104 protein-coding genes and 4 tRNA genes (2 of these 108 running past the window's edge) are annotated in these 111,818 nt (G+C 70.9%); 71 read left to right on the forward strand and 37 right to left on the reverse strand.

Going from position 1 to position 111,818, the window contains the following annotated elements; genetic code table 11:
• On the reverse strand, positions 1-405 hold the 5' portion of the coding sequence (locus MTES_RS11625; RefSeq protein ID WP_013585455.1) for a dihydrofolate reductase family protein. Its footprint begins 237 nt before the window's first position; the window shows 405 of its 642 coding nt (coding positions 1-405); its start codon is at positions 403-405; its stop codon lies beyond the left edge, outside the window.
• 232 nt (positions 406-637) lie between these two features.
• Between MTES_RS11625 and MTES_RS19360 the strand changes: the two genes are divergently transcribed.
• Positions 638-2,314 carry a right-handed parallel beta-helix repeat-containing protein gene (locus tag MTES_RS19360; protein ID WP_158309756.1) on the forward strand — a complete coding sequence of 559 codons (1,677 nt, stop codon included), beginning with the start codon at positions 638-640 and terminating at the stop codon, positions 2,312-2,314.
• 228 nt (positions 2,315-2,542) lie between these two features.
• On the forward strand, positions 2,543-2,734 hold the full coding sequence (locus MTES_RS18935; protein WP_013585457.1) for a hypothetical protein: 192 nt from the start codon (positions 2,543-2,545) through the stop codon (positions 2,732-2,734).
• A 30-nt stretch (positions 2,735-2,764) separates the two neighbouring features.
• On the opposite strand, the gene MTES_RS11635 is transcribed toward MTES_RS18935, so the two are convergent.
• Positions 2,765-3,238: a DUF732 domain-containing protein gene (locus MTES_RS11635; RefSeq protein ID WP_148272867.1), complete on the reverse strand. Its 474-nt coding sequence runs from the start codon at positions 3,236-3,238 to the stop codon at positions 2,765-2,767.
• 153 nt (positions 3,239-3,391) lie between these two features.
• Entirely contained in the window at positions 3,392-3,883 is a 492-nt protein-coding gene (locus MTES_RS11640) for a YajQ family cyclic di-GMP-binding protein (RefSeq protein WP_013585459.1), read from the reverse strand.
• 107 nt (positions 3,884-3,990) lie between these two features.
• On the opposite strand from MTES_RS11640, the gene MTES_RS11645 reads away from it, so the two are divergent.
• Positions 3,991-4,767 (forward strand): hypothetical protein, encoded by a 777-nt coding sequence (locus MTES_RS11645; RefSeq protein ID WP_148272868.1) that lies wholly within the window; start codon positions 3,991-3,993, stop codon positions 4,765-4,767.
• Here the strand turns inward: MTES_RS11645 and MTES_RS11655 are convergent.
• Complete coding sequence (locus MTES_RS11655; RefSeq protein WP_013585461.1) at positions 4,764-5,324, reverse strand: GNAT family N-acetyltransferase; 561 nt, start codon at positions 5,322-5,324, stop codon at positions 4,764-4,766. The genes MTES_RS11645 and MTES_RS11655 overlap by 4 nt on opposite strands.
• Positions 5,325-5,362: 38 nt before the next feature.
• Between MTES_RS11655 and MTES_RS11660 the strand changes: the two genes are divergently transcribed.
• Together MTES_RS11660 and MTES_RS11665 are read left to right on the forward strand one after the other, a co-directional pair.
• The gene (locus MTES_RS11660) at positions 5,363-5,863 is read left to right on the forward strand and encodes an FBP domain-containing protein (protein ID WP_013585462.1); all 501 of its coding nucleotides are present in this window, start codon (positions 5,363-5,365) and stop codon (positions 5,861-5,863) included.
• 91 nt (positions 5,864-5,954) lie between these two features.
• Positions 5,955-6,036, forward strand: a tRNA-Tyr gene (locus MTES_RS11665).
• Positions 6,037-6,136: 100 nt separating this feature from the next.
• Here the strand turns inward: MTES_RS11665 and MTES_RS18545 are convergent.
• Both MTES_RS18545 and MTES_RS11675 read right to left on the reverse strand, forming a co-directional pair.
• Positions 6,137-6,487 carry a hypothetical protein gene (locus MTES_RS18545; protein ID WP_013585463.1) on the reverse strand — a complete coding sequence of 117 codons (351 nt, stop codon included), beginning with the start codon at positions 6,485-6,487 and terminating at the stop codon, positions 6,137-6,139.
• A gap of 87 nt (positions 6,488-6,574) precedes the next feature.
• On the reverse strand, positions 6,575-6,958 hold the full coding sequence (locus MTES_RS11675; protein ID WP_013585464.1) for a hypothetical protein: 384 nt from the start codon (positions 6,956-6,958) through the stop codon (positions 6,575-6,577).
• A 144-nt stretch (positions 6,959-7,102) separates the two neighbouring features.
• Between MTES_RS11675 and MTES_RS11680 the strand changes: the two genes are divergently transcribed.
• Entirely contained in the window at positions 7,103-7,534 is a 432-nt protein-coding gene (locus tag MTES_RS11680) for a MarR family winged helix-turn-helix transcriptional regulator (RefSeq protein WP_043361370.1), read from the forward strand.
• On the opposite strand, the gene aztA is transcribed toward MTES_RS11680, so the two are convergent.
• On the reverse strand, positions 7,506-8,156 hold the full coding sequence (gene aztA, locus MTES_RS11685; RefSeq protein WP_013585467.1) for a zinc ABC transporter ATP-binding protein AztA: 651 nt from the start codon (positions 8,154-8,156) through the stop codon (positions 7,506-7,508). The genes MTES_RS11680 and aztA overlap by 29 nt on opposite strands.
• A 55-nt stretch (positions 8,157-8,211) precedes the next feature.
• Between aztA and aztB the strand changes: the two genes are divergently transcribed.
• From aztB to aztD, 4 genes are read left to right on the forward strand one after another with little or no spacing between them, the layout of a single operon-like run.
• The gene (gene aztB, locus MTES_RS11690) at positions 8,212-9,066 is read left to right on the forward strand and encodes a zinc ABC transporter permease AztB (protein ID WP_013585468.1); all 855 of its coding nucleotides are present in this window, start codon (positions 8,212-8,214) and stop codon (positions 9,064-9,066) included.
• A gap of 14 nt (positions 9,067-9,080) precedes the next feature.
• Positions 9,081-10,298: a hypothetical protein gene (locus tag MTES_RS11695; protein WP_013585469.1), complete on the forward strand. Its 1,218-nt coding sequence runs from the start codon at positions 9,081-9,083 to the stop codon at positions 10,296-10,298.
• 1 nt (position 10,299) lies between these two features.
• Complete coding sequence (gene aztC / locus MTES_RS11700; RefSeq protein ID WP_013585470.1) at positions 10,300-11,199, forward strand: zinc ABC transporter substrate-binding protein AztC; 900 nt, start codon at positions 10,300-10,302, stop codon at positions 11,197-11,199.
• A 33-nt stretch (positions 11,200-11,232) separates the two neighbouring features.
• Positions 11,233-12,441 carry a zinc metallochaperone AztD gene (gene aztD, locus MTES_RS11705; RefSeq protein WP_013585471.1) on the forward strand — a complete coding sequence of 403 codons (1,209 nt, stop codon included), beginning with the start codon at positions 11,233-11,235 and terminating at the stop codon, positions 12,439-12,441.
• Between the two features lie 3 nt (positions 12,442-12,444).
• Here the strand turns inward: aztD and MTES_RS11710 are convergent, their stop codons facing one another.
• Entirely contained in the window at positions 12,445-13,332 is an 888-nt protein-coding gene (locus MTES_RS11710) for a LysR family transcriptional regulator (RefSeq protein WP_013585472.1), read from the reverse strand.
• A gap of 99 nt (positions 13,333-13,431) precedes the next feature.
• Here MTES_RS11710 and MTES_RS11715 point away from each other — a divergent pair, with 99 nt between their 5' ends.
• Positions 13,432-16,890 (forward strand): bifunctional proline dehydrogenase/L-glutamate gamma-semialdehyde dehydrogenase, encoded by a 3,459-nt coding sequence (locus tag MTES_RS11715; protein ID WP_013585473.1) that lies wholly within the window; start codon positions 13,432-13,434, stop codon positions 16,888-16,890.
• Between the two features lie 65 nt (positions 16,891-16,955).
• Here the strand turns inward: MTES_RS11715 and MTES_RS11720 are convergent, their stop codons facing one another.
• The gene (locus MTES_RS11720; RefSeq protein ID WP_013585474.1) at positions 16,956-17,660 is read right to left on the reverse strand and encodes a pyridoxamine 5'-phosphate oxidase family protein; all 705 of its coding nucleotides are present in this window, start codon (positions 17,658-17,660) and stop codon (positions 16,956-16,958) included.
• Between the two features lie 81 nt (positions 17,661-17,741).
• On the opposite strand from MTES_RS11720, the gene MTES_RS11725 reads away from it, so the two are divergent.
• Entirely contained in the window at positions 17,742-19,217 is a 1,476-nt protein-coding gene (locus tag MTES_RS11725; RefSeq protein WP_013585475.1) for a PLP-dependent aminotransferase family protein, read from the forward strand.
• Positions 19,218-19,259: 42 nt separating this feature from the next.
• On the opposite strand, the gene MTES_RS11730 is transcribed toward MTES_RS11725, so the two are convergent.
• The 3 genes from MTES_RS11730 to MTES_RS11740 form a co-directional block, all read right to left on the reverse strand.
• Complete coding sequence (locus MTES_RS11730) at positions 19,260-19,784, reverse strand: adenylyl-sulfate kinase (protein WP_013585476.1); 525 nt, start codon at positions 19,782-19,784, stop codon at positions 19,260-19,262.
• Between the two features lie 41 nt (positions 19,785-19,825).
• Complete coding sequence (locus MTES_RS11735; RefSeq protein ID WP_013585477.1) at positions 19,826-21,262, reverse strand: HNH endonuclease; 1,437 nt, start codon at positions 21,260-21,262, stop codon at positions 19,826-19,828.
• 96 nt (positions 21,263-21,358) lie between these two features.
• Positions 21,359-22,939: a phytoene desaturase family protein gene (locus MTES_RS11740; protein WP_013585478.1), complete on the reverse strand. Its 1,581-nt coding sequence runs from the start codon at positions 22,937-22,939 to the stop codon at positions 21,359-21,361.
• 61 nt (positions 22,940-23,000) lie between these two features.
• Between MTES_RS11740 and MTES_RS11745 the strand changes: the two genes are divergently transcribed.
• The 4 genes from MTES_RS11745 to MTES_RS11760 all read left to right on the forward strand — a co-directional run bounded on the left by MTES_RS11745 (position 23,001) and on the right by MTES_RS11760 (position 25,760).
• The gene (locus MTES_RS11745) at positions 23,001-23,801 is read left to right on the forward strand and encodes an inositol monophosphatase family protein (RefSeq protein WP_043361373.1); all 801 of its coding nucleotides are present in this window, start codon (positions 23,001-23,003) and stop codon (positions 23,799-23,801) included.
• Positions 23,802-24,014: 213 nt separating this feature from the next.
• Positions 24,015-25,517 carry a M23 family metallopeptidase gene (locus MTES_RS11750; protein WP_013585480.1) on the forward strand — a complete coding sequence of 501 codons (1,503 nt, stop codon included), beginning with the start codon at positions 24,015-24,017 and terminating at the stop codon, positions 25,515-25,517.
• 64 nt (positions 25,518-25,581) lie between these two features.
• Positions 25,582-25,653, forward strand: a tRNA-Thr gene (locus MTES_RS11755).
• Positions 25,654-25,686: 33 nt separating this feature from the next.
• Positions 25,687-25,760, forward strand: a tRNA-Met gene (locus MTES_RS11760).
• A gap of 60 nt (positions 25,761-25,820) precedes the next feature.
• Here MTES_RS11760 and MTES_RS11765 read toward each other — a convergent pair.
• The 7 genes from MTES_RS11765 to MTES_RS11795 are packed head-to-tail and all read right to left on the reverse strand — an operon-like array spanning position 25,821 to position 33,100.
• Positions 25,821-26,000: a zf-TFIIB domain-containing protein gene (locus MTES_RS11765; RefSeq protein WP_013585481.1), complete on the reverse strand. Its 180-nt coding sequence runs from the start codon at positions 25,998-26,000 to the stop codon at positions 25,821-25,823.
• A gap of 54 nt (positions 26,001-26,054) precedes the next feature.
• On the reverse strand, positions 26,055-26,903 hold the full coding sequence (locus MTES_RS11770) for an ABC transporter ATP-binding protein (RefSeq protein ID WP_013585482.1): 849 nt from the start codon (positions 26,901-26,903) through the stop codon (positions 26,055-26,057).
• Entirely contained in the window at positions 26,896-28,575 is a 1,680-nt protein-coding gene (locus tag MTES_RS11775) for a dipeptide/oligopeptide/nickel ABC transporter permease/ATP-binding protein (RefSeq protein WP_013585483.1), read from the reverse strand. Before MTES_RS11775 ends, MTES_RS11770 begins: the two co-directional genes overlap by 8 nt.
• Complete coding sequence (locus MTES_RS11780; protein WP_013585484.1) at positions 28,568-29,587, reverse strand: ABC transporter permease; 1,020 nt, start codon at positions 29,585-29,587, stop codon at positions 28,568-28,570. Before MTES_RS11780 ends, MTES_RS11775 begins: the two co-directional genes overlap by 8 nt.
• Positions 29,587-31,029 carry an amidase gene (locus MTES_RS11785; protein ID WP_013585485.1) on the reverse strand — a complete coding sequence of 481 codons (1,443 nt, stop codon included), beginning with the start codon at positions 31,027-31,029 and terminating at the stop codon, positions 29,587-29,589. The genes MTES_RS11780 and MTES_RS11785 overlap by 1 nt, the downstream gene beginning before the upstream one ends.
• Positions 31,030-31,080: 51 nt before the next feature.
• Positions 31,081-32,637 (reverse strand): ABC transporter substrate-binding protein, encoded by a 1,557-nt coding sequence (locus MTES_RS11790; RefSeq protein ID WP_013585486.1) that lies wholly within the window; start codon positions 32,635-32,637, stop codon positions 31,081-31,083.
• A 40-nt stretch (positions 32,638-32,677) separates the two neighbouring features.
• Positions 32,678-33,100 (reverse strand): DUF3237 family protein, encoded by a 423-nt coding sequence (locus tag MTES_RS11795; RefSeq protein ID WP_013585487.1) that lies wholly within the window; start codon positions 33,098-33,100, stop codon positions 32,678-32,680.
• A 277-nt stretch (positions 33,101-33,377) separates the two neighbouring features.
• Here MTES_RS11795 and MTES_RS11800 point away from each other — a divergent pair, with 277 nt between their 5' ends.
• The 3 genes from MTES_RS11800 to MTES_RS11810 are packed head-to-tail and all read left to right on the forward strand — an operon-like array spanning position 33,378 to position 35,840.
• A complete protein-coding gene (locus MTES_RS11800; RefSeq protein WP_013585488.1) occupies positions 33,378-34,088 on the forward strand; it encodes a TetR/AcrR family transcriptional regulator in 711 nt (236 codons plus the stop codon).
• A 28-nt stretch (positions 34,089-34,116) separates the two neighbouring features.
• Positions 34,117-34,875, forward strand: coding sequence for an SDR family oxidoreductase (locus tag MTES_RS11805; protein ID WP_013585489.1), 759 nt, complete (start codon positions 34,117-34,119; stop codon positions 34,873-34,875).
• 23 nt (positions 34,876-34,898) lie between these two features.
• A complete protein-coding gene (locus MTES_RS11810; protein ID WP_013585490.1) occupies positions 34,899-35,840 on the forward strand; it encodes an aldo/keto reductase in 942 nt (313 codons plus the stop codon).
• Between the two features lie 16 nt (positions 35,841-35,856).
• On the opposite strand, the gene MTES_RS11815 is transcribed toward MTES_RS11810, so the two are convergent.
• The 3 genes from MTES_RS11815 to MTES_RS11825 all read right to left on the reverse strand — a co-directional run bounded on the left by MTES_RS11815 (position 35,857) and on the right by MTES_RS11825 (position 38,010).
• Positions 35,857-36,864 carry a hypothetical protein gene (locus MTES_RS11815; RefSeq protein WP_013585491.1) on the reverse strand — a complete coding sequence of 336 codons (1,008 nt, stop codon included), beginning with the start codon at positions 36,862-36,864 and terminating at the stop codon, positions 35,857-35,859.
• Complete coding sequence (locus MTES_RS11820; protein WP_013585492.1) at positions 36,854-37,375, reverse strand: RNA polymerase sigma factor; 522 nt, start codon at positions 37,373-37,375, stop codon at positions 36,854-36,856. The genes MTES_RS11815 and MTES_RS11820 overlap by 11 nt, the downstream gene beginning before the upstream one ends.
• A gap of 242 nt (positions 37,376-37,617) precedes the next feature.
• Entirely contained in the window at positions 37,618-38,010 is a 393-nt protein-coding gene (locus tag MTES_RS11825) for a PaaI family thioesterase (protein ID WP_013585493.1), read from the reverse strand.
• Between the two features lie 120 nt (positions 38,011-38,130).
• Between MTES_RS11825 and MTES_RS11830 the strand changes: the two genes are divergently transcribed.
• Positions 38,131-39,450 carry an MFS transporter gene (locus MTES_RS11830; protein ID WP_013585494.1) on the forward strand — a complete coding sequence of 440 codons (1,320 nt, stop codon included), beginning with the start codon at positions 38,131-38,133 and terminating at the stop codon, positions 39,448-39,450.
• A gap of 177 nt (positions 39,451-39,627) precedes the next feature.
• On the opposite strand, the gene MTES_RS11835 is transcribed toward MTES_RS11830, so the two are convergent.
• Positions 39,628-40,248 (reverse strand): TetR/AcrR family transcriptional regulator, encoded by a 621-nt coding sequence (locus MTES_RS11835; RefSeq protein ID WP_013585495.1) that lies wholly within the window; start codon positions 40,246-40,248, stop codon positions 39,628-39,630.
• A 36-nt stretch (positions 40,249-40,284) separates the two neighbouring features.
• On the reverse strand, positions 40,285-41,127 hold the full coding sequence (locus MTES_RS11840) for an NAD-dependent epimerase/dehydratase family protein (protein WP_013585496.1): 843 nt from the start codon (positions 41,125-41,127) through the stop codon (positions 40,285-40,287).
• 205 nt (positions 41,128-41,332) lie between these two features.
• Between MTES_RS11840 and MTES_RS11845 the strand changes: the two genes are divergently transcribed.
• From MTES_RS11845 to MTES_RS11870, 6 genes are all read left to right on the forward strand, one after another.
• Positions 41,333-41,875 carry an RNA polymerase sigma factor gene (locus MTES_RS11845; protein ID WP_043361376.1) on the forward strand — a complete coding sequence of 181 codons (543 nt, stop codon included), beginning with the start codon at positions 41,333-41,335 and terminating at the stop codon, positions 41,873-41,875.
• Positions 41,876-41,879: 4 nt separating this feature from the next.
• Entirely contained in the window at positions 41,880-42,443 is a 564-nt protein-coding gene (locus MTES_RS11850) for an aspartate/tyrosine/aromatic aminotransferase (RefSeq protein ID WP_013585498.1), read from the forward strand.
• Positions 42,440-42,760, forward strand: a complete 321-nt coding sequence (locus tag MTES_RS11855) for a hypothetical protein (protein WP_013585499.1) — start codon at positions 42,440-42,442, stop codon at positions 42,758-42,760. The genes MTES_RS11850 and MTES_RS11855 overlap by 4 nt, the downstream gene beginning before the upstream one ends.
• A gap of 71 nt (positions 42,761-42,831) precedes the next feature.
• A complete protein-coding gene (locus tag MTES_RS11860) occupies positions 42,832-43,680 on the forward strand; it encodes an SDR family oxidoreductase (protein WP_013585500.1) in 849 nt (282 codons plus the stop codon).
• Positions 43,681-43,847: 167 nt separating this feature from the next.
• Positions 43,848-44,852: a pyridoxal-phosphate dependent enzyme gene (locus MTES_RS11865; protein WP_013585501.1), complete on the forward strand. Its 1,005-nt coding sequence runs from the start codon at positions 43,848-43,850 to the stop codon at positions 44,850-44,852.
• On the forward strand, positions 44,849-46,009 hold the full coding sequence (locus MTES_RS11870) for a cystathionine gamma-synthase (RefSeq protein ID WP_013585502.1): 1,161 nt from the start codon (positions 44,849-44,851) through the stop codon (positions 46,007-46,009). Before MTES_RS11865 ends, MTES_RS11870 begins: the two co-directional genes overlap by 4 nt.
• Before the next feature lie 219 nt (positions 46,010-46,228).
• Here the strand turns inward: MTES_RS11870 and MTES_RS11875 are convergent, their stop codons facing one another.
• Complete coding sequence (locus MTES_RS11875; protein WP_013585503.1) at positions 46,229-46,864, reverse strand: NADPH-dependent F420 reductase; 636 nt, start codon at positions 46,862-46,864, stop codon at positions 46,229-46,231.
• Between the two features lie 307 nt (positions 46,865-47,171).
• Here MTES_RS11875 and MTES_RS11880 point away from each other — a divergent pair, with 307 nt between their 5' ends.
• From MTES_RS11880 to MTES_RS11895, 4 genes are all read left to right on the forward strand, one after another.
• Entirely contained in the window at positions 47,172-47,969 is a 798-nt protein-coding gene (locus tag MTES_RS11880) for a sulfite exporter TauE/SafE family protein (protein ID WP_043362810.1), read from the forward strand.
• A 139-nt stretch (positions 47,970-48,108) separates the two neighbouring features.
• Positions 48,109-48,558, forward strand: coding sequence for an FAS1-like dehydratase domain-containing protein (locus MTES_RS11885; protein WP_013585505.1), 450 nt, complete (start codon positions 48,109-48,111; stop codon positions 48,556-48,558).
• Entirely contained in the window at positions 48,555-48,959 is a 405-nt protein-coding gene (locus MTES_RS11890; protein ID WP_013585506.1) for a MaoC/PaaZ C-terminal domain-containing protein, read from the forward strand. The genes MTES_RS11885 and MTES_RS11890 overlap by 4 nt, the downstream gene beginning before the upstream one ends.
• Positions 48,959-50,095, forward strand: coding sequence for a UDP-N-acetylmuramate dehydrogenase (locus MTES_RS11895; protein ID WP_013585507.1), 1,137 nt, complete (start codon positions 48,959-48,961; stop codon positions 50,093-50,095). Before MTES_RS11890 ends, MTES_RS11895 begins: the two co-directional genes overlap by 1 nt.
• Before the next feature lie 213 nt (positions 50,096-50,308).
• Here MTES_RS11895 and MTES_RS11900 read toward each other — a convergent pair whose 3' ends face one another.
• Positions 50,309-51,508 carry a pyridoxal phosphate-dependent aminotransferase gene (locus MTES_RS11900; RefSeq protein ID WP_013585508.1) on the reverse strand — a complete coding sequence of 400 codons (1,200 nt, stop codon included), beginning with the start codon at positions 51,506-51,508 and terminating at the stop codon, positions 50,309-50,311.
• 40 nt (positions 51,509-51,548) lie between these two features.
• Complete coding sequence (locus MTES_RS11905; RefSeq protein ID WP_013585509.1) at positions 51,549-51,872, reverse strand: hypothetical protein; 324 nt, start codon at positions 51,870-51,872, stop codon at positions 51,549-51,551.
• A 91-nt stretch (positions 51,873-51,963) separates the two neighbouring features.
• Between MTES_RS11905 and MTES_RS11910 the strand changes: the two genes are divergently transcribed.
• Positions 51,964-53,259, forward strand: coding sequence for a chloride channel protein (locus MTES_RS11910; RefSeq protein WP_043361378.1), 1,296 nt, complete (start codon positions 51,964-51,966; stop codon positions 53,257-53,259).
• A 91-nt stretch (positions 53,260-53,350) separates the two neighbouring features.
• Here the strand turns inward: MTES_RS11910 and MTES_RS11915 are convergent, their stop codons facing one another.
• The 3 genes from MTES_RS11915 to MTES_RS11925 are packed head-to-tail and all read right to left on the reverse strand — an operon-like array spanning position 53,351 to position 55,981.
• Positions 53,351-53,929: an AAA family ATPase gene (locus tag MTES_RS11915; RefSeq protein WP_013585511.1), complete on the reverse strand. Its 579-nt coding sequence runs from the start codon at positions 53,927-53,929 to the stop codon at positions 53,351-53,353.
• A 54-nt stretch (positions 53,930-53,983) separates the two neighbouring features.
• Positions 53,984-55,276 (reverse strand): MFS transporter, encoded by a 1,293-nt coding sequence (locus MTES_RS11920; RefSeq protein WP_013585512.1) that lies wholly within the window; start codon positions 55,274-55,276, stop codon positions 53,984-53,986.
• A gap of 54 nt (positions 55,277-55,330) precedes the next feature.
• Positions 55,331-55,981 (reverse strand): bifunctional 4-hydroxy-2-oxoglutarate aldolase/2-dehydro-3-deoxy-phosphogluconate aldolase, encoded by a 651-nt coding sequence (locus tag MTES_RS11925; protein WP_013585513.1) that lies wholly within the window; start codon positions 55,979-55,981, stop codon positions 55,331-55,333.
• Positions 55,982-56,056: 75 nt separating this feature from the next.
• On the opposite strand from MTES_RS11925, the gene MTES_RS11930 reads away from it, so the two are divergent.
• Genes MTES_RS11930 through MTES_RS11965 form a run of 8 tightly spaced genes read left to right on the forward strand, consistent with a single transcriptional unit; the run spans position 56,057 to position 64,648 of the window.
• Positions 56,057-56,848, forward strand: a complete 792-nt coding sequence (locus MTES_RS11930; RefSeq protein ID WP_013585514.1) for a DeoR/GlpR family DNA-binding transcription regulator — start codon at positions 56,057-56,059, stop codon at positions 56,846-56,848.
• Positions 56,849-56,904: 56 nt separating this feature from the next.
• Positions 56,905-57,513 (forward strand): nicotinamide riboside transporter PnuC, encoded by a 609-nt coding sequence (pnuC, locus tag MTES_RS11935; RefSeq protein WP_013585515.1) that lies wholly within the window; start codon positions 56,905-56,907, stop codon positions 57,511-57,513.
• Positions 57,500-58,576 carry an AAA family ATPase gene (locus MTES_RS11940; RefSeq protein ID WP_419865646.1) on the forward strand — a complete coding sequence of 359 codons (1,077 nt, stop codon included), beginning with the start codon at positions 57,500-57,502 and terminating at the stop codon, positions 58,574-58,576. The genes pnuC and MTES_RS11940 overlap by 14 nt, the downstream gene beginning before the upstream one ends.
• 9 nt (positions 58,577-58,585) lie before the next feature.
• Positions 58,586-60,157 (forward strand): AAA family ATPase, encoded by a 1,572-nt coding sequence (locus MTES_RS11945; protein WP_013585517.1) that lies wholly within the window; start codon positions 58,586-58,588, stop codon positions 60,155-60,157.
• Positions 60,154-60,801 carry a hypothetical protein gene (locus tag MTES_RS11950; RefSeq protein ID WP_013585518.1) on the forward strand — a complete coding sequence of 216 codons (648 nt, stop codon included), beginning with the start codon at positions 60,154-60,156 and terminating at the stop codon, positions 60,799-60,801. Before MTES_RS11945 ends, MTES_RS11950 begins: the two co-directional genes overlap by 4 nt.
• Positions 60,798-62,615 (forward strand): NAD/NADP transhydrogenase subunit alpha, encoded by a 1,818-nt coding sequence (locus MTES_RS11955; RefSeq protein WP_013585519.1) that lies wholly within the window; start codon positions 60,798-60,800, stop codon positions 62,613-62,615. The genes MTES_RS11950 and MTES_RS11955 overlap by 4 nt, the downstream gene beginning before the upstream one ends.
• Positions 62,608-63,216, forward strand: a complete 609-nt coding sequence (locus tag MTES_RS11960; protein WP_013585520.1) for a hypothetical protein — start codon at positions 62,608-62,610, stop codon at positions 63,214-63,216. Before MTES_RS11955 ends, MTES_RS11960 begins: the two co-directional genes overlap by 8 nt.
• On the forward strand, positions 63,209-64,648 hold the full coding sequence (locus tag MTES_RS11965; protein WP_013585521.1) for an AMP-binding protein: 1,440 nt from the start codon (positions 63,209-63,211) through the stop codon (positions 64,646-64,648). Before MTES_RS11960 ends, MTES_RS11965 begins: the two co-directional genes overlap by 8 nt.
• 50 nt (positions 64,649-64,698) lie before the next feature.
• Here the strand turns inward: MTES_RS11965 and aceB are convergent, their stop codons facing one another.
• Together aceB and aceA are read right to left on the reverse strand one after the other, a co-directional pair.
• Positions 64,699-66,312, reverse strand: a complete 1,614-nt coding sequence (gene aceB, locus MTES_RS11970) for a malate synthase A (RefSeq protein ID WP_013585522.1) — start codon at positions 66,310-66,312, stop codon at positions 64,699-64,701.
• A gap of 296 nt (positions 66,313-66,608) precedes the next feature.
• The gene (gene aceA / locus MTES_RS11975) at positions 66,609-67,925 is read right to left on the reverse strand and encodes an isocitrate lyase (protein WP_013585523.1); all 1,317 of its coding nucleotides are present in this window, start codon (positions 67,923-67,925) and stop codon (positions 66,609-66,611) included.
• Positions 67,926-68,055: 130 nt separating this feature from the next.
• Between aceA and MTES_RS11980 the strand changes: the two genes are divergently transcribed.
• The 14 genes from MTES_RS11980 to MTES_RS12045 all read left to right on the forward strand — a co-directional run bounded on the left by MTES_RS11980 (position 68,056) and on the right by MTES_RS12045 (position 86,220).
• Entirely contained in the window at positions 68,056-69,534 is a 1,479-nt protein-coding gene (locus MTES_RS11980) for a helix-turn-helix transcriptional regulator (RefSeq protein ID WP_043361381.1), read from the forward strand.
• A gap of 125 nt (positions 69,535-69,659) precedes the next feature.
• Positions 69,660-71,000 (forward strand): purine-cytosine permease family protein, encoded by a 1,341-nt coding sequence (locus MTES_RS11985; RefSeq protein ID WP_013585525.1) that lies wholly within the window; start codon positions 69,660-69,662, stop codon positions 70,998-71,000.
• 33 nt (positions 71,001-71,033) lie between these two features.
• On the forward strand, positions 71,034-72,587 hold the full coding sequence (locus MTES_RS11990) for a hydantoinase/oxoprolinase N-terminal domain-containing protein (RefSeq protein WP_013585526.1): 1,554 nt from the start codon (positions 71,034-71,036) through the stop codon (positions 72,585-72,587).
• The gene (locus MTES_RS11995) at positions 72,584-73,663 is read left to right on the forward strand and encodes a DUF917 domain-containing protein (protein WP_013585527.1); all 1,080 of its coding nucleotides are present in this window, start codon (positions 72,584-72,586) and stop codon (positions 73,661-73,663) included. The genes MTES_RS11990 and MTES_RS11995 overlap by 4 nt, the downstream gene beginning before the upstream one ends.
• Positions 73,660-74,787, forward strand: coding sequence for a DUF917 domain-containing protein (locus MTES_RS12000; protein WP_013585528.1), 1,128 nt, complete (start codon positions 73,660-73,662; stop codon positions 74,785-74,787). The genes MTES_RS11995 and MTES_RS12000 overlap by 4 nt, the downstream gene beginning before the upstream one ends.
• Positions 74,788-74,789: 2 nt before the next feature.
• Complete coding sequence (locus tag MTES_RS12005; protein WP_013585529.1) at positions 74,790-75,797, forward strand: DUF917 family protein; 1,008 nt, start codon at positions 74,790-74,792, stop codon at positions 75,795-75,797.
• Positions 75,794-77,296 carry a PucR family transcriptional regulator gene (locus tag MTES_RS12010; RefSeq protein ID WP_013585530.1) on the forward strand — a complete coding sequence of 501 codons (1,503 nt, stop codon included), beginning with the start codon at positions 75,794-75,796 and terminating at the stop codon, positions 77,294-77,296. The genes MTES_RS12005 and MTES_RS12010 overlap by 4 nt, the downstream gene beginning before the upstream one ends.
• A 230-nt stretch (positions 77,297-77,526) precedes the next feature.
• Positions 77,527-79,137, forward strand: a complete 1,611-nt coding sequence (locus tag MTES_RS12015) for a glucoamylase family protein (protein ID WP_013585531.1) — start codon at positions 77,527-77,529, stop codon at positions 79,135-79,137.
• Positions 79,138-79,213: 76 nt separating this feature from the next.
• Entirely contained in the window at positions 79,214-79,819 is a 606-nt protein-coding gene (locus MTES_RS12020) for a TetR/AcrR family transcriptional regulator (RefSeq protein ID WP_013585532.1), read from the forward strand.
• Positions 79,820-80,038: 219 nt separating this feature from the next.
• The gene (locus tag MTES_RS12025) at positions 80,039-81,301 is read left to right on the forward strand and encodes an extracellular solute-binding protein (RefSeq protein WP_013585533.1); all 1,263 of its coding nucleotides are present in this window, start codon (positions 80,039-80,041) and stop codon (positions 81,299-81,301) included.
• 4 nt (positions 81,302-81,305) lie between these two features.
• On the forward strand, positions 81,306-82,253 hold the full coding sequence (locus tag MTES_RS12030; RefSeq protein WP_013585534.1) for a carbohydrate ABC transporter permease: 948 nt from the start codon (positions 81,306-81,308) through the stop codon (positions 82,251-82,253).
• A gap of 11 nt (positions 82,254-82,264) precedes the next feature.
• Positions 82,265-83,161, forward strand: coding sequence for a carbohydrate ABC transporter permease (locus MTES_RS12035; RefSeq protein ID WP_043362817.1), 897 nt, complete (start codon positions 82,265-82,267; stop codon positions 83,159-83,161).
• Positions 83,162-83,223: 62 nt separating this feature from the next.
• Entirely contained in the window at positions 83,224-85,083 is a 1,860-nt protein-coding gene (locus MTES_RS12040) for a glycoside hydrolase family 3 protein (protein WP_013585536.1), read from the forward strand.
• A gap of 9 nt (positions 85,084-85,092) precedes the next feature.
• Positions 85,093-86,220, forward strand: a complete 1,128-nt coding sequence (locus tag MTES_RS12045; protein ID WP_013585537.1) for a LacI family DNA-binding transcriptional regulator — start codon at positions 85,093-85,095, stop codon at positions 86,218-86,220.
• Positions 86,221-86,338: 118 nt separating this feature from the next.
• On the opposite strand, the gene MTES_RS12050 is transcribed toward MTES_RS12045, so the two are convergent.
• Positions 86,339-86,953 carry a hypothetical protein gene (locus MTES_RS12050; RefSeq protein ID WP_013585538.1) on the reverse strand — a complete coding sequence of 205 codons (615 nt, stop codon included), beginning with the start codon at positions 86,951-86,953 and terminating at the stop codon, positions 86,339-86,341.
• 112 nt (positions 86,954-87,065) lie between these two features.
• Here MTES_RS12050 and MTES_RS12055 point away from each other — a divergent pair, with 112 nt between their 5' ends.
• Genes MTES_RS12055 through MTES_RS12080 form a run of 6 tightly spaced genes read left to right on the forward strand, consistent with a single transcriptional unit; the run spans position 87,066 to position 91,994 of the window.
• A complete protein-coding gene (locus MTES_RS12055) occupies positions 87,066-87,728 on the forward strand; it encodes an HAD family hydrolase (protein ID WP_043361385.1) in 663 nt (220 codons plus the stop codon).
• 26 nt (positions 87,729-87,754) lie between these two features.
• Positions 87,755-88,729 carry a phosphate/phosphite/phosphonate ABC transporter substrate-binding protein gene (locus MTES_RS12060; protein WP_013585540.1) on the forward strand — a complete coding sequence of 325 codons (975 nt, stop codon included), beginning with the start codon at positions 87,755-87,757 and terminating at the stop codon, positions 88,727-88,729.
• Complete coding sequence (gene phnC / locus MTES_RS12065; protein WP_013585541.1) at positions 88,726-89,544, forward strand: phosphonate ABC transporter ATP-binding protein; 819 nt, start codon at positions 88,726-88,728, stop codon at positions 89,542-89,544. The genes MTES_RS12060 and phnC overlap by 4 nt, the downstream gene beginning before the upstream one ends.
• The gene (phnE, locus tag MTES_RS12070) at positions 89,541-90,335 is read left to right on the forward strand and encodes a phosphonate ABC transporter, permease protein PhnE (RefSeq protein ID WP_043361387.1); all 795 of its coding nucleotides are present in this window, start codon (positions 89,541-89,543) and stop codon (positions 90,333-90,335) included. Before phnC ends, phnE (MTES_RS12070) begins: the two co-directional genes overlap by 4 nt.
• Positions 90,332-91,156, forward strand: a complete 825-nt coding sequence (phnE, locus tag MTES_RS12075; RefSeq protein WP_013585543.1) for a phosphonate ABC transporter, permease protein PhnE — start codon at positions 90,332-90,334, stop codon at positions 91,154-91,156. The genes phnE (MTES_RS12070) and phnE (MTES_RS12075) overlap by 4 nt, the downstream gene beginning before the upstream one ends.
• Positions 91,146-91,994, forward strand: coding sequence for a MurR/RpiR family transcriptional regulator (locus MTES_RS12080; RefSeq protein WP_013585544.1), 849 nt, complete (start codon positions 91,146-91,148; stop codon positions 91,992-91,994). The genes phnE (MTES_RS12075) and MTES_RS12080 overlap by 11 nt, the downstream gene beginning before the upstream one ends.
• 171 nt (positions 91,995-92,165) lie before the next feature.
• On the opposite strand, the gene MTES_RS12085 is transcribed toward MTES_RS12080, so the two are convergent.
• Complete coding sequence (locus MTES_RS12085) at positions 92,166-93,701, reverse strand: PucR family transcriptional regulator (RefSeq protein WP_013585545.1); 1,536 nt, start codon at positions 93,699-93,701, stop codon at positions 92,166-92,168.
• A gap of 92 nt (positions 93,702-93,793) precedes the next feature.
• Between MTES_RS12085 and gabT the strand changes: the two genes are divergently transcribed.
• The 5 genes from gabT to MTES_RS12110 all read left to right on the forward strand — a co-directional run bounded on the left by gabT (position 93,794) and on the right by MTES_RS12110 (position 100,535).
• Positions 93,794-95,143: a 4-aminobutyrate--2-oxoglutarate transaminase gene (gene gabT, locus MTES_RS12090; protein ID WP_043362819.1), complete on the forward strand. Its 1,350-nt coding sequence runs from the start codon at positions 93,794-93,796 to the stop codon at positions 95,141-95,143.
• A gap of 87 nt (positions 95,144-95,230) precedes the next feature.
• Positions 95,231-96,691 carry a flavin monoamine oxidase family protein gene (locus MTES_RS12095; RefSeq protein ID WP_013585547.1) on the forward strand — a complete coding sequence of 487 codons (1,461 nt, stop codon included), beginning with the start codon at positions 95,231-95,233 and terminating at the stop codon, positions 96,689-96,691.
• Positions 96,688-97,587: a universal stress protein gene (locus MTES_RS12100; protein WP_013585548.1), complete on the forward strand. Its 900-nt coding sequence runs from the start codon at positions 96,688-96,690 to the stop codon at positions 97,585-97,587. The genes MTES_RS12095 and MTES_RS12100 overlap by 4 nt, the downstream gene beginning before the upstream one ends.
• Positions 97,584-99,131 carry an APC family permease gene (locus MTES_RS12105; RefSeq protein ID WP_013585549.1) on the forward strand — a complete coding sequence of 516 codons (1,548 nt, stop codon included), beginning with the start codon at positions 97,584-97,586 and terminating at the stop codon, positions 99,129-99,131. The genes MTES_RS12100 and MTES_RS12105 overlap by 4 nt, the downstream gene beginning before the upstream one ends.
• Positions 99,132-99,173: 42 nt before the next feature.
• Positions 99,174-100,535 (forward strand): NAD-dependent succinate-semialdehyde dehydrogenase, encoded by a 1,362-nt coding sequence (locus tag MTES_RS12110; RefSeq protein ID WP_013585550.1) that lies wholly within the window; start codon positions 99,174-99,176, stop codon positions 100,533-100,535.
• Between the two features lie 61 nt (positions 100,536-100,596).
• On the opposite strand, the gene MTES_RS12115 is transcribed toward MTES_RS12110, so the two are convergent.
• Positions 100,597-103,377 (reverse strand): hypothetical protein, encoded by a 2,781-nt coding sequence (locus tag MTES_RS12115; RefSeq protein ID WP_013585551.1) that lies wholly within the window; start codon positions 103,375-103,377, stop codon positions 100,597-100,599.
• The gene (locus MTES_RS12120; RefSeq protein ID WP_013585552.1) at positions 103,374-105,203 is read right to left on the reverse strand and encodes an HSP90 family protein; all 1,830 of its coding nucleotides are present in this window, start codon (positions 105,201-105,203) and stop codon (positions 103,374-103,376) included. Before MTES_RS12120 ends, MTES_RS12115 begins: the two co-directional genes overlap by 4 nt.
• 257 nt (positions 105,204-105,460) lie before the next feature.
• Between MTES_RS12120 and MTES_RS12125 the strand changes: the two genes are divergently transcribed.
• From MTES_RS12125 to nusG, 3 genes are all read left to right on the forward strand, one after another.
• A tRNA-Trp gene (locus MTES_RS12125) sits at positions 105,461-105,533 on the forward strand.
• A gap of 43 nt (positions 105,534-105,576) precedes the next feature.
• Complete coding sequence (gene secE, locus MTES_RS12130; RefSeq protein ID WP_013585553.1) at positions 105,577-105,852, forward strand: preprotein translocase subunit SecE; 276 nt, start codon at positions 105,577-105,579, stop codon at positions 105,850-105,852.
• Positions 105,853-105,913: 61 nt separating this feature from the next.
• Positions 105,914-107,044 carry a transcription termination/antitermination protein NusG gene (gene nusG, locus MTES_RS12135; protein WP_013585554.1) on the forward strand — a complete coding sequence of 377 codons (1,131 nt, stop codon included), beginning with the start codon at positions 105,914-105,916 and terminating at the stop codon, positions 107,042-107,044.
• Positions 107,045-107,591: 547 nt separating this feature from the next.
• Here the strand turns inward: nusG and MTES_RS12140 are convergent.
• The gene (locus MTES_RS12140; protein ID WP_013585555.1) at positions 107,592-108,551 is read right to left on the reverse strand and encodes a hypothetical protein; all 960 of its coding nucleotides are present in this window, start codon (positions 108,549-108,551) and stop codon (positions 107,592-107,594) included.
• 385 nt (positions 108,552-108,936) lie between these two features.
• Between MTES_RS12140 and rplK the strand changes: the two genes are divergently transcribed.
• The 4 genes from rplK to MTES_RS12160 form a co-directional block, all read left to right on the forward strand.
• Positions 108,937-109,368 carry a 50S ribosomal protein L11 gene (gene rplK / locus MTES_RS12145; protein ID WP_013585556.1) on the forward strand — a complete coding sequence of 144 codons (432 nt, stop codon included), beginning with the start codon at positions 108,937-108,939 and terminating at the stop codon, positions 109,366-109,368.
• Positions 109,369-109,379: 11 nt separating this feature from the next.
• Positions 109,380-110,072 (forward strand): 50S ribosomal protein L1, encoded by a 693-nt coding sequence (gene rplA / locus MTES_RS12150; RefSeq protein ID WP_013585557.1) that lies wholly within the window; start codon positions 109,380-109,382, stop codon positions 110,070-110,072.
• Positions 110,073-110,251: 179 nt separating this feature from the next.
• Positions 110,252-111,058: an amino acid ABC transporter substrate-binding protein gene (locus tag MTES_RS12155; protein ID WP_013585558.1), complete on the forward strand. Its 807-nt coding sequence runs from the start codon at positions 110,252-110,254 to the stop codon at positions 111,056-111,058.
• A gap of 113 nt (positions 111,059-111,171) precedes the next feature.
• A protein-coding gene (locus MTES_RS12160; RefSeq protein ID WP_013585559.1) for an amino acid ABC transporter permease crosses the window boundary here: on the forward strand, positions 111,172-111,818 show its 5' portion. 19 nt of this gene lie beyond the right edge of the window; 647 of the gene's 666 nt are visible here — the first part of the coding sequence; the start codon lies at positions 111,172-111,174; the stop codon falls past the right edge of the window.

The raw sequence follows: 111,818 nt of genomic DNA on the forward strand, positions 1-111,818 counted from the left end.
GGCATCCGTGATCCCGGATGACATGAACTCGAAGCTCGTGCCGTTGTCGAACGTGATCGGCGCGCGCTCGAGATGCGTGAGCACGAGGACCGGAACGCGGAAGGGCGGCTCGTCGCCCCACCAGCCGCGCCAATCGGGGTCGTCGGGGAAGGAGTGCAGGCCGAACATCGCCGCGCCCATGACCTCGGCGCCGATGCCCTCGAAGTACGCGGCGGCGTAGCGGTCGTCCACGCCCGTCGTGCCGGAACCGGAGGTGTCACCGAAGACGCGCGCCCGGAAGGTCTGCGTCGCCATGTAGTCCGCGACGAGACGCCCCCAGTCCTCGCCCATGGGGTTCTCGGCGGTCTGGTCGGCGGGTGCCGCCACCCCATCGAGCGAGATGTTCAGATCGACGCGGACGGCCATGGCATCCCCTTTGCGGAATCAGTTGTACCTCATCATGGCCCCCCTTTGGAGATGACGAGGCCATCGCCCGCTCGAGGCCGGAATGTCCTTCCCCTAGGCTGCGAGAAACAGGGCTGAGGACGATGGGGGAATCGTGGGCCGTCGATCGAAGTGGACCGCTGCCGTTGTAGCGGGTGTGGTGGTAATAGTTTGCTTCCCGACGGGTTCCGCGCTGGCAGCGCCAACGGCGGAGGTGGTGCAGGAGGATAGCGGGCGCATCACCTACGGCCCGGATGCGTGGCAGGAATTGACGAACCCGAACGATCTCGGCGGCACCAGCCGCTTCCGAACAACGCCAGGATGGGCCGAGATCCAATTCACCGGATCGGCGATCGAGTGGATCGGGCGCAAGAGTCCCCGCTCCGGGATTGCACGCGTTTTGATCGACGGAGCTGAAACGGAGCGAGTGGACCGCTACGCCGCTGCGGATCAGTACCAACAGCAACTGCTCGGACCAGCCTCGGATCCCGCTGGATTCGGCACTCACACTCTCAGGATCGAGTGGACCTCCGACGCGAACGCTTCTACCTCAGCGGTGCGGAGTATCCATGTCGACGCCTTCAAGGTCCTCGATTTCTCTGCCCTCGAGGGTCAGCCCATCAGTCTGGTGACCCCCGCACAGTCGGACACGTACGCGAAACGCTCGGGCGTCACAGTGTCGTGGCCGAAGGCCGACTCAGCCGTGAAGTACAACGTGTATCGGTCCTCGTCCGGCCAACCGCGGGCGCTGGCCCGGGTCGTCGGCGGATCCAACAACACAGCGTGGCTCGACTCTGGGCTCGAGTTCGGGCGGAGCTATCAGTACGACGTGACAGCAGTATCCAAAGACGGGACTGAATCCCAACCGTCATCGCGTGTCAGCTACCAACAGCCCTATCTGCAGCCGCGCGCGACCGATGTGTCTGAATGTCCGGCCCCGACCGTGACGGTTACGGATACGGCATCTGCGACCGCTGCGATCGCGTCCGCCCAACCGGGCACAACGATTCGCCTCGCAGATGGTGTCTACGGCCCGCTTGTCGTAAATGACAAACATGGCACCGCAGAGCAGAGGATCTCGATTTGCGGTACCCGAGATGCCATCATCCGTCCCTTCCCCGACACGTTCAACATGGTCGACGGAATCGGTGTGAGGGTGCAAGGAAGCTCCTTCATCACCTTGAACGGTTTCACTATCCAGAACGCACAGAAGGGTGTTGCACTGGCATCCACCAGTGATTCCCGCGTCTATGGCCTTCGCGTGACGAACACGTCGCAGGGTGGTATCTATGCCCAGACCGGATCGAGCGACAACCTGATCGCCGCTAATCAGATCTCTCACACTGGCCTCGATGAAAGCATTCCCAAGGGAGGAATTTGGCATCAAGATGGCCGGTACGGCGAGGGCATCTATGTCGGCAATTCCCAAGGGAATGACACCTGTGAGCCAAATTGCGCTCCGGATGCGAGCGACCGAAATGTGATCATCTGGAACACGATCACCGACGTCACTGCGGAGGGAATCGAAGCTAAGGAGCAGTCGACCGGCGGCCTGATCTACAACAATACGGTGGCGTTCTCATCGACGCACCAAGCTGCGATCTACTCGGCCCTCCAGATCAAGGGAGACGGCTATCTCGTCTACAGGAACAACATCACTAGCGGGCTGAAGTACGGCATCCGATCGGTCACAACGCAGGTTGGTGACCGCGATTGGGGGTACGACAATGTCTTCGCCTCGAACACGATCACGCTCACCAGTGAAATCGATCCCGCTGAGTACGGATTCCTGCAGAACTACGGCACAGCGAATGTCTTCGGCTGCGACAACACACTCGACTCGAGTCCGTCTGTGCCGCTCGTCGCTTCGCCCACCGTTTGTGAGCCGTAGGGAGGGGCGGGTCCTTCGCCTGGCCAGGGGTCAACAACCTCGTCCGAGAGATGCTCCGGGGTGACAATTCGTGTTTCCCCAGGGCAACCGTGCTGCGTGCATCGTACGCCCCGGGCGTCATCCACCCGAAAAGGGGACAGACAACGGCGCTTCGCCCCCGTACGGTGGGTCTCTTACCGCTTCGACGACGCAGCGCTCCCCGCACGAACGGACCGTTCAGGAGCACCCATGTCTCGACCACGCACCGTCACCCACGCGTATCGAATGCCGGGCGGGTGGGAGAAAGTCGACCGGCACGCGCTGACCGCCGACCACGCGGAGGCCCTTCGCGGCGAGGGCTACACGCTCGTCCGCGCTCGCCGCGGCTGGGCGGATACGCGGGAGATCTCGCTCAGCCTCTTCCTCGCGAAGCATGGCTAGGACGAACCGCTCAGAGTTGCCGAGCTGGCCTCACCGGATCGGGCAGTACTCGTCAGCGGCGAGCTGGACGAGTGTCTCGTTGGCACCCGCGGGGATGTCTCCCTGCAGGGCAACGATGCTGCCCCGGTCGACGCCGGCGGCGAGTTGATCGCACGTATAGTCGGCCGCCGACGCGACCTGCTCCGCGCCCACGTCGCCGCCGAGTTCGACGACCGTGAGCCGAATCGCCGTCAGCATGTCTGATGGCCCGGACGTGTCCTCGTCGGGTACCGCGATCGGCGCCCCGGGTATCCCCGGATCGTCGACCGGTGCGTCGGTCGGCGCACCGCCGGCTTCGTCGACCGGTGCGTCGGTCGGCTCCGCGGAGACCGCGCTGTCCGTTCCGTCCTGGGTGGAGAACGCCGTCGGAGCTGGTTCCGACTGCTCCGCGGCATCCTGCGCGTAGACGCACCCGGACAGCGCCAGCAGGAGAGCCAGCACGCCGGGGATCAACACGCGCCTCATTCGCTCACCCTACCCACGCTGTACGCCGATGCCTATGCCCGGTGCGAGCGGAAACAAGGCGAGAGCGGCGAGCGCCGACCTCATGGCCGCGATCGCCGCTCTCGTGGACTCTTCGCGGATCGGAGCGCCAAGCGCCCAGGCCAGCGAGCAAGATCACCGGTAGTTCGTGAACTGCAGATCCACGTCGAGGTCGGCGGCCTTCAGCAGACGCTGGACTTCCTGCAGGTCGTCGCGCGACTTCGACTGGACGCGCAGTTCGTCGCCCTGGATCTGCGACTTGACGCCCTTGGGGCCCTCGTCGCGGATGATCTTGCCGATCTTCTTCGCGATCTCCTGCGAGATGCCCTCCTTCAGCGTGGAGGTGATCCGGTACTCCTTGCCGCTCTGCACCGGCTCGCCGCTCTCGAGGCTCTTCAGCGAGATGCCGCGCTTGATGAGCTTCGTCTGGAACACGTCGAGGACGGCGTTGGCGCGCTCTTCGGAGTTCGCCTTGATGACGATCGACTCGCCGCTCCAGGCGATCGACGCATCGGTGCCTTTGAAGTCGTACCGCTGCTCAACTTCTTTGTGAGCCTGGTTCAGGGCGTTGTCGGCTTCCTGTCGATCAATTTTCGAGACGATGTCAAATGAGCTGTCGCTTGCCATGCGAAGAGTTTACAACCGCGGAAAATCAAGGCTCCGGGACTTGAATTCGGCGACGAAGATCGTCACGCATACCCGGTGACGTATGGGGTGAGCCCTACTGTCGGGCCATGCGACGACGCTCTTCGCCCCTCCGCGCCACGATGCTCGTCGTGATCGCTGCCATGGGGCTGCTGCCGTTGTCCGCGTGCGCGGTGGGGGCGGGGCAAGCTCCTCCTTCCGGAGCGCAGGATCCCGACGTGGTCGCCGCTCGCACCGCGGCTGCCGCGGCCGAGCAGGATCTCATCGCCGCGGCCGCCCTGGGGGAGCCGATCTCCACGAGCGTGCAGGACACCTGCAAGCGCGGTTCGTACAGCGCACCCTGGGGTCCCTACGACCCCTACTACTGGTCGTGCGGACACGTGACCTCGTGGGTCGTCTCGACGGCGACCGCCGACCCCGCTCAGCTCATCGCGGACTATCGCGCGCACCTCGCCGGTCTCGGGTGCACGCCCGACGAGGCGGCCTTCGACATGACGGCCGACTACTGGCAGATGTACGGGGTGCCCGGGCAGAACGCCAACGGGGAGCCCTACACGGTCGATGACCTCCCGGGTGGGACGGCCGTCTGCGCCGACGGGCGCACGGTCGGGGTGGCCTTCCGCTCCGCGGCCGGTTTCGACACCACGACGTTCTTCACCTATGCCGAGGGCGACGGCGAGACGATCACGAACGAGCCGCCCAACCTCGCGGCGATCCACGCCCGCGCGCCCGAGCTCGTCGTCGTGCTGAGCACCAGCACCGGGTATCACACCGTTCTCCGCAGGGAGCCGGAACCGCCGTCGACCCCCGAGCCGGGATACTGCGCCTGCTACAGCGGCAGTACGTGCGACTGCCCGGGCGGTTAGGGCTCGACCGGCCACCCGTCCTTGAGCGAGCGGTCGTCGTCGCGCCGCAGCGCTCCGGTCCAGGATGCCGACTGCTCGCCGTCGCGCCCGCGCACCTGCCCGGGCCGCACCCCGGTGTAGCGGAACCCGCACTTCTGGGCGACCCGCATCGACGCGACGTTGCCGACGACGCATTCCCAGAGCACCGCGTCGATCTCGGTACGCGCGAAGGTGGCGTCGATGACCGCGTCGAGGGCTTCGGGCATGAGACCGCGACCGCGGTGCTCGGCCCCGAGCCAGTAGCCGACCATGCCCCACGGCACGCGGACACCGATCACGCCGAGCAAGGGTCCGGCATCCGTCTCTCGGACGGCCCAGGTCCACTCCCGGTTCTCGGCCCAGCCGTCGGCGACGTATCCCTCGACGAAACCGACCGCGTCGTCGCGGGTGTACGGCCACGGCGTCGTGAGGTAGTGCTCGAACACCGGGTCGGAGCAGTAGCGGGTGATGTCGTCGACGTCGGCGAGCGTCGGCTGGTTCAGGACGAGACGAGCGTCGCGCAGCGAAAACGGCGTCATCGCCGCAGCCTACCGATGCGCTCGTAGACTCGGATGCCATGCGAGCACTCACCGAGACCGAGGTCCGGGACGCGTTCATCAACGCCACCCCCGACGAATTGCGTGTCATCGCGATGCCCCACGACTTCGTCCTGACGGACTGGGATCACCTCGACTTCTTCGCGTGGCGCGACCCGCGGACCCGCGGCCGCGGCTACGTCATCGCCGAGCGCGACGGTGAGCCCACGGGGGTGGTGCTCCGCGCCGCGGAAGGCCAGTCGCGCGCTCGATCGGCCATGTGCAACCTCTGCCACACGATGCAGCCCGGAGACCAGGTGTCGCTGTTCACGGCCCGCAAGGCCGGGTCCGCGGGGGAGCAGGGCGACACCGTCGGCACGTACATGTGCGCCGATCTGTCGTGCCACGAGACGGTGCGTCTGGCGGCGCCCCTCGCCCCGAGCGAGATCCGCGCGAGCGTGGATCGCAAGATCGACGGCACGAAGCGGCGGACCGAGGAGTTCGTTGACCGCGTCCGGGAGGTCGCCGACATCGCGCGGTGACGCCCACGGTGGTTGGAGGCATCCCTCCGGGGATAGTAGAGTGGTCTATCGCGCCTCCGGTCGACTGCCAAAGCCGGGCGGGTGCGCACCTGGCGAGTTACCCAAGCGGCCAAAGGGATCTGACTGTAAATCAGACTGCATTGCATTCGGGGGTTCGAATCCCTCACTCGCCACCCGCGTGATGTCCCGCGACATGAGTTCCATGTCGCGGGACATTTCTCATTTCTCGGCGTCGTGCGACAGCAGTGCGGTCGCGTCTTCGAGACGGTCGTCTCAGCGCGCCTGCTCGAGGAGGACGCGGGACTTCGACTCGAGGAAGCAGAGGAGCGAGCCGAGCACGGTCACCTCGTGGCCGAGGTTGACGAGGTCGGCCGCACCGAGCTCGATCACCGACTCACGAGGCTCCATCGTGACCTTCCAGGTGCCCTGGCCGCCCGTGACCGGCTGCAGGTAGCTGATGGTGTTGGCGCGGCTGAGGTCGACGACGATCAGACCCGCGTCGGGATCCTGATCGTCGTCGTGCTCGAGGACGCGGATCTCGCTGCCGGTCAAGTATCCGCGCGCGAGGAATTCGTCGAGCCACTGGTCGAGCGTCTCTTTGTCGAGCAGTTTGCGAACCGGCACGGCACCTCGTCTCTGCGGAGAGAACGAGAAAGACCCGCTCCCACCGCCATTATGGCGGGTGGAACGGGTCGGCGAAGAGGTGTGTTATCAGGCCGCGCGAACGGACCGCGTCGACGGACGCGACGGAGCCGACGCGGTGGCCCGCGCCGGAGTGCGGACGGCCTCCTCGGCGGCTTCCCACGAGCGCACATCGACGTTCAGGCCGGTCGCGGAGTTCGACTGGTCGGCCAGTGCCCGAAGGTACTCGCCGCTCAGCTGCTCCGGCTCGGCGGAGTCGAAGACGAAGCGCAGGGGAATGGACGGCTGGAGCCAGATGGTGGAGCGGCCGTTCTCGCCCTCTGCGCCGGACCAGGTCAGGGTGAATGATTCTCCGCGGCGCAGTTTGGTCGCGGTGATCACCTTGATGTATCCGAGCAGACGGTCGGGGAGGGTGACGGGTGCGGTGTCGGAACCGTAATACAGCTTGGCCATGGCGATCTCCTTCGAATGGGTCGTTGGGCGGGGCTAACTGCTAACTTAGCAGGTATTTCACGAAATTAAATAAGTACATGAATAATTCATCTCCCTGGATATGCTCGGAGAGTGGCCAGCCGGGGCCGCAGGGGGGAGGGGGCCGTGTCCGACGCGTCATCTGTCCTCCTCGACGCTCTCGACTCTTATGTCGACGCGGGCCGAGATGCCCTGGTCGCGGCGCGGAAAGTGCTCAGTGTCAGTGACCTCGAGGCGCGCGCGATCCAGAGTGTCGGCGCTCATCCCGGCATCCGCCCCTCGGTGCTCCGCGAGCACCTGGATGTGACGTCTGCGGGGGTGACGACGCTCGTGGATCGGCTCGTCGGCAGGGGGATCCTGCGGCGCGAGCTCGACGCGGACGATCGTCGGGTGAATCACATCCATCTCGAGATCGACCTGAACGTCGAGCCGTGGTCGGCCCTCCGGCGCTTCGAGATCGAGGTCCGGCAGGCGGTTCGAGCGGAATCGCCGGAGGCATCCCTCGTCTTCGCCGAGATGCTGCGCCGCGTCACGGCGCGAGCGCGCGCGACGATCTGACGCGACCGCCCTCGAGCCGAACGAGACGTGTCGCGCACGCGACGAGTGCGTCGTCGTGGCTCACGCAGACGACGGAGGTCCCGCGTCGCGTCTCGTCCGCGATCGCGGCGCGGATGAGCGCGCCGCTGTGCGCGTCGAGTCCCGTGGTGGGCTCGTCGAGGAGCAGGAGGTCGGCCGCGCGCGCGAGGCCCTGTGCCAGGAGCGCCCGCTGCCGCTGACCGCCTGAGAGGGAGGTGAAGGGATGCCGCGCGAGGGGCGTGATGTCAAGACGGGCCATCGCGTCGTCGACGGCGGCGCGCCGCGTCGGTGAACTCCGTCGGAGGCGGCCGCGGCGACCCCAGGTCCCCACCGCGACCATCTCACGCACCGTCAGGGGGAGGCGATCGGAGACGGCTGCGCGCTGGGGGACGAAAGCGCGGGAGTGCCCGTGGACGTCGACGCGTCCCGCGGTCGGCCGCCGGGTGCCGGCCAGGACCTCGAGAAGCGTCGACTTGCCCGCGCCGTTGGGGCCGACGATCGCGGTGAGGACTCCCGGGGCGATGTCGAGATCGACGTCATCGACGGCTCGCGTGCCGGGGAAGTCGACGCGGATGCCGCGGAGGGAGGCGGAGGCGGGGGGCATGGCATCCATTGTATGAGTTTGAGAATCGTTCTCAACAACGCTACGGTCGTGCCTCGTGTCCCTTTTCGCCGATCCGTTCTCGTTCGAGTTCGTGCAGCGCGCGTTCTGGGGCGGGTCGCTCGTCGCCGTGCTGTGCGGGATCGCCGGCACGTGGGTGATCGTGCGCGGCATGGCGTTCCTCGGCGAAGCGCTCGCGCACGGCATGCTCCCCGGCGTCGCTCTCGCGACTGTGCTCGGACTGCCCGTGCTCCTCGGCGCCGCCGCGAGCGCGGTGGTCATGAGCCTCGGCATCGGAGCGCTCCAGCGTCGTGGGCGCCTGTCGTACGACACGAGCATCGGGCTGCTGTTCGTGGGCATGCTCGCGCTCGGGGTCATCGTGATCTCGCACGCCGGGAGCTTCGCGACGGATGCCACGGCTATCCTCTTCGGCGACATCCTCGCCATCGGGGTCGATGACCTCGTCGTGCTCGCCGTCGCGGTCGCGCTCGGCCTCGTCACGGCGGTGCTCGCGCACCGGAGCCTCGTCGCCGTCGCGATCGACGAGCGCGTCGCGCACGTGCTCGGGCTGCGGCCCCGCCTCGCGCAGACCGCTCTCGTCGGGCTCGTCACCCTCGCGGTGGTGGCCTCCTATCAAGCCGTCGGTTCGCTCCTGGTCGTGGGGCTGCTCGTGGCCCCGGCCGTCGCGGCGCGCCCGTGGACCCACCGCATCCCCACGACGATGGCGCTCGCCGCGCTCATCGGGGTGGCCGCGGTCTTCGGGGGCCTCGTGATCTCGTGGCACGCCGCCACGGCCGCGGGCGCGACGATAGCCGCCACCGCCATCGCCGCCGCGGGGGCGTCGGGTGTGCTGCGTGTCACCGTCACCGCACTCCGGCGCCGTGTCGCCCCCGCCGTTCCTGTTCCCCTCTGACGCAGAAAGTCTCCATGCTCCACCGCTCTTCCCCCCGCCCTCTCCTTCCGGTCACCGCTCTCCTGCTCGTCGCGCTCGTCGGGTGCTCGTCGTCGGCGCCCTCTTCCCCTTCCCCCGAGCCGTCCGTCGACACCCACGGCGAGATCGCCGGCGCCGCCGAGCTCGCCGAACCGGCGGTCGGTCTCACCTCGATCGACGGCGAAGGCCGGGTCTCGCACCTCGACCTCCTCGAGGAGACGACCGCCGACCTCGGTGCGGTCCGCACGCCCGCGGCGCTGCATTCCGACGGGCGCTATCTCTTCGCGGCTGACGCGTCCGGTGTCTCGATCGTCGACAGCGGCGTCTGGACCTGGGATCACGTCGATCATTTCCACTACTACCGGGCGGAGCCGAAGCTCCTCGGCGACGTCCGGGGCGGGGGTGTCGCGACGGTCGCCACCTCGACCTCGTCGACCACCGGCGGCACCGGGGTGTTCTTCCCCGACTCCGGCGAGGCCGTCCTGCTCGACACCGAGGCGCTGTCGAAGGGCGCAGTCGTCGAGAGCTTCCGGCTGCGGGTCACCCCCGGCCCGGGGCTCGTGGCGCCCGCCGGCTCGTTCGCGGCGATCGCCGCAGCCGACGAGGTCACGCTGCATGCCGCCGACGGTGCGGCGATGGGGGATCCCGTCGCGTGCACGGAGCCCGCGGGAACCATCACGACCCGCGTCGGAGCGGTGATCGGATGCCGTGACGGCGCCCTCCTCATCAGTGTCGAGGACGACAAGCCCGTCGTCGAACGCATCCCCTACCCCGAGGGAACGTCCGCGCCCCGCGCCACCGCCTTCGCCCATCGCGAGGGGCGTCCGACCGTCGCCGCCGTCGCCGGGGGAGCGGGGGCGTGGCTGCTCGACACCCGCGCGCGTTCGTGGACCCTGCTTCCCACGCCCGAGCCGGTCGTGCAGGTCACCGCGGTCGACGACAAGGACGCGAACGTGCTCGCCCTCACCGCCGACGGACGCGTGCTCGTTCTCGACGGGGAGACGGGCGCGGAGCGCGCGGCATCCGTCCCGCTCGTGGGGGCGAGTCTCGCCGCGGGTCAGCCGGTCAGCCTGATCGCCGACCAGCAGCGCGCGTACCTCAACGGTCCGACGGAGGGGCGCATGTGGGAGATCGACTTCGCCGACGGCGCACGCGTCGCCCGCGAGTTCGCGCCCGAGCGTACGCCGCTGTTCGTCGCCGAGACGGGACGCTGAGATGAGGAAGCTCCTCGCCCTCGCCGTGACCGGCGTCCTGCTCGCGCTCACCGGGTGCGCCGGCACGGCGGCATCGGATCGCCCGCTCGTCGTCGTGACGACCAACATTCTCGGCGACGTCGTGTCGCACCTCGTCGGCGACGACGTCGAGGTACTGACGCTCATGCGCCCCGGGGCCGATCCGCACTCGTTCGAGATCTCCGCCGCGGAGGCCGCGCGCCTGCGCTCGGCCGACCTGCTCGTCGCGAACGGTCTCGGACTCGAGGAGGGGCTGCAGCAGCACCTCGACGCGGCGGCATCCGAGGGGGTGGAGACGTTCGTCGCCGGCGATGCCGTGACCGTGCTGCCCTACACCTCGACGGACGCCGGCGGCGCCGACGATCCGCACTTCTGGACCGACCCGGCGCAGATGATCGCGGTCGTCGATGCGCTCACCCCGGTCCTCGAGCGACTCGGTGGTGCCGCGGTCGCCGAGCACGCCGCCGCCTATCGCGCCGACCTCGAGGACCTGGATGCCGCGATGACCGCCGCCTTCGCCGCGATCCCGGCGGAGCGTCGTGCTCTCGTCACGAACCACCACGTGTTCGGGTACCTCGCCGACCGCTTCGACTTTCGCCTGATCGGGGCGGTGATCCCCGGCGGGACCACGCTCGCCGCGCCCAGCGCGAGCGATCTCGCCGACCTCGTCGCGGCCATCGATGAGGCGGGGGTCCCGACGATCTTCGCCGAGTCCTCATCGCCCGACCGCCTCGTCCGGGCGCTCGCGGACGAGGCCGACCGCCGCGTCGAGGTGATCGAGCTGTTCACCGAGTCGCTCACCGACGCCTCGGGCGACGCCCCCGACTACCTGACCATGATGCGCGTCAACACGGAGCGCATCGCCCGCGGCCTGTCGCCCTGAGCGGCCGGCCCCCACCGAAGAAAGAGAAATCACATGCGCACACCCTTCCTCCGCGCGAGTCTGCTCGCGCTCGCGGTCGGCGCGACCGTCGGTCTCACCGCCTGCGCGGGCGGCACCGGCTCCGCCACCCCCGGCTCCGCTGCCCCCGCGTCCAACGCCCCGGCCGAGACCGGCACCCGCGTCGCCCTCTCCTACCCCGGCGGCATCGTCGTGCTCGACGGCGCGAGCCTCGAGGCCCTCGGCGACGTCAGCTCCGAGCAGTTCACGCGCCTGAACTCCGCGGGCGATGGACGCCACGTCATGGTGACGACGAGCGAGGGCTTCCAGGTTCTGGATGCCGGTACCCCCGACGCCGAACCCGAGCTCACCGACCTGGTGTTCCCGGCCGCCAAGCCGGGTCACGTGGTCACGCACGGCGGCAAGACCGTGCTGTACGCCGACGGCACGAGCGACTCGACCGTCTTCGACAGCGATGCGCTGCTGGCATCCACTGATTCCCTTCCCGCCGTCGAGACGATCCCCGGTGTCGAGGCGCACCACGGGGTGTCGATCGTGCTCGAGGACGGCACCTTCCTCACCACGGTGGGCAACGCCGACGGGCGCAACGGCGTCATCGCGAAGGACGCGTCCGGGGCGACCATCGCGCAGAGCAGCGACTGCCCCGGCGTTCACGGCGAGGGCACCGCGAAGGACGAGGTGGTCGTCTTCGGGTGCGAGAACGGCGCGCTCGTCTACGACGCGGGAACCTTCACCAAGCTCACCGCGCCGGATCAGCCCTACGGGCGCATGGGCAACGCCTACGTCAGCGAGGACAGCGCGCTGATCGTCGGCGACTACAAGGACGACCCGGATGCCGAGGGCTACCTCCTGCACCGCGTCGCCCTGATCGACACCGCCGCGAAGACCCAGCGCGTGATCGACCTGCCCGAGGGCGTGGAGTACACGTTCCGCGACATCGCGCGCGGTCCCGGCGGACTCGCCTACATCCTCGCGACCGACGGCTCGATCCACGTGCTCGACCCGGCGACCGGGGATCTGACCGCGTCGTACCCCGTGATCGGGGCGTGGGAGGGGCCGGCCGAGTGGCAGGACGCCCACCCCGCGATCAAGGTCTCGGGCGACATCGCCTACGTGACGGAGCCCGCGAAGAACGCGGTGCACGCGGTCGATCTCCCCACCGGGAACGTCGTGAAGAGCGTGACGCTCGACCAGGCGCCGAACGAGATCGCGCTCACGCGCTGAGCTTCACCGACCGCCCCGGTCGTACGCCACCTGCAGTGCTGCTCGCACCGCGCGTACGCCGGGGCGGTCGGCCGTTCCGCGACGGACGGCCGTGAACACCTCGCGGCGCGGTTCGCCGGGCAGATCGACCAGGCGCACGGCGGGGGTGTCGCCCGCGAAGACGAGGTCGGGGATCATCCCCACGGCATGACCCGATGCCACCAGCCGGGCGTGCGCGGTGAGGTCGGCCATCTCGAATCTCACGTCGGGCTCGAACCCGGCGGCGCGGCATTGCTGCGTCGCCCACTGGCGGGCGGCGGTGCCCACCGGTTCCATGACCCAGGCGCGGTCGCGGAGGTCGTCGAGGCCCCGCGCGGGGTCGTCGCGGGAGACGGCGAGGCGGATCGCGTCCCTCCCCAAGAGGCTCCGCTCGATGCCGTCGCGGTGCTCGCGCGTGTGACCGGGGTACTGCTCTGCCACGGCGAGGTCGAAGCCCCGCGCCGCGACCTCGAACAGCCCTTCCTCGGGGGCGAGTTCGGCGACCTCGATGCGCAGCTGCGGCTCGCTCTCGGCCAGGGCGTCGAGGGTCCGGGGGAGCAGGCCGTGCGCGGCGGACTGCATGACCGCGAGGCGCACGGGTGCCAGCGAGGGACGCATGCGCTCGAGTTCGGCGCGCGCGGCCTCATCGGCGGCGAGCATGCGGGCGGCGTGAGCGGCGAGGGCGGCGCCCTGCGCGGTGAGGCGGACCCGGCGACCGTCGGGTTCGAGCAGGGGGACTCCCGCCTCCTTCTCGAGCAGGGCGAGCTGCTGCGAGATCGTCGAGGGGCTGTACGAGAGCGCCTCGGCGACCGCCGCGAGGGTGCCCCGCACCGACAACTCGTGCAGGAGGCGCAGACGGCGCAGATCGAACATGACATCCCTTCGGCTCTATCGATCAGTATGCGTCAGTAATGATCGCTTTTCTCGAATGGAAGCCGGCCGCACACTGAGAGCATCCGAGGAAGGATCGCCATGTCGCTCACCGATCAGCATGTCTCCGCCGCCGCCCCGCAGGGCGACGGGGTCTCGCCCCACGAGCTCGCCGACGAGGCGATCGCCCTCGTGCGCCGCTGGCTCGCCGAGAGCCGCGGGGAGCCGGTCGACGTCTCGGCCGAGCGTCTGGCCGGGGTGCTGCGCGACCCGCACGGCCTCGACTTCACCGTCGGCTTCGTCGACGGCGTCGTGCGCCCAGAAGACCTCCGCGTGGCCGCGCGCAACCTCGCGGCGCTCACCCCCCTCATCCCGGGTTTCCTGCCCCTGCACCTGAAGGCCGCGATCCGCCTGGGTGCCTTCGCCGCGCCGATCCTCCCGCGGGTCGTGGTGCCCGCCGCCCGCGCGGCGCTGCGCTCGATGGTGCGCCACCTCATCGTCGACGCCACCGACCGCAAGCTCGGCGAGGCCATCACCTCCGTCCGCGGCCGGGGCGATGGCATCCGCCTCAACGTGAACCTGCTCGGCGAGGCGATCCTCGGGAAGAAGGAGGCGGCTCGCCGGCTCGTGGGGACCCGCAAGCTCCTCGCCCGCGACGACGTCGACTACGTCTCGATCAAGGTGTCGTCGACCGTCGCCCCGCACACTCCGTGGGCCTTCGACGCCGCCGTCGCCGACGCCGTGGCGGCGCTGCGCCCGCTGTATCGCGTGGCGAAGGAGACCGGGACCTTCCTCAACCTCGACATGGAGGAGTTCAAGGACCTCGATCTCACCCTCGCGGTCTTCGAGACGCTCCTGGGTGAGCCCGAGTTCCACGGTGTCGAGGCCGGCATCGTGCTGCAGGCCTACCTGCCCGATGCGCTCGCCGCGATGATCCGCCTGCAGGAGTGGACGGCCGCGCGGGTGGCATCCGGAGGTGCTCCGATCAAGGTGCGGGTCGTGAAGGGCGCGAACCTGCCGATGGAGCGCGTGGATGCCGACGTGCACGACTGGCCGCTCGCGACCTGGCCGTCGAAGCAGGCGACAGACGCGTCCTACAAGGCGGTGCTCGACTACGCGCTGCGACCGGAGCACACGAAGAACGTGCGGATCGGCGTCGCGGGACACAACCTGTTCGACGTCGCCCTCGCGTGGCTGATCGCCGAGAGGCGGGGCGTGACAGGCGGCATCGAGATCGAGATGCTGCTCGGCATGGCCACGGCGCAGCAGGCTGTGGTGCGCCGGACGGTCGGGTCGATCCTGCTGTACACCCCGGTGGTGCACCCGCAGGAGTTCGACGTCGCGATCGCGTACCTCATCCGCCGCCTCGAGGAGGGCGCGTCGAGCGAGAACTTCATGTCGGCGGTGTTCGACCTCGACACCCACGAAGCGTTGTTCGCTCGCGAGCGGGACCGCTTCCTTGCATCCCTCGCCGACATGCCCTCGGGTGTTCCGGCGTCGAACCGCGTGCAGGATCGCACCGCGCCGGCTGCCCCGGCGCCGAGAGAGGGGTTCCGCAACACCCCGGACTCCGACCCCGCGATCGCCGCGAACCGCGAGTGGTCCCGCGCGATCGTCGCGCGGATGGAAGGGTCCGACCTCGGCCGGGCGACCATCGCCGCGCACACCGTGACCGACGAAGCGGCCCTGAACACGCTGATCCAGGATGCCGCGGACGCCGCCGCCGCGTGGCGCTCGCTCGGAGCCGCCGGTCGCGCCGAGATCCTGCACCGCGCCGGCGATGCGCTGGAGGCTCACCGCGCCGACCTCCTCGAGGTCATGGGTGCGGAGTGTGGCAAGGTCATCGAGCAGAGCGACCCCGAGGTGTCGGAGGCGATCGACTTCGCGCACTACTACGCCGAGCAGGCGCGCGCCCTCGAGACCGTCGATGGTGCGCGGTTCACCCCGGTCGGTGTGACCGTGGTCACCCCGCCGTGGAACTTCCCCGTCGCGATTCCCGCGGGCTCCACCCTCGCCGCTCTCGCCGCGGGATCCGCCGTGGTCATCAAGCCGGCCTCTCTCGCCGAGCGCTCGGGCGCCGTCATGGTCGAGGCGCTATGGGAGGCCGGCGTGCCTCGCGAGGTGCTGAAGCTCGTGCAGGTGTCGGAGAACGACCTCGGTCGCCAGCTGCTCACCCACCCCGCCGTCGAGCGAGTCGTGCTCACCGGTGCGTACGAGACGGCCGAGCTGTTCCGCTCGTTCCGGCCCGACCTGCCGCTGCTCGCCGAGACGAGCGGCAAGAACGCCGTGATCGTCACGCCCAGCGCCGATCTCGACCTCGCGGCCAAGGACGTCGCGATGTCGGCCTTCGGTCACGCCGGACAGAAGTGCTCCGCGGCCTCCCTCGTCGTTCTCGTCGGCTCGGTCGCTCGATCCCGCCGCTTCCGCGACCAGCTCGTCGACGCCGTCACCTCTCTCGAGGTCGGGATGCCGTGGGACGAGGCATCGCGCGTCGGCCCGCTCATCGAGCCGGCCCAGGGAAAGCTCTTGCAGGCTCTCACGACTCTCGAGTCGGGCCAGCGGTGGGTCGTCGAGCCGCGCAAGCTCGACGAGGACGGGAAGCTCTGGCGTCCCGGCATCCGCGAAGGCGTTCAGCCGGGCAGCGCCTTCCACCGCACCGAGTACTTCGGACCCGTGCTCGGCATCATGACGGCCGAGACGCTGGACGAGGCGATCGAGATCGTCAACGCGATCGAGTACGGCCTCACCTCGGGTCTGCACGCGCTGGACTCGTCGGAGATCGACGCCTGGCTCTCGCGCATCGAGGCCGGCAACGTGTACGTCAACCGCGGCACGACGGGCGCGATCGTGCAGCGTCAGCCGTTCGGCGGGTGGAAGAAGTCGGCCGTGGGAGCCGGAACGAAGGCCGGCGGACCGCACTACCTCTTCGGCTTCGGATCCTGGACGGATGCGGCGTCTTCCGTCCCGCGGTCGGCGGACGCTCTCGCTGCGCCGGCGCTCGCGGCCGTTCCGTCGCAGGAGCGCGAGTGGCTGGCATCCGCCCTCTCCAGTGACGCCGCCGCGTGGGCCGAGGAGTTCTCGCTCGCCCGCGACGTGACGGGCCTGGAGTCGGAGCAGAACGTGCTGCGCTACGCCGCGGTGCCGGTGACCGTGCGCCTCGAGGACGCTTCCGCGGCCGCTCTCGTGCGGGTCGTCGCGGCGGGGGTCCGGGTGGGCTCGACGATCACCGTCAGCGCCGCGACGGAGCTCTCGCCCGCCGTTCGCGCGTGGCTCGAGGGCGTGGGCGTCGGCGCGGTGGTCGAAGACGCTGCCGACTGGGCGCGCCGTCTCGCGCGTCTCGCCCGTTCGGGTGGGCGCGTGCGGCTGCTGGGCGGGTCGGTCACAGCGGTCGCCGAAGCCACCGGCGGCTCGCCCTCGGTCGCCGTGTACGCCGGGGAAGTCACCCGCGCCGGACATGTCGAGCTGCTGCCGTTCCTGCGCGAGCAGGCCGTGTCGATCACCGCGCACCGCTTCGGCACGCCGCGGAGGTACGTGGTGCCGCCTCTGGTCGCCGGCCGCTGAGGTCCCCTCCGCCGGGGGTCGTCAGGCCTGGCCCGTGGCGCCCACGCGCTCGACCTGGCGCTAGGTCAGGCCACGCCCGTGGCCGCCACCCGCTCGGCCGCACGCCGGACCGAGGCGGGAACCGGCGTCCCCGTCGCCGTCTGCGGAGAGGTGACGGGCTCGCCCGCGCTCATCCGCAGCGGAAGGGTGCCCGCCCACACCGCGCGGTCCTCGCCGTCGCCGTCCTCCTCGACGAGTGATCCGGCGTTGTCCTTCACGCTGGCCTCGGCGAGCGGGACGCGCAGCACCATCGTCGCGGCCAGCTCCCGCGCCGTCATGGGGCGCACGTCGAGGCTGCGCCCCGGCATGAGGTGCTCCGACAGCGTCAGGAGCGCGGCTTCCTTCTCTTCGGGAGGGACCACGGATGCCACCCCGAACACCACCGCGCACCGGTACCGCATCGAGCTGTCGAAGAGCGAGCGCGCGTACTTCAGTCCCATCAGGTGCGTGACGGTCACGCAGACGGGGGTTCCCGCGGCGATCCGCCGGAAGAAGTCGCTGCCCGTCGAGCCGTGGATGAGAAGGTCGTCGCCGTCGCGGCCGATGCCGATCGGAAGGGCGACGGGGCGGCCGTCGCGCACGATCGCGATGGTCGCGGACAGGGCGCCGTCGATCACGTCGTACAGTGCGGCGCGGTCCGTGACCTGATAGTGGGCCTCGCGACGGACGCGGGTCTGAGCGGTGAGCGGGAGCGCGGGGAGGGGACGCTCGGGCAGGGGAAGGTCGGTCATCCCCCGATTCCAGCGGCTGGGGTGGTCCAGTGCGTAGTCCAGTTCGCGCTGTGTTCCCTGGACCAATGGCAGACTGCGAGGGTGATCTCTCTCGGCATCCTGGACCGGAGCTCCTCGATCCCTCTGCACGAGCAAATCGCTCACGGGCTGCGAGCGGCGGTGCTCTCGGGGCGCGTCGGCGGGGGAGACGCCGTGCCGTCGACGCGGGCGCTCGCCGCGGACCTCGGGGTCGCCCGCGGGACGGTCGTCGCCGCGTACGAGATCCTCGCGGGCGAGGGCTACCTCCTCGCCAAGCCGGGCGGGGGGACGGTCGTCGCCGACGTCATCGCCGGCGTCGTCCCCGACCTGGTCGCCGACGTGGTCGCCGATGTTGCCGCTGGCATGGTTCCGCCGGCTCCCGGGCGAACCATCGCGGCCGCGACCGCCACGGAGACGGTCCCGGAAGCGGGGGTGGATCTGAGCCCCGGTCGGCCGCGCACCGAGGGGGTCGCGGACGCGGCCTGGCGTTCCGCGTGGCGGCGGGCAGCTGCCGTGGACCCCGAGTCGGACGTCGACGATCCGCGCGGACACCCCGCGTTACGCGCTGAGGTCGCGCGGCATCTGGGTCGCACGCGCGGTCTCGGTGTCTCGCCGGACGATGTCATGGTCACCGCCGGAACCAGCGACGCGATGCTGTTGACGCTCGTGTCCCTGATGTCCGGGAGTGCCCGCGGGTCTTTGCGGGTCGGCATCGAGGATCCGGGGTATCCCCGCGTTCGGATGATTCTTCAGCGGCTCGGGATCGAGGCCGTTCCCGTTCCCGTGCGGGTGACATCCGGGCTCGACCTCGATGCGCTCGAGGTCCAGCGCGATCTCGATGCGCTGATCGTCACGCCGAATCATCACTACCCGTTGGGAAGTCGATTGGATGCCGAGCAGCGCGCGCGACTGCTGGCGTGGGCTGCGCGGGAGGACGTGGTCGTCATCGAGGACGACTACGACAGCGAGTTTCCGCACGGGCGGGCGCCGCTCCCTCCGTTGTCGCTGCTGGACCCGTCGCGGGTGGTGCTGATCGGCAGCCTGTCGAAGGTCCTCAGCCCGGCGGTGCGCTGCGGGTGGCTCGTCGCCTCGGGCCTTGCGGGGGAGCGGGTCCGCGCGACCCGCGAAGATCTCGACCTGCCCGTCTCGCTCGTGCAGCAGCGCGCTCTAGCGCTCTACCTCGCGGAAGGCGATCTCGCTCGGCACACGGCGCGGCGGCGCCGCGACTATCGGCACCGCCGCGGGCTCCTGCTCGAGGCGTTCGCCGACGTGCCGGGAGTCGAGTTGACCGCGACCGACGGGGGACTGCACGCCGTGGTGTTGCTGACCGGGTGCGAGGTCGCCACCGAGCGGGCGATCGTTGCGGAGGTGGCTGCGCGCGGCGTCCGGGTCGAGCCGCTGTCGCGGTATGCGGTGAGCGACGCCTCGCCGCAGCTTCCCGCGGGGATCGTGTTCGGGTACGCCGAGCCCTCGACCGTGGTTCTCCTCGAGGCAGTGGACGTGATGATCGCTGTGCTGCGGGCACGCTTCGCGGGTTAGTGCTGGAGGCCGGGTAGCGCTGGAGGCGGGCTAGGTCAGTGCTCAAGCGAGCCAGCTCGCGGCGTTCAGCATCTCGCGGGCGATGTCGTCGGGAGTGCGCCCGTCCGTGGCGATCCGGATGTCCGCGGCGTGCGCGTCGAGCTGCGCGGCGGCGCGTCCGCTCCGAACGATGTGCTCGTCGAGCGAGGGGCCCCACTCGCGCCGGCCAAGCCGGTCGGTGGCAGTGGCGTCCGTGGATGTCAGCAGAACAGTGTGCGCCCGAACCTCTCCGCCAAGGGCAGCCGAGAGTCCCTCGACCTGCGTGATGCTCACGGTGTTGGTGAACAGCAGCCGGTGGTACCCGAGATCTCGATAGGCGCTCCACATGGCGGCGAGATTGCGCTCGGCCAGGGCAATGCCCTCACGCCACGGTTCTGGATACGCCTGGTCCAGATTGTCGCCTTCGATGACGGCATGGCGGATACCCGCCGCGGCCAAGATCCGCGACGCCTCAGCCGCCACGGTCGACTTGCCCACGCCGGATCGGCCGCCGATGAAGATGACCTCGGTGGGGGGAATGCTGGTCATCTCGGAATTATCCCTGTACCCCGGAATCTCTGTCTCCCGATTCAGAATGGCGCTGCCTCGGGAGGATCGGACCTCCCCGTCAGGCCACCTCCACTTGGCTCGCCCGGATCCGGGAGGAACAGGATCCGCGGCGGCGGAGTCTCGGTCGTTCGCTGCCCGAGCGGGCTCTCGAAGCGAAGCGTCCCGTCGGGCTCCTGCGACACGGTCCACGCCGTCTCTGTCTTCAGGGTGTGATGCCGCACGCAGAGGTGGCAGAGGTTCGTCAGCTTCGTGGCGCCGCCGTGCTGGGCTTCGTGATTGTGGTCGAGTTGACACCGTGTGAGGGGTGCACGGCACCCCGGCGCGCGACAGTGCTGGTCGCGCGCCGCGAGATAGCGGCGTTGAGCGGCCGTGGGGCTGTACCGGTCGACCTCGAGCACCGTCCCCGTGACCGGATCGCACAGCACGCGATCCCATCCCGGCGCGTGAGCCGCAAGGTGTCGGGCGGTCTCCGGATCGATCGGGCTCCGCCCCGCCACCGCTGCGCCGGCGTCGGCAAGTCCGAGAAGAGTGAGGGCGGGAACGGTGATCTGCACCTGCGCGCGGATCGCGCCGAGACCGCCCGGACAGGTCTCGTCGGTCGTGGGGTCGATCGTCGGGGCGGCGGTCAGGAGAAGGTCCGCGCAGAGGTCGGCGCCGATCTGGGCGAGTGTGCGCTCGTCGCGGCCGGAGGGCGTGGATGCAGCTGCGGAGGACGTGGCGGAGGATGCGGAGGCGGCGGGCGTGGTCGGGGATGTGGGCGAGACCGGAACATCCGCGCTCTTCTTGATCTCCTCGCGGATCACCGCAGCCTGCCGGCGCAGACGATCCCGGATGCCGTAGGCCACGGTCGCGGGCAGGATCACGCTCAGCTCGGCCATGCCATCGGCCAGATCTCGGATGCTCACGCCGCGAGTCTGGGCCGCGCGCGCGTGTCTCGCCGTCATCCCCTCGGGCTGCACGCTCTCGGCGAGTTCTCGCGCGAAGGCGCGCACGCGCCCCGGAGAATCGCGTTCGGCGCGGGAGAGGACGACTTCCTCCCACCCTCCCCGGGTGTCGTCGTCGTCGATCACGATGCCGGTGTCGAGGACCGCCTGAACATGACGCAGGGTGATGCGTCCGTCTTCGAGCGCATCGACGGTGGCGCCGAACTTCTCGGTCAGGGTGTACGCGTCGCTCAGCTCTTTCTGAACCGTGAGATCGTGCGTCTTCGTCGCCACCGCGATCTCCAGAGCCGCCGACCGGATGGGCAGCTCGCGCTCCCGCGATACGCGGGAACCCGAGCGAGCGACCTCGGCGAGCGCGATCTGCATGACCTCGGCCCGCCGGCGGATCAGCACGGCCTGCAGCCGGGAGACCTCTCGCGTGGTCGCCCGGATGTCCGCGACGAGAGCGCGGAGGCGATCGCCGCCTCCGGGGTCGGACCCGGCGAAGGAGGGCGGAGGGAGAAGATCGGTCATGCGTCTAGTTTAGAAACTATGTTCGAAAGAGTCGACGAATATCACCCCACGTCGGGGAGAGATCACCCGGCCGCCGCAACACCCCGCGAGATCCGCCTACCCCTCCAGAATCTCCAGCGCCGCCATCGCCGCGTTCTGCCCGCCGATCCCGCTCACGGCCCCACCGCGCTGCGCGCTCGACCCGCACACCAGAACCCGCGCATGCCCCGTCGCCACGCCCCATCGAGCCGCCGGGGTGTCTGCCGGAGCCGAGAGCCACGGCCACGACAACCCGCCATGGAAGATGTCGCCACCCACCATGTTCAGCGACTCCTCCAGGTCGGCCGTCGTGCGCGCCTCGATGCACAGGCGCCCGTCCGGCGCGCGCAGGATGCAATCGCGCAGCGGCTCGTCGAGCACCGCATCGAGCGAGTGCTGTGCGGCGGCCAGCAGACGCGCGCCGGCCGCGACCGGATCGGTGTCGTCGAGGAGGCGATGCGGCACCTGCAGTCCGAAGAGCGTCAACGTCTGCGCCCCGCTCGCGCGCAACTCTTCGCCGAGGATCGACGGGTCCGTGAGCGAGTGACAGTAGATCTCCAGGGGCAGCGGGTCGGGCAGCATCCCTCCCGTCGCGGCGACGAAGCCGGAGTCGAGTTGCGTCATGGTCTCGTTGACGTGGAACGTCCCCGCGAACGCCGCCTCGGGTGAGACGGAACGATCGCGAAGCCGCGGAAGGCGCGACAGCAGCATGTTGACCTTGACCTGCGCCCCCTCGGGTTCGTCCACCGAGGTGGGGGCACCCCCGGCCGTCAACAAGCGACCGAGCACCGCCTTCCCCACGCCGCTGAGCACGAGCGAGCCGTAGAACACCTCGGGTCGGTCGGTCACGCCATGCACTTCGCCGCCGGGCGAGACGGAGATCACGTCGACGCCCGTCACGATGTCGGCCCCCGCTTCGCGCGCGACCCTCTCGAGCTCGGCCGTGACGGCGCCCATCCCTCCGACGGGCACATCCCAGTGCCCGGTCTCGCCGCCGATCACGTGGTACAGGAAGCACCGGTTCTGCGCGAGCGAGGGATCGTCCGACGACGCGAACGTGCCGATGAGCCCGTCGGTCAGGGTGATCCCGCGGACGAGATCGCTCTCGAACGACGAGCGCAGCAGATCGCCGAGCGGGCGCGAGGTCAACGCCGACCACAGCTCGTCGTCTCCCACGCGCTCGCGAACCTCGTCCTCGGTCGGCAGGGGTTCCGTCATGGTGGGGAACACGGCGCGACCGAGCGGCGCCAGGCGCTCCCCGAACGCCGCGTACCGCGCTGCTTCGTCGGGATCGCCGAGGGTCCGGGTGAACGAGGCGGCGGTGGCCTCGGCATCCTGTGTGTCGATCAGGATGCCGCGGGACGGATCCGCCGGATCGGGCGTGTAGGAGGAGTACCGCCGTCGGCGCAGTTCGATCCGCAGGCCGAGATCGTCGACGATTCTCGGGGGCAGCAGGCTCACGAGATACGAGTACCGCGACACGCGGGCGTCGACCCCCGCCCACGGTCTCTCCGACACGGCGGCGCCGCCCACGGCATCCGATCGCTCCAGAACCACCACCGATCGCCCGGCCCGGGCGAGGTAGGCCGCGGCGACGAGGGCGTTGTGCCCTCCTCCCACGATGACGACGTCGTACCGGCGAGTCTCCGAAGCGGTCATGCCCCCACGCTAACGACGACGGCGGATTCTCCCGAGGGGGTGGCGCAGTAGCGTGGATGCCATGACTCTCGCCGCGGAACTGCTCGACATCGCCACCCGCATCGCCCGAGAGGCCGGCGGCCTCGCGCTGCGCCGTCGCCTCGAAGGAGTGACGGTCGCGGCGACCAAATCCGCCGCCGCCGACATCGTCACCGCCGCGGATCGCGAGGTCGAGGCGTTCGTCCGCGCGGAGCTGGAGCGCGTGCGCCCCGGAGACGGCTTCTTCGGAGAGGAGTCCGCCGCGACCGAGAGCTCGACCGGCATCACCTGGGTCGTCGACCCGATCGACGGCACCGTCAACTACGCGTACGGCATTCCGGCGTGGGCCGTCAGCATCGCCGCGGTCGAGGGGCCGGCCGACCCCGCGGAGTGGGCCGCGCTCGCCGGAGTCGTCTACAACCCCGTCACCGACGAGCTGTTCCGCGCCTCGCGCGGCGGGGGAGCGTGGCTCGGTGAGCAGCGCCTCGCCGTGACCGGTGATGTGGGTGAGGCGGGCGGACTCGTCGCGACCGGCTTCGGGTACGACCCCGCCACGCACGCTCCGACCCTCGCGCAGCTCACCCGGGTCATGCCCGTCGCCCGCGACGTGCGCCGTATCGGCTCTGCCGCACTCGATCTCGCCTCCGTCGCCGCCGGACGAATGGATGCCTATTACGAGAAGGGCACCAATCCCTGGGACCACGCGGCGGGCGTGCTGCTCGTCGCGGAGGCCGGCGGGGTGCTCGGCGGTGCTCCGGGTGGGCGTCCGGGCAAGGGGATGGTCATCGCGGCAGGCCCCGAGTTCTTCCCGCGCCTGGACGAATTGCTCGACTACGACAGGTGAGACTGGGCCTTCGCTCATGACATTCCCAGTCCCGTCGGGTTAGTCTGTTTACCCGATCGTTATTTTCGCGACCCGAACCAGCGGAAATGGCAAAAGCCCCGAAAGCCCGAAGCCGTCGCGCCTGCGACACGACACGAGAGCCATCGCGCGTTGCCGTCAGAAGCCCCAGAGACTGAGCCCGCCCGCACCCGGCGATCCAGTCGACCCACCGCCGTGCCCGCCTCCACCCCGCAGCTCACGCGGGCCGAGATGCGCCGTCGTACCGCCCCGGCCGTCCTCGATGAGTCGACTCCGGATGCCGCCACCCCCGCCGAGCCCGCCCCGGTCGATGCCGAGGTGGCCGCCCAGTCCGCCATGGTCGAGCAGGTCGCTGCGGCCGTCGTCGAGACGGTGATCGCCGCGACGATCGAGCCGACGCTTCCTCCCCGTCGCCGGTCCTCCCGCACCCCGGGGCAGGCCCCCGCTGCCGAGCAGGAGCGGCCCGTCGATGCGGGCGTCGAGGTCCTGGCATCCGACTCCTCGTCCCCCGAGACCGACGCCGACGCCCTCGCGGTGACGGTCGTCGACGAGCGGACGTCCGACGGGGGCGACGTCGCCGTCATCCTGCAGAGCGCCGAGCCGACGACCGCGACCACCCCCGTCGCGCTGCCGACCTCGCCCATCACTCTTCCCGCGACGCGGCGCGTGCGCCGTCGGCCCGAGGCCGCCGTGGCACCCGAGGCCGCGGAGACGCCCGCTCCCGAGGCCCCCGCGAAGCCCGAGGCGGCCACGAAGGCCGAGTCCGCCTCTTCCGCCTTCGGTCCCGCCGCCGATGGGAACGCCGTCGCCGACGAGTTCGAAGCCGCCGCGCGCCTCTTCGCCTTCACCGGCGAGACGCCCGTGCAGTCGGCCCCGAAGGTCGCCGCCCCCGCCGAGCCCGTCACGGTCGGGCTCCCCGCGGCCGCCGCCCCCCGCACGCGCCGCAACGGTCGTCGTATCGCGGCCGCGTCGTTCTCCGTCGGCGTCATGGGCCTGGTCGGCTTGATGACGGTCGGCATGACGATGCCCGTGAGCGCCCTGGCCTCGGCCAGCGGCACCTCGAGCGTCACCGCGGCCGACACCCAGCCCGCGACCGTCTCGCTCGCCGCCGGCACGCCCGCTGCAGGAGACGTCGACAGCACGCAGGGCATCCAGGCCTACGTGGCCCCCGCCGAGTCGCAGGCGGCCGTCGTCGACCGCTCGGACGGCTACGCGGCGTCGACCTACACGCAGATGGCGATCGACTCGGGTATCAAGTACCCCTCGAACTTCTACGTCAACAACCCGAACTCGCCCATCCAGTGGCCCTTCGCGGTCGGCGTGTCGATCTCCTACGGCTTCGGCATGCGCGACGGTGGCTTCCACGAGGGCGCCGACTTCGTGCCCGGCGAGGGCGCACCCGTGCAGGCGATCGCCGACGGCACCGTCCGCATCGCGACCGAGCAGGGCGGGGCCTTCGGCGTCACCGTGCTGATCGACCACGAGATCGACGGGGAGCTCGTCTCCAGCCGGTACGGACACATGCAGTACGGCTCGCTCCAGGTCACCCAGGGAGAGCACGTGCACGTCGGTCAGGTCCTCGGACACACCGGTAACACCGGCCGCTCGTTCGGTGCCCACACGCACGTCGAGATCCTGCAGAACGGCACCACGCCGATCGACCCGATCCCGTGGCTGCGGCAGCACGCGGGAGGCTGACCGATTGGGGGATCGGGCCTCGGCTCTGATATCCTCTTCTAGTTGCCCGGAGCGATCCGGGTACGCCCCGATAGCTCAGTGGCAGAGCACTTCCATGGTAAGGAAGGGGTCGTCAGTTCAATCCTGACTCGGGGCTCAAGGCATCACTTTCGAACACCGGATGCCGTGCGGCGGGGTAGCTCAGTTGGTGAGAGCGCACGACTCATAATCGTGAGGTCGCGGGTTCAAGCCCCGCTCCCGCTACCGAACACTCACGAGAAGCGCCTGACGAGACTCAGGCGCTTTTTCGTTTCCCCGCCCGGCTCACCACCACCCCTCGCCGTCCTCCTCACCCTCCGCGCCCCGGGCGTCCGCCCACGCCAGCCGGAACCCGCAGTCGCGACACTCGTCCGCCTCGATGCCCTCGTCGATCAGCGGGTGCATCGTGATCCCGCAAGACGGGCAGATGGGCTGGGCGTCGTCGCGGAGGTCTCCGTAGGTCATGATCGTGGGCTCCCGTCGTGCTCGGAGCTTCCATTCAAGCCCGACTTCGACGGGTCAGCGCCGCCGAGGCCGCTTCCGCCCCACAGCCACCGTCCGCACCGCCGCCGTCACCACGGGCGCCGAGATGTCGAACGCCGCCCCTCCCGGCACCGACTCCAGCAGTCGCCGCGTGTAGTCGTCCCGCGGGTCGGCGAACACCTCCTCGATGGGCCCCTGCTCGACGATGCGCCCGTGCAGCAGCACGACCACCTCGTCGCAGAGCTCCTCGACGACGGCGAGGTTGTGCGAGATGAAGAGCATCGTGAGTCCGTGGTCGTCGCGCAGACGACCCAGGAGCTGGAGGATCTCCGCCTGCGTCGACACATCGAGCGCCGAGGTGATCTCGTCGGCGACGATGACGTCGGGGTCCACCACGAGCGCCCGGGCGATCGCGATGCGCTGGCGTTGACCGCCCGAGAATTCGTGCGGGTAGCGGTCGACGGCATCCGGACCCAGGGCGACGGATGCCAAGGCCTCGACGATCCGTGCCCGGTGGCGCCGCAGGCTCGCGCCGCGTGGATCGATCGCTTCGGCGAGCGTCTGCCCGATCGTGCGCCGCGGGTCGAGAGACGAGAACGGATCCTGCGGGATGTACTGCACCCGCCGCCGCACGGACCCGAGGACCGCGCGCGGAGCGGACGCGAGCTCGATCCCGTCGAACACGACCGACCCGGTCGCGACCCGGTGCAGCCCCACGATCGTCTTCGCGAGCGTCGATTTGCCCGAACCCGACTCGCCGACGATGCCGATCGTGCGCCCGCGGTCCACGACCAGGTCGACGCCGTGCAGCACGCGGGTGCTCCGGATGCCGTGGCCCAGATCGACCGCGAGGTCGCTGATGCTCAGCAGAGGGGTGTCAGACACGGGGGGCCTCCTCGACGGCGCGGGGGACGATTCTCAGGGTGGGGGTCGCCGCGAGCAGGGCACGCGTGTAGGGGTGGTCCACCTCGCGGTGGCGCAGCTGTTCGGCGGTCAGTCGCTCGACGATCTCGCCGCCCCGCATGACCAGCACGCGGTCGCACAGGGCCTCGACCACGCCGATGTCGTGCGAGATGAACAGCACGGCGGTGCCGTGATCGCGGTTCAGGCGCTTGAGCTGGCGCAGCACGTCGGCCTGCACGGTGACGTCGAGAGCCGTGGTCGGCTCGTCGGCGATCAGCAGCGCGGGATCGGTCACCAGGGAGCTGGCGATCGTCGCGCGCTGCAGCATGCCGCCGGAGAGCTGGAACGGGTGCTGGCCCATCACCGTCTGCGGCTCGCGGATGCGCATCTCGCCGAGCCCGTCGCGCAGCGTGTCGCGCGCCGCGCGGCGGGAGAGGCCGAGGTGCACGCGGGCGACCTCGGTGAGTTGGGCGCCCATCCGCAGCGCCGGGTTGAAGGTCGATCCGGGGTCCTGATAGACGAGACCGATCTCGCGCGCGAGGCGCGAACGGTGCCCGGGGGACAGGAGATCGAGGTCGCCGAGGCGGAGGAGTTCGGCATCCACACGCACTCCGTCCGCCTGCAGGCGCGCGAGCGACATGGCCGTCATGGACTTGCCCGAGCCGGATTCTCCGACGAGGCCCAGGATCTCTCCCCGGCCGATCTCGAATGAGATCCCGTCGACGAGCGTCTTGCCGCTGGGGGCGGTCACGGTCAGGGCGCGCACCTCGACCAGGGCGTCGGTGTGCACCGAGGCTCCGCGGGTGGAGCGCCGTCCGGTCGCGGCGCGCGAGCCGCGCGCGCTGCGGGGGTCGAGCCAGACGGCGAGCCCGTCGCCGGTGAGCATCGCCGCGACTCCGGTGAAGATGAGCATGACCGAGGGGCCGACGACCTGCATCGGCTGCGAGTAGACGGCGGGGAGGCCCTCGTTCAGCAGACGCCCCCAGTCGAACTCGGGGCTCTGCACACCGAGGCCGACGAACGACAGGCTCGAGATGTCGAGGAGTGTCAGCGCGAAGCTCGAGGCGATGAGGACGAGCAGGGGGCCCGAGATGTTCGGTAGCAGGTGACGGCTGAACAGGAGCAGGCGCGGGACGCCGAGCAGCCGCGCCGTACCGACGAAGTCGCGCGTGGCGACGGAACCGGTCATGTTCGACGTGATGCGCGCGAAGCTCGGGACGCCGGCGATCGCGATCGCGACGATCGCGGGGACGGTGCCGGCTCCGAGGATCGCCGCGATCACGAGGGCGAGGATGAGCGAGGGGAACGCGACGGTCGAGTCGATGATCCGCAGTACGACGTCGCGCACCCGGCGACTCCCGACCCAGATGAGCCCGCCGATCAGCACGCCGAGGATGACGGAGCCGGCGGTGGCCGCGGCGGCCATGAGCAGGGTCAGGCGCGTGGCGACCAGGGTGCGGGCCAGGACGTCGCGGCCGAGGTCGTCGGTGCCGAGCAGGTGCGCAGCTGATGGGGCCAGGCGGGTGTCCGCGGTGACCGTCGTGGCGCTCGCGCCCCACACGATCGGCGCGACGACGGCGATGACGACGAGGACGGCCAGCATGATCACGCCGGCGACGAGGGATGCCGGGACGCGGCGGCGGCGGTCAGACATGCGTCGGTCCTCCCAGGGTGCGCGGATCGATGAGGCCGAGGATCACGTCGATCAGCAGGTTGATGAGGATGGCGAGCGTGCCGACCGTCAACACGATCCCCTGAATGACGGGGAAGTCGCGGAAGATGATCGCCTGCACGACCTCGAGGCCGAGGCCGGGGAGGCTGAACACCGTCTCGATGACGATCGCCCCGCCCAGCATGCTGGCGAGGATGAGGCCGGTCAGGGTGAGGGTGCTCGCCATGAGGTTCGGCAGGGCGTGCCGGATGTAGAGCCGGGCCGCGCTCAGGCGGCGGCCGCGGGCCGTGCGCATGTAGTCCTGGTGCAGGACCGCGTACGTCTCCTGCACCACGACGCGTGCGACCGCGAAGGTCGGACCGAGCGCGAGCGCGGCGATCGGCAGGATGTACGCGTTCGAGGTCGCCGCCCCGCCGGCGGGGAGCACTTTCAGCCAGATCGCGAACACGACCACGAGCAGCGTGCCGGCGACGTAGGCGGGGAACGAGGCGAAGAAACCTGCGATCGTCCCGAAACCGACGGCCAGCCACGGACGACGTCCGCCGCGGGTCAGCACGCCGATGGCCATGCCGACCGGAATGGCCACGAGGATCACGACGACGATCGCGCCGATCGCGGTCGTGGCCGTGTACGGCAGCTTCGTGGCGATGGTCGCGGTGACGGGGGTGTTGTAGCGGAAGCTCTGGCCGAGATCGAGAGTGACGAGACCGTGCAGGTAGTCGAGGAACTGGACCGGGAGCGGGTCGTTCAGGTGAAGGCGTTCGCGGAGGGCCGCCACCGCGTCCGCGGAGGCGTTGGGCCCGAGGATCGCGACGGCCGGGTCGCCGGGGATGAGCGGGACGATCAGGAAGGTGAGGAGAACCAGCAGTCCGAGCGACAGCACGAGACCGCCGAGACGGCGGAGGGCGAACGCTCCCCACCCGTTGCCCCCGCCCCGCCGGCGGACCGGCGGAGCGGGGGCCTCGGCGATCACCGAGAGATCGACGCCGGACATCAGTCCGCCGTGGTCCCGGTCAGCGCGGCTCCGCGCGCCAACGGGGCCTGACGGTGCTGCCAGTCGAACACCGGCTCGAGCTCGGCGCCGAGGCGGAGCAGGGTGGCCTCGTCGTAGGGCGCCCCCACGAGCTGCGCTCCCAGTGGCATCCCGTTCGATCCGGTGTGCACGGGGAGTGACAGGGCGGGAAGGCCCGAGATGTTGCAGAACGCGGTGAACGAGATCGTCGAGAACTCGGTCAGGCGCTCGCCCGCGGGATCGTTGTTCGCCTCGTCGTAGACGGAGCCGACGAGCGGGGTGGGTACCGCGGTGGTCGGGGTGAGGAGGACGTCGAAGTCGCGGCCCCACTGCGCGTTGACCTGGCGGGTCTCGATCTGCAGCAGGGTGGCGATCTCGGCGTACTCGCCGGCGTGGAACGACGCCGCCCGGTCGTAGCGGTACCGGATGTAGGTCTCGAGCTTGTCGGCATCCTCGATCGGCGAGGCCCACGTCGACGCGCTGATGATGAGGTCGGCGAAGCCGCGCGTCGCCCTCTCCGAGAAGAGGAACGGCGAGACGGGGGCGACGTGGTGGCCGAGAGCTTCGAGGGCCCGCGCGGCGACGAGAGCCGCCTCGCGGTTCTCGGGGTGCACGTCGACGCCGGTCGGCGCCTCGAGCAGCAGGCCGATGCGCAGGCGGGGTCCGGCGGACCGGATCTCGTCGAGGTAGGGCCGCGCGGGGGCCGGGGCGGAGTACCAGCCGAGCGGGTCGAGTCGGCCGAGCGCGTCGAGCACCCCGGCGGCGTCCTCGATGGTGCGCGTGATCGCTCCCTCGGTGGTGGAGTGCTCCCAGGAGCGGATGTCGTTGGGGATGCGACCGCGGCTGGGCTTGAGGCCGACGAGACCGGTGGCGGCGGAGGGCACGCGGATCGAGCCGCCGCCGTCGGACGCGTTGGCGATCGGCGCGATGTCGGCGGCGACCGCGGCCGAGGCGCCGCCCGAGGATCCGCCCGAGGTGTAGTCGAGATTCCACGGGTTGCGGGTCTTGCCGTGGCGGGCGTTCTCGGTGGCGGTCAGGGCGCCGAACTCGGGGCTGTTGGATCGGCCGAACAGCACGAAGCCGGCCTCCTCGATGAGATCGACGGTGATCTCGTTGGCCTCCGCCGGGCGTTCCTCGACGGCCATCGACGAGTAGGTGAGGGGCTGGTCGCGTACGGCGACCAGGTCCTTGATCGGCATCGGGACGCCCTCGAAGGGGCGGGAGGTGTCGCCGCGACGGATCCGGTCGTCGGACTCGCCGGCGCGGCGGAGGACGTCGTCGCGGTCGATCCACACGATCGCGTTCACGGCGGGGTTCACCGCGTCCAGGCGGTCGAGGTAGTGCCGGGCGGCTTCGACGGCCGAGACCTCGCCGGAGCGGATCAGCCGGGCGAGCTCGGTGGCGGAGAGGGAGGAGGAGATCATGAGGGGTCCTTTCGGGATGCCGGACCGCTCGGCCCGGCATCCCTGGTGGGGTTACTTCGCGATACGGAAGAGGGGGTCGTCGAGCGCTCCGCCGAGCATCTGCACGGTGAAGCCGGGACGCGAGGCGTAGATGAACGCGTCGTTGAGCAGGGGCAGGGTGTCGGAGCGGCTGACGAGGGCCTGCACCGTCTCATCGAGGGCGGCGCAGCGCGCGCTCTCGTCGGTGGCGCTGTTGGCGGTCGCGAAGCCCGCCTCGGCGGTCGGGTTGGCGACGGCGCCGTAGTTGGTGCCGCCCGCGTCGATCGTGGGACCGGTGAGGTTCAGCAGGGGGCTGGCGAGCGAGCCGAGGAAGTTCAGGTCGGCGAAGACCGTCATGTCCCAGTCGCCGGGCTTGGCGACCACGGTGGTGATCCAGCTGCCCACGTCGGTGTTGGTGAGGTCGACCTCGGCTCCGGCGGCGCGCAGCGCCTCGGCGATGTACTCGTTGCCGGCGCCGGCGGGACCGACGATCGTCGGTGCCACGAGGCGGATCTTCTTCCCCGACAGCGCGGCGGTGGCCGCGGCCACGTCCTGAGACGGGATGTCGATGGTCGAGCCGCTCACACACGAGACGCTGTCGGCGCCGAGCGAGGTGAGCACCGTTCCGGTGTCCTGCGAGGTGACGTTGCCGAACATCGAGCGGTCGATGGCCTGGATGACGCCCTTGCGGAGAGCCTCGTCGGCGAAGGGGCTGCCCTCGCGCTCGTTGAAGACGAGGTAGCTGTCCGAGAACGGGTTGACCGTGACGTTGTATCCGGTCTGGCCCTGGAAGCGGTCGCGCGTGGTGGCCTGGATCTTGCCGACGTCGAGTTGGCCGCCCAGGACCAGGTTCGCCGTGGCGGTGGAGTCCGGCGAGACGGTGTACGTGAGGTTCTTCGCGGGAGAGCCGCTGACCGTGCTCGTCCACGTCGGCCACGCGGAGTAGTCGTCGCGGAGGGTGTAGTCGTAGCTCACTCCGGGCTGGAAGGTCTTCAGCGCGTAGGGGCCCGACTCGCTGCCCTTCACCGTGCCGGCGGCGAGGCCGGCGGGGTCGGCGAGGCCGGCCGGGCAGATGATGCCGCTGCTCGAGACCGACATGGCGTCGACCATGTACGGCCAGGGGGAGGCGATGTCGACCGTGACGGTCCCCGCGGCGTCGTCCGCGGTGATCGTCGGGGTGTTGCCGGGGCCGAAGGTGTAGACGACCTGCGTCGAACCGCTGTTCGGGCGGGCGAAGTAGTCGAGAGAGTTCTTGACGACCGTGGGGGTGATCTTCGTGCCGTCGGAGCACGTGGCATCCGTTCGGATCGTGAACACGGCCTGTGTCGGCGTCGACGTCCATGTCGTCGCGAGTCCCGGGACGAGTCCGCCCGAGTCGCGGCGCACGAGGGTGTCGTACGAGGTCCGCGCGAGGAGGAAGTCGGGGAGCGAGGTGGCCAGCGTCGGGTCGAAGGTGGCCGGGATGTCGATGGTGGTGCGGATCGTGTCGGTGGACGCGGTGGCGTCGCCGCCGGTCGTCGTGCAGCCGGCCGTCGCGAACGCGACGGTCAGAGCGAGGGTGGCGGCGATGACGCCGTGACGGGTTTTCATGGTCTGCCTCTCGGGTGGTGCGCGGGGCGGGTAGGGGTGTCTAGTTCGCGATCTCGAAGATCTCGATGGTCGTGTCGTGTGCGTTCGCCGTGGCGCGGCCGACGAACATCGATCGCGTCAACCACTGCAAGTGCGGTGCGACGGTGCGGAAACGCGGCGTGCTCTCGAAGTAGGGTTCGCCGTTCGCGGGTTCGCGCACGACCCCGACGTTGTAGACGTCGATGACGGCGCCGTCGGTGGTGCGGATGAGGTACCGGGCCTCGACGGCGTAGGTGCCGTCGGCGCGCACGAGGCACCAGTCGCCGCCCCCGGGCACGATCTCGCCCGTGACCTCGCCGGTCACGGGTCCGCCGGTGATGGGGATGAACTCGAGCACGTCGTCGCCCTGCTTTTCGAGCGGGATGCCGGGAGCGACATGGGCGGTGACGGTGAAGCAGTAACGCAGGGATGGAGCGGGAGCCATCGGTTCCTCCGGGCTGTCAATCGGTGCGCTTCGTTGCGCGGTGACCCCGAGTATGTCCATAGTGGATGAGGTAGTCAACAGCATTCACTAACTCGTAACAAACGTCGTCCGTACGGGAAACGCGGGCGACGTGGGACGGGGAACGTCGCTCGCTAGGCTGGGTCTCAGGCGCGGGCGGCGGGGGCGGTGAACCGTAGTGAATGGGATAGTCTTGCGTATTCACTAGGCGGGGACGCCGACGAGACCCGTCGACGCCCGCGGTGAGATCGGAGGCAGCATGGCCGAAGAGAAGAGGACCCGCCGCAAGCGCGGTTCGCTCAGTCGCGCGGAGATCGTCGACGCCGCCCTGCGCCTCATGGACGGCGAGGGGGAGTCCGCTCTCACGTTCTCGCGACTCGGCGCGGAGCTGAAGTCCTCTCCCACGGCGGTGTACCGGCACTTCGCCAGTCGCGAGGACCTGCTGCTCGCCCTCGCGGATCGCCTCGACGGCATCTCGCTCGAGGGCTACGAGCCGACCGACGACTGGCGTGCCGACCTGACGGACCTGGCCTGGCGGGCCTGGCGGACGGCGGAAGCCCACCCCGCCGCCGCGGCGGCGACGCTGCTCATGGTCGCCAACAGCATCAACGAACTGCGCGCCGTGGAGTGGATCCTGCGAGCGATGACGGTCGCGGGGCTCCGGGGCCGGCCGGCCGTCATGCAGTACCAGGTCTACACGCAGATGGTGCTGGGCGCGGCGTCGGCCTATGGTGCCCGACTGGTGAGCGCCGGTTCGCGCGAGGTGGCGGAGGGGTGGATCCAGGTGTACGCACCGACGGATCCCTCGCAGTACCCGCACGCGGAGGCGGCCAAGGCGGAGCTCGCGATGATGAACTATCGCGAGGTCTTCGCCCAGCAGCTGGAGATGTACCTCGCCGCCCTCGAGCTCACCGTGGCGGCTCAGGGCGAGCCCACGGAGACCGCGGGAGTGAACGCCTCCGGAGCGTGATCCTCCCCGCTCGGGCAGGATGGGGAGCATGACCGCACGCCTCGCCCTGCTCACCGGCGTCGGCCGTCGTCGTTCGATCGGTGCGGGTCTCGCGCGTGGCTTGGCCGCGGACGGCTGGGACCTCGCGCTCTCGTCCTGGCGTCCCTATGACGACCGGATCGGCCTCGAACGCGGCGCGGACGACCCGGAGGCCATCGCCGACGAGTGCCGCTCCCTCGGCGTCCACGTCACGCTGCACGAAGCCGACCTCGCCGATCCGGCGACCCCGGAGGCGCTGTTCCACGCGATCGACCGTCGCGTCGACGCCCTCGTCCTCTCGCACTGCGAAAGTGTCGACAGCTCGATCCTCACCACGTCCGTCGACGCGTTCGACCGGCACTTCGCGGTGAACGCGCGGGCATCGTGGCTGCTCATCCGCGCCTTCGCCGAGCAGTTCCCGGTGACCACCGACACCGCCGCCACGGGCCGGATCGTCGCGCTGACCAGCGACCACACGGCGCACAACCTGCCGTACGGGGCGAGCAAGGGGGCGCTGGATCGCATCGTCATCGCCGCCGCCGTGGAGCTCGCCGATCGCGGCATCCGTTCGAACGTCATCAATCCGGGCCCGATCGACACAGGGTGGATGGACGACGCGATCCGACGATGGACGACGGATGCCACTCCCGCCGGGCGTCTCGGGACACCCGACGACATCGCTGATCTGGTGCGGTTCCTCCTCTCGGAGCGGGGCGGGTGGATCACCGGGCAGTTGCTCTCGAGCAACGGGGGATTCGCCACGGGCTGAGGCGCTCGGGCTACGGTCGAGGCATGCACGAGGCACCCCTTGCGACGGCGCGGATCGGACTCGGGCTCGCGGCGGTCGGCCGTCCGGCCTACATCACCACCGACCGTGACCACGATCTGGGCGACGGCGGCACGCGTTCGATCGAGACGATGTGCGCGCGGACGCACGCGCTGCTCGACGAGGCGTGGGCGCTCGGCATCCGGTACGTCGATGCCGCCCGGTCGTACGGGTACGCCGAGCGCTTCCTCGGGTCGTGGCTCACCGCCCATCCCGAGCGCCGCGCGGCGCTGACGATCGGGTCGAAGTGGGGCTACGAGTACGTCGGCGGATGGCGGATGGATGCCACGGTCCACGAGCGCAAAGAGCATTCCGCCGCGATGCTCGAGAAGCAGTGGCTCGAGACCCTCGCCGCGCTCGGCTCGGCACCCGACCTTTATCTCATCCATTCGGTGACGCCCGACAGCCCCGCGCTCGGGGACTCCGCCGTGCTCGGCCGACTCCGCGAGATCGCCGCGGACGGGGTGCGCGTGGGGATCTCGACCAGCGGTCCCCGGCAGGGAGACGTCATCGATGAAGCGCGACAGCTGGCGGACAGTCCGTTCTCGGTCGTGCAGGCCACGTGGAATCTGCGCGAGCAGGCGGCGGCGCCGGCGCTGGCCCGTGCCCATGCGGCGGGGTGGACGGTGGTGGTGAAGGAGGCCTTGGCCGGGGGAGAGCTCGCCCGTCCCGAGCCCGACAGCCATCTTGCGGACTTCGCGGCGGGGCGCGACGGAGCGTCTCTGGCGCTCGGCGTCGCGAGAGCGCAGCCGTGGGCCGACATCGTGCTCAGCGGGGCGGCGACGATCCCTCAGCTTCGTCGGGGCGCCGCGGCGACGGCGCGCGAGATCGACGCCGAGACACTCGGACGGTGGGCGAGCGATCCCGAAGAGTACTGGCGACGGCGAGCGGCCCGTCCCTGGCGGTAGTCCCCGGGACAGCGGGTCACCCCTCGGCGGCCCGGCGGGCCTCGACGCCCCACAGCGTGTAGTCGGTCACCGACCCGGCGGGAAGACCGAGGTCGCTGCTGTCGTCGCGAAGCGTCGATTCGACGCCCAGGATCCGCCCGGTCTCCGTCGAGACGAGCAGGGTCATGTCGGTGCCGGGGAGACCCGAGGGGACTCCGCCGATCCCGATCGTGGGGCGGCCCAGTCGGTCGGTGGTCTCGCCGAGGACACGCGCGTCCGGGGTGGACGCTACCACCGCGAGGAGGGCGGATTCGTGCGCGTCGGTCAGGGTCCATTCGCCGAGCAGGGTTCGGATGCCGACGATCGCATCGCCCGCGCTCAGCGTGTCGCCCGCGCCGGTCGACGTCCGCAGGACGGCGTCGAGGGCATCGGCCGTCGCCGGCGGTGCCTCGCGGACGGTCGGTGCGAACTGCCCGCGGACGAAGGACAGATCGCCCACGACGGTCCCCGGCGCCGGATCGTCGGCGGGCACCGTGTCGCCGGCCGCATCGGTCGCCTCGGCCACGGTCGTGACGATCGACCCCGACAGGTCGGCGTTCCACCGCAGGTCGACCCATTCGCGCCGGAACACCGTCGCCGCGGGGTCGCCCACGGTCACGCTGAAGTACCAGCCGAGCGAGAGGGATCGCCGCTCGGGGGCCTGCGGCCCTCGATCCGCGGCCAGGCGTGCCTGCGCGGCGCCCAGGACGTCGGGGGCGTCGGCGGCGATCGAGGTATAGGTCAGCGGAGCGGGCGTCAGCGCGGCGGCGGGGGGCGCGGGGAAGCCCCACACCCCGACAGTGATGGCGAGGATCGCCGCGACGCTTGCGGCGACCGCACCGAGGAGGACGGCGCGCCGAGACCGCCGACGGCGAGGGATCCCCGCGGGCGAGGCGGCGAGGATCTCGCGCAGGCGCCGCTCAGCGGCGAGCGGGAGCGGGGCATCGGGGGGCGTCCGAGCCGGGTCCCACGAGCGCAGGACGCGGCCGAGGTCGTCATCGGTCATCGCGCACCTCCTCGCGACGCTCGGCGGCGGCCGATGTCTCGACGAGGAGAGGCTTGAGCCGGGCGCGCGCACGATTGAGTCGCGTCCACACCGCCCCGGGCTTCAGGTCCAGGACGACCGCCACCTCGGCGGCGGGGAGCTCCTCCCAGTAGGTGAGCCAGAGGATCTCCCGCTCGCGCTCGGGGAGCGCACGCACGGCGTCCAGGAGGCGCGCGGTGAGATCGGACCCGGCCTCGACCGAGAGGGTCCGCACGTGGTCTTCGATGTGCGCCCACAGTGCCCCCTCCCTCTCTCTGCGGCGGTACTCGTTGCCGATGAGGTTCCGCGCGGTGCGGTAGAGCCAGGCGAGCCCGAACGGGTGATCCGGAGTGCGCTTGCGCCACGCGATCTCGAAGCAGTCCATCGTCAGGTCGTCGGCGGCCTGAGGATCTGAGACACGGCGTTCGATGAATCGCCGAACGGCGGTGTAATGCTCCCGGAAGAGCATCACGAACTCCGACTCGTCGTCCACGCGCGCTTGTCTCCGTGCTCTCCTGTGCTGTGTTCGGCCCCGCCGAATCCTTACACCGGGAAGCGACGGAAAGAAATTCTCCGGGTCCTGTAAGGAATCGCGCGTGCCCGACACTGCACCTGCGGGGGTGGGTGTCGGCTCCGGCTTCGAGACGACACCCGCACGCCCGCCTCACGAATTGTTCGGGCTGAACGAGAGGTGGGCGAGGGGTTGTGCCGCTGGGGGCGGTGCAACCCCTCGGATCATTCGGGGTCGACGAGGAGATTGGTGATGCGCGCCGTCGCGATCAGGCGATCGTCGTCGTCGGTGACGCGGATGTCGTAGGTCGCCATGCGGCGACCGCGGTGCGCGGGGGTGGCGACCGCGTGGATGCGACCGTCGCGCGCGCCGCGGTGGTGCGTGATGTTGAGGTCCACTCCGACGCAGACCTTCCCGTAGCCGGAGGCGTGGATCATCGCGGCCCACGACCCCACGGCCTCGGCGAGAGCGGCCGTCGCCCCGCCGTGCAGCCGGCCCAGCGACTGCGTGTTGCCGACGACGGGGAGGGATGCCACGACCCTCTCGGCGGACTGCTCCGTCACGGTGATGCCCAGCCGCTCGTCGAGGGCACCGGGCACGATGGTCCAGGTCGTCATCGGGTCTCCTTCCGGGGGCGCACTTGTCGAGGACGCGCTGCTCTGACACTATTACTGAACGCTCGGTTGGTAATAGTTTCACCGGGTGTTCTCCCTGCCCCACGGAACGACGGAGTTCTCATGGCCACCCAGACCTCGGCATCCCCCTCCTCGACCGGGTTGAAACGAGAGGAGCGGCGCGTCCTCGCCGGAACCCTCGTCGGCACCTCGATCGAGTGGTACGACTTCTTCATCTACGCGCAGGCGGCCGGACTCGTCCTCGCGCCCCTGTTCCTCGCCCCGCTGTCCGAGTCCGACCCGTCGATCGCACAGGTGCTGTCGTGGGCGACGATCGGCATCTCGTTCCTCTTCCGCCCCCTGGGCGCCGTCGTCGCCGGGTATCTCGGCGACCGGCTGGGACGCAAGAAGATGCTCGTGCTCACGCTCATCATGATGGGCGTCTCGACCGCCCTCATCGGCCTGCTGCCGACCTATGCCGCGATCGGCGTCGCCGCCCCCATCCTGCTGATCCTGCTGCGCGTGCTGCAGGGCTTCTCGGCCGGTGGCGAGTGGGGCGGAGCCGCCCTGCTGTCGGTCGAGCATGCGCCGGTGGGTCGCCGCGGCTACTTCGGCGCGTTCCCGCAGATCGGCGTGCCCGTCGGCATGATCCTCGCCACGGCCACGCTCTGGATCCTCACCTCGTCGATGTCGTCGGAGGCCTTCCTCGAGTGGGGCTGGCGCGTGCCGTTCCTGTTCTCGATCGTGCTCATCATCGTGGGCTACATCATCCGTCGCGCCGTGGAGGAGAGCCCGGTCTTCGAGGACCTCGTCCGTCGCCGCAAGGAGTCCTCGGCTCCGCTCGGCCAGCTCTTCCGCAAGAACTGGCGTCAGGTCGCGCTCACCGCGTTCGTCTTCATCGGGAACAACGCCGCCGGCTACCTGCTCATCGCCTTCTTCTCGACGTACTCCGTCGCGGTGCTGGGTCTCGAGCGACCGACCGTGCTGCTCGCCACGACGCTGGCATCCTTCGGCTGGCTCGGCTTCACCCTCTGGGGCGGATGGCTGTCGGACCGCCTCGGCCGCGTGCGCACCTTCCAGCTGGGATACCTGCTGCTCGCGATCTGGGCCGTGCCGATGTGGTTCCTCATCGACACCGGGAACATCGTCTGGTACTTCGTGGCGCTGTTCGTGATGACGCTCGGCCTCGGCCTGTCGTACGGGCCGCAGGCCGCGCTGTACGCCGAGATGTTCCCGGCCAACGTCCGCTACTCGGGCGTCTCGATCGGCTACGCCCTCGGCGCGATCATGGGCGGGGCCTTCGCCCCGATGATCGCCGAGGCGCTGCTGCGCTCGACCGGCGTCTCGTGGGCGATCGGCGTGTACATCGCCGTGGCGGCGCTCGTGTCGCTCGCCGCGGTGTCGATGATCAAGGAGACGAAGGGCGTCGACCTGCGGGCGTGATCCCGGATGCCGAGGAGGGGACCCTGCGCACGGCGCGGGTCCCCTTCTTCGTGCGCCGAGATCACACGATCGGCCCGAGATCACGCGTCGGAGAGTGGTCCGGTGCTGTGATCTCGGCCGGATCGTGTGATTTCGCGCGGCGGGCCGGCGCGGACGCGGCCCGCGGAGGGTGGCGCGTCAGGCGGTGCGGAGGCCGTCGAGCGCGATGCGCACGATGTCGTGACCGAGGCGGTCGCCGTCGACGCTGCCACCGGGGCGGTACCACTCGACGACCGAGTTGATCATGCCGAAGAGCAGGCGCGCGGCGACCGCGGCGTCGACGTCGTCACGCACCCCTCCCTCGGCCTGGGCCGCGGCGACGAGGGCGGTGACGCGGTGGTCGAACACGCGGCGACGCTCGAGAGCGGCCTGCTCGACCGCGCTGTTCCCGCGCACGCGCAGAAGGAGCGTGACGGCGGGGAGCTGCGCGACGAGCACGTCGGTCGCCCCGGTGAGCACGAAGCGCAGACGATCGGATGCCGCGCCCTCGCGGGCTCCGGGCTGGTCGAGGACGGCCTCGAGGCCGCCCAGCGCCGCTTCGAGCGCCACCGCGAGCAGCTCCTCTTTCGAGGCGAAGTGGTGGTACAACGCCGACTTGGTCAGTCCCAGGCGACGGGCCAGGTCGGCGACGCTCGTGGCGTCGTACCCCTGTTCGTTGAACAGCTGGACCGCCACCGCGAGCAGGCCGTCACGGTCGTAACCGGGGCGGCCGCGGCGTGCGGGCGCCGACGCGCTCGTCGAAGGATCGGCAGTGGTCACGCACTCAGTGTGGCACTCCGACGACGACTCCCGGCGTCAGCGTGAATCCCGCCACGAATGCTGCGGGTCGTAGCCGAGCAGACGGCGCGCCTTGTCGATCGACAGCAGCGTCGTGTTGTCGCCCAGGTCGCCGCGCGTCTCGACGCCGGGGAACACCTCGGCCACGAGCTCGGCGTTGGGGCGGGTCATCACGGTGTCGGCCGCGGCGATGATGAACTGGTCGAAACCGGCCGGGGCGTTCTGAAGGGCGCGCTCGACGGCTTGCGCGCCGTCGCGCGCGTCGATGTAGCCCCACAGGTTCCACTTGCGCGTGCGCGCATCGGCGTCGAACGGGAACTCCGCGTAGTCGTCGGGGACCATGACGTTGGAGAAGCGCAGGGCCGTGATCGACAGCTCGGGGTTCCAGCGCACCAGCTCGACGGCCAGACGCTCCTCAAGCGTCTTCACCAGCGAGTACACCGACTCGGGCCGCGGCGCGTACTGCTCGTCGACGGGGATGTACGGCGGCGGCACGTCGAACGGCAGGCCCAGGACCGTCTCGCTCGACGCGTAGACGATCTTCTCGATGCCGAGACGCACGGCGGCCCAGAAGACGTTGAACGTGCTCGTCATGTTGTTGTGGAACGTGGCGACGTCGGATCGGATGCCGGGGGCCGGGATCGCGCCGAGGTGCACGAGCGCATCGACGCCGTCGTGCTGGTCGTTCACTCCCGCGAGGGCGTCGATCACCTGGCCGTAGTCGGTGAGGTCGACCTGCACGAAGCCGGGCCCGCGCTCACCGCGGAGGTCGAGGCCGATCACCTCGTGCCCGGCGGCGCGGAGTTCGCGGGCGACGACGGTGCCGAGCTTGCCGGATGAGCCGGTGAGGGCGATGCGCATGGGACTCCTTGATGTCGAAGGGGACGTCTTCGACGCTACCGCCGACCTCGGACATCGGGGGCGTCCGCGGAAAGCGGAAATTGTGCACAGGTGTCCGCCCCGCGTCAACCTCCGGGGCCGGTTTTCGTCCGGGGTGTTTCGCTATGTGGACGGACCCGACTCGCCAGCACCCCGGGGCCGCACGCCACACCCCGACAGGAACCCGATGCCCTCTTTGTCCACCGCCACCGACGCGTTCCTCGCGTCACGGGCGGCCGACGGCGACCAGCTCGCCTTCGGTGTGCTGGTGCGGCGGCACGCGCCGTTCCTCGTGGCCTTCGCCACTCGGCTGACGGGCTCGCGCGCCGACGCCGACGACTGCGTGCAGGAGGCGCTGATCACGGCGTGGCGGCGCCTGCCCGATCTGACCGACCCCGAGAAGGTGCGCAGCTGGCTGACGACGATCGTGTCGCGCAAAGCCACCGACCGTCTGCGCGCGCGGAAGCTCTCGGACCAGATCGACGAGCAGATGGTTTCCGCGAAAGACGACCCGGAGCGCTCTGTTGTGGCATCGTCGCAGATGGACGCGCTCAAGAAGGTGCTGTCCGAGCTGTCCGAAGAGCTGCGCGTGGTGTGGGTGCTGCGCGAGGTCGGCGGTCACAGCTACGACGAGATCGCCGTCGAGGTCGGCGAGACGGCGGCGACGGTCCGCGGCCGCTTGGCGCGAGCGCGCAAGATCGTGCTGGAACGTATGCAGGAGTGGAGGTGACGGGATGAGCGACGACATCGGGGCATCGGGCTATTCTCTCGAGGACCTCTCCGCCTACCTCGATCGGGGGCGCGTTCCGCGCATCGCCGCGATCGAGCGCAATGCGGAATGCCAGGCCGTCCTGGCATCCATGGAACGAATGGGACGACTCTCCCGCGAGATCGTCGAAGAGCAGGCCGCCGAGCCCCTGGCGGAATCCTGGTACGACTCGATCATGCGCGAGGTCATGCGCGAGTTCCGGGCCGGACGCGACATCCCCCTGGTGCGCGGCGCCGACGGCGTCGAGATCGTGGTCACCGAGGGAGCTCTCTACGAACTCATCCGTGCCGTCGGTGACGGCGTCGACGGTGTCCTGGTGGGCCGCGTCCGCCTTCACCAGCCCGAGCCCGACGCGCCGCTCGACGTCCGTGTCTCGGTCAGCGTCCGCTTCGGCCGCGCCATGACCCCGGCCGTCGATGAGATGCGCGAGGGAATCCGCGAGGCCATCGAACGCCACGGCGACCTGCGGGTGGGGAAAGTGGACGTCACCGTGGGCGACGTCCACTTCGACGGAGAGGAAGACGAATGACCGACATCACCGCCGCCGCCCTCGCGCCGCGCATCGATCTCGCCGTGACGGCCACCGAGGGCGTGCGCGAGATGTACTCCGCCCGTCCGGTCGTCGCTCGCGCGCTCGAGCACGTCGTCGACGTCGAAGGCTCCCTCGCCGCGGTCGACGACGCCGACGGTGCACGTTCGATCACGGTCTGCATCGGGGTCTCGACCCAGGACGATTCCGTCGCCGTCGCCTCCGCGGTGGCGGCCGCGGTGCGCGGTACCGACGAGACGGCCCTTCCGGCGACGGTCCGGGTCCGCGTGGCGCGTCTGGTGGCTCCCGCTTCCTGAACATCTTCTCGGCCTCGACGTCGGGCGGGCGCAATACGCTGGAAGGACCGCTCCCACACCCCGGAGGCCGAATGTCCACGCCGCCCGTCATCGCCGTCACCGGTTCCACCGGAGCCGTAGGAGGTCGCGTCGCGCGCGACCTGGCCGCCCGCGGCATCCCGCAGCGCCTTCTGGTGCGCGACGCCTCCCGCGCCCCCGTTCTCGAGGGTGCCGAGGTGCACGTGGCACGGTACTCGGACGCGGATGCCGCCCGCACGGCCCTGCAGGGAGTCGAGACGCTCTTCATGGTCTCGGCCTCCGAGACCGCCGACCGCGTGGAGCACCACCGCACGTTCGTCGAGGCCGCCGCCGCGGCAGGCGTCCGCTCGATCGTCTACACGTCGTTCCTGGCCGCAGCGCCCGACGCCGTCTTCACGCTCGGACGCGATCACGCCGCCACCGAGGAGATCATCCGCGCCTCCGGCATGCGCTGGACGTTCCTGCGCGACAACTTCTACATGGACATGATGGAGCTCTTCGCCGGCGACGACGGCGTCATCCGCGGTCCCGCCGGCGAGGGCCGTTGCTCTCTCGTATCGCGCTCCGACGTCGCCGCCACCGCGGTGTCGGTGCTGCTCGACCCGTCCGCCCACGCCGACACCGCGTACGACCTCACCGGTCCCGAGGCGCTGACGATGGCCGAGGTCGCGCAGAAGATCTCGGCCGTCCGCGGCCATCCCGTCCGCTTCCTCGACGAGACGGTCGACGAGGCCTACGCCTCGCGCGCCGCGTTCGGCGCACCCCGCTGGCAGGTCGACGCGTGGGTGAGCACGTACACAGCGATCGCGAGCGGCGACCTCGCCGGCGTCTCGGGCGATGTCGAGCGCGTCACGGGCCGGCCGGCCCAGAGCTTCGAGGAGTTCCTGGGCGCGGTCGCGTGATCGGGGTCGGGGCCGGGGCTGGCTACGGGGCGCGGGCCCGGGCCGGGGTCGGGTATGCTGGCCGCGTGCTGACCTGTCGCTGTTGTCGCTGAACGCCTCCCGCGTTCTTTTCGACGACCCCGTCAGCCGCGCCCGCCTCGGGCGCACCAACCCCTCAGGATGCCATCGTGCGTTACGCCCAGAGCGTCGCCGACCTCGTCGGCAACACCCCTCTCGTCCGCCTCTCCCGTGTGACCGACGGCATCGCCGCCACGGTCCTGGCGAAGATCGAGTACATCAACCCCGGCGGCTCGGCGAAGGATCGCATCGCCGCCAACATCATCGACGCGGCCGAGCGTGACGGGCACCTGAAGCCCGGCGGTGTGATCGTCGAGCCGACCAGCGGCAACACCGGCGTGGGCCTCGCGCTCGTCGCGCAGCAGCGCGGCTACCGGTGCGTCTTCGTCGTGCCCGACAAGGTGGCCGAAGACAAGCGGGCAGTGCTTCGCGCCTACGGAGCCGAGGTCGTGGTGACCCCGACCAACGTGGAGCCCGACGACCCGAACTCGTACTACAGCGTGTCCGACCGGCTCGTCCGTGAGATCCCGGGCGCCTTCAAGCCCAACCAGTACGCCAACCCCAACGGCCCGCGCAGTCACTACGAGACCACCGGCCCCGAGATCTGGCGCGACACCGACGGGCGACTGACGCACTTCGTCGCGGGTGTCGGCACGGGCGGCACGATCAGCGGCACCGGGCGGTACCTCCGCGAGGTCGCGGGCTCCGCCGTGCGGATCGTCGGCGTCGACCCCGTCGGCTCGATCTATTCGGGCGGCGACATCCACGGCTACGACGTGGAGGGCGTCGGCGAGGACTTCTGGCCGCCCGCATTCGACCCGACCGTCGTCGACGCGTACGAGCGCGTCTCCGACGCCGAGTCGTTCGCGATGACCCGCCGTCTCGCCCGCGAGGAGGGTCTCCTCGTCGGAGGCTCCAGCGGCATGGCCGTCGTCGGTGCCCTGCGCGTGGCCCGCGATCTCCCCGCCGACGCGGTCATGGTCGTGGTCCTGCCCGATCACGGACGCGGCTATCTCAGCAAGATCTTCGACGACGACTGGATGCGCGCGCACGGCTACGACGTCGAGCCCACGGCATCCCTCATCCCCACCCCCTCCGAGGAGCACTCCGCATGAGCACCCACGACGCCGCCCGCGGCTTCGACAGCCTCGCCGTCCACGCGGGCCAGGCGCCCGATGAGGCCACCGGCGCGGTCATCCCGCCGATCCACGTCTCGACGACCTACGCGCAGGACGGCATCGGCGGCCTCCGCGGCGGCTACGAGTACGGCCGGAGCGGCAACCCCACCCGCACGGCGCTCGAGACGCAGATCGCCGCGCTCGAGGGCGGCGTGCGCGCCCTGTCGTTCGCCTCGGGTCTGGCCGGGGAGGACGCGCTGCTGCGCGCCGCCCTGGTCCCGGGCGACGAGGTGCTTCTCGGTAACGACGTGTACGGCGGCACCTACCGGTTGCTTGCGCGCGTGCTCGGGCCGTGGGGCGTGAGGTTGCGCGTGGTCGACATGAGCGACCTGGATGCCGTGGCCGCGGCGATTGAGGAGCGCGCGCCGCGCATGGTCTGGGTGGAGACGCCCAGCAACCCGATGCTGCGCATCACCGACATCGCCGGGCTCGCGCGCCTCGGTCACGCCGCCGGCTCGATCGTCGTCGTCGACAACACCTTCGCCTCTCCCGCGCTGCAGCGCCCGATCTCGCTCGGCGCCGATGTCGTCGTGCACTCCGCGACGAAGTACCTGGGCGGACACAGCGACGTCGTCGGCGGGGCGCTCGCGTTCGCCGACGCCGAACTCGCCGAGAAGACGCAGTTTCTGCAGTTCGCCGCCGGCGCGGTGTCGGGCCCGTTCGACGCGTACCTGACCACCCGCGGCATCAAGACGCTCGCGGTGCGCATGCAGCGTCACAGCTCGAACGCGCAGGCGGTCGCCGAGCACCTCGCGTCGCACGACCGGGTCGCCCGCGTCTACTACCCCGGACTGCCGCAGCACCCCGGGCACGAGCTGGCCGCGCGCCAGATGTCGGGCTTCGGCGGCATCGTGTCGCTGGAGCTCGCCGACGGGGCCACGGCCCGCCGCTTCGCGGAGTCGACGCGCCTGTTCACGCTAGCCGAGTCGCTCGGCGGCGTGGAGTCGCTCGTGAACTACCCGGATGCCATGACCCACGCGTCCGTCCGCGGCACCGAGCTCGCGGTACCCGACACCATCGTGCGCCTGTCCGTCGGCATCGAGTCGGTCGACGACCTCGTCGCCGACGTCGACCAGGCGCTGGCTTCGCTCTGACCGGGAGGCGCGCCGACGCCGCCGCAGCGCCGACGCTGCTACCGCGCCGCCGTAGCGGCGCCGACGCCGCCACGGTGCCGCCGCGGCTGCGGCGCCGACGCCGTAGCGGCACCGGGTGCGCGGCATCCATAAACGCGATTCGTGCCGAGAAACACGCTGACAGAGCGTTTCTCGGCACGAACGCCGTTTATCGGCGCCAGCGCCGTTTGCCGGTGAGAGTCAGCGCTCGGCGCGGGCCAGGTTCTGCTCCAGCTCGGCGGCGTTCTGGCGGACGACGTAGGCCGGCTGGTCGCGCTCGACGCGCCAGCTCTCGCTGAGCGGGCCGATGTTCACGGTGTCGAAGCCGAACTCGTCGTAGATGCGGGTCACCAGCGCGACGGCCTCGTCGGAGTCGCTCGAGGTGGCGAGAGCGCGCCGGTTCTCGGTGCCGGCGGGGGCACCGTCGGTGAGGATGTCCGACGCCATGATGTGGTTGAACGCCTTCGCCACGTGCGACTCGGGCAGGTGCTCCTGCAGCATCTGCGAGGTGGTCGTCTGCTTCTCGTCCAGCTCCGCGATGTGACCGTCGCGCTCGAAGTAGTAGTTGTTCGTGTCGAGCACGATCTTGCCGACCAGGGGAGCGACCGGGACCGCTTTATACGCCTTGAGGGGGACGGTGACGACGACGAAGTCGCCGGCTTCCGCGGCATCCTGTGCCGTCGCCGCTCGCGCCTTCTCGCCGACCTCGGCGACGAGGTCGCTGAGGGTCTCCGGCCCGCGGGAGTTCGCGATCACCACGTCGTAGCCGTGCTGTGCGAAGCCCTTCGCGAGGGCCGAGCCGATGTGTCCTGCTCCGATGATTCCTACGGTTGTCATGCTCGGAGTCAACGGATCGCCGCGTCTCGACATTCCCCTCCGACGGGTGATTGTCATACGCGGTCTAAATATCTAGCAGTTCGAGATATCAGTGTCAACGGGGAGGATTCGTGCACGCGCGCCCGTTACCGTCAGTGCTGTCGCACCCTCGCGTGAGTGGTCGCGGGCCGGTGTTCGGGTCACCGTCCTGCTGGACCTGTGAGGGCGACGGCCCCCGGTGGACGCGGCTTCGGACACCGGGGGCCGCTTTCTTCTCCGGCGCGGTTCCGGGCGGAGAGCGCGGCGCGAAGTGCCAGACTTGTCCTTCGTGCACGCCGACACCCGACCCCCGCGCTCCGTCCGCTTCTTCGCCGTCTGCATCGGCGTCGGCCTCCTCGCGGGGCTGATGTCGGGCTTGTTCGGCGTCGGCGGGGGAACGGTCATCGTGCCGCTCCTCGTGCTGCTGCTCGGCTTCGACCAGCGCTTCGCCGCCGGCACGTCACTCGCCGCGATCGTGCCGACCGCGACGGTCGGTGTCATCACGTACGCGGTCGACGGACATGTCGCCTGGATCCCGGCGCTGATCCTCGCCGCCGGGGCCGTCCTCGGTGCGCAGATCGGCACCTGGCTGCTCCCGAAGCTGTCGCAGACGGCGCTCCGCTGGGCCTTCGTCGCGTTCCTCCTCGCCGTCATCGTGAGCCTGTACTTCGTGATCCCCTCGCGCGACGCCGAGCTCGTGCTCACCTGGGTCACGGGACCGGGACTCGCCCTGCTCGGCGTGGTCACCGGCATCCTGGCCGGCCTCCTCGGGGTCGGAGGCGGGATCATCGTCGTCCCGGCGCTGCTGCTGCTGTTCGGCACGAGCGACCTGATCGCCAAGGGCACATCGTTGCTGATGATGATCCCGACCGCGATCTCGGGGACCGTGGGCAACCTCCGCCGCTCGAACGTCGACCTCACCGCCGCCGCGTGCGTCGGGCTCGCCGCGTGCGCGACGACCGCTCTCGGCGCGCAGATCGCGAAGGCCGTGGATCCTTTCGTCGCGAACGTGCTCTTCTCGATCTTCCTCGTGTTCATCGCGTCGCAGATCGCGATCAAGGCGGTGCGCGGGCGCCACCAGCGCTGACTCTCGCGCCGCCGCCCGCCGCCCGCCGCCCGCCGCGGCTGCGCGGTGCGCCGCCCGGCGCGGTCGGCGCCCGAGACCGCACGCCCGAGACCGGAGCCCGCGACCGAACCCGGCGCACGGCCCGCCGTAGACTGGTCCGGTGCCCGTGAATCCTGAACTGGTCGGTCGTGTCTTCCCGCCGACCGCGCCGTACCTGGTCGGCCGCGAGAAGGTGCGCGAGTTCGCCCGCGCCGTCTTCGCCGACGCCCCGCAGCACTCCGACCCCGAGGCTGCGCGCGCGCTCGGGTACGCCGACGTCGTCGCTCCTCCCACGTTCGCCATGGTGGTGCAGGACCTCACGCTCCAGCAGCTGCTCGGCGATCCCGACTCCGGTATCGAGCTCTCCCGGCTCGTGCACGCGGAACAGCGTTTCCGCTACACGCGCCCGATCGTCGCGGGCGACGAGCTCGTCGCGACGCTCTCGGTCACCGGCATCCGCTCGATGGGCGGTAACGCCATGATCACCAGCGAAGCCGAGATCGTGGATGCCACCGGCGCCCACGTCGTGACCACGACCAGCATCCTTCTGGCGGGGGAGGCCGGCGCATGAGCGAGTTCACCGTGGGCGAGGTCATCGCCGAACGCTCCGTCCACCTGACGCGCGAGTCCCTCGTGCGCTACGCGGGGGCCTCGGGCGACTTCAACCCGATCCATTACCGCGACGACGTCGCCGCAGCCGTAGGTCTTCCCGGTGTGCTGGCGCACGGCATGCTCACGATGGGTATCGCCGTCGGCACCCTCGCCGACGCGATCGGCGACCCCGGGCGCATCGCCGAGTACGGCGTGCGGTTCACCCGTCCGGTGGTCGTGGACCCCGAGACCGGGGCCGACCTGCACGTCAGCGCCAAGGTCGGCGCCGTCGATGACGAGACCGCGCGCATCGACCTCACCGTGACCTTCGCCGAGACCACCGTGCTCGGCAAGGCACAGGTGCGCGTGCGGCTGCGCTGATGCCCGAGGTCGCCCCGATCCCGCTGTCGCAGCTGACGACGCTGCGCACCGGCGGCGAGCCCGCGCGTCTCATCGAGGCGCACACGGCCGACGAACTCATCGCGGCGCTCCGCGAGGTCTGGGCCGAGGGCGACGACTGGTTCGTGCTCGGCGGCGGATCCAATCTCTTCGTCGGCGACGAGCCCTTCGAGGGAACGGTCATCCGTGTCCGCACGGCGGGAATCGAGGAGCTTCCCGGCTCGCGCCCCGACACCGTTCGCCTCCGCGTGCAGGCCGGTCACGACTGGGACGCCCTCGTCGCCGAGACGGTCGAGCGGGGCCTTGCCGGGATCGAGGCCATGTCGGGGATCCCCGGCACGGTCGGCGCCGCCCCCGTGCAGAACGTCGGCGCGTACGGGCAAGAGATCGTGCAGACGCTCGTCGAGGTGGAGCTGATCGACGAGTCGACCGGTGACGTCTCGGTCGTTCCCGCCGCAGACCTCGGTCTGGGCTTCCGCACGTCCGTGCTCAAGCAGCACTACGGCTCGATCCCCGATCGCTCCGCCGTCATCCTGTCGGTGACCCTCGAGCTCGAACGGGTCGGTCCGGGGGAGCGCCCGATCGCGGGCGAGCAGCTGCGCGGAGCCCTGGGTCTGGATGCCGATGACGCCGTGTCTCTGCGCTGGATCCGCGACCACGTCCTCGCCACCCGCGCCCGCAAGGGCATGGTGCTCGACCCCGAGGACCCCGACACCTGGAGCGCCGGCTCGTTCTTCCAGAACGCGATCGTCAGCGCGGCCTTCGCCCGCACCCTGCCCGAGGCGTGCCCCAAGTGGCCGATGGCCCCGATCCTCGACCCGGTGACCGTGATCCCGCTCGCCGCGTTCGACGGCATCCTGCCCCCGCCCCCGGTGGAACGGCACGAGGTCAAGGTGAGCGCCGCGTGGCTGATCGAGAACGCCGGCCTCCGCCGGGGCTTCCGCTTCCCGCGCTCGCGCGCCGGGCTCTCGACCAAGCACACGCTTGCGCTGACCAACCGCGGTGAGGCGACCGCGGCCGAGATCGCCGAGCTCGCCCGCTTCGTCCAGAACCGCGTGCACTCGGAGTTCGGCCTGGTCCTGCAGCCCGAGCCGGTCCTGGTGAACGTCGAGCTGTAGGCGCCCAAGCCGGGGCAATGCAGGACCCTGGGGGGAAGGACCCTGAGCTCGTCGAAGGGTTCGGTGGCTTCGACGTGCTCAGCCACCTCCGCCGTCGCCCTCGGGGGAGGACCCTGAGCCCGTCGAAGGGTCCGGTGGTTTCGACGAGCTCAGCCACCTCCGCCGTGGGCGAAGTCTGATGGCTGCGACGAGCTCAGAGCCCGTCGACGTGACTCAGGCGAACAGGCGCTGGAGACGCTGCACGCCCTCGAGGAGCTGGTCGTCGCCGAGGGCGTACGACAGGCGCAGGTAGCCGCTGGGGCCGAAGGCCTCGCCGGGCACCACGGCGACCTCGGCCTTCTCGAGGATGAGGTCGGCGAGCTCGAGCGACGTGGTGGGCGTCACTCCGTCCCACGAACGGTTCAGCAGGCCGCGCACGTCGGGGTAGACGTAGAACGCGCCGAGAGGGTTGGGCACCTCGACCCCGTCGATCTTCGCCAGCTCCGAGACGATGAGCTGCCGGCGGCGGTCGAAGGCGAGACGGAACTGCTCGGCCTCGTCCTGGGGGCCGTTGAGCGCTGCGGCGGCGGCGATCTGGGCGACGTTGTTGACGTTGCTCGACAGGTGCGACTGCAGGTTGCCGGCGAGCTTCATGGCATCCGCCGGTCCCACCATCCAGCCCACGCGCCATCCGGTCATGGCGTAGGTCTTCGCGACGCCGTTGACGAGGATCGTCTGCTCGGCGAGCTCGGGGACGGCCTCGACGATCGAGACGGCACGGACGCCCTCGTAGGTGAGGTTCTGATAGATCTCGTCGGTGATGACCCAGATGCCGTGCTCGAGGGCCCAACGGCCGATCTCGGCCGTCTCTTCGGGGGTGTAGACCGAGCCGGTCGGGTTCGAGGGCGAGACGAAGACGAGCACCGTGGTCTTGTCGGTGCGGGCCGCCTCGAGCTGGGCGACGGTGACCTTGTAGTCCTGGTCGGCTCCGGCGAAGACCTCGACGGGCGTGCCGTCGGCGAGGGCGATCGCCTCGGGGTAGGTCGTCCAGTACGGCGCGGGCAGCAGCACCTCGTCGCCGGGGTTCACCACGGTCTGGAACGCCTGGTACACCGACTGCTTGCCGCCGTTGGTCACGATGACCTGCGAGGGAGCGACCTCGAGGCCCGAATCGCGGAGTGTCTTCGCCGCGATCGCCTCGCGCAGCACGGGGAGGCCGGCGGCGGGGGTGTAGCGGTAGTTCTTGGGGTCCTGCAGCGCCTCGGCGGCGGCATCCACGATGAAGGAGGGCGTCGCGAAATCCGGCTCGCCCGCGGCGTACGAGATCACCGGGCGGCCGGCGGCCTGGAGGGCCTTCGCCTTGGCGTCGACCTTGAGGGTCGCGGACTCGGCGATGGCGGAGAGCTTGCGGGAGAGCGGGGCGCGGGAAGTCACGATTCCGAGCCTACTGTTCGCGCCCCCCGCGCGACGAGAGTCATGACAGAGAGCTGAACCACACGTACCCGGGCGGGACGAGCATCAGGATGCCGAGCCCCACCGCGGTGATCGACCAGGCGCGGCGGCCGCCGCGACGAATCGCCACGACGATCCCGATCACGGCCAGAACGACGACGATCACCCCGCCGAGGAGCAGGAAGGGCAGCAGGATGATTCCCAGCCACCAGATCGCGTTCATTTCGGGGATGAGGCCCACGAGGAAGACGAACAGCGTCGGCAGGAGGACGACGGCGGCGAGGACCACGGCGACGATCCCGAAGACGTCGGCGGGGCGCCGCGGAGAGGCGGGGGGAGGGGTCATGCGGTCACGGTAGCGCGCTCCGGCCCGGTCGCGCGCGCGGTGACGGGGAGCTCGTCACGGGACGGTAACGCGGGTCCGTTAGCGTTGCGGGGTGACAGCAGAGCCCCTGGCGCCGACGCGCCCGCATCGCCGTGCCGTGCTCGCGCTGTCCAAGCTCGGCCTCGCCACCCTCATCGTCGGTCTGGCGACAGGTGTCGCCGTGCTCCTGCTGGTGTGGATCGTGCACTCGATCGAGCACCTCGTCTGGGGACACGAGCAGGGGCCGTTCCTCGACGGGCTCCCGCTGCCGTCGCCGTGGTGGCTTCCCATCGCGACCGTCGGCGGAGCGGGTGTGATCGCCGCCCTCGGCTGGTACCTGCTGCGGCGCTTCGGACGCACTCTCGCCACGGTCGAGCAGGGGGTGGACGGGAAACGGATGCCGTGGTGGGAGACGCTCGCCGACACCGTCATCCAGGTGACCTCGGTGGCGCTCGGTGCCTCGATCGGTAAAGAGGTCGCCCCGCGCGAGCTGTCGGCGATGGCGGGATCGAAGATCGTCGGCTGGTTCGGCCTCGATGCCCGCTGGCGGCGCATCCTCATCGCCTCGGCCGCCGGGGCGGGTCTCGCGGCCGTCTACAACGTGCCGCTCGCGGGTGCCCTGTTCGCGATCGAGATCCTGCTCGCGCAGTTCAGTGTGGGCGCGGCGGTCGTCGCCCTCTCGGTCAGCGCGATCGCCACGTTCGTGGCCCGGCCGCTCGTCGGCGACGGGTCGCTGTACCAGGTCCCCGCGCTCGAGGTGAACGCCTCGCTCGTCGTCGCGGCCCTCCTCATCGGGCCGCTCATGGGCTGGGGTGCGACGAGCTTCGCGACGGTGACGAAGGCGCTCGGGCGGTTCCGCCCGAAGGGCTGGAAGCTCCTCGTCGTCCTTCCCCTCACCTTCGCGGCCGTCGGCGTGCTGGGCGCGTTCTTCCCGCTCATCCTCGGCAACGGCCGTGCCCTCGCCACCGCGGGCTTCGACCTGTCGCAGCCCGCCCTGCTCCTGCTTCTGCTCGCCCTGCTCAAGTACGTGGCGACGACGATCTCCCTCGGCTCCGGGGCGATCGGCGGCACGCTTCAGCCTTCCGTCGCTGTCGGGGCGGCGCTGGGCGCGGCCGCGGCCGCCGGGTGGGCGCTGATCTGGCCGGGGGCGGACGGCACGGCGCTCGCGATCATCGCGGCGGCCGCGTTCCTGGCATCCAACATGCGGGCTCCCTTCACCGCGATCGCGTTGATCATCGAGTTCACCGACACCGGCTTCACCCTGTTGCTGCCGATCTTCCTCGCGGTGGCGGGGTCGCTCGCGGCCTCGCGGCTCAGCTCGCGCGCGGGGCTGCGACGGTTCACACCGATCGATCCGGCTCGGCCCTGATCGCGACCGGGTCGAGGTCAGCCGGCCGTGGTGAAGCGGGCGGCGGCGAGGTACGCGGCGGCGAGGTGCGCGGACCGGGGACGGGTTCGGCTCAGACGAAGGCGGCCAGGGCGGCCTCCAGCGCCGCGGGATCGGCGCCCGGGGCGCTGTTGTCGAACAGCACGTGGTGTGCCCCACGCCATCGGCAGTCCGCGGCCTGCGCCGTGGCCCAGAACTCGTCCCAATGGGCGAGCTTCCAGGCATCGCGGCCGTAGCCACGGGAGTCGACGCGATCGCGGACGAGGGCGCCGTCGACCGTCACATGCACGACGGTGATGACGACGTCGGCGGGCCAGCCGTGCGACGCGGCGGCACGCTCGAGGTAGTCCTCTTCGGGGAAGTACCGCACGAAAGGGGCGTCGAGCACGACATCGTTGCCCAGACGCAGGTTGTCGCCGGCGAGGCGGAGGAGCGTCGCGTACTCCAGCCCCATCACCACGCTCTGGTAGTAGGGGTTGTTGTCGCGTTCGTTCTTGTCGCTGCCCGCTGCTTCGAGGAGAGCCTCGGTGAACGCGGTCGCGACGGAGTCCTTGTCGAGATAGGCCGCGCGGATGCGTCGGGCGATGAGGGTGCTCACGGTCGACTTGCCGCTGCCGGCCGGGCCGATCACGAAGAAGAGTCGTGCGGTCATGGGTGTTCCTCCGGGAGTGCGGGGAGGACGAGAGGCCGTCCTCCCCGCACGGAATCAGGATGCCGCGACGGAGCGGTCCTTGACGAACAGGCCGTACGACAGCGCGCCGACCAGAAGCAGTACACCGCCGATGAGGAACACCGTGGTGTAGTTCCCCCCGGTGGAGGCGAGGATCGCGCCGGTGACGACGGGGGCGACGGCCGCGCCGATGAACCCGCCGAAGTTCTGGATCGCACCGAGGGACGCGACCTGGTTGGAGGGGGCGACGTCGGAGGCGAGGGTCCAGAGGCATCCGATGGGCACCTGCGAGGCGAAGTAGCCGACCGACAGCAGCACGATCGCGAGCGGGGTGCTGTCGACGTACGCGACGGGGAGCACCGCCGCGGCGGCGAGGACCGCCCCGCCGACGATCGGGATCTTGCGCGCGCGGACCGTGTTCACACCGCGACGGACGAGACGGTTCGAGAGCCAGCCGCCGAAGATCACGCCGATGATGCCGCAGAGGAACGGCAGCGATGCGAGCCACCCGCTCTGCGCGAGGCTGAAGCCGCGAGCGGTCTGCAGGTAGCTGGGGAGCCAGGTGAGGTAGACCCACACGGTGTAGAAGATGCCGAAGGCGCCGAGCACCATGAACCAGGTGTTCGACTGCAGCAGCAGGCGTCCCCAGCCGACCTTCTCGACCGATGCGGCGACGCGCGCCTCGGCCTCGGCGCCCTTGATGAGCGCCTGCTCCTTCAGGGTCGGGTCGCGGTAGATGCGGAGCCACACGAGGGCGACGACGATGCCGAAGGCTCCGACGATGATGAACATGCCACGCCAGCTCATCGTCAGCAGGAGGAAGGTCAGCAGCGGCGGGGCGATCGCGTTGGCGATCTGCGAACCCGTGTTCACGAGCGAGACCGGGAGCGCCCGCTCGGACTTGTTGAACCAGCGCTCGTTGACCTTCAGCGCCGAGGTGAAGAACGGCGACTCGGTGATGCCGAGAGCGACGCGGCAGGCGTAGAGCACGCCGAACGAGTTCGCAGCGGCGGTCACGATCGACACGAGCGACCACGCGCCCGCGGCGAACGCGAACATCTTCTTGGGCCCGAACTTGTCGACGAGGTAACCGGCGGGGAGGTTCGCGATCGCGTACGGCCACGAGAACGCCGACAGCAGCAGACCCATCGCGAGCGGGTCGAGCCCGAACTCTCCGGCGATCGTGGTGTTCGCCACGCTGAGGGTCGAACGGTCGAGGTAGTTCACCACCCCGCCGAGGATGAGGAAGCCGACCAGGAACCATCGGATCCGGATCGTCTTCTTCTCGTCGCGCGTGAGCACCGGCGCGTCAGCCGTCGTCTCGCTCATGGTCCACTCCTTCGTGTTCGGGTGGCGGCGGACGTCGCGGTCCGCCGCGGGGGGTCAGTGCGGCGTGCGGGCGCTCGCCACGGCGGCGAGGAAGTCCGCCGCTGCTCGGGTGACGTCGGCCATGTCGCCGGTCGGGCGTGCGGCCTTCGTGATGGCGCTTCCGACGCCGACGGCGAGGGCCCCGGCACCGAACCAGTCACCGACGTTGTCGCGCGTGGCGCCGCCGGCCGGGAGGATCGGGGCGTGCGCGAGCGGCGCCATGACCGTGCGTAGGTAATCGGGACCGGCGATCTCGGTCGGGAAGAGTTTGACGATGTCGGCGCCGGCCTCCATGGTGGCGACGATCTCGGTCGGGGTGAACGCCCCGCTGATCGTCACGGCCTGGTAGCGGTTGGCGGCGCGGATCATGTCGGGGTTGAGGTTCGGGCTCACGAGCATGCGAGCCCCGGCCTGCACGGAGGCGACAGCCATCTCGGCATCCAGAACCGTGCCGACACCCACGGCCACGTGATCGCCGAACTCGTCGGCCAGGGTGCGCACGACCTCGAGTGCCCGCGGCACCGAGAGGGTGATCTCGAGGGCACGGATGCCGCCGGCCACCGCTGCACGGGAGACGGCAAGCGCCTCGTCCGGGGAATCGAGCCGGACGATCAGGACGACGCCGGTGTCGATGACGGAGGAGAGGACTTCATGTTTCTTTAACATCGTGGCACACCGTATCACGAGAATTAACACAGAAGAACATGATGTCTCACCGCCGGGAGGCTTAGGCTCGGAGGGATGTCGACACCGCCACCCCTCATCCCGGAACAGCGTCAGCGCGAACTGATGCGTCTCCTGCGCGGAGCGGGGGCGCTCAGCATCCGCCATCTGGCCTCGTCGCTGGGGGTGTCGCACATGACCGTGCGGCGCGACATCGCCGCGCTCGAGGACGAGGGTCTGGTGGATGCCGTGCAGGGCGGCGTGCGCCTCCGCGAACGCACCGGCGTGGAGCCCCCGCGCGAGCGCGGCTCTCGCGCAGTCCTCGAGCTGCCGCGCAAGGAGGCCGTCGCGCGTCGCGCCGCCGCACTCATCGCCGACGACATGACCGTCTTCATCGATGCGGGGACGACGTGTCAGGCCCTCGTTCCTCACCTCACGGCGCGCCGCGGACTGACCGTGGTGACCAATGACTTCTTCACCGTCTCGGCGCTCTACGCGCACCCCGCGATCGAGGTCATCCACACCGGCGGGGTGGTGGATGCCGCGAGCGGTTCGTCGAGCGGTGCCCTCGCCGCCGCCACCGTCTCGGCCATGACCCTCGACCTCGCGATCCTCAGCACCGGAACCTGGGACACCGCGCACGGGCTGACGACCCCCGAGCTCGACAAGGTCGTCTTGAAGCGAGCGGTTCTGGATGCCGCGACCTCGGGCGCCCTCGTCGCCGACAGCACGAAGTACGGCACCGCGGAGCGTTTCCGGGTCGTCCCCCTCGACGCGCTGGACGTCATCGTGAGCGACGCCGAACTGCCCGAGAGTGCGGCCGCGGCGATCGCCGAGATGGGCGTGGAGCTGTGGACAGCCGAGGAGTGACGCGACACCGGGGATCGGCGCGCGTGTCACCTCACCCGCACGCCTAGGCTTCTCGGGTGATCGAGTGGATTCTGGCCGAGTGGACGCAGATCCTCGGCTTCGCGACGGGCGCCGCGTGCGTGATGCTGGCGGCCCGGCGGAACGTGTGGACGTACCCGATCGGTATCGCGAACAACCTCGTCTTCCTGGTGGTGTTCGTGCCGGCGGGGCTCTACGCGAGCGCCGCCCTGCAGGTGGTCTACCTCGTGCTCGGCGTGCACGGGTGGCTGCGGTGGACCCGCGGCGTCGAGCACGACCGCGAGTACGTCGCCCGAACACCCCGGTGCGCCGTGCCCTGGCTCATCGTCGCCGCGGTGGCGGGGACGGCCCTGCTGACCTGGGTTCTCGCCACCTTCACCGACTCGCAGGTCGCTCTCGCGGATGCGGCGACCACGTCGGCGAGCCTCGTCGCGCAGTACATGCTCAACCGCAAGTGGATCGAGAACTGGTTCGTGTGGATCGGGGTGGACATCGCCTTCGTGGCGCTCTCGATCGCCACCGGACTGTGGATCATCGCCGCGCTGTACGCCCTGTTCATCGTGCTGTGCGTGAGCGGGCTCTGGTCGTGGCGCCGCGTGCAGAACGAGGCGAGGGATGCCGAGCCCGCGGCGGATGCGCGTGCCTGAGCGTCGCTACCGGCACGGGGTGGTGGTCGGCAAGTTCTACCCCCTCCACGTCGGGCACGCGCACCTCATCCGCTCGGCCGTCCGCGCGTGCGAGCGGGTCACGGTCGAGGTGATCGCGGCATCCGTCGAGTCCATCGCGCTCGAGAAGCGCGCCGCCTGGGTGCGCGAGGACCACCCGACGGTGCGGGTGGTCGACCTCCTCGACGACACCCCGGTGGACTTCGCCTCCGAGACCGCGTGGGACGCGCACACCGCGACCATCGCGGGACTGCTCGACGAACCGGTCGATGTCGTCTTCACCTCCGACGAGTACGGCGCAGAGCTCGCGCGCCGCCTCGGCGCCGACTGGGTGCAGGTCGACCCCGGTCGCCGGATCAACCCCGTATCGGGGACCGCGATCCGCGCCGACCTCGACGCGCACTGGCACGAGCTGTCGCCGGCGGTGCGCGCCGGCCTCACCGCGCGCGTCGTCGTGCTGGGCGCCGAATCGACGGGCTCGACCACGCTCGCCGAGGCGCTCGCCGCCGAGCTCGGGACCCTCTGGGTGCCCGAATACGGCCGCGAGCTGAGCGAGACCCGCGAGGGGGGACTCGAGGCGCCGTGGCGTAGCGACGAGTTCGACCTCGTCGTCGACCGGCAGATCGCCTGGGAACAGGATGCCGCGCGCCGGGCACCGCGGCCCGTGCTCATCTGCGACACCGACGTGCTCGCCACCGCCCTGTGGCACGAGCGGTACGTGGGCACCCCGGCGCCGCGCATCCTCGAGCGGGCCGCGGCGCACCGGCCGGTGCTCTACCTCCTCACCGGGGATGAGATCCCCTTCGTGCAGGACGGGATGCGCGACGGAGAGCACATCCGCGCCGACATGCAGGAGCGCTTCCGCGAGGTGCTCGCGGGGCAGTCGGTGCCCTGGTTCGAGGTGCGGGGGAGCGTGGCCGAGCGGGTGGCATCCGCCCTTCCGGCCATCCGTCGTGCGGTGGCGGAGGCGACCTCGTTCGCCGCCCCCATGGAGGGGAGACCGCCCGCGGAGCAAGAGGAGCTTCGTCGGCGGGCCGACGGTTAGGCTGGCGCGATGGCGGACCGCTGGCACAAGCTCTCGCAGGCACCCACCACGTCGGCCTCGGGCGAGGGGACGGCCCCGATGACGGCCGCCGACCTCTTCCGCGACACCGCCGAGACGGTCGTCGTGCCGCTGGATGAGAAGCTGCGCCAGACGTACTACTGGATCGTCAACCGGGCGGTGATCTCGCCGTACTACGACGTCGAGTTCTCCTCCGGGGCGCCGCTCGCGTTCACCCTCGGCGACGCCGGGGCCGAGCTGACGCTGCCGAGCGAGGCGTCGTTCTCGTCGAACGTCCTGCTCCCGCTGCTGAGCTTCGCGGTCGGGGGCAAGTGCCTGCTCGTCGGTGGTCCGGGGCGCGGAAAGACGACCGTCGCGGTGCTCATGGGGGTCCTCGCCGGTTCCACGCCCGACGACGTGCGCCGCGGGGTGCAGCAGGGGCAGCCGCAGCTCACGATCAGCGACCTCGTCGGCATCCCTCTTCCCCGCGACCTCATGAACGCCGCGAGTCTGGCCGAGGTGGGCGTCGCGTGGCGCGACTGGCTGTCGCGGCCGGTCAAGATCGTCGACGAGTACAACCGCATCCCCACCAAGACCCAGTCGGCGCTGTTGACGATGGTGGCCGAGGGGTACGTCGAGAGCCACGACCAGCTGCGGAAGACGGCGCCCGCGTCGGGTGTGGAGAGCTGGTTCTTCACCGCGAACGACGATGCGGGCGGAGGGACGTTCCCCGTCATCCAGGCGCTCCGTGACCGCATGGACGTCACCGTGCCGGCGGCCGGGTTCAACAGCCGTTTCCTCGACGAGCTGATCACGCGCGTCGAGGCGGGCGAGAAGCCCGAGGAGCACGTTCCCGCCGAGCTCGTCTTCGCCCCCGACGAGCAGACCGCGATGCGCGCCGCGATCCGCGCGGTGCCGGTGCCCGCCGACGTGCGACGGCGGCTCGAGTTCTTCCTCAGTCACTTCGAGTTCGTGCAGGGCGGCGGGCGGAGGTTCGAGTACCGCACGAAAGACACCGTCACCACCGCCGGCGGCAAGGTCGCCGAGACGATCGAGGCGAACTCCGGGGCCGATCTCATGGCCGACCTCGGCGCCCAGACGCTGAACGGACTGTCGGTGCGGGCGCTGCAGACCCTCATCGTCTACGCCAAGGCCGTCGCCTGGTTCCGCGGGCGCGACGCCGTCTCGCTCGCCGATGTCGCGGCGATGGTGCCGTTCGTGCTGCGCGGGAAGCTGCTGCCGAACCCCACGCACCCGCGCTTCGACGTCGGCGTCGAACGGGAGCTGTCGACCGACCTCATGAGCTGGCTCAGCGACCTGTTCGCCGAGTCGTGCCGCCAATACGACGCCCTCGGGCGCGGGCGCAAGGACCCGGTGGGCGAGCTCCTCGCGCAACTGGATGCCGGACTCGACGGGGTCTCCGCGGTCGAGGCCTCGCGCCGCTTGACCGCGATCGAGGCACGGCTGCGCGCCGCGTCGGCGTCGGGCAAGCTCTACGGGCGGGACTTCGACGACCTCACGGCCCTGAAGTACCTGCACCAGCGCTACACCGCGTACCTCCGCTGGGTCGAGGGGCGCGCGTGATCCGCCGCCCCGGGCATCTGGCCGACACCGAGCCGCCGACCGGGGTGCCCACCGACGTCGCGGGCCTCGATCTCGAGCGCGCGGGGTTGAACGTCGAGGCGGCCGGGGGCTCCGCCGAGCGGTTTTGGCACGCCCTCGCCGCCGGGCAGGCAGCGCTGCCGGCCGGTGCCTCGACCGATCTCGTCGTCACGCTCGCGGGGATCGCGGGCTGGCGCGCCGGCGTCCTCGGACTCCGCGGCGACGCCCTCGCCCATCTCGCCGAGGTGCCTCCGGTCGCCGCCGCGGCGGCTCTCGGGATCCCGGAGACCGAGCTCGACGCCTTCGCCGAGCGGCAGCGCGTCGACCGGTTCTGGTGGCCCGGACGCGCGGCCGCGCGGGGGTACGTGTGCGCGGTCGGTGGATTCGCGGGTCTCGGGGGCGCCTGGACGGCACCGCCGGGCGACGCGCGTCCGCTCGACGACGACGGTTCCTTCACAGTGCGCACCGGGGAGCGCTGGTGGCGAGTGGATGCCGATGTCTGGGGGTCGCGTCTGGTCGCTCTCGACCGCGAGCCACCGCCGGGACACGGCGCCGGGGCGACGGCATCCCTCCTCACCTTCGCCGAGTCGTACCTCGCGTGGGTCTACGTTCCGGAGACGGCGTGAAGACGGCCGCGCTCGAAGGGGACCTCCGCCGCGCGTGGGAGAGCGCGCAGGAGCTCTGGGGCGTGCACATGCACGACGCCGAGCTGCGGCCGGGCGCCGGGAAGACGCACGGGGCTCCGGCGTGGTTCCGCTTCCCTCCCGCGATCGTCGTCGATCCGCGCATGGTCGCCGAGCTCGGCGGGGCCGACGAGATGGAGAGCGTCTTCGCGCACGAGCTGGGGCATCACGCGCTCGCCCCCGGGACGCGGCTGGACTCGTTGAAGATCCGGCATCAGCTCGCGCGGACGCTCGTGGCGGCCGGAGCGACGTCCGTGCGCGACGACGACGTCGCGATGCTGTCGAACCTGTGGACCGACCTGCTCGTGAACGCCCGGGTGGGTCTGCTTCAGCGCCGTCGGGACGGGCCGGGGGAACCGGGCATCGTGCGGCTCTCCCGGTCGCTCTATCGGGCCTCGCGCGACACGGGCGGCCGACTGTGGTGGGTGTACCTGCGCACGTACGAGTTGCTGTGGGATCTGCGTCCCGGGACGCTCTGCGCGGTCCAGCCCCCGCCGGCACCGGCCCGGCGCGCCACCGGGGCGACGACGGAAAGCCCCCTCGAGAGGATTCCCGAGCGACATCGCGAGGCCGAGCAGAAGCTGCGCGAGGCCCGGGCCGAAGCCGAGCGCGTGTCGCGCGAGCTCGCCGAGGCCACCATCACGCGCCCGGGCCTCGATGCCGACCTCCTCGCCGGTCTCGTGCGCACCTTCGCGGGCGATGCCGTCTCGGGTGCGCTGCGCTTCGGGGTGCTCGTCGCGCCCTACCTCGTGGCGGAGCGGGCCGCGGGCGCGTCGATGCCGGGTGGGGAGTGCTCGGCCGACGGCGCGCCGCCGGGGGCGGCGGAACTCGGCCGCGTGCTCGCGGATCCCCGGCTGCGGGAGCCGATCCCCGTCCCCGAAGGACGCTCACCCGGTGCCGCGCGTTCGGCGCGGAAGGGCGCGGGGCAGGCCCTCGGGGTCGCCCGCACGCTCGAGCTGTACGAGGGAGCGGACCAGGATGCCGTGATCGCGGCGTGGTACCGCGCCGAGGCCGCGCGATGGGTGCGACCGCTCACGCAGCGCGCCCCCGCGACACCCGCCGAGGAGCTGCCGGGACCCGTCGAGACCTGGGAGACCGGCGACGATCTGGCCGACCTGGACTGGCCCGCGACGCTGCGCGCCGGCGGGGCGGTGATACCGGGGATCACGACCCGGCGCCGCTCGTACCTCGCCGACGACCCGCTGCCGCGCGAGACGAGCATCACCCTCGACCTGTACATCGACTCGTCGGGGTCGATGCCGAACCCGCGATCGGGGTCGCCCGCCGTGCTCGCCGGCACGATCCTCGCGTTGTCGATCCTGCGCGGCGGAGGGCGGGTGCGGGTGGCGAGCTTCTCCGGCCCCGGACAGGTCGGCGGCAGCGAGACCTTCACGCGCGACGCGGGGCAGGTCGTCCGCGATCTCGCCCTCTTCTTCGCCGGGGGCACGACCTTCCCCCTCGACCTGCTGGAGCGCCGCGCCGAAGGGCACGGTCGCGCGACGGCGGAGGAGCGCCGCCACCTCGTCGTGCTCTCGGACGACGGTCTGGTGTCGATGTTCGGCGCGGGCGATCCCGACCGGGCCGATGTCGCGGCGCGTGTGCGTTCCACGCTCACCACCGGCACACTCGTCGTCCTCGACCGCTCGCGACGGGTGGAGCCTCTCGCGAAGGCGGCCGGCTACGAGATCCTGTACCTGGAGACGATGGATGACGCCCCCAGGGCGTGCGCGGAACTCGCGGAGGTGCTGAATGGCTGACGCCGACACGCTGCTGCAGGTGTGGTCGAGCCTCGCGCCGCCGGAGGGGGAGACCTGGGCGTCCGCACGTCCCGGACCCCCGCTCGACGCGGTCGCCGCGCGGTTGTCGAGCGTGCCGCGGTCGTTCCTCGACGACGACGTCTCGATCGCCGCGCTGTCGGGCGACATCGCCGGGGTCGCGTGCGCCTCCGCCGCCTACGCCGAGGATGCCCGGGTCCGCCGCGGGGCCGCGATCGGGCTGTGGCTGCTCGCGAGCGAGGAGCTCGTCGAGCCGTTCGACCCGACGCTGGCCGGGCCGTGGGCGCTGCGGGCCGTCGACTCTCTCGCGCTCCGGGTCGCGCCGGTCGTCGACCCCCTCGACTGGCTCGCCGACGACGAGCGGCGCGAGGAAGCCGCGCGCACCTTCCTGCTGTGGGCCGGGTTCGTCCCCGCCGGAGAGGACCGCGAGACCGCCCGGGCCCTGTGGCAGGCCCGCGATTCGCTCCGACGCAGCAGCGCGCTCGCCGAGGCGTACGCGGCGTACGAGCACCGCGAGGAGATCGCCCGGCGCCTGGCCGAAGCCCGCGCGAAGGAGGCGGCGGCGAGGTACTCGAGTGAGTGATCCCGACGGTCTGCTCCTCGGTGCCGGCGCCGGCGGCGAGCCGGAGCCGGCGGCGGTGCCCGACCCCGACGACCCCCTCGCGCTCGGGGAGTACCGCCCGGGCTCCGCGGCGGTGCTGACGGACGCCGAACGCTGGCCGACCCTCGACGCCGAGGCCGCCGCCCGCCTCGACCGGTGGCGGACGCATCCCGCGGCACCCACGTGGGTGCACGCGACCGGCGATCGGCTCACGGCCGAGGCCGTCGAGCGCACGCGCACGCCGCTCCCGCTCGAGGGATGGCTCGACGAGCACCTCGCGACCGCCCGGAAGCTGCCGTTCTACCGCGGACGCGCGGGCCTCTCGACCCTCGCCGACTTCCCGCCCATCGGTCGCGCCGATCTCGCGGCCGACGTCTCGGCGTTCGTCCCCCTCGACGCCGACCTCGACCGGATGCTGCACGGCACGAGCTCGGGCTCGACGGGGGCGGCGCTCGTCATCCCCGACGACGTCGAAGAGGTCGCGCGCGGCTTCCACCTCCTCTTCGATCTCGCCCGCCGCGCGGGCGTTGACTGGACCCCGGATGCCGAGCGCCTGGCGCTCGTGTGGGTGCTCCAGCAGCGCCAGGCGTTCACGTACGTCTCGCTCATCAGCGGCTTCGCGCACCGGGCGATGGCGCGCGTGAACCTCGACCGCCGCGCCTGGCGCGCGGCATCCGATCGCTCCCGTTTCCTCGCCGCAGCGGACCCGCAGGTGATCTCGGGAAACCCGACGAGCCTCGCCGAGCTGTTGAGCGACGACCTGCGCGGGGTGCTGCGGCCGCTCGCGCTGTTCTCGGGGGCGATGGCGCTGTCGGGGCCGCTCCGCGCCGAGCTCGAGGCCGCGTTCGCCTGCCCGGTCATCGACGTCTACGGCCTTCACGAGACCCGGCCGATCGCGGCGCGCACCGATGACGGGCCGTTCCGGGTGCTGGACCGGCGCGTTCTCGTCGAGGTCCTGGATGCCGAGGGGCGCCCGGTCCCGGAGGGGACGATGGGCGAGATCGTCGTCACGGCGGGCGAGAACCCGCTGCTCCCGCTCGTGCGGTACCGCACCGGCGATGTCGGCCGGCTCGTGCGTCTCGCCGACGGCGGCGTGGCGATCGCCGACCTCGAGGGGCGCGAGCACACCGAGTTCGTCACCGGGGCGGGCACGCGCGTCCCCTCGGTCGACCTCACGCAGCAGTTGCAGAGTCACGGGGCGCTCGGGTGGGCGGTCGTGCAGGGTGCGTCCGGGGCGGTCGCGGCGACGGTGGTCGGCGGCGATGCCGAGCGGATCCGCGCGGCGCTGGAACGGCTGCTGGACCAGCCCGTCGAGGTCACGCGGGTGGAACGGCTCATCGATCTCGGCGAGGGCAAGCCGCGACGGTTCGTCTCGCACGCGGTGGACCCGGGGCGCGAGACCGCGACGGCGTGACGCGAGCCCCCTCCCGAGACGGGGAGAGGGCTCGCGCGAGGGGGCCGGCGTCAGTCGAGGTACTTCGCGTACGCCGGCAGGGTCAGGAAGGCCGGGAACTCCGGACGCAGCGCCACCTCGCGGAACACCGCGGCGGCGTCGTCGAAGCGGTCGCCCTCGGAGCGCGGCACCTCGGACAGCACCTCGTCGAGCAGCCCCTCGACGAACGGACGCGTGATCGTGTCGCCCTCGGCGGTGACGCGATCCTGGTGGATCCACTGCCAGATCTGCGAGCGCGAGATCTCGGCGGTGGCGGCGTCCTCCATGAGGTCGTCGATCGCGACCGCGCCGAGGCCCCGCAGCCACGCCTCGATGTAGCGGATCGCCACCGAGACGTTGCCGCGCACGCCCGCCGTGGTCACGGGCAGGCCGATGCGCAGGTCGAGCAGCCGGTGCGGCTCGACGGACACGTCCTCACGCGTCCGCTCGAGCTGATTCGGCGCGTCGCCGAGCACCGCGTCGAACTCGGCACGGGCCACCGGGATGAGGTCGGGGTGGGCGACCCACGTGCCGTCGAAGCCGTCGCCGGCCTCGCGCCGCTTGTCGGCGGCGACCTTCTCGAACGCCGCTGCGGTCACCTCGGGCTTGCGCCGGTTGGGGATGAAGGCGCTCATGCCGCCGATCGCATAGGCGCCGCGCTTGTGGCACGTCTGCACGAGCAGTTCGGTGTAGGCGCGCATGAACGGCACTGTCATCGTGACCTCGCTGCGGTCGGGGAGCACGAACCGCGCTCCGCGCCCGCGGTAGGTCTTGATGATCGAGAAGATGTAGTCCCAGCGCCCGGCGTTCAGGCCCGCGCAGTGGTCGCGCAGGGCGAACAGGATCTCCTCCATCTCGAACGCCGCGGGCAGCGTCTCGATGAGCACCGTCGCACGGATCGTGCCGTGCGCGAGGCCGAGCCGCTCCTCGGTGAACGAGAACACGTCGTCCCACAGCCGCGCCTCTTCGGCCGACTCGATCTTCGGTAGGTAGAAGTACGGCCCGCGGCCCGCGGCGATCAGCGCGTGCGCGTTGTGGAAGACGTACAGCCCGTAGTCGACGAGGGACCCGGATGCCGGCAGCTCACGGCCGGAGCGATCGATGAACGTCACGTGCTTCTCGGGCAGGTGCCAGCCGCGCGGGCGCATCACGATCGTCGGGGTGCGCTCGGCGGTGACCTCGTAGCGCTTTCCCTCGGGGCTCGTGAACGACAGCTGCCCGCGGATCGCGTCGAACAGCGAGAGCTGCCCGCCGATGACGTTGCGCCAGGTGGGGGAGGTGGCATCCTCCTGGTCGGCGAGCCACACCCGCGCGCCGGAGTTCAGCGCGTTGATCGTCATCTTCGGGTCGGTCGGGCCGGTGATCTCGACGCGGCGGTCCTCCAGGCCGGGGCCGGCTCCCGCCACGCGCCACGACGGGTCGTCGCGGATGTGCGCGGTGTCGGCTCGGAAGTGCGGGTCGTCGCCCGTGCCGATCTCGAAGCGGCGGCGCTCGCGGGCGGCGAGCCGGTCGTGCCGGCGTCGGGCGAAACGGTCGTGCAGCTCGGTGAGGAACGCGATCGCCGCGGGGGTGAGGATCTCGGCATCCCGTCCCTCGAGGGGGCGCTCGAGACGCAGGTGGGGGGTGGATGCCGAGGGGTTCGGCATCCGGGATCCTTCGGTGCCCGCGGAGGTCGAGGTGGGCGGTGGAGAGGTGTCGATGAGGGTCATGGTCGTGTCTTTCGGTGTCGGTGGGGCCCCCTCGCTCCGCTCGCGGCCCTCTCGCCGCCCGCCGCCCGCGGCCTGTCGCGCGTTGTGCGGTGCGAGCAGTGCTGAGTGTCCAAGAAACCCGGACGAATTTTTGAGATGTCCGGGTGTTTTGGACACTCAAGCGGGAGCGGGAGCGGGAGCGGGAGGGGGAGCGGGAGCGGGAGCGGGGAGGGGGAGATGGGAGGGAGAGAGGGTCAGTGGAACTGGGCGGTCTCGGTCGAGCCGGCCAGGGCCAGAGTTGCGCTGTCGGGGTTGAGCGCGGTGGAGACGACGTCGAAGTAGCCGGTGCCCGCTTCGCGCTGGTGGCGCGTGGCGGTGTACCCGTTTGCTTCGGCGGCGAACTCGGCCTCCTGCAGCTCGACGTACGCGCTCATGGCGCGCTCGGCGTAGCCGCGGGCGAGGTCGAACATCGAGTGGTTCACGGCGTGGAAGCCGGCCAGGGTGATGAACTGGAAGGCGTAGCCCATCGCCGCGAGCTCGGCCTGGAACGTCGCGATCTGCGCGTCGTCGAGGTGGCGCTTCCAGTTGAAGCTCGGTGAGCAGTTGTACGCGAGCTTCTTGCCCGGGAAGCGGGCGTGGATCGCCTCGGCGAAGCGGCGCGCGAGCTCGATGTCGGGCTCACCGGTCTCGACCCACAGCAGGTCGGCGTACGGGGCGAAGGCGAGACCGCGCGCGATCACCGAGTCGAGTCCCGGGCGCACCCGGTAGAAGCCCTCGCTGGTGCGCTCGCCGGTGAGGAACTCAGCGTCCCGCTCGTCGACGTCGCTCGTGAGCAGGTCGGCGGCGAGGGCATCGGTGCGGGCGATGATTACCGTCGGAACGCCGGCGACATCTGCCGCCAGACGTGAGGCGTTGAGGGTGCGGATGTGCTGCTGGATCGGCACGAGCACCTTGCCGCCGAGGTGACCGCACTTCTTCTCGCTCGCGAGCTGGTCTTCCCAGTGGATGCCGGCGGCTCCGGCCTGGATCAGCGACTGCGCGAGCTCGTAGGCGTTCAGCGGACCGCCGAAACCGGCCTCGGCGTCGGCGACGATCGGGGCGAGCCAGTCCCGGGTGATCTCTCCCTCGGCGCGCTCGATCTGGTCCTGCCGCAGCAGGGCGTTGTTGATGCGGCGGACGACGGCGGGGACACTGTTGGCCGGGTAGAGACTCTGGTCGGGGTAGGTCTGCCCCGCCAGGTTGCCGTCGGCGGCGACCTGCCACCCGGAGAGGTAGATGGCCTTCAGGCCGGCGCGCACCTGCTGCACGGCCTGGCCGCCGGTGTAGGCACCGAGCGCGCGGACGTACTCCTCGGTGTGCAGGAGATTCCAGAGGTTCTCGGCTCCGCGACGGGCGAGCGTCGCCTCTTCGCGGACGCTGCCACGGAGGCGGACGACGTCGTCGGCCGAGAACGTGCGCTCGATGCCGTCCCAGCGGGGGTCGGCATCCCAAGCGGCACGGAGCTCGGCGGCGGTCTCGGTCTGGTCGCCGGGGCGGAGCGGCGGCTGCGCGGGGGTGGCCTGGATCGTCATGAGCATTCTCCTTCGGGATGCCGGGGCCTCGGTGCCCCGTGGAGACCACTGTGGGCGAAGATCAACGCGTCGAACCCGGGGAGGCGGTGTGAAGATTGCCCGATCTTCTGCTGCTGTGAGACTCTCTCGTATGGACACGGGCGTCTCGACATCCTCGGCATCCCTCCCCTTCGACGATGGAGAGGTGGACACCCTCACCATCGGCCGACGCATCCGGCAACTGCGCACCGCGCGCGGCCTGACCCTCGACGACCTCGCCACAGCCGTCGGGCGGGCGCCGAGTCAGATGTCGATGATCGAGAACGGCCGCCGCGAGGCGAAGCTCACGCTGCTGCAGGCGATCGCCCGCGCGTTGGAGTGCAAGCTCGATCAGATCCTGGATGCCGAGCCCCTCGACGCCCGCTCCACCCTCGAGCTGTCCGTGGAACGGGCGATGCGCGGCCAGACCTTCCAGGCGCTCGGGATCGCACCGTTCCGCGTGGGGCGCGCGGTGCCCGACGAGGCGCTCGCCGCGATGCTCGCGCTGCAGGCCGAGATCGAACGCCTGCGCGAGGAGCGCTCGGCCACGCCCGAGGAGGCGCGGCGGGCGAACGTGGCGCTGCGGCGGCTCATGCGCACGCAGGACAACCACTTCCCGGAGCTCGAGCGCGTGGCATCCGGGATCCTCGATCAGATCGAGCATCCGGGCGGGCCGCTCACCCAGCGCGGGGCGAGCGACATCGCCGCCCACCTCGGCTTCACTCTGCACTACGTGCCCGACCTGCCCTCGTCGACGCGGAGCATCGCCGACGTGAAGAACGGGCGGCTGTACCTGTCGACGAAGGTCGCGAAGGGCGACCCGCGCGCGGCGGTGCTGCAGGCGCTGTCGAGCCGGATCCTCGGTCATGGCGAGCCGACGAGCTACGACGAGTTCCTCCGTCAGCGCGTCGAGACGAACTACCTCACCGGGGCGCTGCTCATGCCCGAGGCGCACGTCGTCGCCGCGCTCCGCGAGGCGAAGGAGCGGCGCACGATCAGCATCGAGGACCTTCGCGACGCGTACTCGGTGTCGTACGAGACGGCGGCGCACCGCTTCACCAATCTCGCGACCGTGCATCTCGGCATCCCGGTGCACTTCCTCAAGGTGCACGAGTCCGGGACGATCACGAAGGCGTACGAGAACGACGACGTGAACTTCCCCACCGATCGGCTCGGCTCGATCGAGGGGCAGATGTGCTGCCGGCGCTGGACGAGCCGCGTGGTCTTCGAGGAGGACGACCTGTTCAACCCGTACTACCAGTACACCGACACCGGCAACGGGACGTACTGGTGCACGGCACGCGTGGAGCAGTCGAGCGAGGGCGCGCACTCGGTGAGCGTCGGGGTGCGGTTCGACGACACGCGGTGGTTCCGCGGGCGCGACACCCCCAACCGCGGCGTCTCGCGGCACGCCGTCGAGACCTGCTGCCGTCGCGCGCCCGCCGACCTCGAGGCCGCGTGGCGCGGTCAGGCGTGGCCGAACGTGCGGACGCCGCGAACGCTGCTGGCGACGCTGCCGACCGGGGCGTTCCCCGGCGTGGATACGACGGAGATGTACGAGTTCCTGCAGGCGCACGCGCCGGCGGAGTGACCGTCCAGATGTGCAGGCTGCACATCATCGGGCGATATCAGGGCGAGGTGCCCATTCAGTCGGACGGATGCCGCACATAGCGTGTGCTGCACCCGCACCGTCCCTCTTCGCAAAAGGACACTCCCATGGCACGTATGGCCCACGCCGACGACTTCGCCCTCAGCCGCGTGACCCCGAACGCCCAGAAGCACTGGTTCGGCATCGCCGTGCAGCGCTTCGGCCAGGTCTCGGCGCTGTCGCAGTTCCTGCTCGGCGCCACCCTCGGTTACGCGATGACCTTCAGCGAGGCGTTCCTCGCGCTGCTGCTCGGCTCGATCATCCTCGAGGTCATCATGTGCATCGTCGGCATCATCGGGCAGAAGGAGGGGCTCAACACCGCCCTCCTCGCGCGATGGACCGGCTTCGGCGAGATCGGCGCCTCGCTCGTCGGCCTCGCGATCGGCATCAGCCTCATCGGCTGGTTCGGCATCCAGTCGGCCATCTCGGCCGAATCGCTCGACTCCCTGCTGCCGGGGCTGCTTCCGACGTGGGCGTGGAGCCTGCTGTTCGGTCTCGCCGTCACCGCGATCGTCGCAGTCGGCTTCGTCGGGATGCAGTGGCTCGCGAACATCACCGTGCCGCTGTTCCTCGTGCTCGTGGGCTGGTCGATCATCTCGGAGCTCAGCAATCACTCCATCGGCGACCTGCTCACCTCTCCCGCTCCCGGTCCGACCATGACGGTCTGGCAGGGCACCGCGATCGTCGCCGGTGGACTCATCGTCGGAGCGATCATCACCGCCGACATGACCCGGTTCAACCGCTCGAAGGCCGACGTCGTCAAGCAGACGGTCGTGGGCGTGACGCTCGGCGAGTTCGTCATCGGCCTCTCCGGAGTGCTGCTGGCCCACGCCGCCCAGTCCGGGAACATCGTCGCCATCGTCACGTCTTCGGTGGGCCTGGTCGGGCTCATCATCGTGATCACCGGCACGTTGAAGATCAACGACTGGAACCTCTACTCCTCCACGCTGGGCCTCGTGAACTTCATCTCCACCGCCTTCGGCAAGAACCTGCACCGCGTCACCACGACGATCGTGCTCGGCGTGGTGGGCTCGATCCTCGCCGCCGCCGGCATCCTGTCGCAGTTCACGGAGTTCCTCATCATCCTCGGCGTCGCCTTCCCGCCCATCGCCGGGATCATGGTCGCCGAGTACTTCCTCGTGCGCCGCTGGCGCGGCGAGCTCGACGCCTCTCGCGCCGAGGGTCGACTTCCCCTCACCGCCCCGCGGATCGTGCCCGTCACCCTCGTGATCTGGCTGGTCTCGGCCCTCGTCGGGTACTTCGTCACCTGGGGCATCCCGGCGATCTCCTCGCTCGTGCTGTCGATCGTGCTCTACACCGTCGCCGGGAAGCTCGGCTGGGTGCGCGGGGTCGGCCAGGCCACCACCGCGCAGTCCCCGGCCGCGAGCGCCGCGTCCGTGGCATCCTGACTCACCCCCCCCCGAACGAAAGAAGCTCCACCCATGCACATCGGCATCGACGTCGGCGGAACCAACACCGACGCAGTGCTCATGGACGCCGCCGTCGCCCTCGCCGGCGCCAAGAAGTCCACCAGCCCCGACGTCACGACCGGCATCGTCGACGCGATCGCGGCGCTCCGTGACGAGCACGACTTCGCGGGTGCTGACATCGACGCGGTGATGATCGGTACCACGCACTTCATCAACGCGCTCGTCCAGGCCCAGCGCCTCGCGCCGACCGCGGCGCTGCGCCTGGGGCTCCCCGCGACCAAGGCGCTGCCTCCTCTCGTGGACTGGCCCGAGGTGCTGACCGAGGCCATCCAGGCGCGCAGCTACCTCGCCCACGGCGGGTACGAGTTCGACGGGCGGCCGATCTCGCCGCTCGACGAGGACGAGCTGCGGGGCATCGCCCGTGACATGGCGGAGCACGGCGTGCGTTCGGTCGCGATCTCGTCGGTCTTCTCTCCCGTCAACCACGACCTCGAGGTGCGCGCGGCCGAGATCATCGCGGACGTGCTCGGACCCGACGTCGCGATCTCGCTGTCGCACGAGATCGGCCGGATCGGTCTGCTCGAGCGCGAGAATGCCACGATCATCAACGCGGCGCTGCGCGAGCTCGCCTCCGAGATCGTCGACGGGCTCACCTCCGCCGTGCGCGCTCAGGGGATCGAGGCTCCGATCTTCCTCAGCCAGAACGACGGCACGCTGATGGACGAGGACTACGTGCGCCTCTATCCGGTGGCGACGTTCGCCTCGGGTCCCACGAACTCCATGCGCGGCGCCGCCCTCACGAGCGGTCTGCAGACCTGCGCGGTCGTCGACATCGGCGGCACGACCGCCGACATCGGCCTGCTCAACGCCGGGTTCCCGCGCGAGACGGCGAACGAGGTGAAGGTCGCCGGCATCCGCACGAATTTCCGGATGCCGGATGTGCTGTCGATCGGCATCGGCGGCGGCTCGATCGTCGATGAGGAGACGGCCGAGGTCGGGCCGGCGTCGGTCGGCTACCGGCTGACCGAGGAGGCGCTGGTCTTCGGCGGTTCGACGCTGACGGCGACCGACATCGCCGTCGCCGCCGGCCGCGCAGAGGTGGGCGACCCCTCGCGCGTGGCCCACCTGGACCCCGCGTTCGTGGAGCGCGTGCTCGCGCGCATCGCCGAGCGCGTGGCCGAGGCCGTGGATCGTATGCGCACCTCGCCGGAGCCGATCCCCGTGGTCGCCGTCGGCGGCGGCAGCATCCTGCTCCCCGACGAGCTGCCGCTGTTCGGCGCGGTGCACCGCCCGACCAACTACGCCGTCGCCAACGCGATCGGCGCCTCGATCGCCCAGGTGGGCGGAGAGATCGACAAGGTCTACGCGATCGAGGCCGGCCGGCGCGACGAGGGCATCGCGGCGATCCGCGCGGAGGCGGTCGACAAGGCCATCGCGGCGGGCGCCCGCCCGTCGTCGGTGGCGATCGTCGACTTCGACGAGGTGCCGATCCCGTACCTCCCCGGCAACGCGACGCGGGTGCGCGTGAAGGCCGTGGGCGATCTCGACATGGGCGTGCGCGCGTGAGCTGGGAGTTGTCGGCGGACGTCGTGGCCGACCTCGCCCGCGGCGCGGCGGTCCTGGGCACCGGGGGAGGCGGTGACCCCTACATCGGTGCGCTCCTGGCCCGTCAAGCGCTCGCGGAGCACGGGTCGGTGACGGTCGTCGGGCTCGACGAGCTGCCCGAGGACGCCCTGGTGCTCACCGTGGCGATGATGGGCGCGCCGACCGTCATGGTCGAGAAGCTCCCGAGCCTCGACGAGGTGGTCGCTCCCGTGCACGCGCTCGCCGCGTCGCTCGGCCGTCCCGTCACCCACGTCGCGTGCGCCGAGGCCGGGGGAGTGAACTCCACGATCCCGATCGCCGCCGCCGCGGCTCTCGGGTTGCCGCTGGTGGATGCCGACGGCATGGGCCGCGCCTTCCCCGAGCTGCAGATGGTGCTGCCGACGTTGTACGGCGTCACCGCGTCTCCGCTGGCCTTCGCCGACGAGAAGGGCAACACGGCCGTCCTATCGACCATCGACAACACCTGGACCGAGCGGATCGCCCGTGTCGCGTGCGTGGAGATGGGCTGTTCGGTGATGATCGCCGGCTTCGCGATGTCGGGGGCGACGGCCCGTGAGGCTCTCGTTCCGGCCTCGCTGTCGGCGTGCCTGTCGATCGGTCGTGGCATCGTCGAGGCGCGCGCGGCCAAGACCGACCCCGTGACCGCCGTCGTCGAGGCGCTTCGGGGGAGCGAGGTGTTCGCCGGCAAGGTCGTCGACGTCGAGCGCGGGACGACCGCGGGATTCGCCCGCGGCAACGCGCGCATCGAGGGGGCCGACGACACGCTCACCCTGTCGTTCCAGAACGAGCACCTCATCGCCCGCACCGGCGAGGGTGTGCTCGTCACGACGCCCGATCTCATCATCGTCCTGGATGCCGAGAGCGCCGAGCCCATCACCACCGAGGGGCTGCGCTACGGCCAGCGCGTGCGCGTGATCGCCGCTCCGAGCGACGAGCGCTGGCACGGGCCCGAGGCCCTCGCGATGGTCGGGCCGGGCTACTTCGGCTACGAGATGCCGTCCCATCGCTTCGACGGAACCGTGGAGGTGGCGGCATGAGCTGGACCCTGACCGCGGCCGATCTCCCCGACCTCGCCCGCGGCGCGACGCTGCTCGGCACGGGTGGCGGGGGCGACCCGTACATCGGGCAGAAGCTCGTCGAGCGCGTGCTGGGCGAGGGGAGCATCACGATCCTCGACCCCGACGAGATCGCCGACGACCTGTTCGTCATCCCGACCGCGCAGATGGGGGCGCCGACCGTCATGGTCGAGAAGATCCCCGCCGGGACCGAGCCCACCCTCGCCCTGCGCACCCTCGAGAAGCACCTCGGCCGTACCGCCGACGCCACCATGCCGATCGAGTGCGGCGGCATCAACTCGATGATCCCGCTCATCGTCGCGGCCGAGACCGGCCTGCCTGTCGTGGATGCCGACGGCATGGGCCGCGCGTTCCCGGAGCTGTCGATGGAGACCTTCGCCGTCTACGGCGTCCACGGCTCGCCCCTGGCCCTCGCGGGGGAGCGCGGCGAGACCGCCGTCATCGACACCGGCGACGACGACCGGCAGATGGAGTGGCTCGCCCGCGGCGTCACGATCCGCCTCGGCGGGGTGGCCCACATCGCCGAGTACGCCATGACGGGAGCCGACGTGCGCCGGACGGCGGTCCCGCGGACGCTCTCGATGGCGCTGGCGCTGGGGCGCGGCATCCGGGAGGCCCGCGAGCAGCATCGCTCGCCGTTCGAGGCGATCGCCGAGACGCTCTCGACGACCCTGTACCCGCACGTGCGGGAGCTGTTCGTGGGCAAGGTCACGGACGTGGAGCGACGCACGACCGACGGCTTCGCGAAGGGGCGGGCGACCATCTCGGCGCTCGGGCCGGACGACGCTTCGACGCTGGAGGTGGCGTTCCAGAACGAGAACCTCATCGCGCACCGCGACGGCGTGCTCGTGGCGATCGTGCCCGACCTCATCTGCATCACCGACGTCGAGTCGGCCGAGCCCATCACGACGGAGGGACTGCGGTACGGCCAGCGGGTGCGGGTGCTCGGCATCTCGACGCCCGACCTGATGCGCACCCCCGGCGCGCTCGCCGCCTTCGGCCCGTCGGCGTTCGGCCTCGCCGAGACGTTCACTCCGGTGGAGGAGCTGCAGGCGGAGGGTGCCCGACCGCTGATTACCCTGTGAGCATGAGAACCCTCGGGCCCGACCGTCTTCCGGTGCTCGCCCGGGGGTTCTCGCTACTCGGCTCGGGCGGCGGCGGAACGACGACGCTGCTCGAGCTCATGGCCGCCCAGGTGCTCGACGGGCCCGTCGCCCTCCACGACGTCGACGAGGTCGAACCCCGCACGCCGTGCGTCGCGATCGGTTTCGCGGGATCGACATACCTGCTCGGCGAGCGGGTTCCTCCCCCCGACGCCTTCGCTCCGCTCCTGGCGGCGGCCGAACGGTGGACGGGGGTGCGGGCGCCGGCCGTCTGCGCGATGGAGGGCGCGGGTCTGAACGGGCTGACGCCGTTGCTCCTCGTCGGGGACCGGATGCTCGTCGACGCCGACCTGATGGGCCGCGCTCTGCCGGGGATCGATCAGCTCTCGCTCCTCGTCGATGCGGTTCCCGGCGCGATCGTCGTGGCCGACACCGGGGGCGGCGTGATGCTCGTCGACTCCTCTCGGGCGGGCGACGCCGAGAGCCTCGTCCGCTCGAGCGTGATCCGCGCGGGAGGCGCGGGGGCGGTGCTTGTCGCGGGCTTCACCGTCGGCGACCTGTCGGTGCACGGCATCCCGGGAACCTACACGCGCGCTCTCACCCTCGGCGCCGCGGACGTCGTCACGGACGACCTGGCCGAAGCGCGCATGCTCGGCAGCGGACGGGTGAGCGCGTTGGATGCCGTGCCGGACGACGCCTTCGCGCGATCGGTCGAGCTGGTCGGCGACGACGGAGCCTTGCTGCGCCTGGTGGCGCGCTCGGAGTTCCTCGCGGTCACGCGCGACGGGGAGACGATCGCGGCGTCGCCGGAGATCCTCGTCGCGATCGACTCCGTCTCCGGGGACGTGCTGCAGGTGGATGCCGTCACCCTCGCTCGGCACGTGCGCATCGTCGCTCTCGCCGCGCCGCGGTGGTGGTCCGCCTCGGCCGAGCGCCTCGCGCACGTGGTCCCCGAGGCGTACGGGCTGCGCGGTCTGGAGGTCGGACGATGACCCCCCTCGACCTTGCCGCGCTGCTGGCGCACCCCGCGAACGGCGGAATCCGCGTCGTGGTGGAGGCGGCGGACGCCTTTGCGGGGGTCGTGGTCGCGGCGCGCGAGGCGATGCTGCCCGCCCGCGGGGCGGGCGAACTCGCCGCCCTCACCGAGCCGCCGCCCACGGCCCCCTGGCAGCAGGACGCTCTCGTCCGCCGCGTCCGGGACCGCGGCTTCCCCGGACTCGCCCTGTCGGGAGCCGAGGTCCTCGGCGCGGGAAGCCGCCGGCTCGCCGCGCGACTGGGGCTGACGGTGCTCGAGGTCGACGACCCGATGGCGCTCGCGCGCGCCGGCTGGGAGCTCGTGCAGGGGCGTGACGCCCTCACGCTCGGGTACGTCCGCCGGGTCGCCCAGTCCATCGAATACTCGGCGTCGCATCTCGCCGACCTGCTTCGGCACCTCTCGGCCAGCGTCGGACACGGGGTCGCCCTCATCGACGCCGAGGGCGTCCTGCTCGAGGCCGGCGGGCACCTGCCCGAGGCCGTGCGGGCCGCGATCGACGTCGGCCTCTGGCAGGACGCGGTCTCGGTCGCCGAGGGGGCGGCCGCGTCGGTGCGCGTCGACAGCCCGAGCCGTGCGGGATTGCGCTTGGCGATGTTCGGTGCGGGGCTCAGCCCCGCGCAGTTGGCGGCGCTCGCGGTCGCCGCAGAGGTCGCGATGCCGGCGGTCGCCGCGCGCATCCTCATCGACGAGGTGGCCGACGTGAGCGATGCCGCCGTGGCATCCGGTCTCCTACGCGAGTTCCTCGAAGCGCGGGATGCACGCGACCCCGACGTCGAGCAGCGCATGAGCGAGCGCGGGTGGCGGACGGGCGGATACCACCTCGCCTTCCGGATCGCGGGGCGCCGTCGCCTGGAGACCCTCGAGCTGCTGCGATTCGTGCGCCGGAGCCTCGCGACCCTGCCCGTCGACTCGCAGGCGGTCACCAGCGGTCGCGGTATCACGGGGTGGTTGAGCTTCGCCGAGCCGCCGCCCGCCCCGCGCCTCGACGAACATGTCGCGTCGCTGCGAGCACTTCACGACGGCGCTCGGCGGTCGTTCGACGTCGCCACCGGCATCGGTGCGCTCGACAGCGGCGCGGGCGGACTGCTGACGAGCATCGACGGGGCAGTGGACGGTGCGCGCATCGCCGCGGCCCGAGCAGCGACCGGATGGTTCGTGCGCGTCGACGCCCTCGGCATCGAGCAGGTCCTGCTGTCGTGGGCGGGGTCGGACACGTTCGTCCCCGCCGCGGAATCGCTGCTGGCGCCCCTCGCGTCGCAGGGGCCCGAGCTTCTCGAGACCCTCACCGCGTACCTCGATCACGAATCGGGCGTGTCGGCGACGGCCGCGGCGCTCGGGCTCCACCGAAACACGGTCGCGATGCGGATCGCCCGCGCCCAGGAGCTCCTCGGCGTCGACCTCACCGACACCGACGCGCGCCTCGCCCTGCATCTCGCCTGCCGCGCGCTGCGCTGAGGTCTGGCGGGGCGGGGCTCGCGGCGGGCGCCGGGGCCCGTGCCGTCGTGCGGAGTCCGTGCGCGCCACGCCGGTTCGGGATGCCGCGGGCTCCGCGTCTCGGGACGGAGTCCGCGGGACGGTGCCCGGGGTCTCAGCGCCCGGCAGGGTTGCGCAGAAACCTGACACGTGTAAGGTTTCTGACCAGCGAGCTCCATCCCCCCGGAGCGCTTTCGATGAGGAGAGCAGTCATGAAGCACACCCTCGCGGCATCCACCGCGATCGTCGGACTCGTCCTGGGCGGTTTCGCCGCCTCTGGTCCCGCCGTCGCCGCACCGCCCGCGGCGGCTGACAGACCCGGACCTCCCGGGCACGCCGGCCCGCCCGCGCACGCCGGCCCCGGCGCGCGCGACCTCGAGCGCTACGCCGCAGACACCTGGACCTCCCTCGCCGCGATGGCCCACGAGAACACCGGCCTGCCCGACGACAACATCGGCGGTGCGCTCGATGAGGCCACGGCATCCGGTTACACCTCGCCGACGAACATCGGCGGTTACCTCTGGTCGACGGTGACCGCGCGCGACCTGGGGATCATCAGCGCCGACGAAGCGCGCGAGCGCCTGGCCGCCACCGTCTCGACGCTCGAGACCATGGAGCGCAACGAGGGAAGCGGCATGTACTACAACTGGTACGCGCCCGACACCGGTGCCAAGCTCGAGATCTTCCCGACCTCGGGCGAGGTCATCCACCCGTTCCTCAGCACGGTCGACAACGGCTGGCTCGCGGCGGGGCTGCGGATCGTCCGCGAGGCGGAGTCGACGCTCGCCGACCGCGCCGACGCGTTGTACGAGTCGATGGACTTCTCGGCGTTCTTCGACACCGCGGGGGCCGCGGGCCTGCCCGCCGGCACCAACCGCGGCGGCTTCTGGGAGGCTCCTCCCGGCGACGGCTGCGCGGTCGAGGCGCCGATGTACAACGGCAGCGGTGAGACCGCGTTCTACACGTGTCACCACTACGACACGACGGTCAGCGAGAGCCGCATCGCGACGTACCTGGGGATCGCGGAGGGTTCGATCCCGGCATCCGGTCTGTACGGCACGCATCGCACCATGCCCGCGGGCTGCGACTGGGCGTGGCAGGAGCAGCTGCCGACCGGTGAGACCCGCACCTACGACGGCGTCGACGTCTACGAGGGCGTGTATTCCTACGACGGGATGAGCTTCGCGCCGAGCTGGGGCGGCAGCATGTTCGAGGCGCTCATGCCCGACCTCCTCATCCCTGAGGCGGAATGGGGCCCGCGCTCCTGGGGCGTGAACCACCCGATCACCGTCGAGGTGCAGAAGCGGCACGGCCTGAAGGAAGCCGGCTACGGGTACTGGGGCTTCTCGCCCGCCAGCAACCCGTTCGGCGGCTACAGCGAATACGGCGTCGACATCGCCGGCATCCGGTCCGATGGATACACCTCGGATGCCGAGAAGACCGACGTCGACGTCGACCGCCCCGGCTGCACCGAGGGGACGAACCCGAACCCGACGTTCGGCGACGGGGTCGTCACCCCGCACGCGGCGTTCCTCGCTCTGCCGTACGACCGGCCCGGGGTGCTGAAGAACCTGCGCGGTCTGGAGAAGAAGCTCGGCGCGTACGGTCCCGGCGGGTTCTACGACGCGGTCGCGGTGAAGAGCGGGACGATCGCCGAGCGATACCTCTCGCTCGACCAGTCGATGATCATGGCGGCGATCGGCAACGCGCTGACCGACGACTCCCTGAAGGACTACATGGTCGATGACAGGATGGAGCAGAACCTCCGGCCCGCCATCGAACAGCAGGTCTTCGGCTCGTCGTGGGGCGCGTCGCGTCCCTGACGGATCGATCCTCGATGCCCGGTGCCTCTCGGAGGTGCCGGGCATCGGTGTGTCCGGAACGGGGGAGAGGATGCCGATGACCGACGCACCTGCGCCCCGCGCGCGCCGCGGGAGCTACGCGAAGGGGCAGCAGACGCGTCAGCGCATCGTCGACGAGGCGGTGGTGGTGTTCGGGCGATCGGGTGTCACGGCCGGGTCGCTCCGCGAGGTCGCGACGCGGGTGGCCCTGACCCCCGCCGGGCTCATGCACCACTTCGCGTCCAAGGAGGAGCTGTTCGCCGAGGTGCTGCGCCAGCGCGACGAGCGTGTCCGGGCGGCGGCGGGCGATCCGCACGAGCACACCCTCGTCGAGCAGATGCAGAAGGTCGTCGCGCACAACGCCACCACCCGCGGCCTCACCTCGCTCTACACCCTCGTCGTCGCCGAGGCGGGCGACCCCGCCCATCCCTCGCACGAGGCCTTCGCGGAGAGGTACCGGCACGGCGCCGAGACCGCCGCCGACCTGCTGCGCGCGGGTCAGGCCGCGGGTGAGGTGCGGGCCGACATCGATCCCGCGCGGGCGGCTCGGCTGTTGAGCGCCGTGATGGACGGACTGCAGCAGCAGTGGCTCCTGGACGACTCGGTCGACATGCCCGCGCTGTTCGCCGAGTTCGTGCGGGGGTACCTGCGGCCGCCGGCCTGAGTCCCGGGGGCGTCACCCGGCACGCGAGACCGCACGCTCCGCACGAGACCGCACGCTGTGGCGAGCGAATGCGTGCGCTCTCGTGAAAGTCATGCTGTCTCGGCGACGCTGGTCCCGTCCCGGCGCGGGCGGCTTGCGCGACGTAGGTTATGCGCTTAAACTCGATCACGACGTGCAGAGAGCGCCCGACGACGGGTGCCTGGTTCGAGGAGGAACACCATGAAGAAGACCCGATGGAGCGCCGTGGCCGTGATCGCCGCGGCGGCGATCGCCCTCACCGGCTGTGGGCGCACCTCCGACACCGGATCCGGCCCCAGCGAGGCGGGCACGATCGGTGACGCCAAGGCCGAGGGCACTCTCACCATGTGGGCGATGGGTGCCGAGGGCGAGGCGCTGCCCGACTTCGTCAAGACGTTCGAGGAGGCCAACCCCGGAGTGACCGTCAACGTCACACCCGTGCCGTGGGATGCCGCGTACAGCAAGTTCCAGACGGCGATCGCCGGCGGCAACACCCCCGACCTCGCCATGGTCGGCTCGACCTGGATGGCCGACTTCGGCGACGCGCTGCAGACGGTTCCCACCGACCTCTCCACCGACGGCATGTTCCCCGGCGCGGTCGACTCCACCAAGATCGACGACCGGGCGACCGGCGTCCCCTGGTATGTCGACACCCGCGTCCTCTACTACCGCACCGACATCGCGGCGCAGGCCGGCTGGACCTCGGCTCCCACCACCTGGGACGACCTGAAGAAGATGGCCGCCGACATGCAGGCCAAGGGCGGCGCCGACTACGGCATCCGTCTCCCCTCGGGCAACGACTCGTTCCAGGGGAACCTCTGGATGCCGTGGTCGAACGGCGCCGAGCTGGAGGACGGCTCCACGTGGACCCTCGACACCCCCGAGACCACCGAGGCGTTCGAGTACTACCAGAGCTTCTACACCGACGGCATCGCGAACCCCGCCGCCGACCGCTCGGCCGGCGCGCAGGAGGCGGACTTCGTCTCGGGCAAGACCCCGATGTTCATCGACGGGCCGGCCTTCATCGGTCTGCTCGAAGACCTCGGCGGCGAGGGCTTCAGCGACAAGATCTCGACCGCGGTCCTGCCGGCCAAGGAGTCCTCGACCTCATTCAGCGGTGGCTCGAACCTCGCCGTGTTCGACAACTCGAAGAACGCCGCGAGCGCCTGGAAGCTCGTGCAGTGGCTGAGCGAGCCCGAGACGCAGGCCGCCTGGTACGAGGCGACCGGTGACCTCCCCGCTGTCCAGGATGCCTGGAAGTCCGACGCCCTGTCCTCGTCGAAGACCCTCGCCGCTTTCGGTACCCAGCTCGAGACCGCCAAGTCGGTGCCCGCCGTCACCACGTGGGTGCAGGTCGCCGCGGCCGGTGACGCGATGCTCGAGAAGCTCCGCCTCGGCCAGCAGAGCCCGGCCGACGGGCTGAAGGAGCTCCAGGCCACCGCGGACCAGCTGGGTCTGGGCTGAGACCATGACGCAGGCAGTCGTGGGTGCGGCCGGGCGGGCTCCGGCCCCCGGTCGCACCCGCGCCGGCGGGGCGTCGAGCCGCCGCCGGCGCCAGGGATGGGTCGCGTGGGGCTTCGCCCTGCCGTTCGTCGCGGTCTTCGCGGTCTTCATGGTCGTGCCGATCGTCGGCTCCTTCGCGATGTCGTTCACCGACTTCACGGCGCGCGACATCCGCTCGCCGTTCGCGGTGAACTTCGTCGGACTCGAGCAGTACGCGGGGGTCCTCACCGACCCCGTCTTCCTCACGTCGCTGGGCGTGACCGCGACGTTCGTCGTGGTCGGCATCCCGGTCACGATGGCGGTCGCGCTGGCCCTCGCCCTCGCGCTGAACGCCAGCAAGGGACGGTTCGTCTCGATCCTGCGTGTGGGCTTCTACGCCCCGGTCGTGACGAGCATCGTCGCGGTGGCCGTCGTCTGGCGCTACATCCTGCAGCCGGAAGGCCTGCTCAACTCGGCGCTCGCGATCATCGGCATCCAGGGTCCGGACTGGCTCAACGACACCCGTACCGCGCTTCCCTCGCTCATCGCGATGGCGGTCTGGCGCAACGTCGGCACGCTCATGGTGATCTTCCTCGCGGGGCTCCAGGCGATCCCCACCGACGTCAAGGAGGCCGCCCTCATGGACGGCGCCTCGTCGCGGCGCCGCCTGACCTCGGTCACGCTCCCGCTGCTGCGCCCCACCCTGCTGCTCGGCGCGGTGCTCATCTCCGTCGGTTTCCTGCAGTTCTTCGAGGAGGCGTTCGTGATGACCCAGGGCGGGCCGCTCAACTCCACCCTCTCGGTGGCCTATTACACGTTCAAGCAGTTCGGCTTCGGGCAGTACGGCACGGCCTCGGCCGCGAGCTACCTGCTGTTCCTCGCGATCGCGCTGCTCAGCCTGGTGCAGTTCCGCGTGCTGCGCTCGAAGGATTGAGGGTGGATGCCATGACACTCACGTCTCCCGCGGCTCCGGCCGCCGTCGCCGAAGCGACGCGGCCGCCGCGTCGCCGCCGCGCCGACAAGCGCGTCACCCCCGGGCGCGCACTCACCTACACCGTGCTCGTCGTGGGCCTGATCGTGTGGGTCCTTCCCTTCGCCTGGATGCTGCTGGGCTCGGTCAAGACGCAGCGCGAGATCCTGCAGCGCCCGCCCACGTGGTGGCCGCAGGCGTTCACCTGGGACAACTTCGGCGCCTGGTTCGGGCAGCTGAACTTCGGGCAGTTCTTCGGCAACAGCATCCTCGTGGCGCTGTTCACGGTCGCGGGCAACCTCGTGTTCTGCTCGATGGTCGGCTACGCGCTGGCGAAGATGGACTTCCCCGGCAAGAAGGCGCTGTTCCTCGTCGTCATGGTGACGCTGATGGTCCCCGGCGTCGTCACCTTCGTGCCGCTGTTCGTGATGGTCTCCTCGCTCGGCCTCGTCGACAGCTACGCGGCGCTGATCCTGCCGTTCGTCACCACTCCGCTCGGGGTGTTCCTCATGCGGCAGTTCATGCTCGGCATCCCGGACCCGCTGCTCGAGGCTGCGCGTATCGACGGTGCCGGGGAGCTGCGCATCTTCGCGCGGATCGTGATGCCGCTGTGCGGGCCGCCGCTCGCGACCCTCGGCATCCTGACCTTCCTCGCCTCGTGGAACAACTTCCTCTGGCCGCTCGTGGCGGCGCAGACCGAGGCGAAGTACACCCTCCCGGTCGCCCTGTCGCTGTACTCGACGGGACAGAACGCCACCGACTACGGCCTGCTGCTCGCGGGGTCCGTGCTGGTGATCGCGCCGATCATCCTGCTGTTCGTCTTCCTGCAGCGCTACTTCATCCAGGGCATCGCCTCGACCGGCCTGAAGTGAGGCGGGCGCCCGCCCCGCGCGGGCGGGCCCCGCACACCGCCGAGTCCCCGAAAGGACCCCCCATGACCCACGCCCGCTTCCTCACCGCGCCCGACGGCACGCGCTTCCGCGACCTGAACGGCAACGGCGTGATGGACCCGTACGAGAACCCGGCGCTGAGCGTCGAGGAGCGCACCGACGACCTCGTCTCGCGTCTCAGCCTCGAAGAGAAGGTCGGTCTGATGTTCCAGACCGTGATCGAGGTCGGCGACGAGGGCGAGCTGCTCGAGGCCCCCGGCAAGATCTCGAAGTCGCCGACGACGACCGTGGTGGTCGGCAAGCACATGAACCACTTCAACGTGCACGCCATCCGCACCGCCCGCCAGGCGGCGACCTGGAACAACAACCTGCAGGCACTGGCCGAGACGACGCCGCACGGCATCCCGGTCACCATCAGCACCGATCCGCGCCACGCGTTCGTCGAGAACACCGGTGTGGCGTTCTCGGCCGGCCCGTTCTCGCAGTGGCCCGAGGGTCTCGGGCTCGCGGCCCTCGACGACGTCGACACCGTGCGGGAGTTCGCCGAGGTCGCGCGGCGCGAGTACGTCGCCGTCGGCATTCGCGCGGCCCTCCACCCGCAGATCGACCTGGCCACCGAGCCGCGGTGGGGCCGCCAGGCGCAGACCCTGGGTCAGGATGCCGCCCGGGTCACCGAGTTCACCGCGGCCTACCTGCAGGGGTTCCAGGGCGACGAGCTCGGACCCGACAGCGTGGCCTGCACGACCAAGCACTTCCCGGGCGGCGGGCCGCAGCTAGACGGCGAGGACGCGCACTTCCCCTACGGCCGCGAGCAGGTGTACCCCGGCGGCATGTTCGACTACCACCTCGAGCCGTTCCGCGAGGCGATCCGCTGCGGCACCGCCGGGATGATGCCCTACTACGGCATGCCGGTGGGCCTCGAGGTCGACGGCCTGCCGATCGAGGAGGTCGGCTTCGGCTACAACCGCCAGATCATCACGGGGTTGCTCCGCGAGCAGCTCGGCTACGACGGTGTCGTCGTCACCGACTGGGAGCTCGTCAACGACAACCACGTGGGCGATCAGGTGCTGCCCGCCCGCGCCTGGGGCGTCGAGCACCTCTCCGCCGTGGAGCGCATGGAGAAGATCCTGGATGCCGGGAGCGACCAGTTCGGCGGGGAGGAGTGCGTCGAGATGCTCGTCGACCTCGTCCGCGCGGGCCGGGTGAGCGAGGAGCGGATCGACGAGTCCGTCCGGCGCCTGCTGCGGGTGAAGTTCCAGCTCGGTCTGTTCGACGACCCGTACGTCGACGTCGACGAGGCCGAGCGCATCGTCGGCAACGCGGAGTTCCGTGCGCTGGGGGAGCGGGCGCAGGCGCATTCGCTCACCGTGCTCGTCAACGAGGGCGACGTGCTGCCCCTCCGCCCCGCGGGCGCGGTGTACATCGAGGGCTTCCGCCCTGACGATGTCGCCGAGCTCGGCCGGGTGGTCACCGACCCCGCGGAGGCGGACCTCGCGATCGTCCGCATCGGCGCGCCGTTCGACCCGCGCGACGACCTCTTCCTCGAGGCGTGGTTCCACCAGGGCTCTCTCGAGTTCGCGCCGGGTCTGGTGTACCGGTTGCAGCAGATCGCGGCATCCTGCCCTCTCATCCTCGTCGTGAACCTCGACCGGCCGGCGATCCTCACCCCCTTCGTGGGCCACGCCGCGGCGATCGTCGCCGACTACGGCAGCTCCTCGGCGGCCGTCCTCGACGCCCTCACCGGCCGCGTGCCCCCGCGCGGGCGTCTGCCGATCGAGATCCCCCGGTCGATGGATGCCGTGCGTTCCTCGCGCGAGGATGTACCGTCGGACACCGGCGACCCCGTCTTCCCCGTGCATCACGGGGTGGAGCTGAAGGTGTCGACCGGCGCGCAGAGGGGGTAAGGGCGGCTCATGGCGGAGGGGCAGACGACGCGGCGACCGACCGTGTACGACGTCGCGAACGAGGCGAACGTCTCGATCGCGTCGGTGTCGTTCGCGTTCCGTCGTCCCGACAAGCTCAGCGACGCCACGCGCCAGCGGGTGCTCGACGCGGCCCGCCGCTTGGGGTACGCCCCCAGCGGCGCCGCCCGGGGGCTCGCCCGGGGGCGCACCGGCACGCTCGGCCTGCACGCCTTCGACCTGCTGCTCGAGCGGGCCGACCCCCTCGCCCAGCCGCTGAGCGGCATGCAGTCCCCGCCGCTGGACACCGGGGGTGTGATCCCCTGGGACCAGACCGACGACGACGTGCTCTCCGACCCGCGCGCGTTCCCGCTGTACGTCGACGAGGTGCAGCGCGGTTTCGAGCTGGAGTGCTGGGCGCTCGGTCGTCCGGTGATGCTGAGCAGCGGATCGGATGCCGACGTCTCGGTCGCCGACACGGTCGGACGCGTCGACGGGCTCGCGATCTTTCCCTCCCCGCAGACCGCGCCGACCCTCGCGCGGCACTCCCTCAGCATCCCGATCGTGCTGTTCAGCACCGCGCCCGCGGACGACGCGCACCACCGGGTCCGCGTCGACAACGCCCGCGGGATGCGCGCGCTCGTCGCCCATCTCGTGGAGGAGCACTCGGCGACCGACCTCGCCTTCGTGGGACGTCTGGAGGCGACGGACGCCGTCGAGCGCCGCGACGCGATGGTCGCGGAGCTCGAGGCCCGTGGCATCCGTCCCCGCCCCGAGATCGTCGACGCGACCGTGCGCGGGGAGGACGACCTCGTGCCGCAGGTGCGCGCGTTGATCGCCGCGGGACGGATGCCGCAGGCCTTCGTCTGCGCGACCGACCAGAACGCGTTCACGCTTCTCGACGTGCTCGCCGCCGAGGGGGTGCGCGTCCCCGAGGACGTCGCGGTCACCGGCTTCGACGGCACGCTCGGCTCGCGCCTGACCACTCCGCCGTTGACGACCGTGCGCCAGCCGATGGAGGCGATGGGGCGGGCTGCGGCCAGGATCCTCGCGGGCACGGCCGGCTCGCCGCCGCCGGATGGGGCTTTCGACGTGGTGTTCGAGCCGCGGGTGCTGGTGCGGGAGAGCTGCGGCTGCTGAGCGCCGCGCGTCGTCTTCCCGCCGCGACATCGCACGATCCGCGCGAGCGCACACGTGCCGCGCCGCGCGGATCGGGTGATCTCGTCACGATCGGGTGATGTCGCGCGCCGGGCTGGGGTCAGGCGGCGTTCCACCTCAGCTGCGGGGCACCCAGACCCGCCCGCACGCCGACGGGATCGGCGACCGGGAACATCGTGACGATCAGCCCGTCGACCGCGTAGGCCAGCGCCGCGGAGCCGTCGGGCACGGGGGCGCCCAGCGCGATGCGCGCGGTGCGGCCCTCGAACTCCTCGGTCACAGCATCGGAGCGGGCCAGCAGGGTCGAGGCCGCCGCGGTCGCGCGCGACAGGAGCGTCTCCCCGCCGGCCCAGGGCAGCAGGGCCCCGGTCTCGAGCCCGCACGCGCGCTCCAGCTCGCCCGACAGCCATCGCTCGCGCTTGAGTCCGTAGGGGGTGGGCGTCGTCGAGAGCAGGTAGCCGTAGACGTGCAGCACCCCGGCGTTGCCGATCGGCCACTCCGCCGTGAGCCCCGCACGCTCGTGCAGCTCATCGAACACCGCCCGGGGGAGCACCGCCGCCCCGACGTTCTCGTCGATCACGGTCGAGCGTCCCCACGCGGCGAAGCGCCCGGCCGCGCGGTCCTCGGCGAGGGCGGCGGCGAGCCAGGGAAGGGAGTCGATCGCGGCCGCGGGGTCGGTCGCGGCGAGGTGCGCGGCGGTGTCGAGGGTCTGCACCGCTCCACGCTACGACGCTCCCGCGCATCGTTTACACGGCGTTCATCTGACGTGGACATCCCGTCCACATTTGGCGCGCATCATGGACGCAACGTCCACGACAGGAGCTTCCGTGCCTCGCCCCGTCCTCATTCTCGACTTCGACGGTACCGTCGCCCTCGGCGACGGCCCCCTCCTGGCCTATGCCCGCGCGGTCGCCGCGCACGCGGCATCCGCCGATGCCCTCGTCACCGCCGTGGCCGCTCACCTCGCGGCCCCCTCGGCCGACGCGATCGACGGCTACGACGTCGTCCGCCGCGTCGCTGTCGCGGAGGGGATCGGCGAGGACGCCCTCGCCGCCGCCTACACGGCGAGCCGCGCGCAGCTCGGCACGGACGAGGCCCCGGTCACGGTCGCCGCCGGGCTCGCGTCCTTCCTCCGGACCACGGATGCCGAACGCCTCCTCGTCACGAACGCCCCGGCCACGCGGCTCGACGCGGCCCTCGCCTCCCTGGGCCTCGAGGGACTGTTCGACCGCATCATCACCGACGCCGCCAAGCCCGCGGGGCTCGAGACACTGCTCGACTCCCTCGACGAGGACGTGCCCGTCCTCGCGGTCGGCGACGTATGGCGCAACGATCTCGCGCCGGCGCACGCCCGCGGCCACGCCACGGCCCTCGTCGGCGGCTACCCCGACCCCACCGCCGACCCGACCTACCGGGCCGCGACCCTCGACGAGCTGCTTCCCGCGCTCGCCGAGTGGGTCGCGACGGCCCACGTCCCTTTCTCCGCCTGATCTCCACCCGACCCGCAGAAGGAATCATGAACACTCGTCGTCTCCGCCTCGCCACGGCCCTCGCCGCGGCAGCCCTCGCCACCGTCTCCCTCGCCGGGTGCTCCGGCGCCGCGGGCGCCGCATCCGAGCCCGCCGCCGACCCCAGCTCGCTCGTGCTCGCCCTCGTCCCCTCGCAGGACCAGGCGAACCTCGTCGACACCGCGAAGCCCCTCACCGACATGCTCACCGAGAAGCTCGGCATCCCGGTCACCGGCGTCGTCTCGAAGGACTACCAGGCCGCCGTCGAAGCCATGGGCGCGGGCCAGGCGCAGATCGGCTTCCTCCCGTCGCTGCAGCTGTGGCAGGCCAACGACCGCTACGGCGCCTCGGTCGTGCTCCAGACCGAGCGCAACGGCAACATCACCTACCCCGGCCAGTTCATGACGAACAACCCCGACAAGTACTGCTCGACACCCGTCGTGGAGCGCGACGGCATGAGCTTCTGCAACGGCGCCGACGCGCTGAAGGGCCCGGCCGGGCTCGACTCGATCACCAAGATCGCCGGGGCCAAGGTGGCCGTGCTCGGACCCGGCTCGCCCGCCGGCTACATCTACCCGATGCTCGCGCTGAAGGAGGCCGGCGTCGACATCGACAACGGCTTCCAGAAGGTGCCCGTCACCGCCAACGACGCCTCCGTGCTCGCGGTCTACAACGGCGACGCCGAGGTCGGCTTCAGCTTCTGGGACGCGCGCACGCTCGTGCAGAAGGACAAGCCCGACGTGGGCCAGAAGGTCGTCGTCTTCGGCCTGACCAACGAGATCCCCAACGACGGCGTCGCGGTGTCGAAGGACCTCTCGCCCGAGCTGCAGAAGAAGATCTCGACCGCGCTCGAGGAGTACTCGACCACCGACGAAGGCTCCGCCGCCCTCAAGGCCGTCTACTCGATCACCAAGCTCGCCCCGGCCGACCCGTCCTCGCTCGACGTCGTCGCCCGTGCCGCGCAGGAGCTCGGACTCCAGTGACCACCGGTTCTGCGACCCGGGGCGTCGAGGTTCAGACCTCGGCGCCCTGGGGCATCCGTCTCGACGGTGTGTCGGTGCGCTACCCCAACGGCACGATGGGGCTGCGCGACGTCAGCGTCGACATCGCCCCGGGCGACCTCGTCGCCGTCGTGGGGCTCTCGGGCTCGGGCAAGTCGACGCTCATCCGCACGATCAACGGTCTCGTGCCCGCGACCTCGGGCACGGTCGAGGTCGGCGGACGCCGCATCGACGGTGCGTCCGGGCGACGGCTGCGCGAGACGCGCGGGCACATCGGCATGGTGTTCCAGAGCTTCAACCTCGCGGGACGCACGAGCGTGCTGAACAACGTGCTCGTCGGCCGCCTCGCGCACACCCCGCTGTGGCGCACGCTGCTCGGCGCGTACCGACCCGAGGACCGGCAGCTCGCGTTCGAGGCCCTCGACCGCGTCGGCATGCTGCCCAAGGTCTGGGACCGCGCCTCGGCCCTCTCCGGCGGCCAGCAGCAGCGCGTCGCGATCGCCCGCGCCCTCACCCAGCAGCCGCGGATCGTGCTCGCCGACGAACCCGTCGCGAGCCTCGATCCGCCCACGGCCCGCGGCGTGATGAACGACCTGCGCCGTATCAACGAAGACCTCGGCATCACGGTGCTCGTCAACCTGCACCTGCTCGACCTCGCTCGCGAGTACGGCACCCGCATGATCGGCATGCGCGCCGGAGAGATCGTCTACGACGGGCCCGCGGCATCCGCCACCGACGCCGACTTCGCCGAGATCTACGGGCGCTCCGTGACCGCCGCCGACAGGCTCGACCGATGACCTCGCTCACCGTGCCCCCGCGTCCGAAGGGACGATGGATGCCGTGGACCGTCGCGCTCGTGATCGTCGCGGTCACGGTGGTCATGTGCCTGCCGGGACTCGGCGTCGGTCTCGACGTCGCCGCGATCGCGCGCAACTGGCAGCAGGGGGCGCTCCGCATCGTCGAGCTGCTCACCCCCGACTGGACCTTCTTCCCGCGCACGGTCGGACCGATCCTCGAGACGCTGCAGATGGCGGTCATCGGCACGGCGGTGGGCGCGGCGATCTCGCTGCCGGTGAGCTTCTGGGCGGCCCGGCCGACCAACCCCTTCACCCCGACGCGGGCGCTCGTGCGCGGCATCCTGAACGTCATCCGCGCCGTTCCCGAACTCGTCTACGCGGCGGTGCTCGTCGCGATGGTCGGGGTCGGAGCGCTGCCGGGCATCCTCGCGCTCGTGCTGTTCAACGTCGGCATCGTCGTCAAGCTCGTGTCGGAGTCGATCGACGCCACCGATGCCGGCCCGCTCGAGGCCGGACGCGCCGCCGGCGGGACCCAGGCGCAGATCAACCGCACGATCGCCCTGCCCGACACCTGGCCGACGTTCGTGTCGCAGACGCTGTACGTCTTCGAGCTGAACGTCCGCGCCTCCACGGTGCTCGGTCTCGTCGGCGCGGGCGGCATCGGCCTCCTCATCGACGCCGTGCGCACCTACTACCGCTACGACCAGCTGTCGCTCGTCATCCTCGAGATCCTCGTGATCGTCGTGGTGCTCGACACCGTCAGCGACGCGATCCGCCGGAGGCTCGTATGACCGTCCTCGCTCCCTCTCCGGTCACCGCCCCCGCCGTGCCTCCGCGCCGCCGGAACCCTGTGCGGCTGATCGCCGGCCTCGTCGTCACGGTCGTCGTCGTGGCCGCGTTCTGGTCGGCCGACATCACCTGGTCGCGCCTGGGCGAACTCCCCGCCGAGATCGTGCGCTACCTCGGGCTCATGTTCCTCTCGCCGAACTGGGCGAAGCTCCCTGAAGCGCTGTGGCAGACCTGGCGCAGCGTCGAGATGGCGTGGATCGGCACGGTGCTCGGCATCCTGATCGCCACCCCGCTCTCGCTGATCGCGGCGCGCGGTTTCGGGCCGGCGCCCGTGCGCGTCGCCCTGCGTTTCGTCTTCTCGCTCGTGCGGGCCGTGCCCGAACTCGTCTTCGCGATCATCATCCTGTCGGTCACCGGACTCACCCCTCTCACCGGGGCGCTCGCCCTGGCCGTCGGGGGAGTGGGCACGCTCGGCAAGTGGGGCTACGAGGCGGTCGAGAACGTCGCCCCCGGTCCCATCGAGGCGTCCCGGGCCGCGGGCGGATCGACCGCTCAGGTCTTGCGCTGGGGCGTGTGGCCGCAGGCGGCGCCGACGTTCTTCTCGTTCTGGCTTTACCGCTTCGAGATCAACGTGCGCGCCTCGGCCGTCCTGGGCCTCATCGGCGTCGGCGGGATCGGCGACATGCTCACCTCGTACACCCAGTACCGTGAGTGGTCGACGGTGGGCATGCTCCTCATCGTCGTGGTCGTCGTCACCGTCGCGATCGACGCCGTGTCGGGCCGCATCCGCCGACGCATTATGGAGGGTCCCCGTGTCCGCTGAGGTGCCCGTCACCGCGCGCATCGCCGCGGTGCGCAACTCCCTGCAGCCGAGCGAGCGCCGGGTCGCCGACCTCATCGTCGACGAACCGGATGCCGTCATCGAGCTCACCGCGCAGCAGATCGCCGACCGCGTGGGTGTGGGACGCTCCTCGGTCGTGCGCGCCTGTCAGACCTTCGGCTACCGCGGATACCCGCAGCTGCGCGTGGCGCTCGCCGCCGAGCGGGGGCGCCGCGCGGTGGCCCCGGCCACGGCGGACGGTCCGCTCGGCGGCATCCGGTCCGCGATCGATCGCATCGCCGACGACCTGCGGGCGGTCACGAGCCTGCTGGATGCCGAGGCGGTCTTCGAGGCCGTCACCGCCGTCGTCGCCGCCCGGCGGCTGCTGGTCGTGGCGAGCGGCCTCTCCGCGCCGGTCGCCACCGACCTGGCGATGCGCCTGACCGCGGTGGGCCGCCCGGCCGAGACCGTCGGCGACCCGATCGGGCAGCAGATCGCGGCCCGGCACCTCGCTCCCGACGACGTCTGCGTCGTCATCAGCGGCTCGGGGGCGAACGAGGCGAGCCTGCGGGCGGCCTCCGCGGCGCGCGCCGCGGGAGCGCGGGTGATCGCGCTGACGTCGTTCTCGGCCTCGCCGCTGACCGAGCGCGCCGACCTCTCCCTCGTGCTCGCCTCGGGCGGGTCCTTCCGCGATGAGCTCGAGCACACCTCCCGCATCGCCCACGCGGTGTTCGCCGAGGCCTTCGTCGACGCCGTGGCCGCCGCGCGCGCCGACGACTCCGCCCTCGCCCGCTCCCGCGTGCTCGAGATCCTCTCCGACAACCTGGGCGACGCCGGCTGAGGTTCCGCCGCCCGGCGCCCGGCGCCCGGCGCTCGCCGCCGAGATCACACGATCCGCGCGAGCGCACGCGCAATCGCCGGCGCAGGGCGTGTGCGCTCGTCACGATCGTGTGATCTCGCGCGTGCGGGGACGCGGCCGCCGGAGCGCGCCGCCGGGGACGCGCCCGTCCCGCTACTCCGCCAGCCGCAGTGCGGCCCACAACTCCGCTCGCGCGGCGAACGACGACAGGTCGCGACCGACCACCCGCTCGGCCTGCGCGATGCGCGCGCGCACGGTGTGGCGATGGATGCCGAGCGCCTGAGCCGTCGCCTCGTGCGAGCAGTCGTGTGCGAGCCAGGCGTCGAGCGTCTCCACGAGAGCGGACCCCTGCTCGACGTCGTACCGCCGGAGCGGCGCGAGGGCCCCGGCCGCGACGGTGCGCGCGGCCTCCGAGCCGAGCGCCGCGATCAGCCCCGCCCGAGCCGTGTCGGTGAAGTCGGCGACCCCGGGCGCGGCCGTACGGTCGCGGGCCGTGCGGGCCTGCGTGAGTGCGCGCGAGAACCCGTCGTAACCGGTGGGGGCCGAGCAGCCGACCACGGTCTCGAACCGGTCGGCGATCTCGTCGAGCAGGTCTCTCGCCGTCGCGGGCACCACGACGACCAGTCCGTCGTCGCCCCGACCGAAGAACAGCTCCCCGCGCCTCTCGTGCGCGCGCATCTCGAGCCACTCGTTCATCGCCGTGGATCGGACGGATGCCGCCGGCGTGAGCGCGACCACGACGGGAGCCGTGGGCAGGGGCCCGAACAGATCCCGCGCGGCGCGGCGGGCGAGCGCGGGATCATCGCTGCCGAGGGCCTGGATCAGCCCCGCGCGGAAGGTGCCGATCGCCCGGCCGAGCCCGTCCTGCTGCTCGAGCGCGAGGGCCGCCATCGCCACCACCGCCGTCACGACGCTCCGCGCCTCGTGGTCGAGATCGTCGGCCGCGATCGCGAGCACGCCCCGCAGGTGCCCGCCGCGCCCGAGCGTCTGCAGGCTCACCGCCGCGTCGTCCGCGTGCAGCGTCGAGGCGGCCCGGGTGCCCCGCCGCAACAGCGTCTCGACCTCCGCCGTGACCCCCTCGAGGGCGGCGGGGGCGAGCGCCCCCGCGGGGTGCGCCGTCCGCAGGGCGCCAGCCGCGTCGAAGAGCCCGACCCAGCAGCCGAGCTGCCGAGACAGCTCCGCGAGCGTCGCCGAGAGCCCGTCCGGACGCAGCGCCGCGAGCGACACCGCCCGCTGGGCGGCGAGCGACCAGCTCCGCCGCGCGTAGGCGTCGGCGGCGATCGCTTCGGCCCCGGCCCGGGCCACCGCGATGAAGGGCGTGCGGTAGGGCACCTCGAACAGCGGCATCCCCGCCGCCACGCACGCATCCGACAGGGCGGACGGGATGCCGTCGCGCACGACCTCCGTGCCGAAGCCGAGCGCCCGCACGCCCCGGGCCTGCAAGCGCCCGACGTAGGCGGCATAGTCGGCGGGCGTGGCATCCGCGAACTGCGTTCCGGTCGTGAGGAGGACCAGTCCTTCGCTCAGGAACGGCGTCGGGTCGGCGAGGTCGCTCGAGTGCACCCACCGCACGGGCCGGTCGACGCTGCCGGCGGGCAGGGCGGCTTCGTCCACGGCGAGACGCAGGTCCAGATCGCGGCGCGCGAGGAGGGCACGCAGGCTCGGCGGTGCGACGACGGACTCGGGCATCGATGCTCCTGTACGAGACGTATATGGGGGTGCCTGCGACTGTACAGGGGGGAGAGTGCACCGCGTCGCGCGGCGTCCGTAGCATCGCCGCCATGAGCCTCGACACCCTCCCCACCGTCGGCGGTCCCTCGCTCGCCCAGGAGCGCCGCCTCGTCACCGCCATCCCCGGTCCCCGCTCGCAGGAGCTGCTCGACCGCAAGGCCGCCGCCGTGGCATCCGGTGTCGGGCACACCGTGCCGATCCACGCCGTCGCCGCGGGCGGGGGAGTCGTCGTCGACGCCGACGGCAACTCGCTCATCGACCTGGGCTCGGGTATCGCCGTCACGAGCGTCGGCAACGCGCACCCCGCCGTCGTCAAGGCCGTGCAGGACCAGGTCGCCGCCTTCACCCACACGTGCTTCATGGTCTCGCCCTACGACTCGTACGTCGCCGTCGCCGAGGCGCTCAACCGTCTCACCCCCGGCGATCACGCGAAGAAGAGCGCGCTGTTCAACTCCGGCGCCGAGGCCGTCGAGAACGCCGTGAAGATCGCCCGCAAGCACACCGGCCGTCAGGCCGTCGTCGCCTTCGACCACGCCTACCACGGCCGCACCAACCTCACCATGGCGCTCACGGCCAAGAACATGCCGTACAAGAGCGGCTTCGGCCCCTTCGCCGCCGAGATCTACCGCGCCCCCCTCTCCTACCCGTTCCGCGACGGCCTCTCCGGCCCCGAGGCGGCCGCCAAGGCGATCAGCCTCATCGAGAAGCAGGTCGGGGCCGAGAACCTCGCCGCCGTCATCATCGAGCCCATCCAGGGCGAGGGCGGTTTCATCGTCCCCGCCGACGGCTTCCTCAACGCGATCGTCGACTGGTGCCGCGACAACGGCGTCGTCTTCATCGCCGACGAGGTGCAGTCGGGCTTCGCCCGCACCGGCGCGATGTTCGCGAGCGAGATCTTCGGCATCGTCCCCGACCTCGTCACCACCGCGAAGGGCATCGCCGGCGGGCTCCCGCTGGCGGCCGTGACGGGGCGCGCCGAGATCATGGATGCCACCCACACGGGCGGACTCGGAGGCACGTACGGCGGCAACCCGATCGCGTGCGCCGCGGCTCTGGCATCCATCGACGCCTTCGAGAACGAGGGGCTGGTCGAGCGGGCCCGGGAGATCGGCGGACTGCTCCTCGCCCGCCTGCGCGAGATGCAGCAGAAGGACCCGCGCGTCGGGGACGTCCGCGGACATGGCGCGATGATCGCGGCCGAGTTCGTCGATCCCGCCACCGGCGCTCCCGACGCGGCCCTCACCGCCGCCGTCGCCAAGGCCGCGATCGCCGAGGGCGTCATCGTGCTCACGTGCGGGACGTACGGCAACGTCATCCGGTTCCTCCCGCCGCTGTCGATCGGCGACGACCTGCTGAACGAGGGTCTCGACGTGGTCGCGGCCGCCCTCGCCCGCCACTGACGAACGTCTCGGCGGCGGCGTCGACCCGAACTCCGCCGCCGTCGGGGCCACCCCGCACGACTCCGCACGACAAGTAAGGACGCTTTCATGGACGAGATCACCCGAGACGTGGTCGTCATCGGAGCCGGCGCCGCCGGCCTCACCGCCGCTAACGACCTGCGCAAGGCCGGCCTCTCGGTCGCGGTCCTCGAAGCGCGTGACCGCGTGGGCGGGCGCCTGTGGACCGACGTCGTCGACGGCGCCATGCTCGAGCTCGGCGGTCAGTGGGTCTCGCCCGACCAGCAGGCGCTCATCGACACCGTCGCCGAGCTGGGCCTCGAGACCTACAGCCGCTACCGCGAGGGCGACAGCGTCTACGTCGGCCCCGACGGCGTCGCGAAGCGCTTCACGGGCGAGATGTTCCCCGTCGCCCCCGAGACCGAGCGCGTCATCGACGAGATCACCGCGCGCCTGGATGCCATGGTCGCCGAGATCGACCCGGATCGGCCGTGGGAGCACCCGAAGGCCGCCGAGTGGGACAAGGTCTCGTGGGACGCGTGGCTGCGCGCGCAGACCGACGACGACGAAGCCGTGCGCAACCTCGCCTTCGCGACGGGATCGGCGATGCTCACCAAGCCCACGCACACGTTCTCGCTCCTGCAGTCGCTGCTCATGGCGGCATCCGCCGGCTCGTACACGCACCTCGTCGACGCCGACTTCATCCTCGACAAGCGCGTCGCGGGCGGCCTGCAGCAGGTTCCCGAGCTGCTCGCCGAGCGTCTCGGCGACGACGTCTTCCTGAACCAGCCGGTGCGCCGCATCGTCTGGGGCGCCGACGTCGCGACGCCGGATCGCCCGGCGAACGCCGCGACGGGCAAGCGCGTCGACGACCTGCGCGAGCTGACCGCTCGTGTCGAGGCGGCGAAGTCCTCCTCCGCCGGCGTCACCGTGATCGCCGACGGCGTCACCGTCCGCGCCCGCTTCGCGATCCTCGCCCTGGCCCCCGTCCTCTACAACCGCATCTCGTTCGAGCCGCCGCTCCCGCGCCGCCAGCACCAGATGCACCAGCACATCTCGATGGGCTTCGTCATCAAGGTGCACGCCGTGTACGAGACGCCGTTCTGGCGCGAGAAGGGCCTCTCGGGCACCGCGTTCAGCCCCTACGAGCTCTCGCACGAGGCGTACGACAACACCAACCACGGCGACGAGCGCGGAACCCTCGTCGGATTCGTCTCCGACCAGAACGCCGACGACCTCTTCCGCTTGAGCGCCGAGGAGCGCAAGGAGAAGATCCTCGAGTCCCTCTCGCACTACTACGGCCCCGAGGCCAAGAACCCGGTCGTGTACTACGAGAGCGACTGGGGCACCGAGGAGTGGACCCGCGGAGCCTACGCCGCGAGCTTCGACATGGGCGGCCTCCACCGCTACGGCGCCGACCTCCGCGAGCCCGTCGGCCCGATCCACCTCGCGTGCAGCGACATGGCCGGCGCCGGGTACCAGCACGTCGACGGCGCGATCCGCCAGGGCCACCGCGCGGCCGACGAGATCCTCGAGCGGGCACGCGGATGAGCGCCGCGGTCGTCGTCGGGTACACCGCGACCGACGCCGGGGCCGATGCCCTGGCTCTCGGCATCCGTCTCGCCCGCGCGATCGACGCCCCGCTCGAGATCGCGCTGGTCCTGCCCGGCGACGCCCGCAGCGTCATCACCCCGCCGGATGCGTCCTACACGCGGCACATCCGCGACCAGGCCGAGCGCTGGCTGGAGGACGCGGCGCGCGCGGTTCGGGATGCCGTGCCCCACCGCACCCGCGTCCGTCACGCCGACTCGTTCGCCGAGGGGCTCGTCGCCTTCGCCGACGAGATCGGTGCGGGCTACATCGTGGTGGGAGCCGCGAACGGCGGCCTGCGCGGCCGCCATCGCCTGGGCACCGTCGCCTCGGAACTGCTGCACTCCTCCGACGTCCCGGTCGTCCTCGCTCCCGAGGGGTCGCGGCGGATCGACCCCGCGCTCGGCATCAGCCGGATCACCGCGGCGATCGGCAGTCGGCCCGGAGCCGACGTCCTGCGCGAGGAGAGCGTGCAGCTCGCGGCTGCGGCATCCGTTCCCCTCCGTCTTCTCTCTCTCGTGACCGTCGACCTGCCCACCGGCCTCGAGACCGGCGCGATCCGCATCGCCGGGGCCGCGCACTCGGAAGAGGTCCTCGCGCAGGCCCGCGCCGAACTGCCCACCGACATCGCCGCCGAGGTCACCGTCGCCGACGGCGACAGCATCGAAGAGGCCGTCCGCGAACTCGCGTGGGACCCCGCCGAGCTCGCGATCGTCGGGTCGAGCCGACTCGCGCAACCGCGCCGCCTGTTCCTCGGTTCGACCGCGGCGAAGATGCTGCACGAACTCCCCGTCCCGCTCGTCGTCGTGCCACGCAGCCGTGCCGACGCCCCCGTCCAGGAAGGACCGCGGCCATGACCGCACCCGCACCCGCCACCGGCAGTGAAGCCGGCGGTCTGTCGAAGAAGGGGCTGAGCGCCGGGACGATCGGCCTCATCGGCGCCGTCGTGATCGGCATCTCATGCATCGCGCCCGCCTACACCTTCACCGCCGCGATCGGCCCGACCGTGGGGGCCGTGGGTCTCCAGGTCCCGGCGATCATCCTCGTCGGCTTCATCCCGATGCTGTTGGTCGCCTTCGGCTACCGCGAACTGAACAACCGGATGCCGGACTCGGGCACCTCGTTCACGTGGGCGGCGCGCGCCTTCGGACCGTGGATCGGCTGGATGGCGGGGTGGGGGCTGATCGCCGCCACGATCATCGTGCTGTCGAACCTCGCCGGGATCGCCGTCGACTTCCTGTTCCTGCTGATCTCGCAGCTCACCGGTCAGGCCGGGATCGCCGATCTCGCGTCGAACCTCGGCATCAACATCGTCGTGTGCCTGCTGTTCGTGCTGGGTGCGACCGTGGTGTCGTACCGCGACATGCAGACGACCCAGAAGCTGCAGTACGTGCTCGTCACCTTCCAGGTCCTCGTCCTCGTCGTGTTCGCCGTCGTCGCGATCACCCACGCGGTCCAGGGCAACGCCTTCGACGCCACCCCGTTCTCGTGGGAGTGGTTCAACCCGTTCGCGGTGTCGTCGTTCAGCGCGTTCGCGGCGGGGGTCTCGCTGTCGATCTTCATCTTCTGGGGGTGGGACGTCACCCTCACCATGAACGAGGAGACGAAGGACCCCGAGAAGACGCCCGGCCGCGCGGCCACCATCACCGTCATCACGATCGTCTCGCTGTACCTGCTGCTCGCGGTGTCGATGATCATGTTCGCCGGGATCGGCGACGGCGAGTTCGGTCTCGGCAACCCCGACATCCAGGACAACGCCTTCTTCGCGCTCGCGGGTCCCATCCTCGGCCCCTTCGCGGCCTTCGTCTCGCTGGCCGTGCTCACGAGCTCCGCCTCGTCGCTGCAGTCGACCTTCGTGGGGCCCGCCCGCACGCTCCTGGCCATGGGGCACTACGGCGCCCTGCCCGAGCGGTTCGCGAAGGTCAGCCCGCGCTTCTTCACGCCGGGGTTCGCGACGATCGTCTCGGCCGTGGTCGCCGCGGGTTTCTACGCCGTCATGCGCGTCGTGAGCGTCAACGTGCTCAGCGACACGATCCTCACCCTCGGCATCATGATCTGCTTCTATTACGGGCTCACCGCGTTCGCGTGCGTCTGGTACTTCCGCAAGCAGTGGTTCGACTCGGTGCGCAACGTCTTCTTCACGCTGCTGTTCCCCCTCGTGGGCGGACTCATCCTCGCGGTGATCTTCGTCACGACGCTCGTCGACAGCATGAACCCCGACTACGGCAGCGGTTCCGAGATCGGCGGCGTGGGACTCGTCTTCATCCTGGGGATGACCATCATCCTGCTGGGAGTGGCGATCATGGTGTGGCAGCGCGTGCGCCGCCCGGCCTTCTTCCGCGGGGAGACCCTCTCGATCGACGCCCCGGCCAGCGCCCGCCGCGCCGCCAGACGCCGCTGACCCCGACCGACCACCGACAACGACAGAAACGGACCGACACCCATGAGCGATTACGCCGTCGTCAACCCGGCCACGGGCGAGACCCTCGCCGAGTACGACACCCTGTCCGACGCGGGAGTGGAGGCGGCTCTCGCCTCCGCCCACGAGGGCTTCCGCGTCTGGTCGCGGACCGCTCCGGCCGAGCGTGCCGAGGGGCTGCGCCGCGTCGCCCAGCTGCACCGGGAGCGTCGCGACGACCTCGCCGCGATCATCGTGCGCGAGATGGGCAAGCCTCTCGAGGCCGCGCTCGGTGAGGTCGACTTCGCCGCCGACATCACGGAGTACTACGCCGATCACATCGACGAGATCACCGGCGACACCCCGATCGACATCCTCGGCGAGGGCACCGCGGTGATCCGCCGCTCGGGCCTGGGGGTGCTCCTCGGCATCATGCCGTGGAACTTCCCGTACTACCAGGTCGCCCGCTTCGCCGCCCCGAACCTCGCGGTCGGCAACACCATCCTCCTGAAGCACGCCCCGCAGTGCCCCGAGTCGGCCGAGGCGCTGCAGCTGATCTACCGCGACGCGGGGCTCCCCGAGGGCGCGTACGTCAACGTCCGCGTGACCAACGACCAGGCGGCGACGATCATCGCCGACCGGCGCGTCCAGGGCGTCTCGGTCACCGGCTCGGAGCGCGCCGGGTCCGCGGTCGCCGAGATCGCCGGTCGCCACCTCAAGAAGGTCGCGCTCGAGCTCGGCGGATCCGACCCGTTCATCCTGCTCTCCACGGATGACCTGGATGCCGCTGTCCAGGCCGCCGTGGATGCGCGCCTCGACAACGTGGGTCAGTCCTGCAACGGTGCCAAGCGCTTCATCGTCGTCGACGACCTGTACGACGCGTTCCTCGAGAAGTTCACCGCCGCCCTCGGCGAGGCGAAGGTGGGCGACCCGTTTGCGGAGGACACGGTCCTCGGTCCCCTCTCGTCGCTGGCCGCCGCGGAGCGCCTCGACGAGCAGGTGCAGCGCGCGGTCGCGCAGGGCGCGAAGATCGAGGTCGGCGGCACGCGCGACGGCGCGTTCTACCCGGGCACCGTCCTCACCGGCGTCACGAGCGAGATGGACGCGTACGGCGAGGAGTTCTTCGGTCCCGTCGGCACCGTCTACCGCGTCGCGGGAGAAGACGAGGCGGTCGCCCTCGCCAACGACACGAGCTTCGGCCTCGGTTCCTACGTCTTCACCACGGATGCCGATCAGGCGGCGCGCGTGGCCGACCGGCTTGAGGCGGGCATGGTCTACGTCAACCTCGTTCTCGCCGATTCGCCGGAGCTTCCCTTCGGCGGCGTCAAGCGCAGCGGCACCTCGCGCGAGTTGGGCCTGCTGGCCGCCGACGAGTTCGTCAACAAGAAGCTCATCCGCACCGCGTGATCCGAACGCGACGACGGCGGCATCCTCTTGGGATGCCGCCGTCGTCGTCTTCGCGGAGGAATCAGGCCGGGAGCGTGCTCCGGACCTCCGCGGCCTCCCCGTGGCGGCCGAGGCCCTCGAGCGCGTCCCCCAGATCGATCGCCACGGCCTGGCGCAGCTGCTCCTCGTCGGCCGCGTGCTCGAGCGCCGAGCGCAGGATCGCGACGGCCTCTTCGGTGCGGTCGGCTCCGAGGAGGATCCGCGCGGCGACGAACTCGGATCCGCCCGCCTGCGGGACGCCCCCGACCGAGAGGAACCCGTCGGCCGCCTGCAGCGCGCATGCCACCGCTTCGTCGATCCGACCCGCGTTCGCGAGGAACCGCGCGCGCGTGTCGAGCAGATCGGCGACGACCCACGGGGCATCCTCCGCGCGACCGATCTCGATCGCCTCGTCGAGGTTCGCGAGAGCGTCGTCGTCGCCGCGATACGCCTTGACCTGGGCGAGCGAGTGCAGGGCGTCTGCGAGCATCCCGCGGTTCTCGGGGTCGGTCCGCGCCACCTCGACGGCGGTCGTGAGCGTGTCGACGGACTCATCCGTCTCTCCGAGGCGGCCGAGCAGTTGCGCCCACGCGACGAGTGCCGAAGCGCGGCGAGCGGGCTCTTCCGCCTCCTCGTGCAGGTCGGCGGTGATCTCCCACGCGCGCAGCGCGTTACCCCACTCCTCGGCGTGCTCGAAGGCGCGCGCGAGCAGCCCGACCGTGATCGCGCGGGACCCGGGAGCCTCGCCGGCCGCCGTCTCATCCTGCAGGACCTCGTCGATCACCTCGACGGCCTCGTGCGCAGCACCCGTCGCGAGCAGGGCGCGGCCGAGCCCGTACCGCAACGCGACCGTCGACTCTCCGGCGGCTTCGAGGCGCTGCACCGCGAGGCGGTAGCTCGCGACGGCGCGCTCGTTCTGGCCCGCGCGCTCGGCGTACTGGGCGCCCAGGGAGAGGGCGGTGGCGACCACCTGCCCCTCGGCGTCCCAGACGAGGAGCAGGCGCGCTGCCTCGTCGGCGTCGTCGGCACCGCGGGCGGGATCGCCCAGGGCCTCGCTGAGTACCGCGCGGTCCGTCAAGACGTGGACCCGCCGTCCGACCTCCAGCCGCTCATCCGCGAGGAGCTCATCGAGCACCGCGATCGCGTCCATCGGGGCCTCCTTCGCGCGATGGACGTCGGCCTCCGTGTGAGCGAGCGCGTGCGCGCGATCGATGTCTCCCACCCGGGAGTGGAGCTCGCGTGCCTCGCGTGCCGTGCGAAGGGCCTCGTCGAAGCGCCCGGCGACCATGTGCCCGTACGTCACGATCGTCAGGAGTTGGCCGCGCACCCCGAGCGGAGCGTCCGGGTGCTCTTCGAGCGCGCGGGCGGCGAAGGCGTCGTCCTTTCCGAAGAGAGCCGGGCCGAGCTTCTCCTCGACGTCGGCCCGCGCCTCGTCGCCGATCGCGCGCAGAGCCTCCACCCGCGCCGGGAACACCTGCGCGGCGTCGTCGAGGCGGTCCTCCGCGAGCAGGCCGCGCAGCAGCAGGAAGGTCAGGGGGACGCGGTCGGCAGCGTCGGCGTCGTCGAGCACGTCGGCGATCGCGTCGATCGATGACGCGGTGCCCAGAGCCCCGAGCATGCGCGCACGCACCCGCCGGTCGGCGGGCGTCCACTCGCGCGGGGCCGCCGCCGGTGCCGCGAAGCCCCCGGACGACAGCGGCACGTCGTAGTGCTCCCCGGCCAGAGCCCGTGTTCGCTCGAGGCGCCGCGCGTGCGCGTCGGTCCCGTTGCGCGCGTCGAACGCGCGAGCGATCTCGTCGGCGTGCGCCCAGCAGAGGGCGGCGAGCTCGGATGCCGTCACCTCCGCGTCGCGCGGTCCGAACAGCGGCGCGAGCTCGGCGGCATCCGATCCCCGCACCGGGGTGTCGCCGTGGCCCGCGCGGGTCACGGCGTCCAGCGCGAGGCCGAAGGCGGCCAGGGCCTCCTGGTGGGCCTCCGCGTTGAGCCCGTCGTGCGTCAGCCAGCGCAGGTGCTTCTCGATCAGGCTCAGGGCGCGCGCCTCGTTGCCGGTCACGGTGCAGAAGACGACGTGGTCGGCGATGATCGTGAGGTTGTCGGGGTTGTCGCGGGCGAGGCGGTAGCTGCGCGAATGGAAGGAGCGCGCCTCATCGAACCGCCCGGCGCGCAGCAGGGGGAGCAGCACGAGAGCGAGGGCCCGCTCGGGCTCCTCTCCGCAGGTGAAGCCGCCCTCGACCATCTCCTCGACGAGGCGGATCGACTCGTCCTCGTTCCCGGTCTCGGCGAAGAACCCGGCGAACTGGCTGCGGACGCACGCGTCGCAGTGACTGTAGTCGTCGCGCGGAGTGGCCTCGAGGCGCTCGCGCAGCGTGGCGGCTTCCTCGATGCGGCCCGCGGCCCAGGCGTCCTCGAAGCGTGCCATCAGGGCTCCGCTGAGGCCGACACCGGCTCGGCGATAGTGCTGCTCCATGTCGTCGAGCACCGCATCGATCTGCTCGCTCGAGAACTCGGGGGAGCCGCGCAGAGCCCCCGCCATCCACTTGTACTGCCACAGCAGATCCCCGGCGGGCTCGATCTCGGCGGGGAAACTCTCGGGATCGGCCTCGTGCTGGGCGAGGCACCAGGCGAACGAGGTGAGCATGAGATCGGTGTCGCCGATCATGTTCGCGCTCGAGGTCTGTCGCAGGCGCGCCTCGTACTCGAGACGGGTGTCGCCGCTCTCCTGGGCCCGAGCGACGGCCTCGGCGACGAGGGCTCTCTCCTGGGGACCCCACGGCGTCCGGTCGATCTCGTCGAACAGGGCGCGGATGTCTTCGGCGGCGGTCATGCGGATCCTTCCGGGGCGGGGCGGGGGGAGGTGGCCTCGGCGGCGAGGTCGACGAGGTCGGCGAGAGCCGACGACATGAGCGCGCGATCCGCGGTGCCGAGGGGGTGGTGACCGGCGAGCAGCGCCTGCACGTACAGGACCTGCACGCCGGCGGTGAAGGCGCGTCCGTCGGGGGTGTGTGCGAGGCGCTGCACGGTCGGGTTGGTCCAGTTCAGGCACAGGCGCGACGACGGGGCGTCCTGCTTCTCGTCGCGTCCGCGGGTGCTCGCGCGCTCGGCGCGGTCGAGGACGCCGGCCCACAGAGCCCCGCCCGCGCTGCGCGCACGACCCCGGTCGAGGGCACGCAGCACCTCGGGGTCGGCGACGAAGAGGGCGGCGGCCTCGGGGCGCTCGAAGGAACGGGCGACGACGTCCACGGTCGCCAGGGCCGCCCGCGCGCGGTTCTCGAGCGAGACGACCGTCGCGCGCGCGTCCAGCGGCGGGGGAGCGAGCCGGTCGATCTCATCGACCACGTCCACGGCCTCGACCCGCACGTCCGGGAAGACCTCGGGCAGCAGCCGGATCAGCTCGTCGTCGTAGAGGTACCCGCCGTTGACGAGCGTCGTCCCCGTGGGAGCCACGCTCACCACCTGTCGGAAGGCCTCGACGGTCTCGGCGCAGCGGACGGGAGAAGAGCGGCGCACGAGATCGTCGATGCGCAGGCGCCCGACGTTGGTCTCGACCGAGAGCCACGGCACGATGAAGCGCGCCAACTCGTCGTCGTGCCGCACGAGCGACTTCAGAGCCACCTCGTGGACGCCGACGAACTGCGCCAGACGCAGGGGGTCGCTGAGTGCGAGATCGAGGATCCACCGGCGCACGGCATCCCCCAGCTCCGTCCGGGTCTGCTCGAGCGCGTCGTCGTCGACGAGGGCTTCGCGACTGGCGGTCGGATGCAGTCCCGCCGAGTCGACGACGGCGCGCACGAAGAACGCCCAGTCCGGCAGCAGATCTTCGGCCCGCTCGGTGAGCAGCATGCGCTGGAGGTAGACGCGGGTGCTCTGACGGGCGGTGGATGCCGGGGCGAACGGCAGCACGAAGGCCAGCCCGCGCGTCTGCGTGGCGGGGACCGAGAGCGGGATGATCGCGAGCGGTTCGGCGCCGAGGAGCTCCCGGCCATAGGCCGCCTGTTCCTCGCGGTCGTCGCCGAGGAACGGGGGAGTCGCGGTGACGATCGTCTCCCCGCCCGCGGGGAGGTCGACGCTCACCGTCACGGGGAGGTAGCGACCGAACGTCTCGGCGAGCTCGACGACGGTCGCCGTGCTCAGGAGGGAACGGCTCTCGCCGCGCGGGCGCAGGTGGACGCTCGTACCCACGGGGATGTCCGCGGCGCCGGGGCGGACCTCGAAGGTGCCGTCGGCATGACCGACCCACTCGACGGGATCGGCGCCGTGGGCGCTGCGCGAGCGGATGACGATGTCGTCGCACACCATGAAGCACGAGAGCATCCCGATGCCGAACTGCCCGAGGAAATCCGAGCGCGGCAGATCGAACACGTCGCGCTTGGAGCTGCGCCCCACCGTCGCGAGCAGGTCGGCCACGTCCTCCGGAGTGAGTCCGACCCCGTCGTCACGCAGGACGAACTCTTCGGATGCCGCGCTGACCGGTGTGATGCGGACGCGTCCGCCGCCGCCGTCGGCCTCCCGGCGCGCCGCGATCGCGTCGACGGCGTTCTGCAGGAGCTCGCGGAGGAACACGCGCGGCCCCGAGTAGATGTGGCGGCTCAGGAGGTCGATGACACCCCGCAGATCGACTTGGAACTGCTGGGCGGGCGCCTGCGAACTCATCGGTGCTCCTGGATCTCTCGACGGTCGCCGGTCAGTCGGGGGCCACGGGGGCGACCACCCTCCAGCCTATCCAGGGGCCTTTCCCGAGGGCAGCCTCGGAGCGCGCAGTTCGTCGGCGGCGTGCCCGATGCCGTACACTTGCAGTGCAGTCGAAATCTGCATTCTTTCGCCGTGCCTCGCGCACAGGCGGCATCCCTCCCCGAGAGATCCGTGGCGAAAGCGTGCCGGGTTTCGAATCCTGGATCCATCCGGATCTTAGGGCGGTAGCTCAATTGGCAGAGCAGCGGTCTCCAAAACCGCAGGTTGCAGGTTCGATTCCTGTCCGCCCTGCGCACAGCACACGCTGGCAACGAATAGCGACCTAGGTGGTTCGATGACGCAGGACGAGGCGAAGGGCGAGGTCGTCGCAGACCGCGGCGCGCCCCGCGAGAAGAAGCTCAACTTCTTCGCGCGGATCGCTCTTTTCATCCGTCAGGTCTTCACGGAGCTGCGCAAGGTCGTCACGCCCACGCGGCAGGAGCTGATCAAGTTCACCGCCGTGGTCCTCGGGTTCGTCGTCGTGATGATGGCGCTCGTGTACGGCCTCGACCTGCTGTTCGTGTGGCTGACCAGCGCCGTCTTCGGCGTCCCGAGCACCGCCGGCGCCTGACCGGCGTTTCGGCGACGAGCGGCCCCCACGAGCGGTCGCACTTCAACGGAAGAGATCATCAGTGTCTGAAAGATATGTCGACGACGCCGATTGGGCGACGGCTGCCGAGCAGTCCAGCGAAGACGACGAAGCCCAGGAGGGCAACGTGCTCGCCTCGCAGGAGCACGCCTCCGACGCCGCCGAGCACACCGCCGTCCACGTGGTGGACGACGCGGACGCAGAGCTCGACGAGGATCTCGACGACATCGACATCACCGACCCGGAGGCTGACGCGATCGTGAACGACGCTCTCGAGATCGACGAGACCAGCGAGGCCGAGGCCGCCGCCGAGGTCCTGAACGACGCGCTCGCCGAGGAGGAGGCCGAAGAGGCCGCCGAAGCCGCCGCCGAGGTCACCCCCTACGACGGCCCCGACATCAACGGCGAGCCCGACGCCCCGGTCCTCGACGAGGAGTTCGTCGACGAGGTCCAGGCCGCCGCCGGCGTGGTCGACGAGGTCGAGGCATCCGAGTCTCCCGCCGACGCCGCTGAGGCGCCCGTCGACCTCGACGACGCCGACGACGAGGACGCCGACCCGTACGAGGCGTTCCGCACCGAGCTCCGCTCGCTCCCCGGCAAGTGGTACGTCATCCACTCCTACGCCGGCTTCGAGCGCAAGGTGAAGGCCAACATCGAGCAGCGCAAGTCGACGCTCGAGGTCGAGGACGACATCTACCAGGTCGAGGTCCCCATGGAGGACGTCGTCGAGATCAAGAACGGCCAGCGCAAGATGGTCAACCGCGTGCGCATCCCCGGCTACGTGCTGGTGCGCATGGACCTCAACGAAGACACCTGGTCGGTCGTCCGTCACACCCCCGGCGTCACGGGCTTCGTGGGCAACGCCCACAACCCCACGCCGCTGCGTTTCGAAGAGGCCTTCAACATGCTGAAGAGCCTCGTCGAGGTCAAGGAAGCCGCTCCGACCAAGGCGGGTGCCGCCAAGGGCGCCCCGGTCGCGACGCGCTCCCTCCCCGCCGAGGTCGACTTCGAGACCGGCGAGACCATCACGATCAAGGAAGGCTCCTTCGCGGGCCTGCCCGGCACGATCAGCGAGATCAAGCCCGAGAGCGGCAAGCTCACCGTGCTCGTGTCGCTCTTCGAGCGCGAGACCCCGGTCGAGCTGTCGTTCGACCAGGTCACCAAGATGCTCTGACGCCCCCCGCGTCCTGCGCGAACGCCCCGCCCGGCCTGCCGGCGGGGCGTTCGCCGTTCCGCCCCTCCCCGCGCCCGTGCGCCTCCCCGCGCCCCCGCCGCGCCCACCGCCCGTCCTCGCCGATAAACGCCATCGGTGCCCATAAACGCGGCGCCGGACCGTGTCTCGGCGCGAATGGCGTTTATCGCCGCGTTGCCGTGACACGCGCCCACGCCCCGCCCCCGCCGATAAGCGCCATCGGTGCCCACAGACGCGGCGCGCGGCCGTGTCTCGTCTCAAACGGCGTTTATCGCCGCGTTGCCGTGACGCACAACGCCGGTCGCCCGCCGCCGTCCGCCGTCGGTGCGCCGCAGCCCCGCGCCCGCCCGCCGTCGCCTGGGCGCTGCGGCCCCGCCGCCCCCGTCGCCGTGCGCCGCGGCCTGCGTTTATCGGTGCGCCGCGGTCCCGCCGCACCCCGGGCCCTCCCGCGCGATAAACGCCGCCCGTGCCGAGACACACGGTGCCGGACTGTGTCTCGGCAGGCGCGGCGTTTATCACCGCAGCTCGGTCACTCGGAACGCGGGTTGAGCCCGACGCCGCGGAGGTTGCGCCCGTCGACCCGCGACACCACCGGAAGTCCCGCGGCGATGAGCGCAGTGCGGAGGCCGTCGACCCTCAGCGCTCCGCCGTAGTCCCAACGCGCGATGCGCCACCCCGCCCGTCGCAGCGCGTCCTCGCGCGTCTTCTCAGCCCGGACGGCCTTCGCAGCGGCGTCCGCGTCGTGACGGTCGTACTTCTCCCATCCGTCGAACTCGCCGATGACGCGGTGCTCCGGCCAGCAGAAGTCGGATCGATAGGTCCGACCGCCGACACGGTGCTCGGTCTGCAGGTCGACGGCGGGGAACCCGCACCACTGGATGACCGCCCGACTCACCGACTCGCCCACGGATTCCGACCGCGCATCACCACGGGCCAAGACCCAGTCGAGCTTCCGACGACCCCGCGGATTTCGCTGCGCCGCGGCGAGATCTGACAGCTCGATCGAAGCGATGGCTCCGGTCCTGAGTGCGGCATCCGTGACCGCCAATCCGAGCGCGGGCGGCAGGACCCGCGCAAGATCCACGACGACGTCCGCGAGAGGGGAACACCGGATGCCGCTGTGCTCGACGGCGCGGCGAGAGTCGGCGCTCGTGTGCACGCGCACGTCGCCGTAGGCCACCGAACGCGCGCGCCGACCGTCGAAAAGGTGGATGTGTCGAGGATGGCCGAAGATGGGCAGGCCGTGCAGGGCCGCCGCCGACTCGTGGGAGAACACCGCGCCCGCGTTGACGAGTCGGAACGCGTGCACCCGCAGGAGATACCTGTCCCACGGCGGCAGTGCCTCCCACCCCTCGCGTTCCGTGTACACCCCGGGTCGGACGCGATGCAGGTCCGGGTCGCGCGACGGGTGCGATCCGGGTGCGGGGTTCTCGACCGCCGCGAACAACGGGAGAGGTGCGCCCCGCAACGCGGGGGAATTGGCATCCATTCGCCGAGGGTGCCGCAAACGGCACACCCGACGTGACCGGCTGTGCATAACCCGGCCGCATTGCGCCGATAAACGCCGTTCGTGCCCAGACTCGCGGCCTCGCAGCATGTCTCGGCACGAACAGCGTTTATCGGCAGATGGGGCGGGCGGGGACCGCAGCGGCGGGACCGCGGCGGCGGGACCGCGGCGGGCGCGGCGGCGCGGGCGCGGCGGCGCGGGCGGCGGCGCGGGCGCGGGGCAGGGGAGGGCGCGGGATGCCGAACGGCGCGGTGTCGCGTACAATGGCAAGGTTGCGTGCGTCAGCACGGCGACGACCGCTGTCCGGAACCGCCGGATGTGCGGGAGAGCGCGGGCAGCCGCCCGGGCTCGAGGAAAGGAAAAGGATATGGCACCCAAGAAAAAGGTGACCGGCCTGATCAAGCTCCAGATCAAGGCGGGCGCGGCCAACCCCGCGCCGCCGATCGGTCCGGCGCTCGGTCAGCACGGCGTCAACATCATGGAGTTCTGCAAGGCCTACAACGCGGCGACCGAGGCCCAGCGCGGCAACGTCATCCCCGTTGAGATCACGGTCTACGAAGACCGCAGCTTCACCTTCATCCTGAAGACCCCGCCGGCGGCGGAGCTCATCAAGAAGGCGGCCGGCCTGGCCAAGGGCTCGTCCACGCCCCACACGGTCAAGGTGGGCAAGCTCACCAAGGACCAGGTTCGCGAGATCGCCACCACGAAGCAGCCCGACCTGAACGCGAACGACATCGAGGCCGCCTCGAAGATCATCGCCGGCACCGCCCGTTCCATGGGCATCACGGTTGAGGACTGAGGGAGATAACAATGGCTACCAAGTCCAAGGCATTCCGCGCCGCAGCTGAGAAGATCGCGGCCGACACGTTCTACACCCCGACCGAGGCCGTCGCCCTCGCGAAGGAGACCGGCTCGAAGAAGTTCGACTCGACCGTCGAGGTCGCGCTGAAGCTCTCGGTCGACCCCCGTAAGGCCGACCAGATGGTCCGCGGCACGGTCATCCTGCCCCACGGCACGGGTAAGACCGCGCGCGTCATCGTCTTCGCCAACGGCCCCGCGGCCGAGGCGGCCCTCGCCGCCGGCGCTGACGAGGTCGGTGGCACCGACCTCATCGAGAAGGTCGCCGCCGGCTACACCGCGTTCGACGCGGCCGTCGCCACGCCCGAGCTCATGGGCCAGGTCGGTCGCCTCGGTAAGGTCCTCGGACCCCGCGGCCTCATGCCGAACCCCAAGACCGGCACCGTGACCCCCAACCCGGCCAAGGCCGTCGAGGAGATCAAGGGCGGAAAGATCGAGTTCCGCGTCGACAAGCACGCCAACGTCCACTTCGTGGTCGGCAAGGCGTCGTTCTCGGCCGAGCAGCTCGACGAGAACCTGAAGGCCGCGCTCGAGGAGATCATCCGCCTCAAGCCGTCGAGCTCGAAGGGCCGCTACATCCAGAAGGGCGCCGTCTCGACCACGTTCGGTCCCGGCATCCCGCTGGACGTCAACGTCCTCGTCTGACGATCGTCACCGGAAGCCCCGCTGCGCCTCGCGCCGGCGGGGCTTCCGCGTGTCACGGGCATCCCGCAGATGCACGGACGTGCAACACGGCGTCATCCGGGAAGACTCTTCGCCCGCCCCGTGTTGTGCTGAGAGGCGCTCTTCGCGCCACCCCCCACCTCCACCACCAAGGAACAGCTATGCCCCGTCGCCGTTTGACCGTCCTCGCCGCCACCCTGGGCCTGAGCGCCCTCGCGCTGACCGCCTGCAGCGGCGGCACGACCGCCGGGGCCACCCCCGGGGCGGGAGCCGAGTACGGTCTCGTGTCCGACGGCACCCTGACGGTCGCCACCGAGGGCACCTACCGTCCGTTCTCGTTCCACGAGGGCGCGGGCGACCTGACCGGCTTCGACGTCGAGATCGCCAAGGCCGTGGGCGACAAGCTCGGTCTGCAGGTGAAATTCCAGGAGACGCAGTGGGACGCGATCTTCGCGGGCCTGGATGCCGGACGCTTCGACGTCATCGCCAACCAGGTGTCGATCAACCCCGAGCGCCAGCAGAAGTACACCTTCAGCGACCCGTACACCGTGTCGCGCGGCGTCATCGTCACCACGGACAGCGACACCTCGATCTCGAGCTTCGCCGACCTCGCGGGGAAGACCACCGCCCAGTCGCTCACGAGCAACTGGTACGAGCTGGCCACGCAGAGCGGCGCCCAGGTCGAGGCCGTCGAGGGCTGGGCCCAGGCCGTCGCGCTGCTGAAGCAGGGACGCGTGGATGCCACGATCAACGACCAGCTGACCTACCTCGACTACGAGAAGACGAACAGCCCCACGGGTCTGAAGATCGCCGCCCAGACCGACGACACCTCCGAGAGCGCCTTCGCGTTCAAGAAGGGCCAGGACAAGCTCGCCGAGGCCGTGAACGGTGCCCTCGAGGAGCTGCGCGCCGATGGCACGCTCGCCCAGATCAGCGAGAAGTACTTCGGTGAGGATGTCACCCAGTAAGCACCCGCTGTAAACCCCCGCGGATCTCCCTCTCCTCACCCCTAGCGTGGGGGGAGGGCGACCCGCGCCCGTGGGACAGACCCGGGCGGATGCCCGCGTGACGAAGGAGGCTCATGAACGACGTCTGGTCGTTGATGCTCGACTCGTTCTGGCCGATGGTGCTGGCAGGACTCCGGGGCACCATCCCGCTGTCGCTGGCGTCGTTCGCGATCGGTCTCGTGATCGCTCTGTTCATGGCGTTGCTCCGCCTCTCGCGCAACGTCGTGCTGTCGGGGATCGCGCGCTTCTACATCTCGATCATCCGTGGCACGCCCCTGCTCGTGCAGCTGTTCGTGATCTTCTACGGCCTGCCCACGATCGGCGTCACGATCGACCCGTTCCCCGCGGCGGTCATCGCGTTCTCGCTGAACGTCGGTGGCTACGCGGCAGAGGTCATCCGCGCCGCGATCCTCTCGGTTCCCCGGGGTCAGTGGGAAGCCGCGCACACCGTGGGCCTCACCCCGACCAAGACGCTGACGCGCATCATCCTCCCGCAGGCGGCTCGCGTCTCGGTGCCTCCGCTGTCCAACACGTTCATCTCGCTCGTGAAGGACAGCTCCCTGGCATCCCTCATCCTCGTCTCGGAACTGTTCCGGCAGGCGCAGAACATCGCCGCGTTCTCGTACGAGTTCATGGCCGTCTACCTCGAGGCGGCGCTCATCTACTGGCTGTTCTGCCTCGTGCTGTCGTTCGGGCAGAACGCTCTCGAGAAGAGATTGGA

The organism is Microbacterium testaceum StLB037, assembly GCF_000202635.1.
GTDB lineage: Bacteria > Actinomycetota > Actinomycetes > Actinomycetales > Microbacteriaceae > Microbacterium > Microbacterium testaceum_F.

Excerpts from the sequence above, each read along its gene's own strand:
- MTES_RS18935 (WP_013585457.1), top strand. The coding sequence starts at position 2,543 with ATGTCTCGACCACGCACCGTCACCCACGCGTATCGAATGCCGGGCGGG.
- MTES_RS11635 (WP_148272867.1), bottom strand. The coding sequence starts at position 3,238 with ATGAGGCGCGTGTTGATCCCCGGCGTGCTGGCTCTCCTGCTGGCGCTG.
- MTES_RS11640 (WP_013585459.1), bottom strand. The coding sequence starts at position 3,883 with ATGGCAAGCGACAGCTCATTTGACATCGTCTCGAAAATTGATCGACAG.
- MTES_RS11645 (WP_148272868.1), top strand. The coding sequence starts at position 3,991 with ATGCGACGACGCTCTTCGCCCCTCCGCGCCACGATGCTCGTCGTGATC.
- MTES_RS11655 (WP_013585461.1), bottom strand. The coding sequence starts at position 5,324 with ATGACGCCGTTTTCGCTGCGCGACGCTCGTCTCGTCCTGAACCAGCCG.
- MTES_RS11660 (WP_013585462.1), top strand. The coding sequence starts at position 5,363 with ATGCGAGCACTCACCGAGACCGAGGTCCGGGACGCGTTCATCAACGCC.
- MTES_RS11675 (WP_013585464.1), bottom strand. The coding sequence starts at position 6,958 with ATGGCCAAGCTGTATTACGGTTCCGACACCGCACCCGTCACCCTCCCC.
- aztA (WP_013585467.1), bottom strand. The coding sequence starts at position 8,156 with ATGCCCCCCGCCTCCGCCTCCCTCCGCGGCATCCGCGTCGACTTCCCC.
- MTES_RS11695 (WP_013585469.1), top strand. The coding sequence starts at position 9,081 with ATGCTCCACCGCTCTTCCCCCCGCCCTCTCCTTCCGGTCACCGCTCTC.
- aztC (WP_013585470.1), top strand. The coding sequence starts at position 10,300 with ATGAGGAAGCTCCTCGCCCTCGCCGTGACCGGCGTCCTGCTCGCGCTC.
- aztD (WP_013585471.1), top strand. The coding sequence starts at position 11,233 with ATGCGCACACCCTTCCTCCGCGCGAGTCTGCTCGCGCTCGCGGTCGGC.
- MTES_RS11710 (WP_013585472.1), bottom strand. The coding sequence starts at position 13,332 with ATGTTCGATCTGCGCCGTCTGCGCCTCCTGCACGAGTTGTCGGTGCGG.
- MTES_RS11715 (WP_013585473.1), top strand. The coding sequence starts at position 13,432 with ATGTCGCTCACCGATCAGCATGTCTCCGCCGCCGCCCCGCAGGGCGAC.
- MTES_RS11720 (WP_013585474.1), bottom strand. The coding sequence starts at position 17,660 with ATGACCGACCTTCCCCTGCCCGAGCGTCCCCTCCCCGCGCTCCCGCTC.
- MTES_RS11730 (WP_013585476.1), bottom strand. The coding sequence starts at position 19,784 with ATGACCAGCATTCCCCCCACCGAGGTCATCTTCATCGGCGGCCGATCC.
- MTES_RS11735 (WP_013585477.1), bottom strand. The coding sequence starts at position 21,262 with ATGACCGATCTTCTCCCTCCGCCCTCCTTCGCCGGGTCCGACCCCGGA.
- MTES_RS11740 (WP_013585478.1), bottom strand. The coding sequence starts at position 22,939 with ATGACCGCTTCGGAGACTCGCCGGTACGACGTCGTCATCGTGGGAGGA.
- MTES_RS11745 (WP_043361373.1), top strand. The coding sequence starts at position 23,001 with ATGACTCTCGCCGCGGAACTGCTCGACATCGCCACCCGCATCGCCCGA.
- MTES_RS11765 (WP_013585481.1), bottom strand. The coding sequence starts at position 26,000 with ATGACCTACGGAGACCTCCGCGACGACGCCCAGCCCATCTGCCCGTCT.
- MTES_RS11775 (WP_013585483.1), bottom strand. The coding sequence starts at position 28,575 with ATGTCTGACCGCCGCCGCCGCGTCCCGGCATCCCTCGTCGCCGGCGTG.
- MTES_RS11780 (WP_013585484.1), bottom strand. The coding sequence starts at position 29,587 with ATGTCCGGCGTCGATCTCTCGGTGATCGCCGAGGCCCCCGCTCCGCCG.
- MTES_RS11785 (WP_013585485.1), bottom strand. The coding sequence starts at position 31,029 with ATGATCTCCTCCTCCCTCTCCGCCACCGAGCTCGCCCGGCTGATCCGC.
- MTES_RS11790 (WP_013585486.1), bottom strand. The coding sequence starts at position 32,637 with ATGAAAACCCGTCACGGCGTCATCGCCGCCACCCTCGCTCTGACCGTC.
- MTES_RS11795 (WP_013585487.1), bottom strand. The coding sequence starts at position 33,100 with ATGGCTCCCGCTCCATCCCTGCGTTACTGCTTCACCGTCACCGCCCAT.
- MTES_RS11800 (WP_013585488.1), top strand. The coding sequence starts at position 33,378 with ATGGCCGAAGAGAAGAGGACCCGCCGCAAGCGCGGTTCGCTCAGTCGC.
- MTES_RS11805 (WP_013585489.1), top strand. The coding sequence starts at position 34,117 with ATGACCGCACGCCTCGCCCTGCTCACCGGCGTCGGCCGTCGTCGTTCG.
- MTES_RS11810 (WP_013585490.1), top strand. The coding sequence starts at position 34,899 with ATGCACGAGGCACCCCTTGCGACGGCGCGGATCGGACTCGGGCTCGCG.
- MTES_RS11815 (WP_013585491.1), bottom strand. The coding sequence starts at position 36,864 with ATGACCGATGACGACCTCGGCCGCGTCCTGCGCTCGTGGGACCCGGCT.
- MTES_RS11825 (WP_013585493.1), bottom strand. The coding sequence starts at position 38,010 with ATGACGACCTGGACCATCGTGCCCGGTGCCCTCGACGAGCGGCTGGGC.
- MTES_RS11830 (WP_013585494.1), top strand. The coding sequence starts at position 38,131 with ATGGCCACCCAGACCTCGGCATCCCCCTCCTCGACCGGGTTGAAACGA.
- MTES_RS11840 (WP_013585496.1), bottom strand. The coding sequence starts at position 41,127 with ATGCGCATCGCCCTCACCGGCTCATCCGGCAAGCTCGGCACCGTCGTC.
- MTES_RS11845 (WP_043361376.1), top strand. The coding sequence starts at position 41,333 with ATGCCCTCTTTGTCCACCGCCACCGACGCGTTCCTCGCGTCACGGGCG.
- MTES_RS11850 (WP_013585498.1), top strand. The coding sequence starts at position 41,880 with ATGAGCGACGACATCGGGGCATCGGGCTATTCTCTCGAGGACCTCTCC.
- MTES_RS11855 (WP_013585499.1), top strand. The coding sequence starts at position 42,440 with ATGACCGACATCACCGCCGCCGCCCTCGCGCCGCGCATCGATCTCGCC.
- MTES_RS11860 (WP_013585500.1), top strand. The coding sequence starts at position 42,832 with ATGTCCACGCCGCCCGTCATCGCCGTCACCGGTTCCACCGGAGCCGTA.
- MTES_RS11870 (WP_013585502.1), top strand. The coding sequence starts at position 44,849 with ATGAGCACCCACGACGCCGCCCGCGGCTTCGACAGCCTCGCCGTCCAC.
- MTES_RS11875 (WP_013585503.1), bottom strand. The coding sequence starts at position 46,864 with ATGACAACCGTAGGAATCATCGGAGCAGGACACATCGGCTCGGCCCTC.
- MTES_RS11890 (WP_013585506.1), top strand. The coding sequence starts at position 48,555 with ATGAGCGAGTTCACCGTGGGCGAGGTCATCGCCGAACGCTCCGTCCAC.
- MTES_RS11895 (WP_013585507.1), top strand. The coding sequence starts at position 48,959 with ATGCCCGAGGTCGCCCCGATCCCGCTGTCGCAGCTGACGACGCTGCGC.
- MTES_RS11905 (WP_013585509.1), bottom strand. The coding sequence starts at position 51,872 with ATGACCCCTCCCCCCGCCTCTCCGCGGCGCCCCGCCGACGTCTTCGGG.
- MTES_RS11915 (WP_013585511.1), bottom strand. The coding sequence starts at position 53,929 with ATGACCGCACGACTCTTCTTCGTGATCGGCCCGGCCGGCAGCGGCAAG.
- MTES_RS11920 (WP_013585512.1), bottom strand. The coding sequence starts at position 55,276 with ATGAGCGAGACGACGGCTGACGCGCCGGTGCTCACGCGCGACGAGAAG.
- MTES_RS11925 (WP_013585513.1), bottom strand. The coding sequence starts at position 55,981 with ATGTTAAAGAAACATGAAGTCCTCTCCTCCGTCATCGACACCGGCGTC.
- MTES_RS11930 (WP_013585514.1), top strand. The coding sequence starts at position 56,057 with ATGTCGACACCGCCACCCCTCATCCCGGAACAGCGTCAGCGCGAACTG.
- MTES_RS11940 (WP_419865646.1), top strand. The coding sequence starts at position 57,500 with ATGCGCGTGCCTGAGCGTCGCTACCGGCACGGGGTGGTGGTCGGCAAG.
- MTES_RS11945 (WP_013585517.1), top strand. The coding sequence starts at position 58,586 with ATGGCGGACCGCTGGCACAAGCTCTCGCAGGCACCCACCACGTCGGCC.
- MTES_RS11960 (WP_013585520.1), top strand. The coding sequence starts at position 62,608 with ATGGCTGACGCCGACACGCTGCTGCAGGTGTGGTCGAGCCTCGCGCCG.
- aceB (WP_013585522.1), bottom strand. The coding sequence starts at position 66,312 with ATGCCGAACCCCTCGGCATCCACCCCCCACCTGCGTCTCGAGCGCCCC.
- aceA (WP_013585523.1), bottom strand. The coding sequence starts at position 67,925 with ATGACGATCCAGGCCACCCCCGCGCAGCCGCCGCTCCGCCCCGGCGAC.
- MTES_RS11980 (WP_043361381.1), top strand. The coding sequence starts at position 68,056 with ATGGACACGGGCGTCTCGACATCCTCGGCATCCCTCCCCTTCGACGAT.
- MTES_RS11985 (WP_013585525.1), top strand. The coding sequence starts at position 69,660 with ATGGCACGTATGGCCCACGCCGACGACTTCGCCCTCAGCCGCGTGACC.
- MTES_RS11990 (WP_013585526.1), top strand. The coding sequence starts at position 71,034 with ATGCACATCGGCATCGACGTCGGCGGAACCAACACCGACGCAGTGCTC.
- MTES_RS12000 (WP_013585528.1), top strand. The coding sequence starts at position 73,660 with ATGAGCTGGACCCTGACCGCGGCCGATCTCCCCGACCTCGCCCGCGGC.
- MTES_RS12005 (WP_013585529.1), top strand. The coding sequence starts at position 74,790 with ATGAGAACCCTCGGGCCCGACCGTCTTCCGGTGCTCGCCCGGGGGTTC.
- MTES_RS12010 (WP_013585530.1), top strand. The coding sequence starts at position 75,794 with ATGACCCCCCTCGACCTTGCCGCGCTGCTGGCGCACCCCGCGAACGGC.
- MTES_RS12015 (WP_013585531.1), top strand. The coding sequence starts at position 77,527 with ATGAAGCACACCCTCGCGGCATCCACCGCGATCGTCGGACTCGTCCTG.
- MTES_RS12020 (WP_013585532.1), top strand. The coding sequence starts at position 79,214 with ATGACCGACGCACCTGCGCCCCGCGCGCGCCGCGGGAGCTACGCGAAG.
- MTES_RS12025 (WP_013585533.1), top strand. The coding sequence starts at position 80,039 with ATGAAGAAGACCCGATGGAGCGCCGTGGCCGTGATCGCCGCGGCGGCG.
- MTES_RS12030 (WP_013585534.1), top strand. The coding sequence starts at position 81,306 with ATGACGCAGGCAGTCGTGGGTGCGGCCGGGCGGGCTCCGGCCCCCGGT.
- MTES_RS12035 (WP_043362817.1), top strand. The coding sequence starts at position 82,265 with ATGACACTCACGTCTCCCGCGGCTCCGGCCGCCGTCGCCGAAGCGACG.
- MTES_RS12040 (WP_013585536.1), top strand. The coding sequence starts at position 83,224 with ATGACCCACGCCCGCTTCCTCACCGCGCCCGACGGCACGCGCTTCCGC.
- MTES_RS12045 (WP_013585537.1), top strand. The coding sequence starts at position 85,093 with ATGGCGGAGGGGCAGACGACGCGGCGACCGACCGTGTACGACGTCGCG.
- MTES_RS12060 (WP_013585540.1), top strand. The coding sequence starts at position 87,755 with ATGAACACTCGTCGTCTCCGCCTCGCCACGGCCCTCGCCGCGGCAGCC.
- phnE (WP_043361387.1), top strand. The coding sequence starts at position 89,541 with ATGACCTCGCTCACCGTGCCCCCGCGTCCGAAGGGACGATGGATGCCG.
- phnE (WP_013585543.1), top strand. The coding sequence starts at position 90,332 with ATGACCGTCCTCGCTCCCTCTCCGGTCACCGCCCCCGCCGTGCCTCCG.
- MTES_RS12085 (WP_013585545.1), bottom strand. The coding sequence starts at position 93,701 with ATGCCCGAGTCCGTCGTCGCACCGCCGAGCCTGCGTGCCCTCCTCGCG.
- gabT (WP_043362819.1), top strand. The coding sequence starts at position 93,794 with ATGAGCCTCGACACCCTCCCCACCGTCGGCGGTCCCTCGCTCGCCCAG.
- MTES_RS12095 (WP_013585547.1), top strand. The coding sequence starts at position 95,231 with ATGGACGAGATCACCCGAGACGTGGTCGTCATCGGAGCCGGCGCCGCC.
- MTES_RS12100 (WP_013585548.1), top strand. The coding sequence starts at position 96,688 with ATGAGCGCCGCGGTCGTCGTCGGGTACACCGCGACCGACGCCGGGGCC.
- MTES_RS12105 (WP_013585549.1), top strand. The coding sequence starts at position 97,584 with ATGACCGCACCCGCACCCGCCACCGGCAGTGAAGCCGGCGGTCTGTCG.
- MTES_RS12110 (WP_013585550.1), top strand. The coding sequence starts at position 99,174 with ATGAGCGATTACGCCGTCGTCAACCCGGCCACGGGCGAGACCCTCGCC.
- MTES_RS12115 (WP_013585551.1), bottom strand. The coding sequence starts at position 103,377 with ATGACCGCCGCCGAAGACATCCGCGCCCTGTTCGACGAGATCGACCGG.
- MTES_RS12120 (WP_013585552.1), bottom strand. The coding sequence starts at position 105,203 with ATGAGTTCGCAGGCGCCCGCCCAGCAGTTCCAAGTCGATCTGCGGGGT.
- secE (WP_013585553.1), top strand. The coding sequence starts at position 105,577 with ATGACGCAGGACGAGGCGAAGGGCGAGGTCGTCGCAGACCGCGGCGCG.
- MTES_RS12140 (WP_013585555.1), bottom strand. The coding sequence starts at position 108,551 with ATGGATGCCAATTCCCCCGCGTTGCGGGGCGCACCTCTCCCGTTGTTC.
- rplK (WP_013585556.1), top strand. The coding sequence starts at position 108,937 with ATGGCACCCAAGAAAAAGGTGACCGGCCTGATCAAGCTCCAGATCAAG.
- rplA (WP_013585557.1), top strand. The coding sequence starts at position 109,380 with ATGGCTACCAAGTCCAAGGCATTCCGCGCCGCAGCTGAGAAGATCGCG.
- MTES_RS12155 (WP_013585558.1), top strand. The coding sequence starts at position 110,252 with ATGCCCCGTCGCCGTTTGACCGTCCTCGCCGCCACCCTGGGCCTGAGC.